At 71.6% G+C, this 112973-nt stretch carries 97 protein-coding genes (1 of these 97 running past the window's edge); 55 read left to right on the forward strand and 42 right to left on the reverse strand.

What is annotated here, in order from left to right; translation table 11 throughout:
* The first annotated feature begins 281 nt into the window (after nt 1-281).
* Together ACFFRH_RS19825 and ACFFRH_RS19830 are read left to right on the forward strand one after the other, a co-directional pair.
* Entirely contained in the window at nt 282-1523 is a 1242-nt protein-coding gene (locus ACFFRH_RS19825) for a type 2 periplasmic-binding domain-containing protein (protein ID WP_344748270.1), read from the forward strand.
* A 367-nt stretch (nt 1524-1890) separates the two neighbouring features.
* Nucleotides 1891-3117, forward strand: coding sequence for a saccharopine dehydrogenase family protein (locus tag ACFFRH_RS19830; protein WP_344748269.1), 1227 nt, complete (start codon nt 1891-1893; stop codon nt 3115-3117).
* A 34-nt stretch (nt 3118-3151) separates the two neighbouring features.
* Here ACFFRH_RS19830 and ACFFRH_RS19835 read toward each other — a convergent pair whose 3' ends face one another.
* From ACFFRH_RS19835 to gabT, 4 genes are all read right to left on the reverse strand, one after another.
* Entirely contained in the window at nt 3152-4405 is a 1254-nt protein-coding gene (locus ACFFRH_RS19835) for an RNA polymerase sigma factor (RefSeq protein WP_386158450.1), read from the reverse strand.
* Nucleotides 4402-4755 (reverse strand): YciI family protein, encoded by a 354-nt coding sequence (locus tag ACFFRH_RS19840; RefSeq protein ID WP_386158962.1) that lies wholly within the window; start codon nt 4753-4755, stop codon nt 4402-4404. The genes ACFFRH_RS19835 and ACFFRH_RS19840 overlap by 4 nt, the downstream gene beginning before the upstream one ends.
* Before the next feature lie 507 nt (nt 4756-5262).
* Nucleotides 5263-5505 (reverse strand): hypothetical protein, encoded by a 243-nt coding sequence (locus ACFFRH_RS19845; RefSeq protein ID WP_386158453.1) that lies wholly within the window; start codon nt 5503-5505, stop codon nt 5263-5265.
* A 245-nt stretch (nt 5506-5750) separates the two neighbouring features.
* Entirely contained in the window at nt 5751-7103 is a 1353-nt protein-coding gene (gene gabT, locus ACFFRH_RS19850; protein WP_386158456.1) for a 4-aminobutyrate--2-oxoglutarate transaminase, read from the reverse strand.
* Between the two features lie 98 nt (nt 7104-7201).
* Here gabT and ACFFRH_RS19855 point away from each other — a divergent pair, with 98 nt between their 5' ends.
* Entirely contained in the window at nt 7202-8662 is a 1461-nt protein-coding gene (locus tag ACFFRH_RS19855) for a PucR family transcriptional regulator (protein ID WP_386158459.1), read from the forward strand.
* Between the two features lie 299 nt (nt 8663-8961).
* Here ACFFRH_RS19855 and ACFFRH_RS19860 read toward each other — a convergent pair whose 3' ends face one another.
* Nucleotides 8962-9597: a TetR/AcrR family transcriptional regulator gene (locus tag ACFFRH_RS19860; RefSeq protein WP_344748266.1), complete on the reverse strand. Its 636-nt coding sequence runs from the start codon at nt 9595-9597 to the stop codon at nt 8962-8964.
* Nucleotides 9598-9809: 212 nt separating this feature from the next.
* On the opposite strand from ACFFRH_RS19860, the gene ACFFRH_RS19865 reads away from it, so the two are divergent.
* Nucleotides 9810-11237, forward strand: coding sequence for an aldehyde dehydrogenase family protein (locus ACFFRH_RS19865; protein WP_344748265.1), 1428 nt, complete (start codon nt 9810-9812; stop codon nt 11235-11237).
* A gap of 71 nt (nt 11238-11308) precedes the next feature.
* Here the strand turns inward: ACFFRH_RS19865 and ACFFRH_RS19870 are convergent, their stop codons facing one another.
* Complete coding sequence (locus ACFFRH_RS19870; RefSeq protein WP_344748264.1) at nt 11309-12367, reverse strand: trypsin-like serine peptidase; 1059 nt, start codon at nt 12365-12367, stop codon at nt 11309-11311.
* Between the two features lie 53 nt (nt 12368-12420).
* Nucleotides 12421-13560 carry a trypsin-like serine peptidase gene (locus ACFFRH_RS19875; RefSeq protein ID WP_344748263.1) on the reverse strand — a complete coding sequence of 380 codons (1140 nt, stop codon included), beginning with the start codon at nt 13558-13560 and terminating at the stop codon, nt 12421-12423.
* Between the two features lie 224 nt (nt 13561-13784).
* Between ACFFRH_RS19875 and dxr the strand changes: the two genes are divergently transcribed.
* The 4 genes from dxr to ACFFRH_RS19895 all read left to right on the forward strand — a co-directional run bounded on the left by dxr (nt 13785) and on the right by ACFFRH_RS19895 (nt 18996).
* Nucleotides 13785-14969, forward strand: coding sequence for a 1-deoxy-D-xylulose-5-phosphate reductoisomerase (dxr, locus tag ACFFRH_RS19880; protein WP_344748262.1), 1185 nt, complete (start codon nt 13785-13787; stop codon nt 14967-14969).
* Between the two features lie 35 nt (nt 14970-15004).
* The gene (gene ispG, locus ACFFRH_RS19885) at nt 15005-16174 is read left to right on the forward strand and encodes a flavodoxin-dependent (E)-4-hydroxy-3-methylbut-2-enyl-diphosphate synthase (RefSeq protein WP_386158464.1); all 1170 of its coding nucleotides are present in this window, start codon (nt 15005-15007) and stop codon (nt 16172-16174) included.
* Nucleotides 16175-16482: 308 nt separating this feature from the next.
* Nucleotides 16483-18093: an alpha/beta hydrolase gene (locus ACFFRH_RS19890; RefSeq protein WP_386158467.1), complete on the forward strand. Its 1611-nt coding sequence runs from the start codon at nt 16483-16485 to the stop codon at nt 18091-18093.
* Between the two features lie 60 nt (nt 18094-18153).
* Nucleotides 18154-18996 (forward strand): GNAT family N-acetyltransferase, encoded by an 843-nt coding sequence (locus ACFFRH_RS19895; RefSeq protein ID WP_386158470.1) that lies wholly within the window; start codon nt 18154-18156, stop codon nt 18994-18996.
* A 33-nt stretch (nt 18997-19029) separates the two neighbouring features.
* Here ACFFRH_RS19895 and ACFFRH_RS19900 read toward each other — a convergent pair whose 3' ends face one another.
* On the reverse strand, nt 19030-19407 hold the full coding sequence (locus tag ACFFRH_RS19900) for a DUF3037 domain-containing protein (RefSeq protein ID WP_386158473.1): 378 nt from the start codon (nt 19405-19407) through the stop codon (nt 19030-19032).
* Nucleotides 19404-20222 (reverse strand): HipA family kinase, encoded by an 819-nt coding sequence (locus ACFFRH_RS19905; protein WP_344748259.1) that lies wholly within the window; start codon nt 20220-20222, stop codon nt 19404-19406. Before ACFFRH_RS19905 ends, ACFFRH_RS19900 begins: the two co-directional genes overlap by 4 nt.
* Before the next feature lie 305 nt (nt 20223-20527).
* Here ACFFRH_RS19905 and ACFFRH_RS19910 point away from each other — a divergent pair, with 305 nt between their 5' ends.
* Complete coding sequence (locus ACFFRH_RS19910; protein ID WP_386158476.1) at nt 20528-22657, forward strand: protein kinase domain-containing protein; 2130 nt, start codon at nt 20528-20530, stop codon at nt 22655-22657.
* A gap of 152 nt (nt 22658-22809) precedes the next feature.
* On the opposite strand, the gene ACFFRH_RS19915 is transcribed toward ACFFRH_RS19910, so the two are convergent.
* Nucleotides 22810-23343 carry a TetR/AcrR family transcriptional regulator gene (locus ACFFRH_RS19915; RefSeq protein ID WP_344748257.1) on the reverse strand — a complete coding sequence of 178 codons (534 nt, stop codon included), beginning with the start codon at nt 23341-23343 and terminating at the stop codon, nt 22810-22812.
* Nucleotides 23344-23466: 123 nt separating this feature from the next.
* Between ACFFRH_RS19915 and ACFFRH_RS19920 the strand changes: the two genes are divergently transcribed.
* Together ACFFRH_RS19920 and ACFFRH_RS19925 are read left to right on the forward strand one after the other, a co-directional pair.
* Nucleotides 23467-25710, forward strand: a complete 2244-nt coding sequence (locus ACFFRH_RS19920) for an MMPL family transporter (protein ID WP_344748256.1) — start codon at nt 23467-23469, stop codon at nt 25708-25710.
* A gap of 220 nt (nt 25711-25930) precedes the next feature.
* Nucleotides 25931-27667 carry a trypsin-like peptidase domain-containing protein gene (locus ACFFRH_RS19925; protein ID WP_344748255.1) on the forward strand — a complete coding sequence of 579 codons (1737 nt, stop codon included), beginning with the start codon at nt 25931-25933 and terminating at the stop codon, nt 27665-27667.
* A gap of 90 nt (nt 27668-27757) precedes the next feature.
* Here ACFFRH_RS19925 and ACFFRH_RS19930 read toward each other — a convergent pair whose 3' ends face one another.
* Entirely contained in the window at nt 27758-29743 is a 1986-nt protein-coding gene (locus tag ACFFRH_RS19930) for a CHAP domain-containing protein (protein WP_386158481.1), read from the reverse strand.
* Nucleotides 29744-30273: 530 nt separating this feature from the next.
* Here ACFFRH_RS19930 and ACFFRH_RS19935 point away from each other — a divergent pair.
* A complete protein-coding gene (locus ACFFRH_RS19935; protein ID WP_344748252.1) occupies nt 30274-30483 on the forward strand; it encodes a DUF5999 family protein in 210 nt (69 codons plus the stop codon).
* 142 nt (nt 30484-30625) lie between these two features.
* Nucleotides 30626-31042 (forward strand): ATP-binding protein, encoded by a 417-nt coding sequence (locus tag ACFFRH_RS19940; RefSeq protein ID WP_344748251.1) that lies wholly within the window; start codon nt 30626-30628, stop codon nt 31040-31042.
* Nucleotides 31043-31495: 453 nt separating this feature from the next.
* Here the strand turns inward: ACFFRH_RS19940 and ACFFRH_RS19945 are convergent, their stop codons facing one another.
* The 3 genes from ACFFRH_RS19945 to ACFFRH_RS19955 form a co-directional block, all read right to left on the reverse strand.
* Nucleotides 31496-33880 (reverse strand): ATP-binding protein, encoded by a 2385-nt coding sequence (locus ACFFRH_RS19945; RefSeq protein WP_386158486.1) that lies wholly within the window; start codon nt 33878-33880, stop codon nt 31496-31498.
* Between the two features lie 335 nt (nt 33881-34215).
* A complete protein-coding gene (locus ACFFRH_RS19950; protein WP_386158489.1) occupies nt 34216-36444 on the reverse strand; it encodes a protein kinase domain-containing protein in 2229 nt (742 codons plus the stop codon).
* Nucleotides 36445-36616: 172 nt separating this feature from the next.
* Nucleotides 36617-37891, reverse strand: coding sequence for a serine hydrolase domain-containing protein (locus tag ACFFRH_RS19955; protein ID WP_386158492.1), 1275 nt, complete (start codon nt 37889-37891; stop codon nt 36617-36619).
* Between the two features lie 277 nt (nt 37892-38168).
* Here ACFFRH_RS19955 and ACFFRH_RS19960 point away from each other — a divergent pair, with 277 nt between their 5' ends.
* The 4 genes from ACFFRH_RS19960 to ACFFRH_RS19975 all read left to right on the forward strand — a co-directional run bounded on the left by ACFFRH_RS19960 (nt 38169) and on the right by ACFFRH_RS19975 (nt 42683).
* Nucleotides 38169-39401: an ROK family transcriptional regulator gene (locus tag ACFFRH_RS19960; protein ID WP_386158495.1), complete on the forward strand. Its 1233-nt coding sequence runs from the start codon at nt 38169-38171 to the stop codon at nt 39399-39401.
* A 209-nt stretch (nt 39402-39610) separates the two neighbouring features.
* Nucleotides 39611-41026: an aldehyde dehydrogenase family protein gene (locus ACFFRH_RS19965; protein WP_344748245.1), complete on the forward strand. Its 1416-nt coding sequence runs from the start codon at nt 39611-39613 to the stop codon at nt 41024-41026.
* Nucleotides 41023-41655, forward strand: a complete 633-nt coding sequence (locus ACFFRH_RS19970; protein WP_344748244.1) for a ThuA domain-containing protein — start codon at nt 41023-41025, stop codon at nt 41653-41655. The genes ACFFRH_RS19965 and ACFFRH_RS19970 overlap by 4 nt, the downstream gene beginning before the upstream one ends.
* Complete coding sequence (locus ACFFRH_RS19975) at nt 41652-42683, forward strand: hydroxyacid dehydrogenase (RefSeq protein ID WP_386158500.1); 1032 nt, start codon at nt 41652-41654, stop codon at nt 42681-42683. The genes ACFFRH_RS19970 and ACFFRH_RS19975 overlap by 4 nt, the downstream gene beginning before the upstream one ends.
* A 254-nt stretch (nt 42684-42937) precedes the next feature.
* Here ACFFRH_RS19975 and ACFFRH_RS19980 read toward each other — a convergent pair whose 3' ends face one another.
* A complete protein-coding gene (locus tag ACFFRH_RS19980; RefSeq protein WP_344748079.1) occupies nt 42938-44323 on the reverse strand; it encodes a GH1 family beta-glucosidase in 1386 nt (461 codons plus the stop codon).
* A gap of 709 nt (nt 44324-45032) precedes the next feature.
* On the opposite strand from ACFFRH_RS19980, the gene ACFFRH_RS19985 reads away from it, so the two are divergent.
* The 4 genes from ACFFRH_RS19985 (at nt 45033) to ACFFRH_RS20000 (ending at nt 49308) form a co-directional block, all read left to right on the forward strand.
* A complete protein-coding gene (locus ACFFRH_RS19985) occupies nt 45033-45689 on the forward strand; it encodes a hypothetical protein (protein WP_344748078.1) in 657 nt (218 codons plus the stop codon).
* 55 nt (nt 45690-45744) lie between these two features.
* Nucleotides 45745-47337, forward strand: coding sequence for an N-6 DNA methylase (locus ACFFRH_RS19990; RefSeq protein WP_344748077.1), 1593 nt, complete (start codon nt 45745-45747; stop codon nt 47335-47337).
* A complete protein-coding gene (locus tag ACFFRH_RS19995; protein ID WP_344748076.1) occupies nt 47331-47963 on the forward strand; it encodes a restriction endonuclease subunit S in 633 nt (210 codons plus the stop codon). The genes ACFFRH_RS19990 and ACFFRH_RS19995 overlap by 7 nt, the downstream gene beginning before the upstream one ends.
* 85 nt (nt 47964-48048) lie before the next feature.
* Nucleotides 48049-49308 (forward strand): alpha/beta fold hydrolase, encoded by a 1260-nt coding sequence (locus ACFFRH_RS20000; protein WP_344748075.1) that lies wholly within the window; start codon nt 48049-48051, stop codon nt 49306-49308.
* Between the two features lie 191 nt (nt 49309-49499).
* Here the strand turns inward: ACFFRH_RS20000 and ACFFRH_RS20005 are convergent, their stop codons facing one another.
* The 8 genes from ACFFRH_RS20005 to ACFFRH_RS20040 all read right to left on the reverse strand — a co-directional run bounded on the left by ACFFRH_RS20005 (nt 49500) and on the right by ACFFRH_RS20040 (nt 57961).
* Complete coding sequence (locus tag ACFFRH_RS20005; RefSeq protein ID WP_344748073.1) at nt 49500-50969, reverse strand: ATP-binding protein; 1470 nt, start codon at nt 50967-50969, stop codon at nt 49500-49502.
* Nucleotides 50966-52645, reverse strand: a complete 1680-nt coding sequence (locus tag ACFFRH_RS20010) for an NAD(P)/FAD-dependent oxidoreductase (protein ID WP_344748072.1) — start codon at nt 52643-52645, stop codon at nt 50966-50968. The genes ACFFRH_RS20005 and ACFFRH_RS20010 overlap by 4 nt, the downstream gene beginning before the upstream one ends.
* Before the next feature lie 85 nt (nt 52646-52730).
* Nucleotides 52731-53657 carry a TrmB family transcriptional regulator gene (locus ACFFRH_RS20015; protein WP_344748071.1) on the reverse strand — a complete coding sequence of 309 codons (927 nt, stop codon included), beginning with the start codon at nt 53655-53657 and terminating at the stop codon, nt 52731-52733.
* 332 nt (nt 53658-53989) lie between these two features.
* Nucleotides 53990-54580 carry a TetR/AcrR family transcriptional regulator gene (locus tag ACFFRH_RS20020; protein WP_344748070.1) on the reverse strand — a complete coding sequence of 197 codons (591 nt, stop codon included), beginning with the start codon at nt 54578-54580 and terminating at the stop codon, nt 53990-53992.
* A gap of 130 nt (nt 54581-54710) precedes the next feature.
* Nucleotides 54711-55724 (reverse strand): glutamine synthetase, encoded by a 1014-nt coding sequence (gene glnII / locus ACFFRH_RS20025; RefSeq protein ID WP_344748069.1) that lies wholly within the window; start codon nt 55722-55724, stop codon nt 54711-54713.
* A 257-nt stretch (nt 55725-55981) separates the two neighbouring features.
* The gene (locus ACFFRH_RS20030) at nt 55982-56617 is read right to left on the reverse strand and encodes a MerR family transcriptional regulator (RefSeq protein WP_386158510.1); all 636 of its coding nucleotides are present in this window, start codon (nt 56615-56617) and stop codon (nt 55982-55984) included.
* Between the two features lie 124 nt (nt 56618-56741).
* Complete coding sequence (locus tag ACFFRH_RS20035) at nt 56742-57335, reverse strand: HAD family hydrolase (protein WP_344748067.1); 594 nt, start codon at nt 57333-57335, stop codon at nt 56742-56744.
* 257 nt (nt 57336-57592) lie between these two features.
* Entirely contained in the window at nt 57593-57961 is a 369-nt protein-coding gene (locus ACFFRH_RS20040) for a hypothetical protein (RefSeq protein WP_344748066.1), read from the reverse strand.
* 205 nt (nt 57962-58166) lie between these two features.
* Between ACFFRH_RS20040 and ACFFRH_RS20045 the strand changes: the two genes are divergently transcribed.
* From ACFFRH_RS20045 to ngcE, 3 genes are all read left to right on the forward strand, one after another.
* Nucleotides 58167-59036 carry a MurR/RpiR family transcriptional regulator gene (locus ACFFRH_RS20045; RefSeq protein ID WP_386158515.1) on the forward strand — a complete coding sequence of 290 codons (870 nt, stop codon included), beginning with the start codon at nt 58167-58169 and terminating at the stop codon, nt 59034-59036.
* A 1-nt stretch (nt 59037) separates the two neighbouring features.
* The gene (locus ACFFRH_RS20050; RefSeq protein ID WP_344748064.1) at nt 59038-59796 is read left to right on the forward strand and encodes a sugar isomerase domain-containing protein; all 759 of its coding nucleotides are present in this window, start codon (nt 59038-59040) and stop codon (nt 59794-59796) included.
* 78 nt (nt 59797-59874) lie between these two features.
* Nucleotides 59875-61284 carry an N-acetylglucosamine/diacetylchitobiose ABC transporter substrate-binding protein gene (gene ngcE / locus ACFFRH_RS20055; protein WP_344748063.1) on the forward strand — a complete coding sequence of 470 codons (1410 nt, stop codon included), beginning with the start codon at nt 59875-59877 and terminating at the stop codon, nt 61282-61284.
* On the opposite strand, the gene ACFFRH_RS20060 is transcribed toward ngcE, so the two are convergent.
* Complete coding sequence (locus ACFFRH_RS20060; RefSeq protein WP_344748062.1) at nt 61274-61408, reverse strand: hypothetical protein; 135 nt, start codon at nt 61406-61408, stop codon at nt 61274-61276. The two genes, ngcE and ACFFRH_RS20060, sit on opposite strands and share 11 nt — an antisense overlap.
* Nucleotides 61409-61462: 54 nt before the next feature.
* On the opposite strand from ACFFRH_RS20060, the gene ACFFRH_RS20065 reads away from it, so the two are divergent.
* Both ACFFRH_RS20065 and ACFFRH_RS20070 read left to right on the forward strand, forming a co-directional pair.
* On the forward strand, nt 61463-62365 hold the full coding sequence (locus ACFFRH_RS20065) for a carbohydrate ABC transporter permease (RefSeq protein ID WP_344748061.1): 903 nt from the start codon (nt 61463-61465) through the stop codon (nt 62363-62365).
* On the forward strand, nt 62365-63276 hold the full coding sequence (locus ACFFRH_RS20070; RefSeq protein ID WP_344748060.1) for a carbohydrate ABC transporter permease: 912 nt from the start codon (nt 62365-62367) through the stop codon (nt 63274-63276). Before ACFFRH_RS20065 ends, ACFFRH_RS20070 begins: the two co-directional genes overlap by 1 nt.
* Before the next feature lie 29 nt (nt 63277-63305).
* On the opposite strand, the gene ACFFRH_RS20075 is transcribed toward ACFFRH_RS20070, so the two are convergent.
* Entirely contained in the window at nt 63306-63638 is a 333-nt protein-coding gene (locus tag ACFFRH_RS20075) for an ArsR/SmtB family transcription factor (protein ID WP_344748059.1), read from the reverse strand.
* A gap of 92 nt (nt 63639-63730) precedes the next feature.
* Here ACFFRH_RS20075 and ACFFRH_RS20080 point away from each other — a divergent pair, with 92 nt between their 5' ends.
* The 3 genes from ACFFRH_RS20080 (at nt 63731) to ACFFRH_RS20090 (ending at nt 66551) form a co-directional block, all read left to right on the forward strand.
* Nucleotides 63731-64729, forward strand: a complete 999-nt coding sequence (locus tag ACFFRH_RS20080) for a zinc-dependent alcohol dehydrogenase family protein (protein WP_344748058.1) — start codon at nt 63731-63733, stop codon at nt 64727-64729.
* Nucleotides 64730-65106: 377 nt separating this feature from the next.
* Nucleotides 65107-65991 (forward strand): chitosanase, encoded by an 885-nt coding sequence (locus ACFFRH_RS20085; protein WP_344748057.1) that lies wholly within the window; start codon nt 65107-65109, stop codon nt 65989-65991.
* Between the two features lie 215 nt (nt 65992-66206).
* A complete protein-coding gene (locus ACFFRH_RS20090; protein WP_344748056.1) occupies nt 66207-66551 on the forward strand; it encodes a hypothetical protein in 345 nt (114 codons plus the stop codon).
* 77 nt (nt 66552-66628) lie between these two features.
* On the opposite strand, the gene ACFFRH_RS20095 is transcribed toward ACFFRH_RS20090, so the two are convergent.
* Nucleotides 66629-67312, reverse strand: coding sequence for a DNA alkylation repair protein (locus tag ACFFRH_RS20095; protein ID WP_344748055.1), 684 nt, complete (start codon nt 67310-67312; stop codon nt 66629-66631).
* 82 nt (nt 67313-67394) lie between these two features.
* Nucleotides 67395-68084 (reverse strand): TetR/AcrR family transcriptional regulator, encoded by a 690-nt coding sequence (locus tag ACFFRH_RS20100; protein ID WP_344748054.1) that lies wholly within the window; start codon nt 68082-68084, stop codon nt 67395-67397.
* A 407-nt stretch (nt 68085-68491) separates the two neighbouring features.
* Between ACFFRH_RS20100 and ACFFRH_RS20105 the strand changes: the two genes are divergently transcribed.
* From ACFFRH_RS20105 to ACFFRH_RS20125, 5 genes are all read left to right on the forward strand, one after another.
* On the forward strand, nt 68492-70015 hold the full coding sequence (locus tag ACFFRH_RS20105; protein ID WP_344748053.1) for a glycoside hydrolase family 3 protein: 1524 nt from the start codon (nt 68492-68494) through the stop codon (nt 70013-70015).
* Nucleotides 70016-70189: 174 nt separating this feature from the next.
* Nucleotides 70190-70891, forward strand: coding sequence for a pentapeptide repeat-containing protein (locus ACFFRH_RS20110; RefSeq protein WP_344748052.1), 702 nt, complete (start codon nt 70190-70192; stop codon nt 70889-70891).
* A gap of 151 nt (nt 70892-71042) precedes the next feature.
* Entirely contained in the window at nt 71043-71984 is a 942-nt protein-coding gene (locus tag ACFFRH_RS20115) for an SDR family oxidoreductase (RefSeq protein ID WP_344748051.1), read from the forward strand.
* 172 nt (nt 71985-72156) lie between these two features.
* Nucleotides 72157-73176, forward strand: coding sequence for a nitronate monooxygenase (locus ACFFRH_RS20120; RefSeq protein ID WP_386158526.1), 1020 nt, complete (start codon nt 72157-72159; stop codon nt 73174-73176).
* Between the two features lie 169 nt (nt 73177-73345).
* Complete coding sequence (locus ACFFRH_RS20125) at nt 73346-74179, forward strand: ATP-grasp domain-containing protein (RefSeq protein ID WP_344748048.1); 834 nt, start codon at nt 73346-73348, stop codon at nt 74177-74179.
* 80 nt (nt 74180-74259) lie between these two features.
* Here the strand turns inward: ACFFRH_RS20125 and ACFFRH_RS20130 are convergent, their stop codons facing one another.
* Together ACFFRH_RS20130 and ACFFRH_RS20135 are read right to left on the reverse strand one after the other, a co-directional pair.
* On the reverse strand, nt 74260-76791 hold the full coding sequence (locus ACFFRH_RS20130; RefSeq protein ID WP_344748046.1) for a M14 family zinc carboxypeptidase: 2532 nt from the start codon (nt 76789-76791) through the stop codon (nt 74260-74262).
* Nucleotides 76792-77146: 355 nt separating this feature from the next.
* The gene (locus ACFFRH_RS20135; protein ID WP_344748045.1) at nt 77147-77908 is read right to left on the reverse strand and encodes an SDR family oxidoreductase; all 762 of its coding nucleotides are present in this window, start codon (nt 77906-77908) and stop codon (nt 77147-77149) included.
* Between the two features lie 240 nt (nt 77909-78148).
* Between ACFFRH_RS20135 and ACFFRH_RS20140 the strand changes: the two genes are divergently transcribed.
* The 5 genes from ACFFRH_RS20140 to ACFFRH_RS20160 all read left to right on the forward strand — a co-directional run bounded on the left by ACFFRH_RS20140 (nt 78149) and on the right by ACFFRH_RS20160 (nt 84102).
* Nucleotides 78149-79963, forward strand: a complete 1815-nt coding sequence (locus ACFFRH_RS20140; RefSeq protein ID WP_344748044.1) for an ABC transporter substrate-binding protein — start codon at nt 78149-78151, stop codon at nt 79961-79963.
* Between the two features lie 6 nt (nt 79964-79969).
* Complete coding sequence (locus ACFFRH_RS20145) at nt 79970-81049, forward strand: ABC transporter permease (protein ID WP_386158533.1); 1080 nt, start codon at nt 79970-79972, stop codon at nt 81047-81049.
* A complete protein-coding gene (locus ACFFRH_RS20150; protein WP_344748042.1) occupies nt 81046-81963 on the forward strand; it encodes an ABC transporter permease in 918 nt (305 codons plus the stop codon). The genes ACFFRH_RS20145 and ACFFRH_RS20150 overlap by 4 nt, the downstream gene beginning before the upstream one ends.
* A 139-nt stretch (nt 81964-82102) precedes the next feature.
* The gene (locus ACFFRH_RS20155; RefSeq protein ID WP_344748041.1) at nt 82103-83110 is read left to right on the forward strand and encodes an ABC transporter ATP-binding protein; all 1008 of its coding nucleotides are present in this window, start codon (nt 82103-82105) and stop codon (nt 83108-83110) included.
* Nucleotides 83107-84102, forward strand: coding sequence for an ABC transporter ATP-binding protein (locus ACFFRH_RS20160; protein WP_344748040.1), 996 nt, complete (start codon nt 83107-83109; stop codon nt 84100-84102). The genes ACFFRH_RS20155 and ACFFRH_RS20160 overlap by 4 nt, the downstream gene beginning before the upstream one ends.
* A 106-nt stretch (nt 84103-84208) precedes the next feature.
* On the opposite strand, the gene ACFFRH_RS20165 is transcribed toward ACFFRH_RS20160, so the two are convergent.
* A complete protein-coding gene (locus ACFFRH_RS20165) occupies nt 84209-85507 on the reverse strand; it encodes a DUF2252 domain-containing protein (protein ID WP_386158537.1) in 1299 nt (432 codons plus the stop codon).
* A gap of 378 nt (nt 85508-85885) precedes the next feature.
* Here ACFFRH_RS20165 and ACFFRH_RS20170 point away from each other — a divergent pair, with 378 nt between their 5' ends.
* A complete protein-coding gene (locus ACFFRH_RS20170) occupies nt 85886-86629 on the forward strand; it encodes an SDR family oxidoreductase (protein WP_386158539.1) in 744 nt (247 codons plus the stop codon).
* A gap of 272 nt (nt 86630-86901) precedes the next feature.
* Here ACFFRH_RS20170 and ACFFRH_RS20175 read toward each other — a convergent pair whose 3' ends face one another.
* Genes ACFFRH_RS20175 through ACFFRH_RS20185 form a run of 3 tightly spaced genes read right to left on the reverse strand, consistent with a single transcriptional unit; the run spans nt 86902 to nt 88720 of the window.
* A complete protein-coding gene (locus ACFFRH_RS20175; protein WP_386158542.1) occupies nt 86902-87939 on the reverse strand; it encodes a 1-aminocyclopropane-1-carboxylate deaminase in 1038 nt (345 codons plus the stop codon).
* Nucleotides 87940-87941: 2 nt separating this feature from the next.
* Nucleotides 87942-88067, reverse strand: a complete 126-nt coding sequence (locus ACFFRH_RS20180; RefSeq protein ID WP_386158545.1) for a hypothetical protein — start codon at nt 88065-88067, stop codon at nt 87942-87944.
* 2 nt (nt 88068-88069) lie between these two features.
* Entirely contained in the window at nt 88070-88720 is a 651-nt protein-coding gene (locus ACFFRH_RS20185) for a GntR family transcriptional regulator (RefSeq protein WP_386158549.1), read from the reverse strand.
* A 127-nt stretch (nt 88721-88847) separates the two neighbouring features.
* Between ACFFRH_RS20185 and ACFFRH_RS20190 the strand changes: the two genes are divergently transcribed.
* A complete protein-coding gene (locus tag ACFFRH_RS20190) occupies nt 88848-89591 on the forward strand; it encodes an alpha/beta hydrolase (RefSeq protein WP_386158552.1) in 744 nt (247 codons plus the stop codon).
* 101 nt (nt 89592-89692) lie between these two features.
* On the opposite strand, the gene ACFFRH_RS20195 is transcribed toward ACFFRH_RS20190, so the two are convergent.
* The 3 genes from ACFFRH_RS20195 to ACFFRH_RS20205 all read right to left on the reverse strand — a co-directional run bounded on the left by ACFFRH_RS20195 (nt 89693) and on the right by ACFFRH_RS20205 (nt 94813).
* Nucleotides 89693-90904, reverse strand: coding sequence for an FAD-dependent monooxygenase (locus ACFFRH_RS20195; RefSeq protein WP_386158554.1), 1212 nt, complete (start codon nt 90902-90904; stop codon nt 89693-89695).
* Nucleotides 90905-91121: 217 nt separating this feature from the next.
* The gene (locus ACFFRH_RS20200) at nt 91122-94352 is read right to left on the reverse strand and encodes an AfsR/SARP family transcriptional regulator (protein WP_386158557.1); all 3231 of its coding nucleotides are present in this window, start codon (nt 94350-94352) and stop codon (nt 91122-91124) included.
* Between the two features lie 233 nt (nt 94353-94585).
* Complete coding sequence (locus ACFFRH_RS20205) at nt 94586-94813, reverse strand: hypothetical protein (RefSeq protein WP_386158560.1); 228 nt, start codon at nt 94811-94813, stop codon at nt 94586-94588.
* A 262-nt stretch (nt 94814-95075) separates the two neighbouring features.
* On the opposite strand from ACFFRH_RS20205, the gene ACFFRH_RS20210 reads away from it, so the two are divergent.
* The 3 genes from ACFFRH_RS20210 (at nt 95076) to ACFFRH_RS20220 (ending at nt 97752) form a co-directional block, all read left to right on the forward strand.
* The gene (locus tag ACFFRH_RS20210; protein WP_386158563.1) at nt 95076-95822 is read left to right on the forward strand and encodes a GntR family transcriptional regulator; all 747 of its coding nucleotides are present in this window, start codon (nt 95076-95078) and stop codon (nt 95820-95822) included.
* A gap of 579 nt (nt 95823-96401) precedes the next feature.
* Nucleotides 96402-97034: a GNAT family N-acetyltransferase gene (locus ACFFRH_RS20215; RefSeq protein ID WP_386158565.1), complete on the forward strand. Its 633-nt coding sequence runs from the start codon at nt 96402-96404 to the stop codon at nt 97032-97034.
* A 43-nt stretch (nt 97035-97077) separates the two neighbouring features.
* A complete protein-coding gene (locus tag ACFFRH_RS20220; RefSeq protein ID WP_386158568.1) occupies nt 97078-97752 on the forward strand; it encodes a copper homeostasis protein CutC in 675 nt (224 codons plus the stop codon).
* 134 nt (nt 97753-97886) lie between these two features.
* On the opposite strand, the gene ACFFRH_RS20225 is transcribed toward ACFFRH_RS20220, so the two are convergent.
* Together ACFFRH_RS20225 and ACFFRH_RS20230 are read right to left on the reverse strand one after the other, a co-directional pair.
* Complete coding sequence (locus ACFFRH_RS20225) at nt 97887-99101, reverse strand: DUF6986 family protein (RefSeq protein WP_386158570.1); 1215 nt, start codon at nt 99099-99101, stop codon at nt 97887-97889.
* A gap of 167 nt (nt 99102-99268) precedes the next feature.
* On the reverse strand, nt 99269-100600 hold the full coding sequence (locus ACFFRH_RS20230) for an FAD-dependent oxidoreductase (RefSeq protein ID WP_386158573.1): 1332 nt from the start codon (nt 100598-100600) through the stop codon (nt 99269-99271).
* A gap of 132 nt (nt 100601-100732) precedes the next feature.
* Here ACFFRH_RS20230 and ACFFRH_RS20235 point away from each other — a divergent pair, with 132 nt between their 5' ends.
* From ACFFRH_RS20235 to ACFFRH_RS20250, 4 genes are all read left to right on the forward strand, one after another.
* Entirely contained in the window at nt 100733-101041 is a 309-nt protein-coding gene (locus ACFFRH_RS20235; protein ID WP_386158575.1) for a hypothetical protein, read from the forward strand.
* A gap of 274 nt (nt 101042-101315) precedes the next feature.
* Nucleotides 101316-101684, forward strand: a complete 369-nt coding sequence (locus tag ACFFRH_RS20240; RefSeq protein ID WP_386158578.1) for a hypothetical protein — start codon at nt 101316-101318, stop codon at nt 101682-101684.
* A gap of 408 nt (nt 101685-102092) precedes the next feature.
* A complete protein-coding gene (locus ACFFRH_RS20245; protein WP_386158581.1) occupies nt 102093-102659 on the forward strand; it encodes a hypothetical protein in 567 nt (188 codons plus the stop codon).
* A 109-nt stretch (nt 102660-102768) separates the two neighbouring features.
* Nucleotides 102769-104511 (forward strand): proline--tRNA ligase, encoded by a 1743-nt coding sequence (locus ACFFRH_RS20250; protein ID WP_386158584.1) that lies wholly within the window; start codon nt 102769-102771, stop codon nt 104509-104511.
* A gap of 151 nt (nt 104512-104662) precedes the next feature.
* Here ACFFRH_RS20250 and ACFFRH_RS20255 read toward each other — a convergent pair whose 3' ends face one another.
* The 4 genes from ACFFRH_RS20255 to ACFFRH_RS20270 all read right to left on the reverse strand — a co-directional run bounded on the left by ACFFRH_RS20255 (nt 104663) and on the right by ACFFRH_RS20270 (nt 106359).
* A complete protein-coding gene (locus ACFFRH_RS20255) occupies nt 104663-104875 on the reverse strand; it encodes a DUF4236 domain-containing protein (protein ID WP_386158587.1) in 213 nt (70 codons plus the stop codon).
* Nucleotides 104876-104958: 83 nt separating this feature from the next.
* Nucleotides 104959-105156: a DUF4236 domain-containing protein gene (locus ACFFRH_RS20260; RefSeq protein ID WP_386158590.1), complete on the reverse strand. Its 198-nt coding sequence runs from the start codon at nt 105154-105156 to the stop codon at nt 104959-104961.
* Nucleotides 105157-105346: 190 nt separating this feature from the next.
* On the reverse strand, nt 105347-105862 hold the full coding sequence (locus tag ACFFRH_RS20265) for a ferritin-like domain-containing protein (protein ID WP_386158593.1): 516 nt from the start codon (nt 105860-105862) through the stop codon (nt 105347-105349).
* A complete protein-coding gene (locus tag ACFFRH_RS20270) occupies nt 105859-106359 on the reverse strand; it encodes a hypothetical protein (protein WP_386158595.1) in 501 nt (166 codons plus the stop codon). Before ACFFRH_RS20270 ends, ACFFRH_RS20265 begins: the two co-directional genes overlap by 4 nt.
* 191 nt (nt 106360-106550) lie before the next feature.
* On the opposite strand from ACFFRH_RS20270, the gene rimP reads away from it, so the two are divergent.
* The 7 genes from rimP to ACFFRH_RS20305 form a co-directional block, all read left to right on the forward strand.
* On the forward strand, nt 106551-107051 hold the full coding sequence (gene rimP, locus ACFFRH_RS20275) for a ribosome maturation factor RimP (RefSeq protein WP_386158598.1): 501 nt from the start codon (nt 106551-106553) through the stop codon (nt 107049-107051).
* Nucleotides 107052-107063: 12 nt separating this feature from the next.
* The gene (gene nusA, locus ACFFRH_RS20280; protein ID WP_329091732.1) at nt 107064-108071 is read left to right on the forward strand and encodes a transcription termination factor NusA; all 1008 of its coding nucleotides are present in this window, start codon (nt 107064-107066) and stop codon (nt 108069-108071) included.
* Nucleotides 108055-108357 (forward strand): YlxR family protein, encoded by a 303-nt coding sequence (locus tag ACFFRH_RS20285; RefSeq protein WP_386158602.1) that lies wholly within the window; start codon nt 108055-108057, stop codon nt 108355-108357. The genes nusA and ACFFRH_RS20285 overlap by 17 nt, the downstream gene beginning before the upstream one ends.
* Nucleotides 108358-108500: 143 nt before the next feature.
* On the forward strand, nt 108501-111674 hold the full coding sequence (gene infB, locus ACFFRH_RS20290) for a translation initiation factor IF-2 (protein WP_386158605.1): 3174 nt from the start codon (nt 108501-108503) through the stop codon (nt 111672-111674).
* A 109-nt stretch (nt 111675-111783) separates the two neighbouring features.
* The gene (locus ACFFRH_RS20295; RefSeq protein WP_344745458.1) at nt 111784-112083 is read left to right on the forward strand and encodes a DUF503 domain-containing protein; all 300 of its coding nucleotides are present in this window, start codon (nt 111784-111786) and stop codon (nt 112081-112083) included.
* A gap of 64 nt (nt 112084-112147) precedes the next feature.
* Entirely contained in the window at nt 112148-112636 is a 489-nt protein-coding gene (gene rbfA, locus ACFFRH_RS20300; protein ID WP_344745459.1) for a 30S ribosome-binding factor RbfA, read from the forward strand.
* Nucleotides 112633-112973, forward strand: partial view of a DHH family phosphoesterase gene (locus ACFFRH_RS20305; RefSeq protein WP_386158609.1) — the beginning only. The gene runs 667 nt beyond the window's last position; 341 of the gene's 1008 nt are visible here — the first part of the coding sequence; it begins with the start codon at nt 112633-112635; its stop codon lies beyond the right edge, outside the window. Before rbfA ends, ACFFRH_RS20305 begins: the two co-directional genes overlap by 4 nt.

A 112973-nucleotide genomic window follows, 5' to 3' on the forward strand; every position in this document is an offset into this window, starting at 1 on the left:
AGGGCGTCCACTTCTACACCCGGGGCAAGGTCGTCACCTCCCGCTGGCTCGACCCCAGCCACGGCGGCGTCAACCTCGGCTTCCCCACCAACGGGTAACCTCCGGACCGCGAGCCCGCGCCCCTCCTGCCGGGGCGCGGGCCTCGCGTATTCTCCGGCCTCCTCCGGTGTCCGCGATTCCTCCGGTGCGACGTGCGGGGCGGTGCGTTCACCGGCCCCCGGGGCGGGCGATCGGCCGGTAGGCTCCCGGGCAGATCGGTGGCGACGTCGGGAGGAAACCTCGTGGGCCTCGTGGGCAGGGACAGGCTCCGCCGGGCGCGTCTCGGAGCGCTGCTGGGAGCGGGAGGGCTGGTGCTCGCCGCCTGCGCCCAGGCGGGAGCCGCGACCGCGGCCGGGCCGCTGCGCGGCCCCTCACCCTCCGCCACGCCCGTGACATCCACCTCCGGCCCCGGCGCGACCCCCGGCTCGACGGCGACACCCGCTCCGGCGCCGTCGGCGTCCATCGGCAAGGGCGAGGGCACGCTCCAGGTGCTGACCTTCCAGGGGTACGTCGAGTACGGCGGGACCAGCTCGCGGGCCAACTGGCTCGCGCCCTTCGAGCGGGAGACCGGCTGCGTCGTCAAGCTCGACCGGGTCCGTACGAGCGAGGAGATGGCCGCCAGGTTCGCCACGGGCGCCTACGACGCCGTCTCGCCCGCCCCGGACCTGGCCGGTCAGCTGGTCGCGCAGGGGAAGGTCGCGCCCCTGGACACGAGGCTGGTCGCGGGCTACAAGCACATCCCCAAGCGCCTGCGCGAGCTGCCCGGCCTGCGCGAGGACGGCAAGGTCTACGGGATCCCCTACCTGTGGGGGGTCAACCAGGTGGTCCACGAGGGGGACGGGCCCGGCGGGCCGGCGGCGCTCTACGGAGCGGCTCCGGCGGCGATCAGGAACAGCCCGCTGAGCATCGCCGACGCCGCGCTCGCCCTCGGCCGGACGCGCCCGGAGCTGAAGGCCGAGGATCCGTTCCAGCTCACCCCCGCCCAGCTCGACGCCGCCGTGAAGCTCCTCGCCGAGGGTGACGGCCCCGACCGGGTCTACTGGGACGGCTCCCTCGAACTGGTCAGGGCCCTGTCGGCGGGGCCGGTGCGGATCGCCCAGGCCCTCCCGTACCACCTGGACCTCTTCCGGCGCGCGGGCCGGCCGATGAAGGCGCAGGCGGGAGTGCCGGTGACCGGGTGGGTCGACTCGTGGATGCTCGCGGCGAGGCCCGCCAGCCCGAACTGCGCCTACCGGTGGCTGAACTGGGTGAGTTCGGCGTCGGCGCAGCGCCCCGCCGCGGCCTGGACCGGGCTCGCCCCGGCCAACCCGGAGGCGTGCGGCGGGCACGCGCGCCGGATGTGCGAGGTATACCGCGTGCGTGACAGCCGGTGGCTGCGCGACATCCGCTTCGCGGCCCGTCCGACGCGCGACTGCGGGGGGCGGGGCGGGGAGTGCACCGACTACACCGACTGGGCGGAGCGCTGGAAGCAACTCGTGAAGTGACCGGTTCCCCACCGGTTCCGGGCCTGACGGGTCGGGGCTCGACGGGTCCGGGCCTGACGGGTCGGGTTCCGGCGGATCGGGTCTTGACGGGGCCGGTTCCGACGGGTCCGGTTCGGGCCTGACTGGTTTCCCGCGGGGCCGCTCCCGACGGGTCAGGTCCTGGTGGGGCCGATCCCGATGGGCGGGTTCGCGCCCGGCGGGCCGCGGGCCCGTCGTCCTCCTCGCGTGCGCTCTTTCCTCGACATGCCCGTATATCCCGTGTTTGGCCGCGCTTTTCGTTGTCTTGATCGCTTTCGACGATGGATTCGGTGGGAAAATCATGGCCCGTCTATCGACTGGTCAACCAGTCAGTGGGTAGGCTACCGGCATGAGAATCCTTCTTGTTGGAGCGGGCGGCGTCGGATCCGCCGTCGTGCCGATCGCCGCACGCCGAGATTTCTTCGAACACATCGTGGTCGCCGACTCCCAACAGGACCGGGCCGCCGCCGTCGTGGCCAAGATCGCGGATTCGCGCTTCAGCGCCATCGGGCTGGACGCCTCCGACCGGGCCGCGGTCGAGGCCGCCCTCGCCGAGCACCGCTGCGACGTGCTCTTCAACGCGGTGGACCCCCGTTTCACCATGTCCCTGTTCGAGGCGGCGCTCAACGCCGGGGCCCGCTACCTCGACATGGCGATGTCGCTGTCGCGGCCCCACCCGCGCAGGCCGTACGAGCTGACCGGGGTGAAGCTCGGCGACGAGCAGTTCGCCCTCGGTGAGGCCTGGCGGGAGAAGGGCGGGCTCGCGCTGGTCGGCATGGGCGTGGAGCCGGGGCTGGCCGACGTGTTCGCGCGCTACGCCGCCGAGCACCTGTTCGAGACCATCGAGGAGATCGGCATCCGCGACGGCTCCAACCTGGTGGTCGACGGCTACGACTTCGCGCCGACGTTCTCCATCTGGACGACCATCGAGGAGTGTCTCAACCCGCCGGTGATCTGGGAGAACGGTGCCTGGCACACCACCGAGCCGTTCAGCGAGCCCGAGATGTTCGACTTCCCCGAGGGGATCGGGCCGGTGGAGTGCGTCAACGTCGAGCACGAGGAGGTGCTCCTCGTGCCCCGCTACATCGACGCCAAGCGGGTGACGTTCAAGTACGGCCTGGGCGAGGAGTTCATCGGGGTGCTGAAGACCCTGCACAAGCTCGGCCTGGACAACGCGGACAAGATCAAGGTGGGCGGCGTCGAGGCCTCGCCGCGCGACGTGGTCGCGGCCAGCCTCCCCGACCCGGCCACGCTCGGCGACCGGATGCGGGGCAAGACCTGCGCGGGGACCTGGGTGAAGGGCGTGGGCAAGGACGGCGCGCCGCGCGAGGTCTACCTCTACCACGTGGTCGACAACGAGTGGTCGATGCGGGAGTACGGCTGCCAGGCCGTGGTCTGGCAGACGGCCGTGCACCCGGTGGTCGCCCTGGAGCTACTGGCCACCGGCGCCTGGTCGGGCAGCGGGGTGCTCGGCCCCGAGGCGTTCGACGCGGTGCCCTTCCTGGAGTTGCTCAACGCCTACGGCTCGCCGTGGGGCATGCGCGACGAGACCACCAGGACGCTCTTGTCCGCCTGACGCCCGCTTCGTGTGCTTACTTGGTAAAGGCCGCCTACGGTGCCGAACGTGTGAGCCGGGCGGCCCTGCCCTCCAGATAGCGCTGCTCGGGAAGACTGGTGGTGCGGCGCGCGGCCTCCCGGTAGCCGGCGCGGGCGGCCTCGCGGTCACCGGCCGTCTCCAGCAGGTGCGCGCGCACCGCGTGCAGGCGGTGGTGCCCGGCCATCCGGTCGTCGGCCTCCAGGGTCTTGAGCAGGTCGAGCCCGGCCCCCGGCCCCTCCACCATCGCGAGCGCGACGGCGTGGTTGAGCGTGACCATCGGGTTGGGGGCGAGACGTTCGAGCAGCCGGTACAGCGCGAGGATCTGCGGCCAGTCCGTCTCCTCCGCGCGCGCCGCCTCGGCGTGCACCGCGGCGATCGCGGCCTGGAGCTGGTACGGGCCGAGCGGGGCCCGTACCAGCGCGCCGGTGACGAGCGCCACCCCCTCGGCGATCGACGTCCCGTTCCACAGGCTCCGGTCCTGCTCGGCGAGCGGGATGAGCGTGCCGCCGGGGCCGGTGCGCGCCGGCCGCCGGGCGTCGGTGAGCACCATGAGGGCGAGCAGCCCGGTCACCTCGCCGTCGTCGGGCAGCAGCCCGTGCACCGCGCGGGTGAGCCTGATCGCCTCGCCGGTCAGCTCGCGGCGCTGCAGGTCCGGGCCCGAGGTGGCCGTGTAGCCCTCGTTGAAGATCAGGTAGAGCACGTGCAGGACCACCCGCAGCCGCTCGGCCCGCTCGGGCTCGGGAGGCAGCGCGAAGGGGACGGCCGTGCTCCTGATCCGCTGCTTGGCCCGGCTGATGCGCTGGGCCATGGTCGCCTCGGGGACGAGGAAGGCGTGGGCGATCTGCGCGGTGGTCAGGCCGCCGACGGCCCGCAGGGTGAGCGCGATCTGCGAGGCGGGGGTGAGGGCGGGATGGCAGCACAGGAACAGCAGGGTGAGGGTGTCGTCCCGCGCGCCGGTGGGTTCGGCGTCGGCGGCGGGCGACAGGAACTCGTCGGCGGGCGCCCGCGCCGCGACCATGCTCTCCCTGCGGTTGCGCGCGTACTCGCTGCGCAGCTCGTCGGTGAGCCTGCGGGACGCGACCGTGATCAGCCAGCCTCGGGGATTGTCCGGCAGGCCCTGCTCGGGCCACTGCAGGGCGGCGGCCAGCAGCGCCTCCTGCACGGCGTCCTCGCACGCGTCGAAGTGCCCGTAGCGCCGGACGAGCACGCCGAGGACCTGCGGCGCGAGCTCGCGCAGCAGGTCCTCGGCCTTGGTGGGAGCGGTCACGCCTCGATGCCGGCCGAGTCCATGATCGGGCGTAGCTCCATCGCGCACAGCCGGGCGTCCGGCCAGCGCGCGGCGATCTCGATCGCCCGCTCGGGGGTCTCGCAGTCGATCACGCAGTATCCGGCCAGGTGCTCCTTCGCCTCCAGGAACGGCCCGTCCGTGGTCGCGGGGGCGCCGTCACGCACCTTCACGGTCTTGGTCTGCGAGGGATCGGCCAGCGCCTGCCCGCCGACCCACTCCCCGGAGTCGGCGAGCTCCTTCATGATGGCCCCGGCCTCGCCCATCAGACCTTCGATCTCCTCCTTGGAGAGGCTCTCCCAGATCGCGGGGTTGCTGTAGATCAGCAGCATGTACTTCACGGTCTCGCTCCTCGTGCTCACGGCGCCCGGCGCGGGCGCCTCTCACAGGCAGGTCGGAGCGGAGGGGCCGGTCTCGACATCCGTCCGCGCGGGAAAGGCGGTTCTCGCCTTCCAGGGGGCGCGGGTGCCGTTCCCGGCCGTACGGCGGTCCGATCCCGGGCGTGCTCCGGTGCTCCGATGTCTCGATGTCTCGCTGGGGAGAAACTACCGGAGTGGGCCGCTTCGGATGGAACGCCGGACGGGTCGCCCGTGGCGGGCCATCGGGTGAGCAGGTTCGGGCCGGCCGTCGGGCCGGTCGCCCGCGGCGGACCGCCGAGGGGACAGGTCTCGGCGGTCCGTCGGGTGGATCGTTTTCCGCAGGCCGCGACGTGGGACGGGACATGGGACGGGACGTGGACCGTGAGATGGGCCGGGTTCCGGTGGCCGGCGCGGGGCTCGTGGGCCCGCACCGGCGGCCCGGGGGGATCGGAACGCGGGGAGGTCCGAAACTCCGGGGGGTCAGAAGAAGGCCACGCGCTGGGGACGGGAGCGGGTGTCGTCCTGCTGCGGCAGCAGCGCGTCGGCACACTCCGGGCAGGCGAAGAGGGCTGTGCCGTCGGGAAGGCGGCCGATCCTGGTCCGCGGCCGGGGCCACTTCTTGTGGCAGGCCACGCAGGCGTCGCCCTCACGCTGGGTGCGGGTCAGCCCCTCGGGATCGAAGGTCATCGTGACGTGTGCCGTTCTGGGCGGCCCCCAGTTCATGCTAAATACCTCCAGCGTGGTGACCCCTTGTTTTCTCCCGTGGCTCGGCCGCGGGGAGGACGTCGACACGTTTCCTGTGTTGATCGCATACTTTCTTGTCGGAACCGTTATAACGCGGTCGCAGCCCGTGATCGCTGTGGCGGATGTCAAGCGGGGGTTAAATCACGGCCTACATGCGAGCCGCATAACGGCAAAAGGGACACTCGGCATCAAGCCGGGTGCCCCTTTTGGTGCGTTCTAAACGGTCAGACCTCGTTCACGGCCTTCTCCAGGATCGCGAGCCCCTCCTCCAGGAGGTGGTCGGGGATGACCAGCGGAGGCAGGAAGCGCAGCACGTTGCCGTACGTGCCGGCGGTCAGCACGACCAGGCCCTCGGCGTGGCACCTTCTGGCGATCTCGCCCGCCGCCGTGGGGTGCGGCTCCTTGGTGCCGGGGACGACCAGCTCGATGGCGATCATGGCGCCCCGGCCGCGCACGTCGCCGATCACCGGGTTCCGCTCGGCCAGGGCACGCAGCCGGGGGAGCATGATCTCGCCGACGCGGCGGGCCTTCCCGGTCAGGTCGTCGGCCTCGATGCTCTCCAGCACGCCCAGCGCCGCCTCGCAGGCGAGCGGGTTGCCGCCGTAGGTGCCGCCGAGGCCGCCCACGTGGACCTTGTCGAGGATCTCGGCGCGGCCGGTGACGGCGGCCAGCGGCAGGCCGCCCGCGATGCCCTTGGCGGTGACGATGATGTCGGGCACGATGCCCTCGTCCTCGCAGGCGAACAGGTGGCCGGTACGGGAGAAGCCGGTCTGGACCTCGTCGGCGACGAAGACGATGCCGTTGGCGCGGCAGAACTCCAGGATCCTCGGCATGAAGCCCTTGGCGGGCTCGATGAAGCCGCCCTCGCCCGCGATCGGCTCGATCACCACGGCGGCGACGTTCTCGGCGCCGATCTCCTTGGTGATCTGGTCGATCGCCTGGGCCGCGGCCTCCTCGGCGCAGTTCTCCGGGCCGGTGGGCCAGCGGAACGGGTAGGCCAGCGGCACCCGGTAGACCTCGGGGGCGAACGGGCCGAAGCGGTGCTTGTACGGCATGTTCTTGGCCGTCAGCGTCATCGTCAGCAGGGTCCGGCCGTGGTAGCCGTGCTCGAAGACGACGACCGCCTGGCGGCCGGTGGCGTGGCGGGCGACCTTGACCGCGTTCTCCACGGCCTCGGCGCCGCTGTTGAGCAGGAAGGTGCGCTTCTCGTGGTCGCCGGGGGTGATCTCGTTGAGCTTCTCGGCGACCCGCACGTACGACTCGTACGGCGTGACCATGAAGCAGGTGTGGGTGAAGTCCGCCACCTGCCTGCGCACCCGCTCGACGACGCGCGGGGCGGAGTTGCCGACGCCGGTCACCGCGATGCCGGATCCGAAGTCGATCAGCGAGTTGCCGTCGGCGTCGACCACGACACCGCCTCCGGCGTGCGTCACGAAGACGGGCAGCGTGGTGCCGATGCCCGGGGGTACGGCGGCCTGCTTGCGCGCGAGCAGCTCGCGGGACCTCGGGCCGGGGATCTCGGTGACGAGGCGGCGCTCCTGCGGAAGCGAGGGGCCGCCCTCGGTGACGGTGCTCATGATGTGAAGCTATGTCGCGAATGCCGGTGTGCCGATGATGCACTATGGCAAAATTGCCAGCAGCGGAATAGACATAACGTACAAAAAGGGGGGTGGCGGTGGCGCCGACGTTGAGTACCGTCGTGCGGCGGCTGCCGCTCGGGCTCGTCGTGCTCGCCGGTGAGGAGGCGCTCGACCGGCCGCTGCGCTGGGTGGCGGTGAGCGAGCTGGAGGACCCCACCCCGTTCCTCGAAGGCGGTGAGCTGGTCCTCACCACGGGCATGCGCCTGGACGCCCGCAACGCCGGCCCCTACGTCGAGCGCCTGGTCGCCAGGGGGGTCGCCGGGCTCGGGTTCGGCGTCGGGCTCGGACACGAGACGATCCCCGAGGCGCTGGTCGAGGCCGCCGCGCGGGCCGGGCTGCCGCTGGTCGAGGTGCCGCGCGACACCCCGTTCGTCGCCATCGGCAAGGCGGTCAGCGAGCTGATCGCCGCCGAACAGTACGACGAGCTCAGCAGGGCCTTCGCCGCCCAGGGCCGCCTCACCCGCGCCGCGCTGCGCCCGGAGGGCCCCCGCGCGGTGATCGACCGCCTGGCCCGCGAGCTGGGCGGCTGGGCGATCCTGCTCGACGAGGCGGGGGCCGTACGGCACCTGGCGGGCGGGGGCGCGGCGGCGGCCGCAGGGGACCTCGGCCCCGAGCTGGAGCGGCTGAGAAGGATCACGAGCCAGGGCGCTCCCGCGAGCGTGGCCCTCTCCTCGCCCGAGGAGCACGTCATCGTACGGCCGCTCGGGGCCCGCCGGATCAGGGGGTTCCTCGCCGTCGGCATCGGCCGGTCCTTCACCCCGGTCGCGCACACCGTGGTCAACGCGGCCGCGTCCCTGCTGACGCTCGCCGTCGAGCACGGCGGGGAGTACCTGGCCGCCGAGCGCCGGGTCCGCTCCGCGGTGCTGCGGCTGCTGCTGGCCGGGCAGGTCGACGCCGGGCGCGAGACGCTGGAACGGCTGGGAGAGCGGCTCGACGGCGGGCCGCTGGTGGTGGTCGTCTGCTCCGGAGAGCCGGAGGCGCTGCTGGAGGCCGCCGGGGGCGAGTTCGCGGCGGCCGACGGCGACAGGGTGGTTTTGCTGGTCCCGGCCCCGCGGGCCGGTGCCGTGGCCGCGAGGCTCGGCGGGCACGGCCTCGTCGGCGTCGGGGATCCGGTGGGTCTCGGCGACCTGCGCGCGGGACTCGACCAGGCCGACCGGGCGCTCGCCGCGGCCGGGCGCGGCACCGCGCGGGTGGTGCGCTTCGCCGACCTGGCGGGTCAGGGGCTGCTCTCCCTGCTCGACCCCGGCGTGGCGGAGGCGTTCTCCTCGGCACTGCTCGCCCCGCTCAGGCAGTACGGCTCGCGCGCTGACCTGCTGGGCTCGTTGCGCGCCTACCTGGACTGCAACGGCCACTGGGACGCGGCGGCGCAGCGGCTCGGGGTGCACCGCCACACCCTGCGCTACCGCATGCGCCGGGTCGCGGAACTGGTCGGCCGCGACCTTGAGGATCCCGCGGTCCGCGCCGAGCTCTGGGTCGCCCTGGCCGTCGCCAGGTGACCGGCGGCCGCGCGCCCGAGGACCTGGCGACGGCCGGGGCGGGGGAGGGTTCCGCGGGACCCGGGCGGTGATCGGCCGGGCGCGCGGGGATCGGGCGGGGAGCGGTCGGGCTCGTGGGACTCGGGCGGGGGCGGCCGGGCGCGCGGGGATCGGGCTTGGGCTCGGGCTGGTCGGGGCCGCGGGAGTCGGGCTGACCGGGTTCGCCGAAGGGCGCCGTCGGGATCGGTGGCGGTCAGCGGTCTTGTCCGGAGGGCGCGGCCGGGATCGGTGGCGGTCAGCGGTGCTGTCCGGGGGCGCCGTCAGGATCGGTGGCGGTCGACGACCAGGTAGCGGGAGATGACGGCGTACGTGACCGTGTCGTAGGTGTTGCTGTCGCGCAGGTGCCCGGCACGTTCCAGACTGATGGCTCCCTGGGCGGCGGCCCACACCGCGTCGGCGATCTTCCTGGGCTGGGTGGGGACGATGTATCCGGCCGAGATGCAGTCGGCGATCACCCGGTCGATGATGTTCAGCGCCGCGCGGGCGAGGGTCCTGGCCCGCTCACTGGGCACGAAGCCGGGGATCGCGCGCTCGAACATCAGGGCGTAGTAGCCCGGCTCGTCCAGCGCGGCCTCCCGGTAGACGGGACCCAGCGCGATGAGGTGCTCCAGCGCGTCCTTGCGCGAGGGCACGGCCTCCAGGCGGCGCCGGAAGCGCTCGAAGCCCTCCAGGTACAGCGCCTCGGCCAGGCCCTCCTTGCTGCCGAACATGGTGTAGATGACGGTCGTCGAGCATCCGGCCTCGGTGGCGATGCGGCGCATCGACAGGCTCTCCGGCCCGATGGTGACCAGCAACTGGCTGGCGACGTCGAGCAGCCTGGTGCGGAGCTGGTCCTGGGACGCCCGCTCACCGACCAGATAGGCACCCTGAAGGCCGCGCGGCGCCGAGGAGGTCATGCGCCCACGCCCTTCCGCTCTCATCGTCCATCCGGTGACTTAGCCACGCTCGGGATCATTCAAACCGGCGCCTTGTAAGGAATATCCCCGAATACCCCTGTTTCCGTTACAGGGGTTGGAGGGTGGATTTTATGCGGAACGGTGTGTCACTCCGGGGCTGTTGTGCGGAGTGGAGTAAGGCCGCCCCCATGCCGGTGACATAGCGTCGGGGTATGGACGTGCGCCCCTTCTGGCTCGCCGGACGCCCCGCCACGGGCGAGGCCGAGCTCACCGTGACCAACCCGCATGACGGCCGCGTCGTCGCCGTCTGCTCCGTGCCGACCGACGAGCAGGTCGAGGAGGCCGTCGCCGCCGCGGCGGCCGTGCGGAAACAGGCGGCCGCGCTCCCGATCCACGTGCGGGCCGAGGCCCTCGCGCACGTCTCACGCCGCCTGGCCGAGCGCGCCGACGAGATCGCCGCCCTGATCACCGCCGAGAACGGCAAGCCGATCTTCTGGGCCCGCGGCGAGGTCGGCCGCGCGGTCTCCACCTTCAGGTTCGCGGCCGAGGAGACCCGCCGTCTCGGCGGAGAGACCGTGCGCCTGGACACCGAGGCCGCTTCCGCGGGCCGTCTCGCCTACGTCTCACGTGTCCCGTACGGCCCGATCCTGGGCATCAGCCCGTTCAACTTCCCGCTCAACCTGGTGGCGCACAAGGTGGCCCCGGCCATCGCCGTCGGGGCTCCGATCGTCCTCAAGCCCGCCCCGGCGACGCCGGTCTCCTCACTGGTGCTGGGGGAGATCCTGGCCGAGACCGACCTGCCCGAGGGCATGTTCTCCGTGCTCCCGGTGTCCAACGACCGCGCCGGCGCGCTGGTCGAGGACCCGCGCCTGCCGGTCGTCTCCTTCACGGGCTCGGCACCCGTGGGGTACGCGATCATCGACCGGGTCCCGCGCAAGCACGTGACCCTGGAACTCGGCGGCAACGCCGCCGCGGTCGTGCTCGCCGACGCCGACCTCGACTGGGCCGCCTCGCGGATCGCGCTGTTCTCCAACTACCAGGCCGGTCAGAGCTGCATCGCCGTCCAGCGGGTGATCGTCGAGGCGTCGGTCCACGACGACTTCGTGGCCCGGCTCGTCCCGGCCGTCGAGGCACTGGTCACCGGCGACCCCGCCGACGAGAAGACGCAGGTCGGCCCGCTCGTGTCGGCCGAGGCCGCCGAGCGGGTGGAGCGGTGGGTCGGCGAGGCCGTCTCGGCCGGCGCCCGCCTGCTGACCGGCGGCACCCGCGAGGGCACCACCTTCGCGCCGACCGTGCTCGCCGACGCGCCGGCCGACGCCAAGGTCTCCCGCGAGGAGGTCTTCGGCCCGGTGATGGTGGTCCAGAAGGTGTCCGGGGTGGACGAGGCGTTCGCCGCGGTCAACGACTCCAGGTACGGGCTGCAGGCCGGGGTGTTCACCCGCAGCCTCGACAACGCCTTCCGGGCCAACCGGGAGCTGGAGGTCGGCGGTGTGATCATCGGTGACGTGCCGTCGTACCGGGCCGACCAGATGCCCTACGGAGGGGTGAAGGACTCGGGGGTCGGCCGCGAGGGCCTCCGCTCGGCCATCGCCGACTTCACCTACGAGAAGGTCATGGTCCTCACCGGCCTGACCCTCTGATCCACCTGCGGGAAGGTCACGGTCCTCACCGGACCTGACCTTCCAGGACCGGCCGCGCCTCCGCGCCGGGGTCATGACGTGGAGGCCGTGGTGTAGAGGGTCTTGGCGGAGGCGCCGAAGTAGGGGCCGTACATGGTGTGGCGGTCGTCGCTGTACTTGAAGCTGCTGACCGAGACGATCGTGCCCCGGCCGGTGGAGGGGTCGAAGCCGCTCAGCCACGGACCCCCGCTGGATCCGGCGGTCATGTCGCAGCGCATGCCCTGGTCGCCGGTCTGCCCGTTCGGGTCGTCGCGCAGCGGGCCCGCGCAGTAGACCAGGTGCTCGCCGTCGTAGGGCGAGTCGGCGGGGAAGCCGAAACCGCTGGCGAGGCGTCCCCGGGGGGCGTCGAAGGCGATGTCCTGGCCGCCGACGGCGTCGCCGAGGTGCCTGCCGCCGCTGGTGTCGACCGCCACCATGCCGATGTCGTGGCTGTCGTCGCCCTCGCGCGCCCAGGGGCCCGCGACGAACATGCGGCGCGCGGTGTACTGCCCGTACGGGCGGCGGCCCTGGGTGTATCCCGGGACGAAGGTCCAGTTGTCGGCCCAGGCGCCGGTGCCGTCCTTGACGCAGTGGCCCGCGGTCACCACCAGATCCTTGTTGGCGCTCCTGACCGAGCTGGCCGAGCACACGAAGTCGCTGCCCTTGATGGTGAGGAACACCCGCCCCGTGGTGCGCCCCACCGCCCCGCCGGAGGTCCAGCGGGCGCCCGCGGTGCGGGACGCGGCGCCGTGCGGGCTCCGGCGGGGGGCCACCCCCTGCCCGGCGGCCGAGAGCCGCCTGAGCATCCCGGTGACCTTGGCGAGCCGGTCGACGGGGAGCGCCGAGGCCATCCGGCGGGGGGTCCAGTAACCGAGCACGCGCTCCCGCTCCGACGCGGTGGGAGCGGTCGCGTGCTCGACGACGTCCGGCACGCCGGACGCCGAGCCTGCTCTCTGAACGGTTCTCTGAACGAAGGGTGTGACGAGGGTCTTCACGGCCCGTTGCCCGAACGCGGTGGCCGTCTGCCAGGTGGTCGTCGCGCCGGTCGTCGGGGCGCTCAGCAACCCGGCGACGAGCGGGGCGGCCGCAAGCAGGGGGAGGCTTGAGGTCATGAAACCCGAGTTTGCACTACGAGGGGTGTTCTTGTGATTACTTCTGGTGAATATCAGGGGGTGCCGGTGGTCTGGGCGGCCTCGTAGACGGCCTGCGCCTCGGTGCCGAAATAGGGGCCGAACATCCAGCCGGTGGCGAAGGAGTACTTGAAGCTGTTCACCGAGTTCAGGGTGCCCAGGCCGGTGTTCTCGTTGAAGTCGAGGAACCAGGGCCCGCCGCTCGACCCGCCGGTCATGTCGCAGTTCAGCCCGATGTCGCGGGACATCAGGAAGTCGTCGAACGCCCGCCCGGCGCAGTAGACCAGCTTGGAACCGTCGTACGGGGCCGCCGCCGGGTAGCCGAAGGAGTGCATCTGCCGGCGGCGCGCCTGGTTGAAGGAGACGCCTTGGCCGCCGACCACGTCGGTCAGCGACCTGCCGTTGAGCGGGGCCACCACGGCGGAGGCCACGTCGTAGTTGACGTCCTCGCTGTTGTTCCACTGCGGGGTGGTGTAGAGGGTGGTCGCCACCCAGGTGCCGTGCGGCCTTTCGCCGTTCCGGTACCCCGGCACGAACACCCAGTTGCCGTGGAAGGCGCCGCCCATCCGCACGCAGTGCCCCGCCGTGATCACGGTGCTCTTGTTCTCGCTGGTCACCGCGCTCGCCGAGCACGAGGCGTTGCGGCCCTGGTAGGTGAAGAACACGCGTCCCGCGGTCTTGACGATCGCCCCGCCCCGGGTCCACGCCGCGCCGGTGGAGGTGCGGGCGGCCGCCGAGCCCCTGGTGGCCGTGACGGTGTCGCCGTCGGGCTCGGTCGCCGGGACGGAGACGGGGTCGGCCGCGGCCTGGGCCGCGATCGCCCCCGCGGTGAGCCGGGCGCCGTCCTTCTCGGGGACGAGGGCGGCGAGCGGCTTGGCCGCCTCCATCTTCGCCTCGGTCCAGTAGCGCTGGACGGTCTGCTGCTCCTTCTTGGTGTCGGCCGCCTCCTTCTCGACCGGCTGGGGGACGGCCCGCGCCGAGGCGACGCCGCTTTCGTCCGCCGCCGTACCCCCGCCCGCTGTGACGCCCGCTGTGACGCCCGCCGTGACGCCCGTAGTGACGCCCGTAGTGACCGCCGTGGCCTCCGCCGTGGCGCCGTGCGCGATCGTCGTGGAGAGCAGGGTGCTTCCCGCGATGGCGGTGAGAACAGGGACGAGCCGTGCCTTGCGCCGCATATGTACCTCCCGAGGGCCTGTTGCTGTTTCGGGAAGCTAGTGCGCCGTACGTGCGCTTTTCTCAGGCTTTACAACTATTGATATGACGAAATTCGGACTTAAATACCGCCTTTTATCCCGTGTTCCACGCCTAACAGATTTTCGCCGTGATCCGGGCTGATCAAGAACGACGCGACCCGGTACGGCCGATTCGACAGCGCGGTCCGAGCCGGGAGAATGGGGCGGTGCAGCCAGACACCGTCCGTTCCGTCGTCCTGCTCGGCTCGACCGGGTCCATCGGGACCCAGTCCCTCGACGTCATCGCCCGCAACCCCGGCAGGTTCCGGGTGGCCGCGCTGGCCGCCTACGGCGGCCGGATCGACCTGCTGGCCAGGCAGGCGGCCGAGTTCCGGCCCGACGTGGTCGCCGTCGCCGACCCCGCCGCCGTGCCGGGGCTGCGCGAGGCCCTGACCTCGTACGGGGTGGACGCGCGGGTGCTGGCCGGGCCCGAGGGGGTGGCCGAGGCCGCCGCCTGGCCCGCCGACGTCGTCCTCAACGGCATCACCGGCGCGCTGGGGCTCACCTCCACGCTGGCCGCGCTGGAGGCCGGCCGGGTGCTCGCGCTCGCCAACAAGGAGTCGCTGATCGTCGGCGGGCCGCTGGTGAAGCGCCTGGCCAAGCCCGGCCAGCTGATCCCGGTCGACTCCGAGCACGCCGCGCTGGCCCAGTGCCTGTGGGCGGCCGGGCCCACCGGCCCCGACGCCTCCGCCGTGCGCCGCCTGGTCGTCACCGCGAGCGGCGGGCCCTTCCGCGGCAGATCGCGAGCGGACCTCGCGGACGTCACCCCCGAGCAGGCCCTCGCCCACCCCACCTGGTCGATGGGGCCGGTCATCACGGTGAATTCCGCCACACTCGTCAACAAGGGCCTTGAGGTCATCGAGGCCCATCTGCTCTTCGACATCGGCTTCGACCGCATCGAGGTCGTCGTCCACCCGCAGTCGGTCATCCACTCGATGGTCGAGTTCGTCGACGGCTCGACCATCGCCCAGGCCAGCCCGCCGGACATGCGCCTGCCCATCGCGCTCGCCCTCGGCTGGCCCGAGCGGGTCGCCGACGCCTCCCCGGCGGTCGACTGGACCACCGCCCACACCTGGACGTTCGAGCCGCTCGACGACGAGGCCTTCCCGGCCGTCGCGCTGGCCCGGCACGTCGGCGCGGCCGGCGGCACGGCCCCGGCCGTCTACAACGCCGCCAACGAGGTCTGCGTCGAGGCCTTCATGGCCGGGCGCCTGCCGTTCCCCGGCATCGTCGACACCGTGGCGGCGGTGGTCTCCGAGCACACCGTGACCGAGGCCGGATCGGTGGCCGAGGTGCTCGACGCCGACTCGTGGGCGCGGATACGGGCACGCGAGCTCACTGGGACTGCCTAGACTGATGAGTGTCGTCGACTCTTCAAGGGCTGAAAATGACTTCTGTTGCTCTCGGAATCCCGTCCGTAAGGACCAGGCCGATCGCCGAGCGACGCATATCCCGTCAGATCATGGTCGGTTCCGTCCCCGTGGGCGGGGACGCGCCGGTCTCCGTGCAGTCGATGACCACCACGGTCACCGCCGACGTCAACGCGACGCTCCAGCAGATCGCCGAGCTGACCGCCTCGGGCTGCCAGATCGTCCGGGTCGCCGTCCCCTCCCAGGACGACGCCGACGCGCTGCCGATCATCGCCAGGAAGTCGCAGATCCCGGTGATCGCCGACATCCACTTCCAGCCGAAGTACGTCTTCGCCGCGATCGAGGCGGGCTGCGCGGCGGTCCGGGTCAACCCCGGCAACATCAAGAAATTCGACGACAAGGTCGGTGAGATCGCGCGCGCGGCCGGCGAGCGCGGCGTGCCGATCCGGATCGGCGTCAACGCCGGCTCGCTCGACCCCCGCCTGCTCCAGAAGTACGGCAAGGCCACTCCCGAGGCGCTGGTGGAGTCGGCGCTCTGGGAGTGCTCGCTCTTCGAGGAGCACGGCTTCCGCGACATCAAGATCTCCGTCAAGCACAACGACCCGGTCGTGATGGTCCAGGCCTACCGCCTGCTCGCCGCCCGGTGCGACTACCCGCTGCACCTCGGCGTCACCGAGGCGGGCCCGGCCTTCCAGGGCACGATCAAGTCCGCGGTCGCGTTCGGGGCCCTGCTCGCCGAGGGCATCGGCGACACCATCCGGGTGTCGCTGTCCGCCCCTCCGGTCGAGGAGGTCAAGGTCGGCAACCAGATCCTGGAGTCGCTCAACCTGCGCGAGCGCGGCCTGGAGATCGTCTCCTGCCCCTCCTGCGGGCGCGCCCAGGTCGACGTCTACACCCTGGCCGAGCAGGTCCAGGCCGGGCTCGAAGGGCTGAAGGTCCCGCTGCGCGTCGCGGTGATGGGGTGTGTCGTCAACGGTCCCGGCGAGGCCCGCGAGGCCGACCTCGGCGTCGCGAGCGGCAACGGCAAGGGCCAGATCTTCGTCAAGGGCGAGGTCATCAAGACCGTCCCCGAGTCGCAGATCGTGGAGACCCTGATCGAGGAGGCCCTGCGTCTCGCCGAGGAGATGGGCGTGGAGGTCGATCTCGACGACGACGCCCCTGGCCCCCAGGTCGTCGTCGGCGCCTGACCCGCCGCTCGCCTCCTCGGCCGCCCGGCCACCGGGAGCCCGCCCGCTCGACCACACCGAACCGCCCGCCCCCGGCATCTCGCCGGGGTGCGGGCGGTTCCGCGTGACGGGTCCCCCTTCGCCGGGCCCGGACCGCCGGCGGAGGCGGGCCGGGTGCCGCCTCCCTGCGGCGGATCTTCGTCCGACCTCGCGTCATTACACTTAGCAATCATCTGACTACACTTTGCCAGGCATCCGGCTGTGTTCCGGATGATCGCGCCGCCCCCGGGAGACCATCGCCTCTGCCGTACGAGTAGGGGGACCACACAGTGAACAAGAGGGTCGTCGGGATCGCCGCGAGCATCGCGATGCTGGCCGTGGCGGTGGGGGTGCCGCAGGGGGCGGTGGCCCAGGAGAGACAGGAGCTGGTCTGGGGGCCCTGCGAGGGGGCGCCCCCGGCGGCCGGGGCGGTGTCCGCTCCCGCCGGACGGGTGGACAACCCGATGGAGTGCGCCACCCTGCGGGTGCCGCTCGACTACGCCAACCCGCAGCAGACCATCGGCATCGCCCTGAACCGGATCAGGGGGAAGGCCACCAACGACCGTCTCGGCGCGCTGCTGGTCAACCCGGGTGGCCCCGGGGCGTCGGGCCGCGACCTGGTCAAGGGCGTCGTGGCGGGGCTTCCCGAGGGCCTGGCCGACCGGTTCGACGTGATCGGCTTCGACCCGCGCGGGGTGGGGGCGAGCGAGCCCGCGCTGAGGTGCGTCGACCCCAAGGAGTACTACGAGGCGCCCCGCCCCGACCAGGTGCCGGTCACCAGGCGCGACGAGAGCGTGCTGATCGCGCGGGCCCGCAGGTACGCCCAGGCGTGCGGCGAGCGGTGGGGCTGGATGCTGCCGCACATGACCACCGAGAACTCCGCCAGGGACATGGACATGATCAGGGAGGCGCTCGGCGAGTCGAAGATCAGCTTCCTGGGTTACTCGTACGGGACCTACCTCGGCGCGGTCTACGCGACGCTCTTCCCCGACCGGCTCAAGCGTCTCGTCCTGGACAGCGTGGTCGATCCGCGCGGCATCTGGTACCGCTCGAACCTCGACCAGAGCATCGCCTTCCAGGACAGGCACAGGGACTTCCTGAAGTGGATCGCCCGCCACAACCCGGTCTACCGGCTCGGGGCCACCGAGAGGGCGGTCTCCTTCGCCTGGGACGCCATGCGGGACCGGCTGGGCGACCGTCCCGCCGGAGGGGTGGTCGGCCCGAGCGAGCTCGACGACGTCTACACCCTGGGCGGTTACTCCGACGTCATCTGGCCGCAACTGGCCAAGGCCTTCTCCGCCTACGTCAAGAAGGGGGAGACGGCCCCCCTGGTCAACACCTACCGCAAGCACGCGGTGAACGACGCCAAGGACGAGAACAGCTACGCGGTCTACCTCGCGGTGCAGTGCCGCGACGCCGCCTGGCCGCGCGATTGGTCCCGCTGGCGGACCGACATGACCAAGGCGAACGTCAAGGCGCCCTTCCTCACCTGGCCCAACGCCTGGTACAACGCGCCGTGCGCGTTCTGGCCCCAGCAGGCGGGTAGTCCCGTGCAGATCCGTGACAGCGCCGAGCTGCCGCCGATCCTGCTGATCCAGGGTGAGCGCGACGCCGCCACCCCGTACGTCGGCGCGGTGCGGATGCGCGCCCTGTTCCACCGCTCCCGGCTGCTCGCCGTGCCGGGCGGCAACCACGGGGTCGCGCTCAACGGGAACGCCTGCGTCGACCGGCGCCTGGCCGCCTACCTCAGGGAGGGCACCCTTCCCGGCGCTCGCCAGGCACCCTCCGGCGCCCCGGACGCCCGATGCCCGGGAATCCCCGCACCCGTACCGGTGGTCGCCCCCGTGACCGTCCGCGTGCCCGCCGGGCACACGGCGGGACGAGGTGACCGAAGCAGGTAGATGAGAGGCTCTGTGTTGGTTCCTGCCAAATTCGAGGGGGTCGCGTAGGCTGAGCACGTGATGCTGCGCACAACGGCGTCGCGCGTGCTCGACGACAACGATCGAGACGAGGTCCTGGCGCTCCTCGACACCGACCCCGTCGGCAATGTCTTCGTCGCCTCCAGGGTCCGTTCGGTCGGGCTCAATCCGGCCAGGCTCGGTGGCCAGATGTGGGGGTTCGGGCCGCGCGGTGGCCTGACCTCCGTCTGTTACGCCGGGGCGAACCTGGTTCCGGTCAACGCCGGTACGGACGCCGTCTACGCCTTCGCCGATCGCGCGCGCAAGCAGGGCCGCCGCTGCTCCTCGATCGTCGGCCCGGCGGACGCGGTGGAGGTGCTCTGGGAGAGGCTGGAGCCGCACTGGGGGGCCGCCCGCGCGATCCGCTGGGCGCAGCCGGTCATGGTGATCGCCGAGCCGTCGCCCGTCCCCCCCGACCCGCTGGTGCGGCGCGTCCGGCCCGACGAGTTCGACATCCTGCTCCCGGCCTGCGTGGCGATGTTCACCGAGGAGGTGGGCGTCTCCCCGGAGGCCGGGGACGGCGGAGCCCTCTACCGGTCCAGGGTCGCCGAGCTGATCAGGATCGGCAGGTCGTACGCCCGCATCGAGGGCGGCAAGGTCGTCTTCAAGGCGGAGATCGGCGCGGTGACGCCGCACGCCTGCCAGATCCAGGGGGTCTGGGTCCACCCCGACCTGCGCGGCCGTGGCCACGCGGTGGCCGGGATGGCCGCGGTCATCAAGCACGCGCTCGACTACTTCGCGCCGGTGGTGTCGCTGTACGTCAACGACTACAACGCCCCCGCCAGGGCCGCCTACCGCAGGGCCGGTTTCGTCGAGGTCGGCACGTTCATGTCCGTGCTCTTCTGAGGCGCCCGGTCAGGGTTCTTCCGAGGCGCCCGGTCAGGGGCTGCGGACCAGCCGGGTCACGAGGTGCTCCAGCTCCGCCTCCGGGTCCGCGGTGAGGCCGGCGTGGACCGGGCCGGTCTGCACGATCGTGCTGCGCGGGGCGGTCAGCCAGCGGAAGCGGCTGCCCAGCGACTCCCCGGTCAGGGGTCCGGAGTCACTGTCGCAGGAGCGCTGGTAGGCGCCGAGCGCGTGTCGTACCCCGTCGAGGTCCACGCCGGCGTCGAGGGCGCGCAGGCGCGCCTCGTCCAGCTCCACCCGGGCGCACAGGTAGTCGCGGGGCTGGCAGTACAGCAGCACGCCGGCGTTGATCAGCTCGCCGCGCTCCACGCGGGGGATGACCCGGATGACCGCGTACTCGTAGACGTCCTTCACCGGTTGTCCTTCCAGAACGCGCCCACCGAGCCGGTCTTCCTCTCCTGGTCCTGACGGGGCTCCTGGCCCGACGGCCGCGGCAGCCAGGTGCGCGGCCCCTGAGCGCGGGCCAGCAGGTGCTCGACGTACGCCTGCCGCACGGCCTGCGCCCCGTCGAACCCCGGCTCGTCCTCCAGCCACTCGTCGGGGACCTCGTCCACCACCCCGTCGAGCAGGTCTCTGGTGATCAGCTCGCTGAGCTCGGCGTCGGCCTCGGGCATCCGGGTGGCGAAGGGCGCCATGACGTGGTCGCCCGCGTCGAAGTCGCGCAACGGGTTGGCCGAGGGCCAGTTGTGGTGGAACCAGAGCGCCGCGCCGTGGTCGATCAGCCAGGTGTCGCCGTGCCACAGGAGCAGGTTCGGGTTGCGCCAGCTCCGGTCGACGTTGTGGATCAGCGCGTCGAACCACAGCAGGCGGGAGGCGAACTCCGGCTCGGGGGGCCAGGCCAGCGGCTCGAAGCCCAGCGCGCCCGGCAGGAAGTCGACCGCCAGGTTGTTGCCCTCGCTGGCCTTGAGCAGGTCCTGGATCTCCTCGTCGGGCTCGCGGGCGCCGAGCTGCGGATCGACGTCGATCACCTTCAGCTCGGGCGTGCGGAATCCCAGGCGCCGGGCCAGCCCGGCGGACACGATCTCCGCGACCAGGACCCGGCGACCCTGCCCGGCGCCGCGGAACTTCACGACGTGGGTGCCGAGGTCGTCCGCCTCCATCACCCCGGGCAGCGAGCCGCCCTCGCGCAGCGGTGTCACGTAACGGGTGGCTTTGATCGCTTCAAGCACCTCGCCAGGCTACCGGGTCGGTTCGCGGGTCCTGTCCGTCCCCTTTCTCCCGTACGGCTGCTCTCGCGTGGCTTTCTCCCGCACGGCGGACCTTCCGCCCTTCCGCGCGAGAGAAAGGAGACGGAGAGAAAAGGGTGCGGTGGTCCGGAAGAAAAGGGGGCTGCGTATTCGGGGGATGTGTTGTGTCTTGCCCTGACCTGAGCATCACATGAGTGTCACGGTGAGGAAGACAAGACCTTCATCCCCGTTGACTGTCGGCGATGCTTCTTCTTGAGTGAGAAGGGTGGCGGCGAGGGGAGGCTCGCGTGCCGTATGCGCAGCCGCTCAAAACGGGGGATCCGGCGGCGCTCGGTGAGTACGAGATCATCGGGCGTCTCGGAGAGGGTGGGCAGGGGGTGGTCTACGTCGGGGTGCGCCCCGACACCGGCTCCGAGCCCTACGCGGTCAAGCTTCTGCACGGTTCGGTGGGGGAGGACCCCGAGGTCTTCCTCCGCGAGGTCGAGCTGGCGAAGCAGGTGGCCCGGTTCTGCACGGCCCAGGTGATCGACGCCGGGCTGGACGGCGATCGGCCCTACATCGTCAGCGAGTACGTCGACGGCCCGTCGCTGCACCGCGAGGTCGCGGTCAGCGGGCCCCGCGAGGGAGGCAGGCTGGAGCGCCTGGCCATCGGCACGGCCACCGCGCTTGCGGCCATCCACCGGGCCGGGATCGTGCACCGCGACTTCAAGCCGCAGAACGTGCTGCTCGGCCCCGACGGGCCGAGGGTCATCGACTTCGGGCTGGCCAGGGCGCTGGACGCCGCGGCCACCCAGAGCGGGCGCGGCGCGGGCACCCCCGCCTACATGGCGCCCGAGCAGGTGGAGGGCGCCGAGATCAACCCGGCGGCCGACGTCTTCGCCTGGGGTGCCACGATGTGCTTCGCCGCGAACGCCCAGGCGCCCTTCGGGCAGGACTCGATCGCGGCCGTCCTGAACCGGATCCTCACCGCGGCCCCGCAGCTGGGCCGTCTCGACGGGCTGCTCGGCGCGCTGGTGGTCGACTGCCTGGACAAGAACCCCCGTAACCGCCCCACCAGCAGGGAGCTGCTGCTCGCGCTGCTCGGCGACGACGGGGGCCGGTCGGTGACCGAGTCCCGGTCCTCGGTGGTGCCGGGGTTCCCGCCCGCGCCCGGCGGGCTCGACGCCTCCGGTCCTTCGGTCTCCTCCGGCTTCTCCGTCTCGTCCGGCCAGTTCGGACATTTCGGCCAACCCGGTCAGTCCGGCCAGTCCGGGCAGTCCGGCCGGTTCAGTGCCGCGGGTCTTTCCGGACGGCGGGGCGCGTCGGGGGCCGGTCGGCGGGCCGGGCCCGGCGGGGCCGGTGGATCGGGCGGCGCGTCCTCGGTGGGCGCGGGGTCCGGCGGGCGCGCGTTCCACACCGGGGGCGAGGACTTCGACGAGCCCCGGACCCACCCCGGGCAGGCGGCCACCAGGGCCTCCGTCGCGGTCTCCGGCGCGCTGCTCATCAGCGCCGCCGTGCTGGTGGGGGTCCTGGTCCCGGCGCTGAGCGGCGTCGCGCCCGGAGGCGCGCCCGTTCCGCCGGTCGTCCCCGCGGTGGAGTCCACCTCCCAGGACGACACCGTGCCGCACGCGGGCAGGGCGAGCGCTCCGATCAGACCGCTCCCGACCCTCCCGACGGTCCCGGTCAGGCCCCCGCGCGCGGAGGGCGTCAGGTCCTCCCCGCTGCCGCCCCCGGCCGCCACGGTGGTCGTGCCCGCGCTCGTCGGGCTGGATCGTTCCGAGGCCGCGCGCCTGATCAAACAGGCCGGGCTGGTCGCCGGGGCCGTCAAGGCGGTCACCTCCGACCGGCCGCTCGGCGAGGTGCTCGCGAGCAGCCCGGCGCCGGGGACCGCGCTGCCGAAGAAGGGCAGGGTCGACCTGCAGGTCTCCGGCGGCACCCAGGTGCCCACGCTGGTCGGTCTCGCCAGGAGAGCCGCCCAGGCGGCTCTGGCCCAGGCCGGGCTGGTCGCCGGTGGGGTCAGCACGCGCTGCTCGGAGCAGCCGGGCGGGCGGGTGCTCGCCAGCACCCCCGGCGCGGGCAGGCGCGTCTCCCCGGGGAGCGCGGTGGAACTCGTCGTCTCCAGGAACGGCGTCCCGGTGCCGCCGGTCACCGGCCAGAGCGCGACCGACGCCTCCAACACCCTCGGCGGGGCGGGGTTCGCCGTACGGACGCGGGCGCGGCTGGTCACCGTCGAGAGCCAGGACGGGGTGGTGCTGGCGCAGAGCCTGGCGCCCGGCACCTGCGCCAGGCCCGGCGTGACGATCGTGATCACGGTCGGTGTCGGGGGCCAGAGCGGTCCCGGTCCCGGACCCGGGCCGGGTCCTGGGGAGAGCACCGAGCCTCCCGATCCCACGGTCCCGCCGGCGCCCGTTCCCGGGGAGGCCGCCCCTTCCGGGTGAGGGGGCGTCCGGGGTGACGGCTCGGGGGAGGCTCGGGACATCCAGGGGATCTCAGGAGGTTCCGGGGAGGATGCCTCAGCCCGGGGATCTCAAGCGGTCCGGGGAAGGGCGCCTCAGCCCCGGGGGCCTCGGGAGGTCCGGGGGAGGACGTCTCAGAGGGAGGCGAGGGCGGTGGCCAGGAGGGTCCGCCTGACGTCCTCCTCCGGGAGGTCGATCGTCTTGACCACCGCGTACTGGAGAGAGCCCAGCATGGCCCAGGCCCAGACCCGGTGGGCGGGATCGGGGTCGGGGCCGGCCAGGCGGAGATAGATCTCGTCGCGGAAGACGCGGATGGCCTCGCCGGGGGAGCCGGGGGGCGCGTCGTCGGCGCAGCTGATGTCCTCCATGATCAGCCGGATGACCGCGCGGTGCCTGACCGCGAAGGTCACCAGGGCCTCGACGAAGGCGCGGTCGTCGTCGAAGTCGCTCTGGAGCAGGGCCACGATGTCCTCGACGGCGGGTGCGGCCAGCTCCGTGGCGAGGCGGTCCTTGGGGTGGAAGTGGTAGGCGACGGCCGTCTTCGTCAGGCCGACGGCGGAGGCGATGTCGGCCAGCGAGGTCGCCGCGTAGCCGCGCTCGGCGAACAGCAGGCGGGCGGCGTCGAGGATCCGTTCGCGTGTGTCATGCCCGTGCTCGAGTGTGGTCATCGTCTCACTCCCGCGCTGTCTAGAGCATTTCCTGATTTGTCCCCCTACTCTCTACCGTAGGTTCTGTACGAGCGTACAGTACGCCTTTTCAGGACGTTTGATACTAAAACGGGGCGGTCACCGATGTCTGGTTTGCTGGGGCGGCTGGGAAGCTGGTGTGCGCGGCACGGCAAGATCGTGCTGGCCCTGTGGGTGGTCGCGGCGGCGCTGCTGACGGCGGGATCGGTGTTCTTCCCCGGCCCGGTCAGCAACGACGTCAGCATTCCCGGCACCGACGCCCAGCGGGCCGTCGACCTGATGAAGGACGGTTTCGGCCCCGGGTACGGGGCGGGAAGCTCCGCCCAGATCGTCCTCTACTCGCCCGACGGCCCCCTCATCACCGACGCCAGGAAGCGCGCCGTGGAGCGCGCCGTGGACCGGATCCGCGACGTGCCGCACGTGAAGGAGGTGAAGTCCCCCTACCAGGTCGGCGGTCTCGCGCCCAGCCTGGAGATCGGCATCATCTCGGTCAAGCTGGAGGGGAACGACACCGCCAAGCTGGCCGAGACCACCAAGCTCCTCTCCGAGGCGGCCGAACCCGCGCGGGCGGCGGGCATCGAGGCGGTCCCCGCGGCCTCGGGCAGCCCGGCGGACAAGGAGATCAAGACCGGGACCAGCGAGATCATCGGTGTGGCCTGCGCGCTGCTGGTGCTGCTGCTCGCGTTCGGCACCCTGGTCGCCGCGATGATCCCGATCTTCACCGCGTTGATCAGCATCGCGACCGGGCTCGGCGTGGTGAGCCTGCTCGGGCACATCGTGGACGTGCCCAAGCAGGCGTCGATCATGGCGACGATGATCGGTCTCGGTGTCGGCATCGACTACGCCCTCTTCCTGCTCAGCAGGCACCGCAAGCTGCTGGCCGACGGCCTGCCGGTCCACGAGGCGGTCCGCCGGATGGCCGCCAGCTCCGGCGGCGCGGTGGTGTTCGCCGGGGGCACCGTGATCATCGCGCTCAGCGCGCTCATGCTCGCGGGCTTCCCCCTGCTGCAGACGCTCGGCTGGATCACCGGCATCTCGGTCGTCTGCGCGGTGGTCACCTCGGTCACGCTGGTCCCCGCGCTGCTCGGCCTGCTCGGTCACCGGGTCAACGCGCTGCGCCTGCCGTTCACCGGACGAAAGGGCAGTCACGGCTCCTCGGGCTGGGCCTCGCTGGGCAACTGGGTGGCCCGGCGGCCGTGGAGCGTGCTCGCGCTCAGCGTCGCCATCCTGGCCGCGCTGGCCGCCCCCGCGCTCGCCCTCAAGCTGGGCACGCTCGACAACGGCTACGCCGACCGCGGCACCGACACGCGGCGCTCCTACGAGCTCCTGCAGGCCGGGTTCGGGCCCGGCATGAACGGCCCGCTCGTCGTGGTGGCGGACCTGGACACCAGGGTCGTCGACCGGGAGCCGGCCCCGGCGGTACTGAACGCCCTGAAGGACCGCGTCGCGGACGTCGAGGGAGTGGTCCACGTCGGCGCCCCGGTCCTCAACAGGGGTGGCACGGCGGCGCTGGTGCAGGCGATCCCCGCGTACGCCCCCGGCGACCCCCGGGCGCTCGACGTGGTCAGGGCGGTGCGCGCGCTCGACATCGAGGGAGCCCAGGTGCACGTGGGCGGGCAGGTCGCCGGCATGGCCGACGCCGGTGACAGGATCGCCGGACGCACGCCCCTGGTCGTCGGCGTCGTGGTGCTGCTGAGCGCGCTGCTGCTGCTCCTGGCGTTCCGCTCGCCGGTCGTCGCGATCAAGGCCGCGCTGATGAACCTGGTCTCCCTGGGGGCCGCGTTCGGCGCGCTCTCGCTGGTCTTCTCCCTGGGACTGGGCAGCCGCCTGGTCGGCATGGACACGCCGGTCAGCGCGGACGGCTCCTACCTGAGCACGGTGTTCTTCACGGTGCCGATCGACAGTTACATCCCGCTGATGCTGTTCGCGATCCTGTTCGGCCTGTCGATGGACTACGAGGTCTTCCTGCTCACCGCCGTGCGGCAGGCGTACCTGAGGCACGGCGACAACCGCAGGGCGGTGGCCGAGGGCCTGGGGTCGACCGGCAGGGTCATCACCTCCGCCGCCCTGATCATGGTCGCGGTCTTCGTCGCGTTCGTCGCCTATCCCGATCCCATGGTCAAGATCTTCGGTGTCGGCCTGGCGGTGGCCATCGCGGTGGACGCCACGATCATCCGGGGTCTGCTGGTCCCGGCGACCATGGCCCTGCTCGGCAGGGCCAACTGGTGGTGCCCCGCCTGGCTGGACCGCATCCTGCCCGACCTCTCCGTCGAGGGCCACGAGGAGGACGAGGTGGTGGAGGGACCGGAACGGCCGCGCAGGGAACTCGTCGGCGCGGGCCGCGGCTGAGGAGAGCGGACGCCGGCCCCGGTCCCGTCCGGGTCGCGCCGGCCGCGACCTTCCCGGTGACCGGGCCGTCCGGTGCCCGGCCACCGGGAAAGCCGTAGGGAAGGCCGGCCCGCGAAAGCCGTTCCGTGTCCCGGCCCGGTGTCCCAGTCGCTTCCAAGTCCTCCCCAAGTAGGCTCCGCCATGCTCTCGCCCGGGAAGCGAGTTTGGGGAGAGTACGAAGATGTGGGGAAGAATCGGCGCCGTCGCCGGCCTGGTGCTGGCGAGCACGCTGGCCCTGCCGGGCACCGCGGTCGCGAAGCCGAAGGAGGTCGACGTCCCCGTCGGGACGTGGCTGGCGGCCAGGACGCATCCGGCGGTCCAGCTGACCTCGGTGTCCTACACGGCCGACGTGGCCGTGCCGACGCCCGAGGCGAACCTGGAGGCGATCAGGACCCTGACCCAGCAGGGGGTGAACGCCGTGCAGAGCGGCAAGATCTCCTCCGACGAGAACAGCATCTACCGCTGGGTCGTGCAGCAGATGGCCAAGGACCCGGGCCGTTACTTCTCGCCCGGCGGGCAGGAGCGGGTCGTCGAGGCGACGGCGGGCGGGCTGTGCACCGGCTGGTGGGTCACCCCGGACGGCTACATGGTCACCGCCGCGCACTGCGTCGGCCAGGAGGAGACCGAGCTCGCGCAGACCTTCGCGACCCAGGCCCTCACGAAGATCAACGAGAAGGACGCCGCCGACCTGGTCGCCGACCTCGGTGACATCGCCTCCGACGAGGAGATCCTCAGGACCGCGACGAAGATCTTCCAGGTCTGGAACGCGGACAACATCAAGATCCGCAACGTCAAGAGCTCGCTCTCGCTGCTGCAGAGCCTGCCGGGCGGCGGTGTGGACAAGACCACCAAGACGGTGCCGATCGAGCTGGTCGCCAAGGGCACCGTCTACCCGGGCAAGGACGTCGCGATCCTCAAGGCCAACGGGCAGAGCAACCTGCCGACCGTGCCGCTGGGCGAGGACTCCGACGTGCGCGTCGGGGACACCCTCTACATCAGCGGGTTCCCCGGTACGGTGACGCAGACCTCGATCTTCAACCTGGAGTCCAAGCTCGACCCGGCGTTCACCGAGGGCCCCTACAACGCCGCCCGCCAGACGCCCGAGGGGGTGCCCTACATCCAGACCCAGGCGCCCTCCTACCCGGGCAACTCGGGCGGGCCGGTGTTCAGCAAGGACGGCAGGGTCATCGGCATCCTCGTCGGCGGCCTGATCCAGCAGGACGGCGGCTCCACCGAGGGTGAGAGCTTCGTGCTGCCGGTCAGCATCGTCAAGGAGAAGCTGAACGAGAAGAACATCAAGCCTGCCGAGTCGTCGACGACGAAGGCCTACAACGAGGCGCTCGACCTGTTCTTCCAGAACAGGTACTCCGACGCGCTGCCCAGGTTCCGCGAGACGCAGGCGTTGCAGCCGAACCACCCGTACGTCGCCAAGTACATCAGCGACTCCCAGCAGGCCATCACCGCGGGCAAGGACGAGAGCGGCACGCCGATCCTGCCGTGGCTGCTGTGGGGCGGCGGCGGCCTGGTCGCCCTGTTCGTGATCGGCACGATCGTCTCGGTGGTCAGGGGCAGGCGCCGTTCCGGGGGGCCGGCCTCGTTCCCGCCCGTTCCGTACGGCGCGCAGCCCGGCTACCCGGTTCAGGCGCACGGCGGCGTCCAGTACGGGCAACCGCAGTACGGACAGCAGGGACAGCCGTACGGCGCGCCGCAGCAGTACCAGCAGCGGGCGCCCTACCCGCTCCCGGCCGCGCCCGAGGACACCCGGGTGGTCCGCCCGCACTCGCCCTACGGCCCGCCGCAGTCCCAGCCGGGCCCGGGCGGTCACGGAGGCCCCGGCGCCAACACCCGGATCGCCGGGCTGGAGGCGGAGCTGGAGCAGCTGCGCCGGACCATGGGGCGCCCGCCCGAGCAGCGCTGAGCGCGCTCTCCCCGGCGGGGCCGGTCCGGCCCGCTCCCCGGCCCGCTCCCCGGCCCGCTCTTCGGCTCGCTCTCCGGGCGGGGGATGCGGTCAGACCAGCGCCTCGGCCCGGCGACGACCCCGGTAGCCGCTGTGGACCAGGATGTCGCCCGGCTCGGCAGGGGACACGGCGGGGGACACGGCAGGGCCGGCCGGGACGGCGGGATCGCCCCGGCCGGTCCGGGGCGCCGGGACCGGGACGGCCGTTCCCGGCCCGGCGGCCGGGCGGGCGGACGTGGCGGGACGAGCCGGCCCGGTGAGCCGGGCGGGACGGGTGGGGCGGGTGGGACGCGCCGGGACGGCGGTGGTGATCACCGGGTCGGCCTGGCGGTGGCGGCGGCCGCGTAGCGGGGCGTTCCGCACCCAGGTCGACGACTCCGCCACGGCCTGCTCGTGCAGGCGACGCCTGCCCTGGTAGGGCGCGCGGGGACGGTCGTCGCGACGGTCCGGCACGTGGGGCTCCTCGACGTGGGCGACGGAGGTCGTGACCGAGGGGAACCCGATGCCCGCGGGAACGAGTCCCTGGGGAGTCGTGGACCGCCTGGCAGGGACGGGAGCGTCCCCGAGGTCGGGGAAGCCGGACCGGGGGGTGGCGGCGAACATGTTCGTGACGTCGGGGGAGACGGGCGCGTCTCCGAGGCCGTGGGAGACGGACGCGTTTCCAGGGACGACGGCCGGGGCGGGCGCGTAGGAGCGGTCGTGGGCGGGGATGTTCCCGAGGCCGTGGGTCAGGGTGGTGGTCTCCGCGAGGTCGTGGGAGGCGGACGCGTTCCCGAGGCCGTGGGTCAGGGTGGTGGTCTCCGCGAGGTCGTGGGAGACGGATGCGTTCTGGAGGCCGTTGGTCAAGGTGGTGGCCTCTACGAGGTCGTGGGCGGCGGAGGCGTTCCCGAGGGCACGGGCCGGGGCCGGTGCGTACGAGAGGCCGCGGGCGGGGGCGTTCCTGGGCATGCGGCGGCGGCCGGGGGCGCGGCGGCGGCCCGGGGCCCTGCGGGACGAGGGGGCGAGGGAGGGGGCCGGGGCGGTGCGCCCCGAGGCGGCCGCGAGGAGCCGTACCCTCGACTGCCTGGCCTTGCCGTGCGCGAGGATCGCGACCGCGGCGAGCAGCACCGGCGCGAGGACGGCCGGGGTGTCGAGGCCCGGGACGGGCGTGGCGAGGTCGCGGACGGTGGCGGTGGGCGTGACGGCGAGCGCGCTGGTGTCGGCGGTGGAAGCCTTGGCGTGCTTGCCCGGCTTATCCGTTTTACCGGGCTTGCCAGGGTTACCGGGCGATGTGCGGCCGGTGGGGGCCGGCGTCTGGGCCCCGGCGGGCGTGCTCGCGGCGGGGTTCTGCCCGGACGCGGTCCTGCCGTCGTTCCCCGGAACGGTCTTGCCGTTTTTTCCGGCTTCGCCGGTGCTCGTCGTCCCGGCGGCGTGCCTGGGAGCGGGCTTGGCCTTGCCGGGACCCGTGGACGTCCGGGTCTCCCGCGCGGGTACGGGGGCGGGGAGCATGGCGAGCAGGTCGGGTCCGGGGCCGATCACCACCGCGTTGTCCCCGGCCGTGGCGGGCGTGACGATCGTCTGCTTCTGGGTGGCCTCCCGGTCCAGCCGGGCCTTGATCTTCTCCGGATAGCCGTAGCCGACGACCTTGCCGGTGTCGCGCTCCTTGCGCTTGGCGACCCCGCCGTCGATGTTGCCCTCGATCGTGTGGATCCTGCCCCCCTCGACCCGGGTGACGATCCCGACGTGGTCGATGTGGTCGATCCTGTTCGAGCCGCTCCAGTCGAAGAAGACGATGGCCCCCGGCTTGGGGACGGTGCCCCAGGCGTCCTGCTGCCGGAACCACTGGGCGTGGTGGACGGTGTAGGCGAACTGGCCGACCCACTCCTGGTAGCCGAGCTTCTCCGCCGCCCACGACAGGTACATGTCGCACCAGGGGGCGGCGGTGTAGTCGGCGTCGAACTCGACGTTCTTGCCGTACCAGTCACCGAACTTGGTGTAGCCGCCACTCTTCTCGGAGTATCCGAGCTGGCTCTCCAGCAGCTCGATGAACTTGTGCATCTCAGGTGTCATTGAGGGTTTCCGAGGACCCCCGGCGGCCGTGCGGGCATGGTCGCTCCGCCTCGCGACCTGGCCACCGGGAGACGGGGTTGAGCGACGGCGCGTTCACGCGAGCCCGCCGGGGATGTGGAGGGACGCGTGTGGCGGCACCATTGGCCAGTTGTCTTCCGTGACGAGGGAGGTTACCCGGCCCCAAGGATAGGTCACAACATGCTAAAGGGCGCGTCAAGTCGCTCAGCGTCGCATTCGCGGACAAAAGCCTAGGTCAGTGGGTTCCCGGACGATCTTCGATCGTAAAACGCCCGGGAAAAGGATCTACCGAATCGCCGCGACCGGAGCCGGGACCGCCGTACCCACACCGGTTCGATCTTGTCGATCGTTCTTTGGGTCCGCGCCTGGGTTCTTTACCTTTTGGCGAAATAGGTAGACATATGGGTATTTATCCCGCTATGCACGTATGGCGGCTGAGAGATGCTGGTCACACAAGGAAAGGCTCAACAGCAACCAGCGAAGGTTAAAAGGTACGAGCCATGTGTCAACACCAGCCGCGCTGCCCACTCGCCAGCGCACCCGATCACGAAGCCGCGTCCCTCGTGGCCTTCCACCCCGAGCAGGGGTGGGGCCTGCTCTGCAACGGCGTGGTGGTCTTCGACGACACCGGAGCGCTCATGCCCGACGGTCGCAGCACTCCCGTCCACGGTATGCCTCTGCACCGAGTCTCCTTGGGGCAGGCGGCATGATCCCGGCGCGTGTGCCCGCCGGACCGGGACCGAACACGCCACGCGGGCGGACGGCTCCGCGGTGGACGTCGGCCTCCGGTGGCGGACGCGCGTGCCAACCACGCTTGATCGAGGCAACCGCCGACCACGTAGGTGAACGCTCATGAACTCTCTTCTCGGAGCGCCGTACGGCCAGGAGACGTCGTGCTCCTTCGCACCCGAATCGGCATCCGTGCCCCAGGCACGCCACCTGACCCGCGCCTGCCTGGCGGACTGGGGACTGCACGAGCACAGTACGGTCGCCGAGCTGCTCGTCAGCGAGCTGGTCACCAACGCGCTGCGCCACTCGCGAGGAACGATCGGATTCGCCCTCTCCTTCCAGGACGGCCTGCTGCGCTGCGAGGTCGAGGACGCGGACCCGGACACCTCCCTGCCCCGCGCGTGCCGGGCACGCGACGACGAGGAGCGGGGACGAGGGCTGCACCTGCTCGAACTCCTGTCCTGCTGCTGGGGCAGCGCCCGTACGACCGACGGCAAGGCCGTCTGGTTCGAGCTCACCGCGAACGCCGCCGGGACCTGACCGCGAGGTCGATCGACGCGCCGCCTCCGCGACGGCCGGCCACCGGGCCGGCCCGCCCGCCGAGAACCGACCGCGCGAGATCGACCGCACGCGCCGCCCGGACGGCCGCCCCGGGAAGACGTCCGGGAAACCGCCTCCGAGCCCGGAGGTGAAAGCCCGGCCGCGCCGCCCGCTCGGGCGCCTGCCACGGCACAACCGCCCGGTCCGGGTCCCGGTCGCGGGCCGAGGGACCACCGCCTCGGGCCCCGCCGCCAGGTTCCTTCGGGGCCGGGCACACAGACCATCTCCGAAGGCCGGAGCCGAGTCCCCCGACCCGGTTCCAGCCGGACGCCGGAGCCGACGAGATCATCGCACCCGTCGGCTCCGGCGTCCTCTCCTGTGCGTCCTCTTCCGCGCGTCGTCTCCGTTGTATCCGTCTATATCCGTCTGTATCCGTCGTCTCCGCCCCGCCCGTCATGCGTCGGGCGTACGGTCCCCGTCCGCGTTCCGGATGCGCTCGCCGGTCCAGACGGCGATCTGGGCCCGCGAGTGGAAGCCGAGCTTGGTCATGATGTGCTCGACGTGACCTTCCGCGGTGCGCTGGGCGATCGTCAGCGAGGCCGCGATCTCCTTGTTGCTCAGCCCCTGGGCGATGAGCTTGGCGATCTCCGTCTCCCTGCGGGTGAGCGGCGACGGCTTCTCGGCCTCGCCGGAGCGGCCGCGGGAGGGCGCCTCCTCCCCGAGGGCGAAGGCGAAGGCCTCGTCGCACCGCATCTTCGCGCCCTGCCTGACCACGGTGTCGAAGGACTGCTTTCCGAGAGCCTCGCGTGTGCGCTCCTCGCACTCCTCGTGGTAGCGCGTCAGGTGCCCGAAACCGGACAGCGGCGCCCCGATCGTCTGCCAGACCGTCTCCAGCACCCCCAGCAACCTGGCCGCCCGCTGGTGGTCGCCCTCCGCGGCGGCGATCCAGGCCAGCACCTCCAGGTTGACGCCGAGACCCAGAAGATCGTCGAGTGAGCGGTTGAACCTCAGGCTCTCCTTCTCCAGCTCCTCGGCGCGCGGGGCGTCACCCTGGCTCCAGACCCCGATGCCGAGCGCCATCATCGCGTACGCCCGGTGCCAGCCCTCCTCGTGGGCGTCGCACAGCGCGATGCACTCCTCCCCGGCGGAGACGGCGCTCGCCCAGTCGCCCCGGAAGGAGTGGGCGAGGCAGAGCCGGACGAGCGCCAGCGCCTGGCCCGTCGGGTCGTCGTTGGCGCGGTGGCGCGTCGCCGCCTCCTCGTACAGGCTGATCGCGAGATCGACGTCGCCCCGGAACATGGCGATCATCCCCGAGTAGAGCGCGACGTAGGCGAGGACCGGTTCGTGCCCGGGACGCTCGCCGAGTTTCCTGGCCTCCTCCAGCATCGTCGTGGCGGAGACGACGTCCGCCTGGATGATGGCGAGCCAGCTGTTGGACCACAGCGCGCGGCCCCGGATCTCGTCGGGGCCGCCGGCGCAGCGGAGGCTCAGGTCCAGCCAGCGGCGCCCCTCCCTGAGGTAGTGGCTCGTGGTCCAGTGGTAGAGCAGGTCGGTGGCCATGCCCAGGGCGACGGAGGTCTCCCCGGACTCGCCGAAGCAGTACTCCAGCGCGGTGCGCAGGTTGGCGTGGTCGAGCTTCAGCCTGCCCAGCCAGGACACCTGGCGCGGGCCGAACCGCTCCGCGTACGCCTCCGCCGCCAGCCGCCGGTAGTGGTCGCGGTGCAGCCGCTGCAGGGCGCGCTCCTGCCCCGAGGCCACGAGCCTCTCCCTGCCGTACTGCCTGATCGTCTCCAGCAGCCGGTAGCGGGTCGTGGTGGACGCCGAGGGGGGATCCTCCCGGAGCAGGATCGACTTGCCCACCAGCCCGATCACCAGATCGACGACCTCCTCGCGGTCGATGCCGTCCCCCGAGCAGACCGCCTCGGCCGCGTCGAGGTCCAGGCCGTCGGCGAACACCGAGACGCGCGCCCACAGCAACTGCTCCTTCTCGGTGCACAGGGCGTGGCTCCAGTCGATCAGCGCGCGCAGTGTCTGCTGGCGGGGCAGTGTCGCGGGTGAACCGCCGGTGAGCAGCCGGAACCGGTTGTCCAGCCGGGCCAGCAGCTCCTCGGGGGAGAGGGCGCGCAGCCGCACGACGGCCAGCTCGATCGCGAGCGGGATGCCGTCCAGCCGCCGGCAGATCTGCTCCACCGCTGATCGGTTGGCCTCGGTGAGCGTGAAATCCGGCAGTACGGCGGTGGCCCGTTCGACGAACAGGCGTACCGACTCCGACTGGGCCGACGGCTCCGCGGACGGCCTGGGGTCGCCGGGGCCCGGCGGCAGCGGCAGGGGGGGTACGACCAGTGTCTGCTCGCCCGAGATGCCCAGCGCCTGCCGGCTGGTGGCGAGGATCCGCAGGTAGGGGGCCGAGCGGACGAGGGCCCCCGCCAGTACGGCGCAGGCCCGCAGGAGATGCTCGCAGTTGTCGAGGATCAGCAGTGCCCGCTTCTCCCGCAGGTGGTCGATGAGCACCTCCACGGCGGGACGGTGGGAGACGTCCCTGATCTCCAGGGCCTCGTTCACCAATCCGGCGAGCAGCTCCGGGGTCTCCAGCCCGGCGAGCTCGACGAACCACACCCCGTCGGGAAAGGCCCGCTGGACGTCGGCGGCGACATGCAGGGCCAGCCGGGTCTTGCCGACCCCGCCGGGGCCGGTGAGGGTCACCACACGCGCTCCGGACAGCAGGCGCTTGACCTCGGCCATCTCGTGCCGACGCCCCACGAAACTGGTCACCTCGGGAGGCAGGTCCGTCGCCTGCCACCGCCTAGAGGTGACCAACGCCACCTCATCCATCAGCATTCACCAGCATTCACCAGCATCCGTCAGCCCTCACGCCGGTTTCGGGAGTGGATCGCTGTATGTCCGTATTCAACCGGCACAACCCACACTATGTGCCGGTCGTTTTCCCGCGCGTATCCGTGGCCCGGGGCCGGTGACCTGGGCGCACGTCGGCGGAGGGGGCGGGCCGGCGGCCCCCCCCCTGGCCGGGGGGCGGGTGTGCCGCCGGTCGGCGGGTCCGCCGATCCGGCCCGGCCCGGTCCAGTCCAGCCGGGGTCGGCTCGGCCCGGCTGGGGTCGGCCAGGTCGGGTCCGGTGGTGGCCGCCGGTCACCGAGCCGGTGCGGGCTCGATCACCTCACAGGAGGCCGTCCAGGAGGCCGCCGAGGTCGATGTCCAGGTCGAGGTCCACCAGGGCCGGGCCGTTCCCGGGGGGACTCTCCGAATCCCCGGGGTCCCGGCGGCCCGGGTCCGTGCTCGTGTCCGGGGCCGGTCCTGTGTCCGGGCCCGTCTCCGGGGTCGTTTCCGGGTCCGAGTCGGGGTTCGTGCCCGGGTCGGGGGTGCAGGCGGGCAGGTCGATCCGGGCGGTCCGGGAGGGCATGTCGCCCTCGGGCACGGTGGTGATCGTCACCAGCCGGGTGACGTACCCCCCGCATCGGGGCGGATCGGCGAACTCTCCGACCACCTCCCGCTCGTACTCGGTGTCGCCGGACAGCTCCAGCTCCCGCGTGCTCCCGGTCGGCGCCTCGCGCGTGCCCCCGAGCCGCTGCGCGAACCCGAGCCGCACGGTCACCGCCGAGGTGCTTGAGGTCCTCACCCGGAAGCCGACCGTGGTGCCGTCGAAGGAGGTGATCGAGACCTCGGGCGGCGCGCACACCTCGCCGCGCACTTTCTCCGTACGGCTGACCGTCCCGCCCGAGGAGCGGGGCGAGGTGGAGACCGTGACCCGGCGGTAGAGGGTCTGCCCGCAGGACGGGACGGTGAAGGTGTGCGGGACGGTGTGGGAGTAGGTCCTCAGCCCGCCGATCACGGAGGTGCGCGGGGCCGCCCGGACGAGCCGGTCGCGGTCGGGTCCCTCGGCGAAGGTGACGGTCACCGCGACGGTGCCCGTGGTGGAGGCGCGGAAGCCGACCGTGGTCCCGTGCGCGTCGATTCCCACGACCTTCAGGCCGCTGACCACGTGCACGGGCCCCGGCGCGCCCGTCCCGGTGGGTTCCGGTACCGGCGACCGGGTGGACGTGCGGGTGGGCGACGGGGGCGGCGGCTGCGAGCCGGTCGGCAGCGGAGGCGGGGGGGACGAGGAAGGCGAGGGGGGCGAGGGAGATGAGGTGGGCACGGGCGGCAGGGTGACCACCGTCCGCGTGGGGGCCGGGGAGGGAGGCGAGGTGACCTGGCCGGGGTTCGCGCCGTTCGAGGAGGACCCGGGCTTCCTGGCGGTGGCGCTCCCCGAGGGGCGGCCCGGCCCGGCGGAGGGCTCGGGAGGCGCGGACACCCGGCTCCGCCGCTGCCCGGGGGTTTCCTCGATCATCACGGAGCTGGGCGGCGGGGTGAAGATCGTGTCGGCGGAGAGCCGGTCCTGCGGCCGGTTGGCCGCGATCACCCCGGCGGTCATCGCGACGGTGATCACCCCCAGCCCGGCCAGGGTCCTGGGGCCCAGCCGGGGGCGGCGTACCCGTCCCACCCGGCCGAGCACCGTCTGGGCGACCGAGGAGGCGGCCTTCGGCGCGGGCTTGGCCAGCGGGAACGCCAGCGCCAGCAGTGTGGCGAGCTCGGCCAGGTGCCGCCGGCCGCGCTGCTCCCACTCAGGCCCGTACGCCGCCAGTGCCGCCGCCTCCAGCTCCTCCAGGAACGCCCGCGCGCTCCGCGGCCGGTCCGCCGGGTTCTTGGCCATGCCCCGCATGACGAGCCCGCGTACCGAGCTGGGCACCTCCTCCACCGGGATCGCCTCGTGCCGGTGGCGGTGCATCAGCACGAGGCGGTGGTCGGCCAGGTAGGGCCTGCGCCCGGTGAGGCACTCGAAGAACACGCACGTGGCCGCGTAGACGTCGGTCGCCGCGCTCGCCGGGCCCCCCTCCCACTGCTCGGGGGCCATGTAGGCAGGGGTGCCGGCGGTCATCCCGGCCTCCCCGACGTGGGCGGCGATGCCGAAGTCGGCGAGCTTGCTGCCGCCGTCGGCCTGGATCAGCACGTTCTCGGGCTTGTAGTCGCGGTGCACGACACCGGCGGCGTGCGCGAAGGCGAGGCCGAGCAGCGAGCCCTTGAGCACGGTCAGCGCCGCCTCCGGGCTCGTGCTGCCGTGCTCGGACAGGATCCGCCTGAGCGCGACCCCGTCGACCAGCTCCATCACGATCGCGGCTTCGAGCACGTCCTCGTAGTACTCGTAGAGCTGGACCACGTTCGGGTCCTGCAGCTCCACCATGACGCGCGCCTCCGCGCGGAAGCGCGCCAGGAAGCGGTGATCGTCCCTGAGGGTCGCGTTGAGGTACTTGATGGCCACGTAGGCGCCGGTGGGGGCGTACGTGGCCAGCACCACACGCCCGCCTCCGCCGACGCCGAGTTCCCGAACCTCACGGTATCCCGGAACCATCCCGTCCCCTTCCGCGTGCCCTCGACTTGTTCGACGGTCTCACCCATGCGGTTGGTTGTCACGGTTGGTCAACTTTTGCGAAGGGTGACGTTGGAGTCGTGCTCGGTAGCCGACCGTGCCGGGAGACCGGGAGACCGGGAGACCGGGAGACCGGGAGACCGGGAGACCGGGGTCAGCGGGCCTGGCCGGTCCGGGGGAGCGACTCGTAGACGGCCTCGGCCAGGCGGTAGGCGCGGAGGTTCCCCGAGACGGCGCCCGCCATCCTGTTCATCGTGTACGCCAGGCCCAGGCCGTGCTCGACGTCGCCGAGGCCCAGCGATCCGCCCATGCCGGTGTGGCCGAACGCGGTCTCCGCGCCCCGCGCGGGGGTGAGGAAGGACAGCGCCGGCCGCATGTAGCCCAGGCCGAAGGAGCTGTCGAGGAACAGCACCCTGTCGGGGCCGTGCACCCTCCTGAGCGTCGCGTCGCGCAGGGTCTCCGGGCGCAGGATCCGCCCGGCCACCAGGTCACGGTAGAAGCCCGCCAGGCCCCGCGCGGTGGTGACGGCGCCCATCGCGGGCCAGCCCGCGCGCAGGACGACCGGGTGGTTGGCTCCGCCACGCAACCTGTGGATCGGAGGGTTGCCCAGTGCCCGGTTCAACAGGCTGTCCTTGTCGAGAGAGGCCCTGGCCATCTCGTAGACAGGGTCGCCCGGCCCCTGTCCCGGCAGCTCGGCCGCCGTGGGGGCACTGGGTGCCGTGGATGCCGTGGATGCCGTGGGTTCCGCGGGTTCCGCGGGGCGGTCCCCGGCGGACAGCCGGGCCGCCCGCGCCGCCACGTCGTCCGGGGCGCCGACCCAGAGCTCCAGGCCGAGGGGGCCGGAGATCTCGGTGGCCACGATCTCGCCCACGGACTTGCCCGACACCCTGCGGACCACCTCGCCGACCAGGAATCCGTACGTCAGCGCGTGGTAGCCGTGCGCGGTGCCCGGCTCCCAGATCGGCTCCTGCCCGGCCAGCCGGTCGGCGATGGCGGCCTGGTCCTCGAACTCCTCGACCGGGACCGGCTCCTCGAGCGCGGGCAGCCCCGCCTGGTGGGTGAGGAGATGCTCGACGGTGACGCGCTCCTTGCCGCGCCGCGCGAACTCCGGCCAGACGTCCGCGACCGGGGCGGTGACGTCGAGCAGGCCGCGTTCGGCCAGCAGCTGCGCGGCCGTCGCGGTCACCGCCTTGGTGCACGAGTACGCCAGCACGGGGGTGTCGCGCTCCCACGCCCGCCCGCTGCGGCGGTTGGCGACCCCGCCCCACAGCTCCACGACCGGCTCGCCGTCCAGGAAGACCGCGAACGACGCGCCCAGCTCCTCGCCGTCGGCGAAGTGCGCGTCGAACACCTCCCGTACCCGGGAGAACCGCGGATCGCAGTGCCCGTACGTGTCCGCCCGGCCCTCGGTCCCGCCGTCTGCCGCCATGGTCCGTCCTCGTGTCATAAAGTGAGCACTTGCTTGGTGGCCGAGCCTAACAACCGGAGCCGTCCGAGCCCAGGAGAGTGGGGGTCCTCTCCTCGGCGGCCTCGCGGTGCCGTGGTGGCGCGGGGGCGTGGCGACGCGCGGCACGACCTGGGAAACTCTCCTCACGCCCGACACCGGCGAACCGTTCCCCGTATGGGGGAGCGCGGCAGAAAAGCCAGGTCCGGCAGTGACTAGAGTAGTTGTACTAACACCTGAAATTACTTCCCCGGGGAGAAGCATGAGCCGTCCACAGCGGGGGACCCTTCGCGACGTGCGCAAGGGCAACCGGTCCGTGGTCCTGTGGACGCTGTATTTCGCCGGCGAGCTGAGCAGGCACGATCTGGCCCAGCTGACCGGGCTCAGCGCCGCCACGGTCAGCAACGTGATCGGCGACCTCATCACGGACGGCATCGTGGTGGAGACCGGCTCCGTCGACTCCGACGGCGGGCGTCCGCGGATCATGCTCAGGGTCGATCCCTCGTACGGATACGTGGTCGGGGTGGGCGTCGGGGAGACGCGCGTCCGTGTGGAGCTGTACGACCTGGCGATGGAGGAGCGGGCGAGGAAGGAGTTCGCCCTCGACCCCAGCCATCACGAGCCCGCCGTGGTGGCCCGGCACATCCTCGACGGCCTTGAGGCGGTCCTGTCCGACGCGGGGGCCACGGAGTCCGAGGTGCTCGGCATGGGCCTCGGCGTCCCCGGCGTCGCCGAGCAGGGCTCCGACCTGCTCATCCACGCCCGCGCGTTCGGCTGGGACGGCGTGCCCCTGGGCGCGCTCATCCGCGAGGGCACCTCGCTCCCGGTCTTCGCCGACAACGGCGTCAAGACGACGGGCCAGGCCGAGCTCTGGTTCGGCGCGGGCAAGGGCGCCCAGCACCTGGTCATGACCTTCATCGGTACGGGGGCCGGGGCGAGCATCATCAACAGCGGCGTCACCTACCGGGGAACGGCGAGCGGCGCGGGCGAGTGGGGCCACACGAAGATCGTCCTCGACGGGCGCCCCTGCCGCTGTGGCGGGCAGGGCTGCCTGGAGGCCTACATCGGCGCCGAGGCGATCCTGGCCGGCGCGGGAAGGGACCTGGGAGGTGACGACGAGGAGAGCGTCTTCGCCGAACTCCTCACCGACCCGCTGGCGCGGCCCGCGCTCGACGAGGCCGTCCGCTGCCTGGGGGCCGGGCTGGCCAACCTGATCAACCTCTTCAACCCCGAGCGCGTCATCCTCGGCGGCTGGGCCGGGTCCCTCCTCGGGCGCAGGTTCCTTCCCGAGATCCGCGCCGCCGCCGCCCGGTACGCCCTGCCGCTGCCCTTCTCGCAGGCTTCGATCGAGCTGGGCAGGCTCGGCGCCGAGGCGGTCGCGCTGGGCGCGGCCACCCTGGTCGTCGAGGACTTCCTGCTGCGCAGCCACGCGGTGCGCCCGGCGGGCCGCGTCGCGCCCCCGGCCCCGGCGCCGCCTGACCTCGCGCCCGCCTGATCCCGCGCCCGCCTGATCCCGCGCCCGCCTGATCCCGCGCCCGCCCGTGCCCGTCCGCCCGACGGCCGCCTGGCCTCGCGCCCGCTTGACCTCGGAGACGAGGGGCCGCGACCGCCTTCACGGCGTCTCCCAGGACTGTTGACGCCGCCTCCGCTCAGCACTTATTTTGCATTCTGTACTAAGAGTAATAATAGATGTAGGGGATGGCTGTGGGCAGGTTGTACATCGACGGGACATTCCAGGACGCCGCCTCGGGCGGCACCGCCCCCGTGCACGAGAAGGCGACCGGCGCGCGGATCGGCACGTACGCGCTGGGAGGCCCCGCCGACGTCGATCGGGCCGTCGCCGCGGCCCGTGCCGCGCAGCCCGCCTGGGCCGCCCTCTCGGCACCCGAGCGGGCCGGATACCTGCGGGGCCTCGCCGAGCATCTCCAGGGCCGCTACGAAGAGCTGGTCGAGCTGAGCGTCCGTGAGACGGGCGGGGTACGGGCCAAGGCCGAGGACGAGGTGAGCACGAGCATCCGCCAGCTCCTCATCTCCTCCGTCCAGGCGACCGAGAACGCCGGGGACATCCTGCCGCCGTACAAGGCGGGCAAGCTCTCGCTGTCGCGCGCGGTGCCGCTGGGCGTGATCGGCGTCATCACGCCGTGGAACTACCCGATGAACCTCGCCATGCGGATGGTCGCGCCCGGCCTGGCGTTCGGCAACACCATCGTGCTCAAGCCCGCCGAGCTGACCCCGCTGGTCGGCGGCCACGTGCTGGCCGAGGCCGCCGAGGCCGTCGGGCTGCCCGCCGGGGTCTTCAACGTGGTCACCGGGGACGGTCCCGAGGCCGGCTGGGCACTGGCCGACCACCGGGGGCTGGACCTGCTGGACTTCACCGGCTCCCGCGAGGTCGGCCTGGCCATCGCGGCCTCCGCCGCCACCGACCTGCGCTCGATCCGCCTGGAGCTGGGCGGCGACAACGCCTTCATCGTCCTGGAGGACGCCGACGTCGAGCTGGCCGCCTCCCACGCCATGATCGCCTCACTGGAGTTCCAGGGGCAGACGTGCATCAGCTCCAGCCGGCACATCGTCGTCCGCGAGGTCGCCGACCGCTACCTGGAGGCCGTGACCAGGCGGGTCGAGGCGCTGCGCCTGGGCGACCCGATGTCGCCGGACACCGACCTGGGTCCGCTGATCAGCGAGGGCCAGCGGGACCGGCTGCACGAGCGGATCGTCGCGCCCTCGATCGCGAAGGGCGCCCGGCTGGTCACCGGCGGCACCTACGACGGGCTGTTCTACCGCCCCACCGTGCTGGCCGAGGTGACCCCGGACATGCCCGCGTTCACCGAGGAGATCTTCGGGCCGGTCATCCCGGTGACGGTGGTCGACTCCGAGGACGAGGCCGTCGAGCTGGCCAACCGGCACCCGATGATGATGGACTCGGTGTTCACCGCCGACCTGATGCGCGGCATGGACGTGGCCGAGCGGCTGCGGGCGGGCGAGGTCCACGTCAACGACGCGCACGCCCGTCACGGGGCGGAGAACCAGATGCCGGGCTTCACCAGGCGCCAGTGGATCGGGGTCCAGCGCACCCCGCTCACCCTGCCCGACTGGGCGAGCGACCCGGCCGGCCGCCGATGAGGAGGGCGCTGGTCGTCCGCGGCGGCTGGGAGGGGCACGTCCCCGTCGAGGCGACCGAGCTGTTCGTCCCCGAGCTGGCCGCCGCGGGCTTCGAGGTGACCGTCGCCGACGACCTGGAGGTCTACGCCGACGGGCCGCTGCTGGCCGGGACCGACCTGATCGTGCAGTGCTGGACGGGCGGCGTCCTGACAGCGGAGCAGGAGTCGGGGCTGGTGTCCGCGGTCCGCGCGGGCACCGGCTTCGCCGGCTGGCACGGCGGCCTGGTGGCGACCTTCGACGGCAGCCACGACTACCTGCGGATGGTCGGCGGGCTCTTCCTGCACCACCCCGAGGACTTCCTCACCTACGACGTCGTCATCGACCCCGCGCACGCCGGCCATCCGATCGTCGCCGGGCTGGACGACTTCACCGTCGAGACCGAGCAGTACTGGATGCTCACCGACGCCCACAACGAGGTCCTCGCCACCACCCGGTTCGTCTCCCCGGAGACCCCGATGCCCGTCGTCTGGACCCGCCGGTGGGGGAGGGGGAAGGTCTTCTTCTCCGCCGTCGGTCACCGGATGGAGGACCTGCGGCACCCCACCGTGTACGAGCTCACCCGGCGGGGCCTGATCTGGGCCGGCCGGTGACCGCCGGTCCGCCGTCGGTGGTACTGGCGATGTACCCGGGGCTGCCCGCCCGCCTGTTCCCCCCGGCCGTCGCCGACCGCCTCCGCGCGGCCGCCGAGGCCGACCTGGCGGCGCCGCTCACCGACTTCGGGACCGACGAGGCGCGGGCGCGCCTGGAGCGGGCGGAGGTCCTGGTCACCGGCTGGGGCTGCCCGCCCATCGACGAGCCCGTGCTGCGCCGCGCGCCGCGCCTGCGGGCCGTCGTGCACGCGGCGGGGAGCGTCAAGGGACACGTCGGCCAGGCCGTGTTCGCCCGGGGAATCGCGGTGAGCTCGGCCGCCTCGGCGAACGCCCTGCCGGTCGCCGAGTACACCGTGGCGATGATCCTGCTCACCGGCAAGTCCGTCCTCGCGCTCGCCCGCGAGTACCGGACCAGGAGGGTGGACCTGCGCCTGTACCAGGGGCGCGACGGCCACCGCGACTACGGCGACTACGGCAACTACGGCAGGACCGTCGGCCTGGTCGGGGCCTCCAGGATCGGCAGGAGGGTCGCGGAGCTGCTCGCCCCCTTCGACCTGGACGTGCTGATCGCCGATCCGTACCTGGACGCCAGGGGCGCGCGGGTGCTCGGTGCCCGGCTGGTCGGGCTCGACGACCTGTTCGCCGCCGCCGACATCGTCTCCCTGCACGCCCCGGCCACCGACGACACGGCCGGGATGGTCGGCGCGGCCCGCCTGGCCGCGATGCGCGACGGCGCGACGCTCATCAACACCGCCAGGGGCTCGCTGGTGGACCAGGGGGCGCTCGTCGCCGAACTGGCCACCGGCAGGCTGTCGGCGGTGCTCGACGTGACCGAGCCCGAGGTCGTCCCCGCCGACTCGGTGCTGTGGGACCTGCCCAACGTCATCCTCACCCCGCACGTCGCCGGGGCGCTGGGCAACGAGCTGGCCAGGCTGGGGGCGTGCGCGGTGGACGAGGTGCTCCTGGCACTGGCGGGCCGGCCGCTGCGCCACCCCGTGGACCCGGAACTGCTGGCGATCACCGCGTGACGTGCGGAGAGGCGGCCCCCCCGGGGCCGCCCCCCGGGGACGGCCGTCGTGGCCGGTCCTACGACGTGACGGAGACGGGCCGGTCTTGGGACGTGAAGTCGTACGACGTGCCGGAGACGGGCCGGCCACGAGAGGCGAGGCCGTATGACGTGACAGGCACCGGCCGGTGGCACGACGTCGCGGACGCGGATGCTCCCCGTCCCCTTCCCGGGGCGGGGAGCATCCGCGTCAGGTGACGTCCGGGGATTCCCGGGTCAGAGCCCGTTCCTGCCGATGACCCCGCTGTACCACAGGGCGCTGTCCTTGGGGATGCGCGTCTGGGTGTCGTAGTCGACGTGGACCAGCCCGAACCGCTTGTCGTAGCCGTACGCCCACTCGAAGTTGTCCATCAGCGACCAGGCCAGGTAGCCGCGCAGGTCGACCCCCTCCTGGATCGCCTGGTGGGCGGCGAGCAGGTGGGTGCGCAGGTAGTCGACGCGCTCGGCGTCGGCCACCCTGCCGTCCTCGGCGGAGTCGGGGTAGGCGGCGCCGTTCTCGGTGATCATCAGCGGGGTGGACGGGTAGTCCCGCGCCAGCCGTACGAGGAGCCTGCGCAGGCCGTCCGCCTCGACGGGCCAGCCCATGCCGGTCACCGGCAGGTCGGGGTCGGGGTGCTCGACGCCCTCGGTGCCGGGGAAGCGGTCGGAGGAGGGGGTGCCGACCTTCGCCGCGACGTGGGTCGGCGCGTAGTAGTTGACCCCCAGGAAGTCGATCGGGGCGCCGATGAGCTCCTCGTCGCCGTCGAGGATGTGGTCCAGGCCGGTGAAGCGGGCCGTGTGCTCCAGCATGTCGGCCGGGTAGCGCCCGTACACGATCGGGTCGAGGAAGATCCGGTTGTGCAGGCCGTCGACGAGCCTGGCCGCCGCGACGTCGTGCCGGTCCTGCGGGTCGCGGGGGGACACCGGGGTGAGGTTGACCGTGACCGAGACCTCCCTGGCGCCCGCCGCGCGCAGGGCGCGGGCCGCCAGGCCGTGGCCGAGCAGCAGGTGGTGCGCGGCGAGGAAGGCCGAGGCCGGTTCGGCGCGGCCGGGGGCCTGGTCGCGGGTACCGTACCCGAGGAAGGCCGAGCACCACGGCTCGTTGAGGGTGGTCCAGGTCCTGATCCGGTCCCCGAGCCGGTCGTACACCGCCTCCGCGTACGCGGCGAAGTGGTGGGCGGTGTCCCGCACGGTCCACCCGCCCCCGTCCTCCAGGGTCTGCGGCAGGTCCCAGTGGTACAGCGTGGCCATGGGGTCGATCCCGGCGGCCAGCAGGGTGTCCACCAGCCGGTCGTAGAAGTCGAGGCCGCGGGGGTTCACCGGTCCGGTGCCGTCGGGCTTGATCCGGGGCCAGGAGATGGAGAAGCGGTAGGTGTCGACGCCGAGGTCCCTCATGAGGGCCACGTCCTCGGCGTAGCGGTGGTAGTGGTCACAGGCGACGTCGCCGGTCTGCCCGAGGTGCACCCGGCCCGGCGTCCTGGAGAAGGTGTCCCAGATGGAGGGGGTGCGGCCGTCCTCCGCGGTGGCGCCCTCGATCTGGTAGGCGGCGGTGGCGACCCCCCAGCGGAAAGCGGGCGGGAACAGGGCCAGGCCGGTGCCGGTCCGGTCGTCGGTCTGGGTCATCCCTTGATCGCTCCTTGCGTGGTTACGCGGATGTGTCGCCTGACGAGCAGCGCCGGGACGACGGTCGGTGGCGGGGCGCCGGGCAGCGCTCGGCGGGTGCCCAGCAGGTGCCCGGCCGGTGTTCTCTGCGCTTCGAGTCACCCTCCCGCGCTTTGTGAGCGCTCACGGGGAGTGGCGGCTGCTCAACTTCGAGGCTTAATTCATATTGAAATTTAAGAGGCAAAGCTCCGTCTGCGTCAAGGTGGTGTTATCGAGTCGTTTCACAGGTTACGGACAGTGTCGATCCATATCGGAGGGGCTCCGGAACGCCTGCGGGGCCGACTCCCGGAGGCCGCTCTCGTCGCGATCCATGAAAGACCGGCGACCACGACCGTGCGACACGCCTGGGTCAGGGTGTTGTCGGGCGCGGGGCTGGCCGCCTCCGTCGCAGGCGATCTGGAACAACCTCCTTCGCCGGAAGTCCACAGCGATGGGTTAACAGTTTTTGTATGGCATTACGCTTGCACGTCGACAGGCGCAGGGATATCGTCGTTCGCGACGAGGAGATCATCGGGACGCGAAGCCCGCCCAGGGGATGCGGTGACCCGAGTCGGCGTAGGAAAAGCCGTGCCCCGGGCGGCATGCGAAGCAGAGGCGGACCCGGGGCTTACACGTCCACCCTACCCGGCGCCGCCGGTCCCCAACAGTCGATCCCCCAGAGAGAGCGGTCGTGACCTCCGAACTGCCTGAATGGTTCCAGCGGGTGTTCTCCATGCCGCGTTTCACGCCCTACCTCGACGTCTCCGGACGGAATGTCACGCGGGCCTGGCAGCTGTACCGCTGGAACGTCGAGGTGTCGGAGGCCTTCTACGGCCCTCTGCACTGCCTGGAGATAGGGCTGCGGAACGCGGAGCACGACCAGCTCCACTCTCGTTACGGCCGGGCCGACTGGTGGGAGGTGGCGCCGCTGCGGAAGCATGACGCCTGCAAGATCGCCAAAGCCCAGGACGATCTGCGTCGTAGAAGTGGCGGTTCTTGCACGGCCGATGACGTGCTCACCGAGCTGTCGTTCGGCTTCTGGGTGTCGCTCCTGAGCCAGGCCTATGACCGGCACTTCTGGGTGCCGGCGTTGCACAGGGCCTTCCCGCACTATTCGGGTCGTCGCGGCGAGCTGCGCGACAACCTCCAGGCGATGGTGCTGCTCCGCAACAGGATCATGCACCACGAGCCCATCCACCATCGGCACCTGGCGGCCGACCATGCCAAGATCTATCGTCTTCTTGGTTACCTGGAGCCCGAAGTGGCACCGTGGTTGCGACGGTTCGACCGGGTGCCTGAGATCCTCGCCCGGAGGCCGAAGGGAGATCATGGTGACGGGCAGGCCTGACGGCTACGTGTCCCGATCGGACATCGCACGCCTGGCAGAGGTGCGACGTCCGGCTGTGACCAACTGGGAACGCCGCCACCGCGACTTCCCGTCGCCCGTGTCGATCGGGGGCGAAGAATTTTTCGAGGTGTTGGCTGTCGGTGCCTGGCTCGATCGTCGCATGATCGCGAGCAACGCGCTCATGGCGGGAGAACCTGTCGGTTCCACGTATGGCGCTCGTTTTCGCCGGAACCTGGCTGGGCGTCTCGACGATGAGAGGCCCGTATCAGTTCCTGTTCCCTCCTGTACGACCCCCGATCCCTCCGACGACGAAAACGTCCTGTGGGAGGAACTCATGAGGCTGCGTGGCCCCGCGGACGTGGCCTGGTACCGGGATCTCGTGCTCAGCCTGGTTTACCTGCGTGCGCATGAGGGCGACGGCTGGGCTGCCGTGACACGCGATTTCCGGACAGGCGAAGGAGCGCGTGCCCTGCGGCGCCTGGCTTTGGAAACCCAGGCGATCCTGCCGGATCCCGGGACGCCGGACCGGTATGCCACTCACACGCTCAACCGGTCTGGTCACGAACTCGCAGACATCGCCGATGCCGTCGAACGGGCGATCGACAACCGAGGGGGCGTGAAGATCTTTCGTGAGCTGCTGGGACGGTTCACGGCGCTGGAAGGTCAGAGGGGTAAGGTGGGTGATTTCTACACACCGGAATCCGTGGCGCACGCGCTGGTCGGAGCCCTGTCGCCGGACCTGCCGGAAGCGATCTACGATCCGGCCTGCGGGACAGGCGGACTGCTCGCCGCCACGGCGACTCATATCCAGCAGGTGAGCGGTCAAGCGCCTTTCCCGGTACGCGGTGACACGTTCGACGCACGATCGTTCGCGCTGGCCAGGATGAACCTCATGCTCCACGGGGTGGACGCCGAGCTTGCCACCCGCCCCGTTCACGAGCTGTGCGAGATGCCTCGTTCCCGGTCGCGATTCGGGTACGTCATCACCAATCCGCCCTTCAACATGAGTGACTGGTGCCCCGGCAACCCTGACCACGGACCGTGGCCCTATGGAGCACCGCCTGCCCACAACGCGAACTTCGCCTGGTTGCAGCATGCGGTCGGCCTGCTCGCGCGGGGAGGGCGCGCGGCCGTCATCATGGCACCCAACGCCGCCTTCTCCCAGAACGAGCGAGAACGGGTGATCCGCGCAGGCATGGTGAAGGACGGCTGCGTCGAAGGGGTGATCGCGTTACCGCCCCAGCTCTTCCTCTCGACGGCCGTCCCCGTCACCATCTGGCTTCTGACGCCTCCGAACCCGTCGCGCGAGGAGATCCTTTTCGTCGACGCCTCGGCCACGGGACGGATGGTCACCCGTACCCGCCGGGAACTCGGTGCCGACGACATCCGGGAGATGGGTGACATCGTTGCTCGTTGGCGGCGCGGTGAGGAACCGGACTCCGCGCTGGCCACGTCAGTGCCGCTCAGAGACATTCGTGATCAGGACTACAACCTGAATCCCCGGAAATACGTCGTGCCGTCTCCGGTTGCCGCGTCCGGCGACGGTCAGACGGTCGAAGTGTTGCGGCGGAAGCTCGACTGTCTGCACGTACGGGCGGCGGAGGCCGACGCGAGAGCCGAACACGAGCTGAGGAGGCTCGGATGGTGAGTTCACTCATCGGGGAACTGCCTGACGGCTGGACCGAGGTCAGGCTTGAGGAGATCTGCGAGCTGAAGGCGGGAGTCTCCACACCGGCCGACTCCGGCGGCCCCGTCGCCGTCATGAAGCCGAGGAACATCGCCGACGACAGGTTCACCGGAATCCCCGACGGAATCGGTGAGGAGGCCGCCGCGAAACTGCCTTCCTACCGGCTTATGGCCGGAGACGTCGTGTGCGTACGAACTGGAGGCATCGGCAAGCACGCCCTGGTAACCGCAGAGCAGGAAGGGTGGGTGATCGGTACGGGAATCATCAGGCTTCGCCCCGGCCCATGGGTCGATCCGCCTTACCTCAGTCACTATCTGAGCCATCCATCGGTACAGAACTGGTTCGCCCGCAACGGCTCGGGGACAGCCGTACCCAACATCAGCACCAGAGTGCTGGGTGCGCTTCCCGTCGTGCTCGCCCCGTTGCCGGTGCAGCACTCGATAGGCAAAACGCTCGGCGCGCTGAACGAGAAGATCGCGACTCACGAACGAATCTGCAGGACCACCGCTCAACTCCGAGATACCCTCTTGCCCCTGCTGATGTCCGGAACATCGGCAGCACAGGGGCCGGGCAGATCTGGCGGATAGCCACAGCGGTGGGCGGGCGATGCCCGCGGTCGCCGGCCTCCACCTGGCGCGGAAGCCGTCGCGCGGGTCCGATAGCTTTCCGTGGGTGACTGTCCTTCTGCCCGGTGTGGCGCTCACCGACCACGTGTTCACCGTCCCCCTCGACCACGCCGACCCCGGTGGCGAGACGATCGAGGTCTTCGCCCGTGAGGCGGTGGACCCGGCGCGGCAGGGGGAGGACCTGCCGTGGCTGCTCTTCCTGCAGGGCGGCCCCGGGGGCAAGTCACCGCGCCCGGCCGCCGCCGACGGGTGGCTGGGGCACGCGCTGAAGACCCACCGGGTCCTCCTGCTCGACCAGCGGGGGACCGGCCGCAGCACCCCCATCACCGCGAAGACCGCGCGCGGCACGGACGCCGAGCTCGCCGCCCGCCTCGTGCGCTTCCGGGCCGACTCGATCGTGGCCGACGCCGAACTGATCCGGCGCGAGCTCTGCGGCGACCGGCCCTGGGAGACCCTCGGCCAGAGCTACGGCGGCTTCATCACGCTGACCTACCTCTCCCTGGCTCCCGAGGGCCTGGCGACCTGCTACGTGACCGGCGGCCTGTCCGGGCTCGACGCCACCGCCGACGACGTCTACTCCCGCACCTACCCGCGCGTCCGCGACAAGGTGAACCGCTACTTCGCCCGCTACCCGCACGACTCGGGCCGCCTGGACGCGATCGCCGCCCACCTGCGCCTCCACGAGGTCCTCCTCCCCGACGGCGACGTGCTGACCGTACGCCGCCTGCAGACCCTCGGCATGTGCCTGGGCATGAGCGACGGCGCCGAGTACCTGCACTGGGTGCTGGAGGAGGCCTGGACCGGCGACAGGCTCTCCGACCTGTTCCTGTACGAGGTCATGATGGCCACCGGCTTCGTCGGCAACCCGCTCTACGCGGTCCTGCACGAGTCGATCTACGCCCAGGGCGCCGCCACCGGCTGGGCCGCGCACCGGCTGCTGCCCGAGGACTTCCGCGAGGACGCGGCGACGACGCTGCCCACCGGGGAGATGATCTACCCGTGGATGTTCGACGAGATCGCCGCGCTCCGTCCCTTCAAGGGCGCCGCCGAGATCCTCGCCGAGACCGACGGCTGGCCCGCCCTCTACGATCCCGCCCGGCTGGCCGCCAACCGGGTCCCGGTGGTCGCCGCCGTCTACTACGACGACATGTACGTCGACGAGGGCCTGTCCATGGGCACCGCGCGGGCGGTGGGCAACGTGCGGACCTGGGTGACCAACGAGTGGCAGCACGACGGTGTCCGCGTCTCCGGGGGCGGCGTCCTCGCCCGCCTGATGGACATCTCCAAGGGCGCCCACGGCTCCTGAGCGTCCGTGACCTCCGGAGGCCATGGCCTCCGCGCAGTCCGTCCACGGCACCCGGACGCCCTGGGCGCCGTGGACGGACTGGACGTCGTGTATGCCCTGGACGGCGCGGAACCTCCCGCCATCGGGCGGGAGGTTCCGGTCGCGCGTCTCGGCTCAGGTGAGGGCGGGCATCTCGGCTCGCGGGTCTCGGCTCAGGTGGAGGCGGCCGTCTCGGTGAGGGGGAGGCGCACCTCGAAGCGGGTGTTGCCGGGCTCCGACTCCACGCGCAGGTCGCCCCCGTGGCGGCCGGCGACGATGCGGAAGGAGATGTCCAGGCCGAGCCCGGTGCCCTCGCCGACCGCCTTCGTGGTGAAGAACGGCTCGAAGATCCGCTCGCGCAGGGCCTCGGGGACACCGGGGCCGGTGTCGCAGATCTCGATCAGCGCGATCGTGTCGTGTTCGAGCCGGGTGCGGACGGTCAGGATGCCGGTGCCGGCCATCGCGTCCAGCGCGTTGTGGATCAGGTTGGTCCACACCTGGTTGAGCTCCCCGGCGTAGGCGGGGATGGGCGGCAGCTCGGGGTCGTAGTCGGTGGCGATGGTGATCCCCGGCGGGACCTTGCCGCGGAACATGGTGAGGGTGCTGTCCAGCAGCTCCCGCACGTCCACCGTCTGGTACGGCGCCCGGTCCATCTGGGAGTACTGCTTGGCGGAGGCGATCAGCGAGGAGATCCGCTCGGTCGCGTCGGTCACCTCGTTCAGCATCTGGGTGATCTCGATGGCCTCCGACAGCCAGTGCATCGCCCCGTCCAGGTAGCGCTCGCCCAGCGCCTCGCGGACCTTGTCCATCTTGGCGACCTTGAACCCGGCGGCCACCAGCGGCGGGGCGATCTCCCAGGCGTCCTCCACCCCCGCCTCCTCCAGGGCGTCGGCCAGCTCGTCCTCGGCGTCGGAGATCTGCAGCGGGGAGCGGGACGGCGCCTCGGTGATGCTGGCGGCGCACGCCTCCTGCAGGTCGATCAGGGCGCGCAGCCGCTCGGGCTCGATGCCGTCCTCGGCCAGCGCGGCGAGCCGCCTGCGCGAGGTCTTCGTCTTCTCCCGCAGTTCGTCCACGGCCCGTACGGCCGCCGCGGCCGGGTTGTTGAGCTCGTGGGTGAGCCCGGCGGTGATCGTGCCGAGCGCGGTGAGCCGCTGCCGCCGGTCGACGAGCTCCCGCTGGGCCATCCCGCCGATCCGGGCCCCGTCGAGCAGGTGCACCGCCATCGGGAACCACTCGGCCATGATCATGCCGTACTTCCTGGCCGGGAGCATGAACATGCGCGTCGGCTTGGTGGCGCGCAGCGAGTGGTTGTAGGTGGCCGGGGCGCGGTCGCCCAGGTAGGCCAGGACCGCGCCGCCGTAGGCGCCGGGCTGCGAGGTCGGGGTCATCGTGACCGGCCCGGCGGTGGTCTCGGTGACCATCACCACCTCGCCGTCGACGAGCACGGCGAAGCAGTCGGCCGGATCACCCTGCTTGATGATCGCCTCGCCCGCGTCGTACTCCTCCTCGTCCCCGTACTTCGCGAGCCACCGGAGCTTGTCGTCGTCGAGCTTCTCGAAGAGGAACAGCCCGCGGAGCACCTCTATGTCGATCATGTGGCCTTCCTCGCGAGCGGCGGGAGGGACCTCGTCCTTGGTGGTCATGTCTTCTCCAGGTAGCGGTGGACGAGGGCCACGGCCATCGCGCCCTCACCGACCGCCGAGGCGACCCGCTTGATCGAGTCGGCCCGGACGTCGCCCGCGGCGAACACCCCCGGCACGTTCGTCTCCAGGTGGTACGGCTCCCGCCGGAGCGGCCAGTTGCGCGGCCTGTTCTCGTCGGCGGTCAGGTCGGGACCGGTGAGGACGAAGCCTCTCTCGTCGCGCTCGATGGTCTCGCCGAGCCAGTCGGTGATCGGCTGGGCGCCGATGAAGACGAACAGCCACTCGGCCTCGACGGTGCGCTCGCCCTCGGGGCCCTTCAGCGTGATCCGCTCCATGTGGCCCTCGCCCTCGGCGCCGACCACCTCGGTCTCGGTGTGCACCTCGATGTTCGGGATCCGCGAGATCTGCTCGATCAGGTAGTGCGACATGGTCCGCTCCAGCCCGTCACTCCTGACGATCAGGTGGACCTTGCTGGCGTACCCCGACAGGTAGACCGCGCTCTGGCCGGCCGAGTTGGCGGCGCCGACGATGTAGACGTCGCGGTTCGCGCACTCGGGCGCCTCGGTGAGGGCCGCGCCGTAGTAGCAGCCGGAGCCGATGAAGTCGTCGAGGCCGGGGGCGTTCAGCCGCCGGTAGGAGACGCCGGTGGCCAGGATGACGGTGTGCGCGGCGATCGTGCCGCCGTCGGCGAAGCCGACCACCCGGGCCCGGCCCTTGACCTCCAGGCTGGTGACCGTGCGGGCGGTGAGCAGCTCGGCGCCGAACTTCGTGGCCTGGCGCCGCGCCCGGTCGGCGAGCTGGGCGCCGGAGACGCCGTCGGGGAAGCCCAGGTAGTTCTCGATCCTGGAGCTCTGGCCCGCCTGCCCGCCCGAGGCGTGCTGCTCGACCATCACGGTGCGCAGTCCCTCGGAGGCGCCGTAGACCGCCGCGCCCAGCCCGCCGGGGCCGCCCCCGATCACGATCAGGTCGTAGAAGTCGGTGGCCGGGGCGGTGGACAGCCCCACGGCCTGGGCCAGCTCCGAGGGGCTCGGCGCGATGAGCTTCGTGCCGTCGCCGGTGATGACCAGCGGCAGCTTGGCGGGACTGATGGCCCCCGTGTCCCCCGCGGCCTTCTCCCCGGCCGCCGCGAGCAGCTCGACGCCCTCGGGGGAGTCGGCCAGCATCCAGCGGTAGGGCACCTGGTTGCGCGACAGGAAGTCCCTGACCTCGTACGACGGGGCCGACCAGCGCGCGCCCACCACCCGCAGCTCGGCGGACTCGCGCCGGTCCGTCCGCTGCCAGGCGTCGAGCTGGGCGTCCAGCACCGGGTAGAACTTCTCCTCCGGCGGGTCCCACGGCTTGAGCAGGTAGTGGTCGAGGTCGACCACGTTGATCGCCTGGATCGCGGCCTCGGTGTCGGCGTAGGCGGTCAGCAGCACGCGGCGCGCGTACGGATACAGGTCCATGGCCTGCTCCAGGAACTCCACGCCGTTCATCTGGGGCATCCGGTAGTCGGCGAGGATCGCCGCCACGTCGTCGCCCCGCAGCCGCAGCTCGCGGACGCTGGCCATGCCGTCGGCCGCTGTGTCGGCCCGGACGACGCGGTAGGAGTGGCCGTAGCGCCGCCGCAGGTCGCGGGCGACGGAACGGGACACGCCTGGATCGTCGTCGACCGTCATGATGACCGGTTTTTCCATGTCCTGCCTTCCCCCGAGATGGAGACATCCGATATGGAGACAATCTCTACGAAGGATGTCACACCAGTGTTAAACCAAGCATCTGTCAGGTGTGGTCATGGGGCGCGGGGGCCCCATGGGGCGGGGGAGAACCATAGGGGCGATGGCCGGGCGCCCCGGCCGCGCGCAGCAGGGCGGCCGGGCGGTCGCGTTCCGACAGGAAGCGCCTGAGGTCGGGGTCGGTGGCCCAGATCTCGCGCATGGCCTCGTGCCCGACCCGGCCGGCGACGATCTGCAGGGCGATGTCCTGCCTGACGTACTCGACCGCCATCGCGACGACGGCCGGGTCCTCGGTGTAGACGCCCCACGCGGTGCCACCGGCGAAGCCGCCGACCAGGGCCTCCCGCCGGTCGCCCACGACGACCAGCAGCCGGTGGTCCGGGTCCTCCTTCGCGGCCCCCTCGCCCTCGGGAACGCCGCCGGGGGCGGGGAAGCGGTGCTCGTACAGGTTGCCGACCGGCTCCCGCGCCGTCCCGAAGTGCATCACCGAGGTCTCGACCCCGCGCTCGACCGCCCGTCTGATCAGCGGGGAGAGCAGCCCCATCTCCTGGGGCCAGATCGACACGAACAGGTCGCCCCGCGCCCCGGCCACCACGTCCTCGGCCCGGTCCAGCAGCGCCCCGGCGTCCTTGAGGTTGTGGATCAGGTACGCCTTGGGCGGCGCCACGATCGCGGGCAGCGCGACCTCCAGCGACTCGATCGAGTCGGTGAACTCCCTGCGCATCCGCTCCAGCAGGGATCGCGGCGGCAGCGGCAGGTAGTCGGTGGCGTCGTCGGAGCCACGTAGCTCGTAGGCCGCCCCTTTGGTCACCAGCTTGCCGAGCGTCTCGTAGACCGTGCTGCGCGGCACGCCTGAACGCTTGGCGACCTCGTAGCCGTTGAGGGGCTGTCCGGCACCGACCAGGGTGACGTAAGCCTTGGCCTCGTAGCCCGACATGCCCAAGCGCTGTAATTGCTCCACTACGTCCCGCATCGCAGTTATGGTACGGCGCGAGGTACCCGTTTAGCGCTGTCCTAAAGCACCTGTTTTGTAGGATTTTCGTGACGTGAACTCGTTCGGGCCCGTGGACTGGGGTAACGGAACGAGGGAGCGCTCCCTAGGGGAACATTTTACTTTTGTTCTGGTCCGACGGATTCATCGTGCGTGCTCAGACGCCCGGTGACGGGCTCGCGCCGGAACCGGTCGGGTCCGGACCCCGCCCGGACCGGCGAGGGTTCCCGGCCGGGACGCGCCAGGGGGCCGGAGCCCGTCCCGCGCCGAGGGCGTGCCCGGTAATTTCGGTCGGCCCGCGCTCCCGGTCGCCGCTACGCCGCCCTCAGGGCCCTGAGGGCGAACTCCGCGACCGTGTCGGCGTACTCGTGGGTGAGAGGGGCGGTGCGGAGCATCCAGCGGTGGTAGATCGGCCCGTACAGCAGCTCGACGGCCACGTCCAGGTCCGCGTCCTCGGCCACCTGGCCCGCCCGCTGGGCGCTGCGCAGCCGCTCCCTGGTCGCCTCCAGGTGCGGCCCCATGATCCGCTCGACGATCTCGGTGTTGATCCCGGGGTCGTTCAGCGCCTCGATGGTCATCGCCCGGCTCATCGTGTCGAGCCTGGGGTCGTTGTACTCGTCGACGATGGCCCGCAGCACGGCGCGCAGGTCGGCCCCGAGGTCGCCGGTGTCGGGCAGCGCGAGGTGCCCCTTCTCGTCCCCGGTCACGGCGAGGACGGCGTCGACGAACACGGCGCCCTTGGACGGCCACCAGCGGTAGATCGTCTGCTTGCCCACCCCGGCGCGGGCGGCGATCGCCTCCACCGTCAGCTTGGCGTACCCGGACTCGGCGACCAGGTCGAAGGCGGCGCTCAGGATGGCCCGGCGCGACTGCTCGTTGCGACGGGCCGGGTTCGGTGTTTTCACGTGCCCGAATGTACCATTTTGCGAGCCGAAACGTCTCGTCTTGTGTCGCCCGGCGTGCCTGGGGCGGAACGCCGAAGGCCGCGGACGCCCCCGGCAGGGCGTTCGCGGCCTTCGAGTCTGTCGGTCGGGATCAGACCTGGTCGGCCTTCTCCAGAGCGGAGCAGCAGGTGTCCACGATGAGGCGGGTGACCAGGTAGGGGTCGACGTTGGCGTTCGGACGCCGGTCCTCGATGTATCCCTTCTTCTCCACCTCGACCTGCCACGGGATGCGGACCGAGGCGCCGCGGTCGGAGACGCCGTAGCTGAACTCGTTCCAGGGGGCGGTCTCGTGGAGGCCGGTGAGGCGCTCCTCGATGCCGGAGCCGTAGTGCTTGACGTGCTCCAGGGCGTTCGCGGCGAGGGCCTCGCAGGCGGTGATGATCGGGTCGTACTTCTCGCGCATCGCCTTGGTGGAGAAGTTGGTGTGCGCGCCCGCGCCGTTCCAGTCGCCCTTCACCGGCTTGGCGTCCAGGGTGGCGCCGACGTTGAAGGCCTCCGCGGTGCGGTAGAGCAGCCAGCGGGCGATCCACATGTGGTCGGAGACCTCGACGGGACCGGCCGGGCCGATCTGGAACTCCCACTGGCCGGGCATGACCTCGGCGTTGATGCCGGAGATGGCCAGGCCCGCCTCGATGCAGTAGTCGAGGTGCTTCTCGACGATCTCGCGGCCGAAGACCTCGTCGGCGCCGACGCCGCAGTAGTAGCCACCCTGCGGGGCCGGGAAGCCGCCGATCGGGAAGCCGAGCGGGCGGCCCTCCTTGAAGAAGGTGTACTCCTGCTCGATGCCGAACCAGGACTCCTGGGCGGCGTACTTCTCGGCGACCTCGACGAGGGCGGCGCGGGTGTTGCTGGAGTGCGGGGTCATGTCGATGTTGAGCACCTCGCACAGCACCAGCACGCTGTCGCCGCCGCGGATCGGGTCCGGGCAGGTGAACACCGGCTTGAGCACCCGGTCCGAGGAGGAGCCGTCGGCCTGGTTCGTGCTGGACCCGTCGAAGCCCCAGATCGGGAGCTCCGCACCGTCCGCCATCACCTTGGTCTTGGAACGAAGCTTGGCGGTCGGCTCGGTGCCGTCGATCCAGATGTATTCAGCCTTGAAGGTCATCGGCGGAGTCCTTGGGGATGGAGGGATCTGCTGCCCTCAAAGATTCGCAAGGCGCGATTTCGCAACTGTTGCCCGTGTGTGAACAGGGTGTTACCCAGCCCTATATGGGCAGGCGGCGGCCGTATTGAAATCCGCACACCCCTGTTTCGGGGCTGTGAGCTGCCATTTCACGGGACGATTGGAACGATTGAGACATCCGTCACAGCGGATACCGATTATTGCTCTAGGGAGCTTTAATCCCTTTTGTCCAATGTGGGCTAGGAAGTGGTGAAGACATGGGCCGAGACCGACTCGTGGGCGAGTCTCCGCATGACGTCGAGCACCCTGCCGTGCACGACGGTGCCGAGGACCATGGCCTCGACCGCGGCCTCGCGGGAGCCGTCGAGCGGGATGGTGCCGATCTCGTGTTCGGTCACGAGCCGCAGGGCGGCGTCGGCGTAGGGCCGCAGGGCCTCCTTGTCGGCGGGCATGCCGAGCCGTCCGAGGGTGAGGACGGCCTGGGCCAGCTCGTCGCGGGCCGGGGCGCCGGGGTCCACCTGCCAGCCGAGATCGGCGATCATGTCGTCGGCCTCCGCGCGGGCGCGCGCCCACTCCTCGCCGGACGCGTGCGGCTCGACCGCCGGGGCGATGGCGTACTGCGCGGTGCCGAGCACGTGGTGCAGGTTCAGGTTCTCGTCGTCGATGGCGGACATCACCTTGCCGATGGAGGCGATGGACAGCCGCCCGACCTCCAGCAGCGCCCGGATCAGCCGCAGCCTGCGCAGGTGGTCCTCGCCGTACCGCGCCCTGGTGGCCGAGATCTGCTCCCCCGCGGGAAGCATGCCCTCGCGCAGGTAGTACTTGATCGTCGGAATGGGTACGCCCGATGCGGCGCTGAGCTCGGATATCCGCATCATTGGATAGTACAGGTAGCCAATGCGGAAGTCGTCCTCTGCCGCGCCGCGAGCCGCCGCCGTCCCTGCCGAGAGCGTTGCCGAGAGCGTTGTCGAGAGCGTTCCAACGGGGCGGGAGGGCGTTCTAGCGGAGCGAGGGCCGGACGTCGATGACGGTCATCCCGGCGGCGAGGGCCGAGGCCACTCCCTCGTCGGTGTCCTCGTAGGCGACGCACGCGTGCGGGGCGACGCCGAGGCGGCGTGCCGCGAGGAGGTAGACGTCGGGGGCCGGCTTGCCGTAGCGGACGTCGTCCCTGGTGACCACGGTGTCGAAGAGGGGGAGCAGGCCGGTGACGCGCAGGGTCTCCTCCACGGCCTGGCGGGCGCCTCCCGAGGCCACGGCCATCGGCACCCGTCCCCGGTGCGCCTCGGCGACCGCGCTCACCGTCTCGTGCGGGGTGACGGTGTGGATCAGCCACTGGTAGGCGTCCAGTGCCGCGGCGCGCACCGCCTGGTAGTCGAGCTCGGCCCCGGTCTCGATCTCCAGCTCGGCCAGCAGGCGGTCGGCGGACAGGCCGGTGCGGGAGCGGTACCAGGCGGGGTCGAGGTCCACCTGCCATCCGGCCAGCGCGGTCCGCCAGGCGCTCTCGTTGGCGGCGGCGGTGTCGACGAGGGTCCCGTCGCAGTCGAAGACCAGGGCGGCGTACGGCGTGGAGGGCTGGAGTCGCTGATGAAGCATGGTGGCCTAACGCGTGAAAGTGGATCTCCCTCCACTTTACCGCGCACGAAGGCGATCGATCGCTCGCCTGGGGGATGGCCGCGTCACCGTGGTCGGTGCGAGCGCGACGGCGTGCGCGCGGGCACGAGGGCCTGCCGGGGTGGAGAGCTCACAGGGGCCTGCCGGAAGGGGAAACCCGCGGGGGCCCGCGAGGGACCTGTCAGAACCCGCGAGGGACCTGCCGGAAGGGGGCCGGAAGGGGGCCGAAGGGGGAAGGTCTAGCTGATCTCGCCCCAGCCGTCGTGGCGGGCCCTGGCCAGCTCGGCCTCCATCTCCTCCAGCTCCTGCATGAACCCCTGGAACCCCCTCGGGCCCAGGCGGCGCCAGACGAGCAGCTGAAGGGAGCGGGTCTCCTCGTCGAGGGGCGGCTCCTGGCGGAGCGGCGCCAGCAGCTCCTGGGCCTGCCGGTCCGCGGCCTGGAGCTCCTCGACGGTGAAGCGGACGCCGTGCTCGCGCTCCAGCAGCCGGATGTGGGGGTCGTTGCGCAGTCTCTGGTCCCTGGCGCGCCGGGCGCGCCTGGCGGCCAGCTCGTCGTGGACGTGCGCGCCGGAAATCTGGTGCGGCGTGTCGGCCGGACGTGGAGTCATCGTGGGGTTCGCCTCCGTCGGGCGGCTCCTTTTCTGGAACCTCTGTTAGGAACGACGCTCGAACGGCGCCGAAGGTTGTCGGAATTTTTTCCGCAAGCCCCGGCGCCGTGGGCGTTGTGCCCCCAACTGTGCCCTGGACGGCCTTGACGCGAGCTTGACTTGAGAATAATTTTCACCCAGACGACTTCCGATGAAAGGAATACTTGTGGCCGCAGGCGCGCTCGGACGCATACAGACCGAGACGCCCGCGCTGCCCGAGGCCCTGCGCCGGGTGGGGGAGGCGATCCTCGCCGACCCCGCCGAGGCGGCGCGCTCCACGATCATCACGCTGGCCGAGCGGAGCGGCAGCTCGCCCGCCACGGTGACCCGCTTCTGCCGGGTGTTCGGCTTCGCCGGGTACGCCGGGCTGCGGGTCGCGCTGGCCACCGAGAACGGGCGGGCCGCGCAGGCCAACTGGGACGCGGGGGTGGGCCACGAGATCGGCCCCACCGATCCGCTCGACGCGGCGATCGGCGTGATGGCCGCCGCCGACTCCCGGCTCATCCAGGAGACGGCGGCCCAGCTGGACGCGGGCACCGTCGCCACGGTCGCCGAGGCCATCGTCGCGGCCCGTCGCGTCCTCATCTTCGGGGTCTCCACCAGCGGGGCGGTGGCCGTGATGATGGGCGGGAGGCTGCGCCGGATCCGGGTCCCCTGCTGGAGCCACGCCGACGCGCACGAGGCGCTCGCCGACGCCGCGCTGCTCGGCGAGGGCGACGTCGCGATCGGCATCTCCCACCAGGGGCGCACCCGCGAGGTGCTGGAGTCCCTCGGCGAGGCCGGGGACCGGGGCGCGCTCACCGTCGCGGTCACCTCCTTCGCCCGCTCCCCGCTGGCCGAGCTGTCCGACCTGGTGCTGACCACCGCGAGCCGCGAGACCACCTTCAGGCTGGGCGGCCTGGCCGCCGTCCACTCCCAGCTCTTCGTCCTCGACACCGTCTACGTCGCGGTCGCGCAGCGCACCTACGAGCAGACCAACGAGGCCTTCGAGTTGACGATCCGGGCTCTGGAGAGCCACCGCGTGGAGAGGAGCTGACGTGAAGATCGGGGCTTCCGAGTACGTTCACGAGGTCAAGGCCCTGGTGGACGAGGTGTCCAGGACCCAGACGGCCGCGGTGGGGGAGGCGGCGGCGCTGATCGTCGAGTCCCTGAGCGGCGGCGGCGTGATCCAGGCGTTCGGCTCCGGCCACTCCGAGGCGATCGCGATGGAGATCGCCGGGCGCGCGGGCGGCCTGGTGCCCAGCAACCGCCTCGCCCTGCGCGACGTCGTGCTGTACGGGGACGCCCCGGTCGGCACCCTTCTGGGAGCCCCCGGCGAGCTGGAACGCGACCCCTCGATCGCCCGGCGGATCTACGACCTGGCTCCCGTCCGGCCGGAGGACGTGTTCGTGCTGATCTCCAGTTCCGGGGTGAACGGGTCGGTGGTCGAGCTGGCCTCGATCGTCAAGGAGCACGGGCACGACCTGATCGCCCTGACGTCGGTGCAGCACAGCACCGCGATGACCTCCCGCCACCCCTCGGGCCGCAAGCTGCTCGACCTCGCCGACGTGGTGCTCGACAACCGCGCCCCGTACGGTGACGCGGTCCTCCCGCTCCAGGGCGGCGGCACGTTCGGGGCGGTGTCCACGATCACCTCGGCGCTGCTGGCCCAGATGGTCGTGGCCGAGGTGGTGCGCGGCCTGACCGAGGCGGGCCTCACCCCGCCGATCTACCGCTCCGCCAACGTGACCGGCGGCGACGAGCACAACCGCGCCCTTGAGAACCGCTACGCCGGAAGGATCCGGCGAGGTGCCTGACCACAGCCTTCCGTTCTTCGGCCACAGCCTTCCGCTCCCAGGCCACCTCTCACTCCCAGGCCACTTCCAGGAGGAAGCATGACCCAGCTATCCAGGCGCGAGCTCCTGCGCAGCGCGGCCCTGGCCGGTCTCACCCTGCCGGTCCTGTCCGCGTGCGCCACCCCGGCGGGCAACGGCGGCGCCGCCTCCTCGGCGCCCGTCGTCGGGGCCACCAGCGCGGCCAACCCGCTCGGCTTCGCCGAGGACCGGCCCCTGGAGGTGTGGATCTTCGACGGCGGTTTCGGCGACGCGTACGCCACGGACGTCCACGAGCCGCTGCTCAAGGCCAGGCACCCCAAGCTGGAGATCAAGCACAACGCCACCAAGGAGGTCGCCAAGACCCTCCAGCCGCGCTTCGCCGGTGGCGACCCGCCGGAGTTCGTCAACAACTCCGGTGCCAACGCGATGGACTTCGGCGCCCTGGTCCAGGACGGCCAGCTCGCCGACCTCACGCCGCTGTACGACGCGCCGAGCTGGGACGACCCCGCCGTCAAGGTGCGCGACACGATCGACCCGAACGCGATCGAGCTGGGCAGCTACGACGGCAAGCCGTACGTCCTCAACTACGCCAACACCGTCTGGGGCATCTGGTACTCGCAGAAGCTCTTCGAGGCCGAGGGATGGCAGGTCCCCAAGACCTGGGCCGACTTCCTGGCGCTGTGCGAGACCATCAAGAAGTCGGGCAAGATGGCGCCCTTCACCTACGCGGGCAAGCACCCGTTCTACATCTACGAGGCCATCCTCACGCTCGCCGCGAAGATCGGCGGCAAGGACGTGCTGAAGAACATCGACAACCTCCAGGACGGCGCGTGGAAGGCCGAGCCGGTGCGGCAGGCCGCGGAGGCCTTCGTCGAGATCGGGTCCAAGTACCTGCTGCAGGGCACCGCCGGGCTCGACCACGTGCAGACCCAGACGGCGCACAACAAGGGCCAGGTCGCGATGCTGCCCTGCGGCTCCTGGCTGGAGAACGAGCAGAAGGACTCCACCCCGGCCGACTTCGGCTACGCGATGTTCGCGCTCCCCGACTTCGGCTCCTCCGACGCCCTGCCGTACGGCACCCTGCACGCCCAGCCGGGGGAGGAGTACGTCGTCCCGGCGAAGTCGGCCAACCCCCGCGCGGGCCTGGAGTACATGCGCGCCATGCTCTCCAAGGAGGGGGCGGGCAAGTTCATGGAGCTGGTCTCCACGCTCACGGTCGTCAAGGGCGCCGACGAGGGCCGCACGCTCAAGCCCGGCCTGAAGAGCGCCTCCACCGCGCTGGCGGCGGCGGGCGACAACGCCGTCTGGTTCCTGTTCCGCAAGTGGTACGTCGAGCTGCACGACGAGGTGGCCGCCGCGACCGGGCAGCTCATGGCGGGCAAGCTGACCGTCGACCAGTGGGCGGAGCGCGCGCAGGGCAAGGCCGACGCCATCAAGAAGGACTCCTCGGTGAAGAAGTTCAGCCGGTGACGACGGCACGCGGCGGGACGCCGTGCATGTCGTGCATGTCGTGCATGTCGTGCACGTCGTGCACGGGGCGCGGCGGGACGGGACGGCGAGCCGTCCGGGGAAGGACGACCAGGTCATGAAGCACGGCGGGACGGCACCGGCGGACGGCGGCGCGCCACCGAGGGAACGGTAGGCGGCGATGGACCACGGCAGGACACGGTTCGTCACGGGATTCCTCGCGATCCCGGTGGCGCTCTACCTGATCTATGTGATCGCGCCCTACGCGCAGGCCTTCTACATCGCGTTCACCGACTGGCGCGGGGTGAACGCGAGCCCGCGCCTCGTGGGCCTGGAGAACTTCCAGCGGCTGCTGGCCGACAACGTGTTCTGGCAGGCGGTCAGGCACAACCTCGTCCTGCTGGTCCTGATGCCGGTCCTCACGCTGGGCATCGCCCTCTTCTTCGCCTTCCTGCTCAACGCCGGCGGGCGGGGCGGCACCGGGGGCATCTGGGGGTCGAAGTTCTACCGCGTGGTGTTCTTCTTCCCCCAGGTGCTCGCCGTCGCCGTGGTCGCCGTCCTGTTCCAGCAGGTCTTCAGGCCCGACCGCAGCGGCATGCTCAACGCGCCGCTCATCGCCCTGGGGTTCGAGCCGGTCGGCTTCCTGTCCAGCACCGATGTCGCGTTCTGGTCGATCCTCGCCGTATTGGTGTGGCAGGCGGTCGGCTTCTACGTCGTGCTCTTCTCCGCGGGCATCGCCTCCATCCCGCGCGACCTGTTCGAGGCGGCGGCGATCGACGGCGCCGGAGGGCCGCAGCTGTTCCTGCGGGTCACGCTGCCACTGCTGTGGGACACCATCCAGGTCGGCTGGGTCTATCTCGGCATCGCGGCGCTGGACGTCTTCGCCATCGTGTGGGTGATGACGGCCGAGCACGGCGGCCCCGACCACTCCACGACCGTGATGGCGGCGGAGATCTACCGCACCGCCTTCCAGTACTTCAAGTTCGGCTACGCCTCCGCGATGGGCGTGGTGCTGTTCTTCTTCACCATCGGGTTCGCGGCGCTGGCCCTGCGCCTGTCGCGGCGTGAGCGGATCGAGTTCTAGTGGCGGACGTCGTGATTCCCCGGAGCAGGGCCCTCGCCCGCGAGGAGCGCAGGAGGCGCCTGGGCCCCCTGTCGGCCCTGACGCACGTCGCGCTGCTGGTCTGGACGGTCCTGGTTGTCGTGCCGATCGTCTGGACGTTCCTCGCGTCCGTGAAGAGCGAGGACGAGATCTTCGGCGACGCCTGGTCGCTGCCCGCCTCCCTGCGCCTCGACAACTGGGCCCGCGCCTGGGAGCAGGCGCACATCGGCCAGTACATGATCAACAGCATCGTCGTGGTGGCCTTCGGCACCTTCGGCACGATGCTGTTCGGCTCGATGGCCGCGTACGTGCTGGCCCGCTATCGCTTCCGGGGCAACCGGTCGATCTACCTGCTGTTCGTCTCGGGCCTCGCCTTCCCGGTCTACCTGGCGCTGACCCCGCTGTTCTTCGTCGTGCAGAACATGGGGGCGGTCCCGGTGATCGGCCCGTACATCGGGCTGAACACGCACGGCGGGCTGGTGCTGGTCTACATCGCCTACTCGCTGCCCTTCACCGTCTTCTTCCTCGCGGCCTTCTTCAGGACGCTGCCGGGGGCGGTGGCCGAGGCGGCCTTCGTGGACGGGGCCTCGCACGCCAGGGTGTTCTTCCAGATCATGCTCCCGATGGCGAAGCCGGGCATCGTCAGCGTGACCATCTTCAACGTGCTCGGCCAGTGGAACCAGTACCAGCTGCCCCTGGTGCTGCTCAACTCCGACCGGGACAAGTGGGTGCTCACCCAGGGCATCGCCGACATCTCCACGGCCGCGGGCTACGACGCCGACTGGTCGGCCCTGTTCGCCGCGCTGAGCATGGCCATCCTGCCGATGCTGATCGTCTACACGCTCTTCCAGAGCCAGATCCAGAAGGGCCTCACCGCGGGCGCGCTCAAGTAGCTCGGGCCGATTGGCTCGGGCCGAGTGGCTCAGGCGGGGGGAGCGCCGGTGGGGCGCCCGGCGCGTGGTGTGAGGGCGTCGAGCAGGCCGGGGAACGCCTCGTCCATCTCGGCGCGGCGGAGGGCGTTCATCCGCGAGGTCCCGACGTAGTACTGCCGGATCAGGCCCGCCTCGCGCAGCACCCTGAAGTGGTGGGTGGCGGTGGACTTGCTGACGGGCATGTCGAAGTCGCCGCACCTGATGTCCTCGCCCACGGCGACGAGCTGCGCGACGACGCTGCGGCGCACCGGATCGACGAGGGCCTCCAGCACCTGCTGGAGGTCGAACTGCGACACCTGTGGATGTGGCGGCGTACGTCCCATGGGTCCAATAGTACGACCGCCATCAAAGTTTGACAGCGATCGTACTTTGGGGCGACAGTGGAGCTCGTTCACGGCGAGCGAAGGACGGTGGCATGGCGAGAACCGTGCGGTTCCACGAGATCGGCGGGCCCGAGGTGATGCGGCTGGAGGACCTGGAGACGGGCGAGCCGGGACCGGGCGAGGTGCGCATCCGGGTCGAGGCGATCGGGGTGAACAGGGCGGAGGCGCTGTTCCGGAGCGGCGAGTACATCGAGCCGGTGAAGCGGCTCCCCGCCAGGCTCGGCGCCGAGGCGGCCGGGGTGGTCGAGGCGGTCGGGCCGGGGGTGAGCGGGTTCGCGAAGGGGCAGCCGGTCAGCAGCGTGCCGGCGTTCTCGCAGAACGACTACGGCGTCTACGCCGAGCGGGCGATCGTGCCCGCCGCCGCGCTCCTGCGCCGGCCCGACGGGGTGGACGCGGTGTCCGGTGCCGCCGTGTGGATGCCCTACCTCACCGCGTACGGCGCGCTGGTGGAGGTGGGCGGAATGCGGGCGGGCGACGTGGTGGCGCTGAACGCCGCCTCCAGCGGCGTCGGCCTGGCCGCGATCCACACGGCGAACCGGGTGGGGGCGACGCCGATCGCCGTCACCCGCACCCGCGCCAAGAGGGAACGGCTGCTCGAGGAGGGCGCGGCCGAGGTGATCGTCTCCGACGAGGAGGACGTGCCGGTCAGGTTGCTGGCCCTGACCGGTGGCCGGGGGGCCGAGTACGCCTTCGACGCCGTCGCCGGGCCGGGCGTGACCGACCTGGCGCGGGCGGTGGCCCCGGGCGGCACGCTCCTCCTGTACGGGGCGCTGAGCGGGCGGCCGACGCCGTATCCGGGATTCGACCTGGGCATGCCCGCCCTCAACGTGCGCACCTACACGGTGCTGGAGACCACGCGAGACCCCGGGAGGCTCCGCCGGGCCGAGGCGTTCGTGGTCTCGGGCCTGCGGGCCGGAGTCTTCCGCGCGGTGGTGGATCGCCTGTTCCCGCTGGAGGACGTCGTGGGGGCGCACCGGCACATGGAGTCCGGCGCCCGGTTCGGCAAGATCGTGGTCACCGTGACCGGCTGACACCGGCGCGGAACACCGATCACCCTCGTGGCGTGTGGAGCCCTCGGCGCCTGGTGATCGCCTGCTCGCGCGCCGGCCCATGGCCGCGGGGCGTCACGCGTGGTCGCCGGCCGTCTCCGATCGGGATCGCTTGAGCCTTTCCTAAGGCCGCCTTCAGGTTCGATCGGCGTGAAGGGGTTGACGGGCGGGGAGTGGTGAGGGGTAGGTTCGTTAGGAAAGTTTCCTAACGAGAGGGGAAGGTTCCCCGTAGCCGGGATCACTCCTCACTCCGTCCCCGGTTGTCTGGTTTATTGCTATTTGTCGCCCGAAGGGCTCGCACGGAACCCCCTCCGGAAAGCCTCCGGGCATTCCCCCGTCCCCTTCCCCTGGAGAGACACGTGTCCTTCTCGCCGAACCCCCGCTCCGGCCGCCGTACCCCGCGACTCCTGCTGGCCTCGGCCGCGGTCGCCGTCCCGGTCCTGATCGCCCCCGCCGGTGCCGGGCACGCCGCCACGCTCTCTCCCGCCCCGGGGTCCGCGGTGGCGCCGGCCGGGCTGTACCAGTCCTCCGCGGCGGTCGACCTCACCGACCCGCGCAAGAAGGACATCGCCATGCAGCTGGTGTCCAGCGCGGAGAACTCCTCGCTGAACTGGAAGGCGCAGTACAAGTACATCGAGGACATCGACGACGGCCGCGGCTACACCGCCGGGATCATCGGCTTCTGCTCCGGCACCGGGGACATGCTCGACCTCGTCGAGCGCTACACCCAGCTCAAGCCGGGGAACGTGCTCGCCAAGTATCTTCCCGCCCTGCGCAAGGTCGACGGCACCGACTCCCACAAGGGCCTCGATCCGAACTACACCAAGGACTGGGCCACCGCGGCCAAGGACACGGTCTTCCAGCAGGCCCAGAACGAGGAGCGCGACCGGGTCTACTTCAACCCCGCGGTCAGCCAGGCCAAGAAGGACGGCCTGCGCGCCCTCGGGCAGTTCGCCTACTACGACGCCATCGTCATGCACGGCGGGGGCACCGACCCCCAGAGCTTCGGCGCGATCCGCAAGAACGCCCTGAAGAAGGCGAAGCCCCCGGCGCAGGGCGGCGACGAGACGAAGTACCTGCACGCCTTCCTCGACGCCCGCAAGGTCGCGATGAAGGCCGAGGAGGCCCACGAGGACACCAGCCGCGTCGACACCGCCCAGCGGGTCTTCCTCAACAACGGCAACCTCGACCTCGACACCCCGCTGTCCTGGAAGGTCTACGGGGACCCCTTCAAGATCAGCTGATTCCCCCGGCCCCGGCGGGGGCCCACCCCGCCGGGGCCCTCTCCGGGACACCCCCGATCGGCGTCGTTGACGTTCTCGAATAACGAGAGTTGTCGTCAGCCATATGAGAGCTTCGGCTCCCGAGCTCATGCCCATCTTCCGGTCACGACTTCAGGTGCGACTTCTGGCCCGCCTGTTCCTGGCCGCCGACATCGGCGCGAAGCCACCTCGAATCGGTGGAGCTGATCCGCGACACCGATCCCGACGGCGCCTGCACCCTCCGCTACGACGCCGCGAGGAAGGCTTCCGCCGCCCTCTTGCAGGCCCAAGGACCGCGTGCCACGTCAGCCGGTGGCCACATCGCCCTCAGGGAGGCCGTCGCCGCTCAGTTCGGGCAGACCAGGGAGGGCGCGTCTTTTCGCCGGCTGGACTACATGCGGCGCAGAGGGAACGTCCTCGAATACTCCGGCCGGCCCAGCGAGGCGGTCACCGGTGACGAGCTCGACGAGGCGACCACGTGGACCGCCGACATCATCGACTTCTGCGAGCGTCTCGTGTCGAGCCTCGACCTCTTCCCGTAGAAGCCGCTCCGCGAACAGTGGTCACCGGAATCGTCGTTCGCCGCAGGATGTGAGCGGATGAGGCGCGGGTCTCCGGGTTATCGGGCCGGGAGGTTCTTCAGGGCCTCGCGGCGGCTCAGGCCGCTGATGCGGGTGTGGTCGACGTAGCGGACGACCTCGCCGGGGTTCGTCTTGGCGTACTCGCGCAGGGCCCAGCCGATCGCCTTGCGGGCGAAGAAGTCGTTGTCGGACAGGCTCGGCTCGATGCAGGCGTACAGCAGGCCGGTGTCGGTGGCGGACTTGAAGCGGTTCTGGCTGAGGATGGCCGTGCGGCGCTTCCACAGGTCGGTGCCGCGGGCCCAGCGGAGCATGAGGGGGCGCATGGTGTCGGGGAAGGCCGCGAGCAGGCCGCCGACGCGGTGGACGGCGAGCTCGTCGACGTAGTCCCACCAGGCTCCGGTGACGATCATCTCCTCGTACGCCGGCAGCGCGTCGAGCGTCTGGAAGGCGCGATAGAGGCGGAAGCCGGTCAGCTCGATCGCCGCGTAGCGCTCCTCGCGGTATTCGGCCCCGCGCCACAGGGTCAGCGTCGCCTCCCGCCACGCGGACGCCGTGTCGACGGGATAGTCGGCGAAGACCCGCTTCAGCGCGGCGCGGCGGGGCGCGGCCTGCACGCCGAGGAACGGCATCGACGACTTCATGTAGGCCTGCATGACCGGGGCCTTGGCGGGGTCGGCCACGTCGGTGAGCGCCGTTCGCACGGCCTTCTGCAGTATCTCCATGCTCGCCCACCACTTCCCGTTCGCTTCGCGGACGCTTGATTCTCACAGGCCGAGCCGCTCGCCGCGCCGGGTTCCGCGGGCGTCATGCTTTCTGGCTACTCCGCTCACCGGTCGCCAGGCCGTCGAACAGGACGGTGATGTAGTGCTCGGCGAGGCCGGTGGTGTCGAGACGGCCCCCGGGGCGGAACCAGCGCACCGCCACCCAGATGGTGTCGCGGATCATGCGGTAGGTGAGCTTGGGGTCGACGTCGGCGCGGAACAGGCCGTCGGCCTGGCCGAGCTTGATCTGCTCGACCCACATGCGCTCGACCTCGTCCTCGGCCTTGACCAGGTAGTCGAAGCGGTCGCCGGGCAGTGACCTCAGGTAGTTCCAGTCGTTCTGCATGACGGTGATCGCCGCGCGGTGCGGCTCCAGCGTGCTGAACCCGATGCGCACCATCTCTGAGAGGATCGTGCGGGGGTCGCCGTTCTGGTCGAGGGCGGTGCGGTAGCGGCCGACGAGGTCGTCGAGGAAGGTGGTGAGCACCTCGTCGACGATCGTCTCCTTGGAGTCGAAGTGGTGGTAGAGGCTTCCCGAGAGGATGCCCGCCTCCTCCGCGATCTCCCGGACGGTGGTCGCCTGGAAGCCCTTGCGGGCGAAGAGCTCGGCGGCGAGTTTGACGAGATGGTCGCGGCGCTCCGAGGCGGGGCCGGATGTGGCCGCGCGCCTCGTCCCGCCCTGGCGCCTGACCGGGGTCGTGGTCGTGCCGCCGGAGTTCTTTCGCGTGTTCACGCCCCCATTATGAGCCCTTGCGCAATCGCTTGTTCACCGGAACGCGCCAGCTCATTCCCGCTCCCGGCTCTGACCAAACGCTTGCTTTATGCACCACGGGGCGGACGGCGGAGGGGACGGTCGCGTCGTCGGCGGATCCGTCTTTCCGTGCGGGTGGCGGCGAGTTCCGCCGTACGCGGACGACTCTCGTTCTCGGCCCCTATCAGCCGACCTCGGACTCGTCCATCGTCTCGATCCGCAAAATCCTGCGTCGAAGGCCTATGGTCAGCCCACTAGCAATTAGGAAACTTTCCTATTAGATTTGCGCAAAGCCGCTGTGGGAGCGCTTTCCCCAGGGGTCCGGTACAACGTGGTGTCTGCGCGTCTTCGGCAGGAACGCCGACCGGCCGTCAGGCGAGGAGGGGTGAATGAAGCGCGGCCCAGAGCTGCTCCGCCTGGCGGAGACGGTGGTCTTTCCCGGCTTCGAGGGCAAGTCCCCGCCCGACTGGCTCCGACGCCGGCTCGGCGACGGGCTGGCCGGGGTGGTGCTCTTCTCCAGGAACATCGCCACCCCCTCCCAGGTGGCCGATCTCACGGCCGCGCTCCGGGAGGAGAACCCCCAGGTCCTGGTCGGCATCGACGAGGAGTCGGGCGAGGTCACCCGTCTGGAGGCCGCGGGCGGGAGCACCCGGCCGGGCAACTTCGCCCTCGGCGTGGCCGACGACACCGGCCTCACCGAGGAACTCGCCGCCGACCTCGGCCGCGACCTGGCCAGGGCGGGCGTCAACCTCAACTTCGCCCCCTCGGCCGACGTGAACTCCAACCCCGACAACCCGGTCATCGGCCTGCGCTCCTTCGGCGCCGACCCCGATCTCGTCGCCCGGCACACCGCCGCCTGGATCCGGGGGATGCAGTCGGCGGGGGTGGCCGCCTGCGCCAAGCACTTCCCCGGCCACGGCGACACCTCGGTCGACTCCCACCACGGCGTGCCGCTCGTCGCCGCCCCCGCCGACACGCTGCGCGACGTGGCGCTGCGGCCCTTTCGCGCGGCCGTCGAGCAGGGGGTGCGCACGGTCATGACCGGTCACCTGCTCGTCTCCGCCCTGGACCCCGCGATGCCCGCCACCCTCAGCCGCCCGGTCCTGCACGACCTGCTCAGGGTCGAGCTGGGCTTCGAGGGCGTCATCGTCACCGACGGCATCGAGATGGCCGCCGTCTCCGGCCCGTACGGCATCGGCGGGGCCTCTGTCCTCGCCGTCGCCGCGGGGGCCGACGCGATCTGCGTGGGCGGTGAGCACGCGGGGGAGGAGACCGCGATCGGGATCCGCGACGCGATCGTGGACGCCGTGATCGAGGGCAGGCTCTCCGAGGAACGGCTCGCCGACGCCTCCCGTCGCGTCTGCGAGCTCGCCCTCTGGACCACGACCGCCCGCCGGGGCGCGCTCTCGGGCTCCGGCGCCTCCGGCAGTCCCGGTACCCCGTCTATCGGCCTGGCCGCCGCCCGGCGGGCGTTGCGGGTCACCCGCCGCTCCGCGGCCGCGGTGTTCCCGCTGCCCGCCCCGCCGCACGTCGTCGAGCTCGCGCCCGAGATGAACCTCGCCATCGAGAAGGACACCCCGTGGGGCGTCGGCGAGCCGCTCGGCAAGCTCCTCCCCGGCACCACGGTCACCCGGCTGGCCGCCTCCACGGCCACCGGGGGCGCCATCGAGGCCGTGCTCGCCGCGGCGGCCGAGCGTCCCCTGGTCGTCGTCGTCCGCGACGCGCACCGCCACCCCTGGCAGGCCGACGCGCTCCGGCACCTGCTGGCCGCCCGCGCGGACGCCGTCGTGGTCGAGATGGGACTGCCCGGCCGCTCCGACCTCGGCGCGGTCCACATCGCCACCCACGGGGCCGCCCGCGTCTGCGGCCAGGCCGCCGCCGAGCTCCTCGCCGGGGACACGGGCACCGCCTGACCGGGAGCGCCCCGCCCGGAGTACGGCGGTCTCCCGGAGTACGGCGGTCTTCCGGAGTACGGCGGTCTCCCGGCGTGCGTCGAGTTCCGGGAGGACAGCGGTCTTCCGAAGCGCGGCGGTTCTCCGGAGTACGGCGGCCCGGATTCTGTCGGGGCGAGCTGCTTGAATCGCGGGATGGATGCGGCACAGTTGCTGGCGGACCAGCGCGAGATCCACGGGGTCGATCTGGCGGGGCTCTCGCTCGGTGATCATTTGACCGATGACGGCCCCTACGTGTTCAGGGAGTGCGATCTCACCGGCGCGGACCTCGCCGGGGCGTCGCTGGTGGAGGCCTCGTTCGAGAAGTGCGTGCTGGAGAGGGCCGACTTCCGTCGTGCGGACCTCGACGGGGCGCGTTTCTCCGGTGGCGGGGGAGCGGGGCTCCGGTTCGCGAACGCCGAGCTCGTCGACGCGACCTTCACCGACGTCGACCTGTCGGGTGCCCGCTTCGAGCTGGCCCTGCTCACCGACGTCACCTTCACCGGCTGCCGCATGATCGGCGCGGTGCTCTCCGCCTGCCGGGGCACCGGCTACCGGTTCGACGGCTCCAACCTGGCGCTGGCCGACCTCACCGGCTGCTCGCTCCGGGGTCTCCACCTGCGGGGCGTCCGCTTCGACGACGCCAACCTGTCGGGCTGCGACTTCACCAAGACCGTTTTCGAAGACTGCCGCATGATCGGCACCCGGATCGTCGAGACGGTCTTCACCAAGGCGGACCTGCGCGGTGCCGACCTCGGCGAGGTCGACGACACCCGGCTCCGGTCGCTGCGCGGAGCGGTCATCAGTCCCACCCAGGCCGCCCTGATCCTCGCCGGCCGCGGCCTCACCGTGAACTGACGCCTCGACGTCCGGTACGCCTTCGACGGCCCGGCTTCGTGGAGCCGGGCTTTGTGGGGCCGACTTCGTGAGGGTGGCGAAGGATCGCATCTAGACATGAAAGGTGAACAACCGGGAAACTCTGCCTGATCGCGACGAAAGGGGCCCTGGCATGGGCGGGATCTGTGACGGGCGGGTGGCGATCGTGACCGGCGCCGGGCGCGGCATCGGCAGGGAGCACGCCCTGGAGTTCGCCAGACAGGGAGCGAGGGTCGTGGTCAACGACCTCGGCACCGGCCGCGAGGGCGAAGGGCGCTCCGCGGGCCCCGCCCTGGAGGTGGTCGAGGAGATCCGCGACCTGGGCGGCCGGGCCGTGGCCAACAGCGACGACGTCACCGAGTGGGGTGGCGCGGCCCGCCTGGTCAAGACGGCGCTGAGCGCCTTCGGGCGGCTGGACATCCTCGTCAACAACGCCGGGTTCGTCCGCGACAGGATGCTGGTCTCGATGACCGAGCAGGAGTGGGACGACGTGATCAGAGTTCACCTCAAGGGCCACTTCCTGCCGCTGCGGCACGCGGCCGCCCACTGGCGGGAGCGGTCGGAGGCGGGCGACTCCGTGGACGCCCGGGTGATCAACACCTCCTCCGGGGCGGGGCTGTTCGGCGGCGTCGGCCAGGGCAACCACTCCGCGGCCACGGCGGGCGTCGTGGCACTCGGCCAGGTCGCCGCGGCGGAGCTCGGCCACTACGGCGTCACGGTGAACACGATCGTCCCGGCCGCCCGCACCCGGATGACCGGTGAGGCGCTCACCGCGACGACCGGACCGGCGGACGGCTTCGACGCCGAGGCCGGGCCCGAGGGGGGTTTCGACGTCGCGCACCCGGCCAACATCGCGCCGCTGGTGGCCTGGCTCGGCTCGGCCGGGTCCCGGCACGTCACCGGCCGGGTCTTCGAGGTCGAAGGCGGCTCCATCTCCCTCGCCGACGGCTGGCGGCACGGTCCCCGCGCCGACCGGGGCGCCCGCTGGGACCCCGCCGACATCGGCGACGCCGTCGCCAAGCTCCTCGTCGACACCCCCGATCCCGAACCGGTCCGCGGGGCTCCGAGCTCCTGACAGGGCATCACCGAACGCCTGACCTGGAGCGAGGTGACGCCGGGCGGAGGCATAGGCTTCCAGAGGTTGAGGGAGATCTGAGGAGATATCGCCCGTGGTGTGGCCGTCCGGTCCCGTTCGTCGTCGCGGCGCCGATGATCAGGCCGCGAGGGCGCTGGGGGAGGAGAAGCCGATGTCCGATCCGGTGTCGTGGTCGTGGCCGTTCAGGCTGCCGGTCGTGCAGGCTCCCATGGCCGGCGGGGCGTCCACGCCCCAGCTGGCCGCGGCCGTGTCCGAAGCCGGTGGTCTGGGCTTTCTCGCGGCCGGTTACAAGACGGCCGAGCAGATGCGCCAGGAGATCGAGCGGACGCGCGAGCTCACGTCCCGCCCGTTCGGGGTGAACGTGTTCATGCCCACGGCCGACGACGTCGACCAGGCCGAGATCGACGCCTACGCGAAGGTCATCGAGGGGGAGGCGCGGCGGCTGAGCGTCACGCTGGGAGTCCCGCGCGGGGGCGACGACGATTTCCCGGCCAAGGTCGCGGACCTGCTGGCGGATCCGCCCTCGGTGGTGAGTTTCACGTTCGGCTGTCCGGAGGACGAGCTGATCCGGGCGTTCCGCGACCGGGGGACCACCGTGATGGTCACGGTGACCTCGGAGACCGAGGCGCGGCTGGCCTCGGCGGCCGACGTGCTGTGCGTCCAGGGGGAGGAGGCCGGGGGCCACCGCGGGTCCTTCACCAACGCGGACGCCGAGGCGATGAGCCTGGAGCGCCTGCTGTCCCGGGTGCGGGAGGCGTCACGGCTTCCCCTGATCGCGGCCGGTGGTGTCGCCTCGGCCGCCGACGTCTCCCGGGTCCTGTCCGCGGGAGCGGTCGCGGCCGCCGCGGGCACCGCCTTCCTGCTCTGCCCCGAGAGCGGCACCAGTGAGGTCCACCGTGCGGCGCTGACCGATCCCCGCTTCACCCGTACCGCCGTCACCAGGGCCTTCACCGGGCGTCCGGCGCGCGGCCTGGTCAACCGATTCATGACGGAGTACTCCGGCCGGGCCCCCGCGGCCTACCCGCAGCTCCACCACCTGACCGCGCCACTACGACGCGCCGCCGCGGCGGGCGGGGACGCCGAGACACTGCACCTGTGGGCCGGGACCTCCTGGAACCGGGCACGGAACACACCGGCGGCGAGTGTCATCGCGGACCTGTCCGCGATCTGACAACGGTCTCCGAAGTCTCCGGTTCACCCGTTGGACGCTTGGCCGGCCCCTGGAGCGCGCGGTCCGCACCTGTACAGCATGGAGATATGCGATATCCCATTCATAACCCGGCATACGCCTCTCGGTAAGGTGCCTTCTATTGATTTGGTGCTGACGCAGGAGGTTTTCCGTGGGTGTTTCCGTGGCGTACGTGACCTTTGCCGACCCCGAGGGGGGCGACGACGAGAAGGAGGTCGTCGTCGCGGCGTGGGCCGAGGAGGGGATCGCCGGGCGGATCGTGCGGTGGGACGACCCCGAGGTCGACTGGGCCGCGTTCGACGCCGTCGTGGTCCGTACGCCCTGGGACTACGTGGAGCGGCGGGCGGAGTTCCTCGCGTGGGCCCACCGGACGGAGTCGGTCACGCGGGTGCTCAATCCGGCGGCCGTGCTGGAGCGCAACACCGACAAGACCTACCTGCGGGAGCTGGACGTGCCGTCCATCCCGACCTACTGGGTCGGGCCGGGGGAGGCAGTGGACTTTCCCGTCCTGGACGAGTACGTGGTCAAGCCCTCGATCTCGGCGGGGGCCCGCGACACGATCAGGACCGGGGATCGCGAGGAGGCCGAGGCCCACGCGGCCCGGCTGGCCGCCGGAGGGCGGACCGCGATGATCCAGCCGTACCTGGACATGGTCGAGACCGAGGGGGAGACCTCGCTGCTGTACTTCGGCGGCCGGTTCAGTCACGCCGTCCGGCGCAACGCGATGCTGGTGGAGAGCGCCACCAGGCCGGGACAGGGGAACGACCACGGGGAGGTCCGCGTCCCCGAGCCCGACCAGTTCGCCCTGGCCGAGCGGGTGCTCGGTGAGTTCCCCGAGGTGCTCTACGCCCGGGTGGACCTGGTCCGCCTCGCCGACGGAAGCCCGGCTCTCATCGAGATCGAGCTCACCGAGCCGTACCTGTTCCTGCGGTACGCGCCCGGGGCCGCCGCCAACCTGGCCCGTGCCCTGGCCGAGGCGCTCTGAGCCGTCTCCTGCGAAGCCCTGTGAAACGCGACGGCGCGCGTCCCGGGGAAGGAGACGCGCGCCGTTGCTGAAAAAGGGTGTTACTGCGGCATCACCACCGCGAGCGGGGAGACCCCGGCGGTGCGCAGGGCACCGGGGAGCTTCCGGGCCCAGGGGTGTTCGTGCAGGTCGAGCTCCTCGGGGTTGGCGACCGTGAACCGGACGGCTCCGCCGGTGGCGGGCTGCTCGGTCCAGGTGGCGCCGAAGCCCTTCAGCGCCGCGACGACCTTGTCGCGGTCGGACGCGGGCACCGTGACGCGGATCGGCGACCCGCGGTCCGGGATGGCCGCGGCGGTCCGCGAGGCCTCGGGAGCGGAGGGGAGCGCCCGCGCGTTCGCGGAGGCGGACGGCAGGTCGGCGGTGATCGCGTTGGACACGATCTTCGCCGTGCCGTCGGTGAAGGCGCGGAAGTTCGGCTCGGCGGCGAACAGCACCGCGTGACCCTTGCCCACCGGCTCGTCGACCACGGCCGCCGTACCGCCGAGTTCCTCGGCGCCCAGCGCGAAACCGGACTGGTACCAGTCGGGCGAGTTCGCGGCCGGGTAGGAGGACACCACGTGCGCGGGGTTGGCGGCGCGCATGACCAGGTCGTACGCGTAGAACTGCATGACGCTCGACCCGACGTTCCCGCTCAGCGGGCCGGGGGCCACGGTGGTCCTGAAGAGCGTGCCGGGGACGTCCGAGGTCGGCTCGGTCAGCGTCACGCCGGAGAGACCGGCCAGGACGGCGAGCCGGGTGCCGCCCGCCCAGCCGACGTAGCGCCCGCCGCCGCCGACCCAGTCGCGCAGCGCCGCGCGCCCGGCGTCGCCGAGGGCGGTGTTCGCCGCGTTGGCCGAGCCGTCGGGTACGAGCACCACGTCCAGCCCGGTCAGCCTGCCCGCCGCCACGTCGGCCGGGGTGAGCACCGTGTAGGGCAGCTTCCAGTCGCGGTCGAGGCGGTGCCGGAGCCAGCCGGAGGACTCGGCGGCGTTCTGCGCCGTGCCGCCGGACAGCTGCAGGACCCCGATCTTGCGGGAGGTGGTCACCTTGGTGGACGGGGCGCCCACCGGCTGGACCGGCGTCGCGAGGGGCAGCAGCACCTGGCCGGAGGACCCGCCGGAGACGTTGCCGAGCAGCGGCAGACTCCACGCGGTCACGTCGTAGAAGTAGGGGAACGGCGTGTAGGTGTCCTCGTTCAGCATGCCCTGGATCCAGTGCTTCTGGCCCTGGGCCATCGGGATCCAGTAGGTGCCCTTGGGCAGGGTGGTCCTCGCCTCGGGCTTGCCGTACGCCTTGAAGTCCTTGACCGTGAGCGGCAGGGCCAGCTTGAACACCTGGACGTCCATGCGCTGGAGGCGCCGTACGATCAGCTCGGTCTCGGCCTTCTTGGCCGGGTCGTCGGCGCGCAGGAAGTAGTGGCGCACCTTGCGGTCGGGGACCTGGGTGATGACCTCGTTGCCCGGGTTGTAGACCTGGTTCGGCTCCAGCTTGCCGTCGAGGCCCTGCTTGAGCGCTTCGGCGTACATGCGGTGCCAGGTGGTGAGGATCTCGGTCTTCTTGGCCGCGGCGGCCGACAGCGAGACCCACTGGGTGAGCCACTGCTCGAAGGCCCGGGTGGCGATCGGGGAGGCGTTCCCCTTCTCGTACGTCATGCCCGCCGCGTTGAACCCGACCGTCGGGACCGTGTCGCCGTAGCCCATGTAGAACATGTCGTAGACGTCGCGGTTGAAGAACGGGATCCCGCGCCCGGTGAACTCGTCGATCATCGCGGCGCCGTAGGTGTTGTTGATCCAGTCGATCGTCGGCTCGGCGATGTCGTGGTAGAACGGGTCGGCGTTCGGCGGGAAGAAGAACTCGGTGCCGCCCATCTCGTGGGCGTCGATGAAGAGCTGCGGCGGATACTTGCGCATCAGCTCGATCTTGCCGTCGGTCTCCGGCTGGGTCCGCGCGAACCAGTCGCGGTTCATGTCGAACGAGTAGGCGTTGCGCCGGGTGTCGGCCTCACGTCCGTCGGGGTTCTGCGTCGGCAGGATCACCACGACGGCGTTGTCGAGAATGCGCTTGGCCGCGCAGTCGTCCCGTCCGGCCAGGTCGTGCAGGGTCCTCAGCGCCGCGTCGGTGCCGCTCTCCTCGCCGCCGTGCACGTTTCCGGCGATCCACAGGATCGCGGGCGTGTTCCTGGCGAGGACCTTCGCCGCGGAGGCGGGGGTGAGGGGGTTGCGCAGCAGCTTGATCGAGGCCTCGATCGCGCGCAGGTTCCTGATGTTGTGCGAGGTGCCGACGATCGCGTACTTCAGCGGGCGTCCCTCGGCGGTCGTGGCCAGGGTGCCGGAGACGACCCGGTCGCTGGCCTTGTCGATCGCGGTGAGCAGGGTGTCCGACTCGGCCGAGGTGACCTCTCGCTCACCGAGCTCGAAGCCGAGGACGCTCTTCGGTGTCGGCACCTTGCCGTTGTACGCGGGAGGAGTCCGGGTGGCGTCACAGGTGGTCACGGGGGGTGCGGCCGGGGTGGGATCCGCCTGGGCGGCTCCGGCGGGGAGGGCGATGGCGACGGCCAGTACGGCCGGCGCCATCACCTTGAAACGCTTCAGCATGAAGCAAAGCTGTCATCTGAAAGAAATGACGGCAAGGGGTAAAATTTTACGCTTGTGTTACGGATAGTGCTTTTGGGGTTTTTGGGGTTAAAGGTGCTGGTAGTCGGCTCTTGAGGGAAGAGTCCGCTTTTGGCGGCGAGTCTTCAGGGGCGTCGGCGGGCCTCCGCCTCCGGGGTTGCGGGGGCGTCCTCTTGTTGTCGTGGGAGGTGAAGGCCGACGCGAGGCTTGTGTTGCGGGATACGGGACTGCGGGCCGGCGCGGGCTTGCGGGCCTGTGCGGTCTGCGGTGGATTCGTGTGGCGTGCGCAGGGCCTGGGCGGGGCCTGCGCGGGGCCTGCGCGGGGCTTGCGCGGGGCTTACGCGTGGCCGGAGATGCCGCCGTCGACCGGGATCACGGCTCCGGTGAGATAGGCGCCGGCGCGTGAGGACAGGTAGATCGCGGCGCCCGCCATGTCCTCGGGGCTGCCGATCCTGCCCATCGGGACGTGGGAGGCGACCGCCGCGCGCATCTCCGGGTCGTCGAGCGCGAAGGCCATCATCTTCGACTCGAACGGCCCCGGGGCGATCGCGTTGACCGTGATCGACTCCCTGGCGAGCCGCTGGGACAGGTGCCGGGTGAGCATGTGCACGGCCGCCTTCGCCGCCGAGTAGGCGTAGTTCTCCATCGTCGGCACCCGGAGGCCGTCCACCGAGCCGATGTTGATCACTCTGGCCGGGTCCTCGGGGCTCGCGGCGGCGCGCAGCAACGGCAGGAACCGCTGGGTCAGGTAGAACACGCCCTTGACGTTGATGCCCCAGAGCTTGTCGAAGGCCTGCTCGGGGTACTCCTCCAGTGGCGCGCCCCAGGTCGCCCCGGCGTTGTTCACCAGCACGTCGAGCCGTGACTCGCGCTCCGCGACGGCCTCGAACAGCGCGGACACCCCGTCCTCCGTGGACAGGTCGGCGGGGATCGCGGTGCACCCCAGCTCGGCGGCCGTCTTGCCAACCTCGGCCGCCTTCCGCGAGGAGATGTAAACCGTGGCTCCCGCGTCGACGAACCCGGCCGCGATCATCCGGCCGATTCCCCGGGAACCGCCCGTGACGACGACGGTCTTACCTTCCACCGAGAACAGAGTCATGTTCTGTAGCATGCCGCACCCCCGGCGACCTCGTCCATACCAACCGGTCGGTTCTGCGTGTCAGGCATCCCATTTACGGCTTTAAATCCCTTTCGTGTCGTTTCGTGTCGGAGGATCTGAAAAATAATGTCGCTAAATAAAACGAGAGTGAAACAATTTTCCAGCGCTCGTTGACACGCGCCGTTTATATGGTGTGCCTTCGTTGTCAGGGAGTCACCGATCCGAAGGTGGGGTTACGGCATGCTCAGAATGGGTGCGCGCCTGGCGGTGCTGGGCCTGGGACTGTCGATGGCACTGTCGGTGACGGCGCTCCCCATGGCACACGCGTCACCTCCACAGAAGAAGATCGTCCGGCTCGGCGCGACGCAGAGCATGGACTCGATGAACCCGTTCCTGGCGGTCCGGCTGATCTCGACGTCGATCCACCGCTGGATGTACGGCTACCTCACGGTGCCCGACCCGAAGACCCTGAAGCCGAGCCCCGACCTCGCCGAATCGTGGAAGACGGCGCCGGACAAGCTGACCTGGACCTTCACGATCCGGTCCGGCGCCACCTGGTCGGACGGCAGGCCGGTCACCGCGGGGGACGCCGCGTGGACCTTCAACAAGATCATGACGGACGACGCGGCCAAGACGGCGAACGGCCCCGCCGTCGAGAACTTCGACACCGTGACGGCGCCCGACGACCGGACCCTCGTCATCAAGACGAAGAAGCCGCAGGCCTCGATGCTGGAGCTGCCGGTCCCGATCGTGCCCAAGCACGTGTGGGAGCGCGTCCCCGACATCGGCACCTTCGAGAACGAGACCTACCCCGCCGTCGGCAGCGGGCCCTACATCGCCGTCGAGCACAGCAAGAACAACTACGTGAAGCTGCGGGCCAACCCGTCGTACTGGCGCGGCGCTCCCGGCATCGACGAGCTGCACGTCATCTTCTACGAGAACCCCGAGGCGGCCAACGCCGGGCTGAAGAAGGGCGACATCGACTGGATCGGGCGGCTGGCACCCCCGCAGTTCGAGGCACTCGCGGGTGACCCGAACCTCGTGCGGTGGAACACCCAGGGCCGTCGCGCCGGCTACCTGCAGCTCAACCCGGGCGCCGCGACGGCGAGCGGCGAGCCGATCGGCGACGGGCACCCCGCGCTGAAGGACGTCAGGGTGCGCAGGGCGATCCACCACGCGATCGACAAGAAGACCCTCGTCGCGCAGGTGCAGAACGGGCTCGCCGTCCCGGCCGACGGCTCGATCATCCCGCCGATGTACCGGGAGTTCTTCTGGAGGGCCGAGGGCGACAAGGCCGTCGCCTTCGATCCGGCCGAGGCCAACCGCATCCTCGACGAGGCCGGATACGCCAAGGGCTCCGACGGGATCAGGACCATGCCCGGCGGGGGCCGCAAGCTGGAGATGCGCTTCAGCATCCACACCGAGGACCCCGTCGAGGACAAGCTCGCCCAGTTCCTCACCGGCTGGCTCAGGGACATCGGCATCCAGATCACCACCCGCAGGCTCGACTCCAACAAGTTCACCGAGGAGACGGGCGGCACCGCGCTCTACGACATCGCGATCAGCGGCTGGTCGGTCAACCCGGACCCGGAGGAGATCCTCGCCACCCACCTGTGCAGCCGCAGGCCCACCGCGAGCGGCGAGGGCGGCGGCACCGAGTCGTTCTTCTGCGACGACGAGTTCGAGAGGCTCTACCAGGAGCAGCTGGCCGAACTCGACAGGCCCGCGCGCGTCGAACTGATCAAGCGGATGCAGGAGCGGCTCTACACCGAGGCCCCCGTCATCGCGCTCTACTACCCCAACAACCTGGAGAGCTACCGCAAGGACCGGATCGCCTCCATCACCCCGATCCCGGAGGACAAGGGCATCCTGTACGGCGGGAGCGGCTACTGGCCGGTCTACTCCCTGCGGGCGGTGGAGCGCGAGGCCCCGGCCGAGGACGACTCCACGGGTGTCGTCTGGGCCGTGGTGGCGGTGGCCGCCGTCGTGCTCGCCGGAGCCGGGGTCCTCCTCCTCACCAGGCGGCGCCGCGCCACCGCCGACGACCGCGAGTAGCGGCCGATGAGCACACCGCCGGGCGAGCTGACAAAGGCCACACTGGAGGACGGATACGGGGAGGGCGGGCGCGAGAGGGACGGGCGCGGGGAGGGCGGTGCCTGGCGGAGCGTGGCGCGCTACGCGCTGGTCAAGCTCGGCGGGGCGCTGCTCGGCATCGGGCTGGTGATCGTCGCGACGTTCTTCCTGTTCCGCCTGATCCCCGGTGACCCCACCATCGCCTACACCCGCGACGTGCCGGTCACCCCGGAGCAGCTCGCCCTGCTCAGGCGGCAGATGGGCCTGGACAGGCCGCTGGGCGAACAGTTCCTGGACTTCGTCCTGCGAACCCTGCGGCTGGACCTCGGCACCTCGTACGAGTACCGCAGGCCGGTCGCCGAGCTCATCGGCGACCGGGTGGGCCCCACGCTGCTGCTGGTGGGCACCGGGCTCGCCGTCGCGGTCGGCCTGGGCATGTGGCAGGGCACCAGGGCCGCCTGGCGGCACGGCGGCCGGTTCGACCGCTTCTCCACGGGGACCGCGCTGACCCTGTGGTCGGTGCCGACCTTCTGGCTGGGACTGCTGCTGCTCATGGTCCTCGCCGCGGGGATGGGGCCGATACCCGGCCTGTTCCCCACCCGGGGCATGGAGGACGTCGACGCTCCCGACGGGCCGCTCTACCTCCTGCACGTCGCCCACCACCTGGTGCTGCCGTGCCTCACCCTGGTCGCCGTCGTCTACGCGCAGTACCTGCTGGTCATGCGCTCCTCGCTGCTCGACGAGATCGGCCAGGACTACGTGACCACCGCCCGCGCCAAGGGCCTGCGCGACGACGACGTCCGGCGCCGCCACGCGGTGCCGAACGCGCTGCTGCCGACGGTGACCCTGGTCTTCATGCAGATCGGCTTCGTGGTCGGCGGCGCCGTCTCGGTGGAGTTCGTCTACTCCTGGCCCGGCCTCGGCCTGCTGTTCGTCGAGGCGATCAGGGGACCCGACTACGCGGTCATGCAGGGGACCTTCATGCTCGTCTGCGTCGCGGTGATCGTCATGAACACGCTGGCCGACGTGGTCTACCACGTCCTGGATCCGAGGGTGAGGTCGGCGTGAGCCCGAACGCGGAAGGCGGTGGCGCCGGGACGTCGCGCGCGATCGCCAGGACGCGCCGCCGGGCCGCGCTCGCGCGGTTCCTGCGCGCGTACGGCGGGAACAGGGCCGGGCTGTGCGGCGCGGCGATCCTGCTGGTCGCCGTCCTGGCGGCCCTCGTCACGCCGCTGGTCACCGACCCCTCCGGGATGGACGTGACCCGGGCGACGGGAGCCAGGATGGCCCCGCCGAGCGCGGACTTCCCGCTCGGCACCGACGAGTCCGGCCGCTCGGTCCTGCTCATGCTCCTGTGGGGCGCTCGGGTCTCGCTGCTCATCGGGTTCATGTCGGCGCTGCTCAGCATGATGATCGGCACGGGCGTCGGCATCGCGGCCGGGCACTTCCGCGGCTGGGCCTCGGCCGTGCTGATGCGCGTCACCGACTGGTTCCTGGTGCTGCCCGCCCTGGTCCTGGCCCTGGTCCTCGCGGCGGTCCTCGGCGGCGGCGCCTCCACGATCATCCTGGCGATCGGGGTGACCTCCTGGGCCTCCACGGCGAGGCTGATCCGGGCCCAGACGCTGGCGGTCGAGGCCAGGCCCTACATCGAGAGGTCCAGGGCGCTGGGCGCGGGGCACTGGCACGTCATGACCCGGCACGTGCTGCCGAACGTCGCCCCGCTGGTCCTGGCCAACACCACCCTCACGGTGGCCGGCGCCATCGTCACCGAGTCCACCCTCGCCTTCCTGGGCGCCGGCTCCGGCCAGGTGTCGTGGGGCGGCATGCTGCGCGGCTCCTACGACTGGGGCGCGGCCACCTCGGGCGCCTGGTGGTACGTGCTGCCGCCCGGCCTGTGCATCATCCTGGTCGTCCTGGCGTTCACCCTCTGCGGACGCGCCCTGGAGACCGTACTCAACCCACGCCTTCGGGGGGCCTCGTGACCGTACTCGATCCACGTCCGCCGGTCGTACGCGGACCGCGCCTTCAGGGGCCCGTGACCGATCCACGTCCGCCGGTCGTACGCGGCTCGCGTCTTCGGGGGCCCGTGACCGTGGCCGGTCCACGTCCGGGAGGGGGCTCGTGACCCTGCTCGAACTGCGCGACGTGGCGGTGACCTACCGGAGCGCGGCCGGGGACGTCCCCGCCGTGCGGGGCGTCTCGCTCGCCCTGGCGGAGGGCGAGGCGCTCGGCGTGGCGGGGGAGTCGGGGTCGGGCAAGTCGACGCTGGCCATGTCGCTGCTGCGGCTGCTACCCAGGGACACGCTGGTGTCCGGGGAGATCCTGCTGGACGGTGAGGACGTTCTCACGATGAGCTGGGGACGGCTGCGCGCGGTCCGGTGGGCGTCGGCCTCCCTGGTCTTCCAGGGCGCCCAGCACGCCCTGAACCCGGTGCGCAGGATCGGCGACCAGATCGCCGAGCCGTTGCGGGTGCACGGCATGGCGACCGGCGCGGCGGCGCGGCGCAGGACGGCGGAGCTGCTCGAACAGGTCGGCCTGCCCGCCTGGCGGGCGCGCGGCTACCCGCACGAGCTGTCCGGCGGGCAGCGCCAGCGCGTGATGATCGCCATGGCGCTCGCCTGCTCCCCGCGCCTGATCGTCGCCGACGAGCCGACCACCGCGCTGGACGTGATGATCCAGGCCCAGGTGCTCTCGCTGATCCGCTCGCTCATCGCCGAGCACGGGATCGGCCTCATCATGATCTCTCACGACCTGTCGGTCCTGGCCGCGACGTGCGACCGGCTCGCGGTCATGTACGCGGGCCGCGTGGTCGAGTCCGGTCCCTCACGCGAGGTCTTCCGGGACGCCAGGCACCCCTACGGCAGGGCGCTGGCCGGGGCCTTTCCCGCCGTCGGCGACCCCGCCTCCAGGATGGCGCCCAAGGGGCTGGGCGGCGACCCGCCCGACCCGGCCCACCTGCCCACGGGGTGCTCCTTCCACCCCCGCTGCCCGGTGTCGCTCGTCTCGTGCGCGTCGGAGCCGGTCGAGCTCTGGCCGGTGGACCGTACCGAGGCCCCTACCGAGGCGGGGCGTGCCGAGGGGCACACCGCCGCGTGTGTCCACGTCCGCGTCGACCGGGAGGCCCGATGACCCTGCTCGAAGCGCGGGACCTGCGGGTGGAGTTCGTCTCGCGCGGGCGCCGCGCCCGCGCGGTGGACGGGGTGAACCTCGTCGTGGGCGAGGGGGAGATCGTCGCGCTGGTCGGCGAGTCCGGCTGCGGCAAGACGACGCTGGCCCGCACCCTGCTCGGCCTGGAGCGGCCCGCCTCGGGGTCGGTCCTGTACGGCGGGGTCCCGCTCGCCTACTCCTCACGCGCGCTGCGGGCCCACCGGCGCGAGGTGCAGCTCGTCCTCCAGGACCCCACGGGGTCGCTCAACCCCCGGCACACCGTCTACGAGGCGGTGGCCGAGGGGCCGCGCATCCACCGCCTGCCCGCCGAGGGGGACCGGGTCGCGTCGGCGCTGTCGCGCGCCGGGCTGCGCCCCCCCGAGCGGTTCCTCAACCGCTACCCGCACGAGCTGTCCGGCGGCCAGCGCCAGCGCGTCGTCATCGCCGGGGCCCTCGCGCTCGACCCCAGGGTGCTGGTCGCCGACGAGCCGGTGGCCTCGCTGGACGCGTCGGTGCGCGGCGAGATCCTCGCGCTGCTGCTCCGCCTCCGCGACGAGCTGGGCCTGTCGGCGCTGGTCGTCACCCACGACCTCGGGCTGGCCTGGAACATCGCCGACCGCGTCGCGGTGATGTACCTCGGCAGGATCGTCGAGTCGGGCCCCGTGGAGCGGATCCTCACCGAGCCGTCGCACCCGTACACCCAGGCGCTGCTGTCGGTCCTGCCGGAGTCGCCGTCGCCCGTGGTGCTGGGCGGCGAGCCACCGGACCCGACCCGGATCCCGCGGGGCTGCCGCTTCCACCCGCGCTGCCAGGTCCTGGCCTCGGGCGCGGCGGCCGAGACGGGGGTCGACGGGCTGTGCGCGTCACAGACGCTGCCCGTCCTGCCGTCCTCGGCCGCCGCCCAGGTCGCCTGCCACCACGCCGAGGCCCGCGAGGGCAGGGCCAGGAGCGAGACCGAGGCGGAGCGGCGTTGAGGCGTGCCCGGCACCGGGAAGGCGTCTCACGGAGACCGGGAGCCCACCGGGAGCCGGGCGGTCAGGGACCGGGCAGCCAAGGACGGTCCAGCCAAGGGCCGGGCGGTCAGAGGCCGGGGAGGCGGCCGTTCCTGAACAGGTCGACGAAGAGCCCGTGGTCGGCCCTGGCCCGCGCCCCGTAGGAGTGGGCGAAGTCGACGAGGTTACGGGTGAAGCCGTCGGTGTCACCGCCGATCACGGCCACGATCGCGTCCTCGGTGGAGAAGTCGACCAGGTCGTGGCTGGACTCGTCGTCGGCCACCGAGTGCATCCTGGCCACGGCCCGGCCCAGGTCGCGGATGACCGAGGACAGCTCGTCCGGCTCGTTGACGTCGCCCCAGTCAAGGTCGGCGGAGTAGGGGGAGACCTCGGCGACCAGCTGGCCGACGCCGTTCAGCGTGGTGTAGCCGAGCCACGGGTCGGCGTACGCCTGCAGGGCCCGCTGCGACTCGGCGGTGCGGTGACCCTGGTGCTTGAAGTAGCCGTGCACCTTCTCGTCGGTGATGTGCCGCGCCACGGCCGGAACCTGGGCCTGCTTCATGTAGAGGATGACGTCGTTCTCCAGGGCCTGGGTGTGACCCTCGAGGAGCATGTTGTACGAGGGCAGCCCGGCCGAGCCGATCCCGATGCCGGTGCGCAGCGCGAAGTCCTTGATCTTGTGCTCGACCTCGGAGACCGTGGGAAGGGTCGTCAGATAGTCGCGGAAGGCCACCTCCACCGCCTCGCGGGTCTCCTGGTCCACCGGATAGCGGCCGTCCATGACGGCGAACCTGCGGTCGAAGTTCTCGACGGTGGTCTCCAGGTCCAAAAGCGCCACCCGGGTGTTCAGCCGGGCGAGCTGCAGCACCCGGTGGAGCACGCCGCTCGTGGTCTCGAGGGTGAGCGAGCCGATCGCGTCGTCCCCGCCGTCGGAGATGCCGTGCAGCTCGGAGAGGTACGAGTGGGCGAACTCGGTCACCAGATCGGTGATGACGTCGTCCGACAGCGCCTTGGCGTACCCGATGAGCGCGACGCTGGCCGCGAACCGCCGCAGGTCCCAGATGTACGGGCCGACGTAGGCCTCGTCGAAGTCGTTGACGTTGAACACCAGGACGCCGGAGGCGTTCATGTAGGTGCCGAAGTTCTCGGCGTGCAGGTCACCGTGGATCCAGACGCGGCGCGTCTGCTCGTCCAGGAAGGCGTCGTCGGCGAACGCGCCGGTCATGTCCGCGTAGAACAGGCAGGCGCTGCCCCGGTAGAAGGCGAAGGGCGAGGCGGCCATCTTCCGGAACTTGCGCCGGAAGGCGGCGGGGTCGCGCTTCATGGAATCACCGAACTCGGTGATCAGGACGTCGAGAATGTGCGCCGAGCGCCCATCGGTGGTCATGGTGGGCAGATTAGGTCGTGGGACCGAAACTCCGCCACATCCGGAGCATCACGGATCTGGAACGCGCCAATTCCCGGTCCCCGTTCCCGCCGGGATCGTGGGGGCGAGCAGGGCCTGCGGAGAGGGCGGGGAAAGGCGTCGACAACCGCACCCGCCGATCATAGGTTCGACGGTGCGGCCCGAAGCCGCGGGGGACCCAGGGCCTCGAAGGGGCGTTTCATACAGGGCGTCGCAAAAGGGGAGACCTCCCAAAAGGGGGCGCCTCGAAGGGGGTTTTCAAAAGGGGGTCAATGGGCTTGGAAGAGGAGCGCGGGCGTGGGGGGCTCGCGACGGCCCGAAGGACGGTCGAGGACTCACGGGAGAGGCGCGGAGGTCGGCATGGCGGCGCTGGAGGGCAGGACGGCGGTGGTCACCGGGGGGTCGCGGGGCATCGGCCGGGCGATCGTGGAGCGTCTCGCCCGTGACGGTGCGCACGTCGTCTTCAGCTACGCGAAGGCCGCCACGTCCGCGGGCGAGGTGGAGCGGACGGTCAAGGAGGCGGGCGGGAGCGCCCGCGCCGTCCAGGTCAACCTCGGGAAGCGGGGTGCCGCGCAGTGGCTGATGGAGACCGCCGAGGAGCTTCTCGGCGGTCTCGACATCCTGGTCAACAACGCCGCGCTGAGTTTCACCCCGGTCCCCATCGCGGAGACCACCGAGGAACTGTACGACCGCGCCATGGCGGTCAACGCCAAGGCCGCCTTCCTGACCATCCGCTACGCCGCCAGGCACATGCGCGACGGCGGCCGGATCGTCAACATCTCCACTCTCAACACCGTCCGTCCCGCGGCCGGCAACGCCCCCTACGCGGCGAGCAAGGGTGCCCTCGAACAGCTGACGGCCGTCGCCGCCCGCGAGCTCGGCGAGCGGGGCATCACCGTCAACACGGTCTCCCCGGGCGCCACGGACACCGACCTGCTGCGCGGCACCAACCCGGAGGAGCTCCTGGCCCAGATCGCGGCCCTCACCCCGCTCTCCCGCCTCGGCGAGCCCTCGGACATCGCGGACGTCGTGGCCTTCCTGGTGGGCCCCGACGGCCGGTGGCTCACCGGCCAGAACCTCCAGGCCAACGGGGGCCTCAGCTGAGTCGCTCTCCCCGCGATCGGCGGTCTTCCTCCCCGTGACCGGCTCCTCGGCAGGGCGGTCTTCAGCGGGACGGTCTTCGGCAGGGCGGTCTTCAGTGGGACGGTCTTCGGCGGCCACGGCGCGCGGGCGGCCCCGGAGACGTCCGGCCGTGAGCCGTGACCGGCGTCAGGCCGGCCGTCGCGCGTGGATGAACGCGCAAGGGCAGGCCGGCCGCCGCGTGTGGATGAACCCGCAGGGGCAGGCCGGCCGGCGCCTGTGGGTGACACCGAGCGTCAGGTCAGCCGCCGCGTGTGCGTGAACACGCCGCTGTAGGCGTTCAGCGCCGGCTGGCCGCCCAGGTGCGCGTACAGGACGGTGGCGTCGCGGGGGATCTCCCCGCCGGTGACGAGGTCGATCAGACCGGCCATCGACTTGCCCTCGTAGACCGGGTCGATGATCACGCCTTCGAGCTCGCCGGTGAGCCGGATCGCGTCCAGGGTCGACCGCACCGGGATCCCGTACAGGTCGCCGGCCCATCCGGCCAGGACCGTGATCTCGTCGTCCCGCAGGGGACGGCCGACGCCGATGAGCTCGGCCGTCGCCCTCGCTATCCGGGCGACCTGGTCGTGGGTCTCGTCGAGCTTCGCGCTCGCGTCGATCCCGATCACCCGGCGCGGCCGGCCGCCGGCCTCCTCCAGGGCGGCGAATCCGGCGATCATGCCGGCCTGGGTCGAGCCGGTGACCGCGCAGACCACGACGGTGTCGAAGAAGACGCCCAGCTCGCGTTCCTGCTCCGCCACCTCGTAGGCCCAGTTCGCGAACCCGAGCCCGCCGAGCCGGTGGTCGGAGGCGCCCGCCGGGATCGGGTACGGCGTGCCGCCGCGCGCCTTCACGTCCTCGATCGCCCGGTTCCACGAGTCCTTGAAGCCGATGCCGAAGCCGGCCGGGTCGAGCCGGACCTCGGCGCCCATGATCCGGCTCAGCATGATGTTGCCGACCCGGTCGTTGACGGGGTCGGGCCAGTCGACCCAGCTCTCCTGCACCAGCACCGCCTTCAACCCCAGCGACGCGGCGACGGCGGCGACCTGGCGGGTGTGGTTGGACTGGTGCCCGCCGATCGACACCAGCGTGTCCGCGCCCTGTGCGAGCGCGTCCGGGACGATGTACTCGAGCTTGCGGGTCTTGTTGCCGCCGTACGCGAGCCCGGAGTTGCAGTCCTCGCGCTTCGCCCAGATCGACGCCCCGCCGAGGTGCCGGGTGAGCCGCGGCAGCGGGTGGACGGGACTCGGCCCGAAGGTCAGCCGGTGGCGGGGGAAGTCGGACAGGGCCATGCTCACTCCTTGGTGGCGGGGAAGCCGGACATCGGGCAGGGCCACGTTCGCCCCTTGGTGGCGGGGAAGCCGGACATCGGGCAGGGCCACGCTCGCTCCTCGGTGGCGGGGAAGCCGGACGGGGGCACGCTCACTCCTCGGCGGCGGGCAGCGTGCGCCAGGTGTCGAAGGCGACCGCCGCCGCCTGGTCCGCGTCTCCGGCGGCACACAGCCGGATCAGGTTGTCGTGCCGGGCGAGGGACGCGCGTCCGCCCAGCGACGAGAAGCGCAGCCGCTCGGCGCGGCGCAGCACCGGTGTGAACTGGTCGAGGACCGAGGCCAGGGCCCGGTTCGAGGCCACCCGCACGGGGATGCCGTGCAGCTCGTCGTCGGCGCGCAGGGCCGCCTCGACGTCGCCCGCCTCGATCGCCGCGCGGAACCGGTCGTTGGCCTCGCGCATCGCGTCGAGGTCGGTCTCGGTGAGACCGCCCACCGCCTCACGGACGGCGAGCTCGTGCATCGCCGCCACCACGTCGCGGGCCTCACGGATGTCGCGCAGGTTCAGCGAGCTCACCATGGTGGAGCGTCCCGGCTGGGCGACGACCAGCCCGGCCTCCGCGAGCCGCAGCAGCGCCTCGCGGATCGGGGTGCGGCTCACCCCGAGCCAGGTCGCCAGCTCGACGTCGCGTAACTGCTCGCCGGGCGCGAGGCTGCCGTCGACGATGGCGTCGCGCAGGCGCTGGTAGACGTTGTCACGCAGGAGATGCCGGTCGATGGCGGGCGTGTCTCGCGGGATGGGCATGCAATATATTGCACACACCAGGCGGGAAACTTCAACCTGGCCGTGGCGTTGACAGTGTGTGCAATATATTGCATATTTCATTTCGAGAGCGGCAGCCGCCACTCTCCCTACCGAGAGGAAGCCCCTGATGAGCACCACATCCCACGAGCCCGTGGCGGCAGGCACTCCCACCGTCGTCCTGGTCCACGGCGCCTTCGCCGAGTCCGCGAGCTGGAACGGCGTGGTGGCCGACCTCAGGCGCCGTGGCTACCCGGTCGTCGCCGTCGCCAACCCGCTGCGCGGGCTGCGGGAGGACGCCGAATACCTGCGCAGCGTGCTCGACAGCCTGACCGGCCCGGTCGTGATCGCCGGTCACTCGTACGGCGGATCGGTGATGAGCGAGGCCGCCGACGGGGCCGAAGGCGTCGTCGCGCTCGTCTACGTCGCCAGCTTCAACCTGGAGGTCGGCGAGAGCACCGGCGAGCTGGCGGCCAGGTTCCCCGGCGGCGAGCTCGGCTCCGCCCTCTACCCGGTGCCGTACCCGCTGGCAGGCGGGGGGACGGGGACCGACCTGTACATCCGGCAGGACGAGTTCCGTGCGGTGTTCGCCGCCGACGTCGCCCCGGAGACGGCCGAGCTGATGGCGGCCACCCAGCGGCCCATCGAAGCGACCGCGCTGGCGGACAAGGCGACCAGGGCGGCCTGGAAGACCATCCCGTCCTGGACCATGGTCACCACCCAGGACCTGGCCATCCCCGCCGAATCCATGCGCTTCATGGCCAAGAGGGCGGGGTCGACGACCGTCGAGATCGACGCCTCCCACGCCGTCACCGTCTCCCAGCCGGCCGCCGTCGCCGACCTCGTCGACGCCGCCGCCCGCGCCACCACCTGACGCGGCCACCCGGCCGCCGCACGGCTCCTCGCGGGGCGGTTCGCCCGTTCGAGGTTCGCCGTGAAGGAGGGCGTTCGCCGGTGGTGCGAGGTCCGGCGGGGTCAGCGCTCGTACTCCTTCAGGGTGATGGCGTTCGCCGTCCGCCGGATGCCCTTGGCGATCAGGCCCTTCCAGGGCACGTAGGGCAGGAGCTTGTAGTTCTGGTTGACGAACCAGGCCATGAACCGGCTCTCGGGAACCATCCACCTGCCCACCCCGTCGCCCGCCTTCTGGCACCCCGCCGCGTACTCGCGCATGGCCTCCTCGTAGGAGGCGAAGCCCGCGCGGTGGTCGCCGCCCGCGGCGGCCAGCTCCCCGGCGAGGACATAGGCACCGATCATGGCCAGGCCGGTGCCCATGCCCGACAGCGGCGAGGCGCAGTAGGCGGCGTCCCCGAGCAGCGTGACCCGGCCGGCCGACCAGCTGTCCATGTGGACCTGGCTGATCGAGTCGAAGTAGAAGTCCTGGGCCTCCCACATCGCGTCCAGCAACCGGGGGGCCTCCCAGCCGACACCGGCGAACGCCTCGGCGAGGATCTTCTTCTGCCGCTCGGTGTCGCGGCGGTCGTAGCTCAGCGCGGGGGAGCCGAAGTAGAACGTCGCCTTCGCCTCGGTGTTCCCCCGGGCGCTGTACATGCCGACGAGCTTGCCGGGGGTGTTGTAGATCTGCCCGGTGTGGTCGAGCCCGAGGTGGTTGGCGGTGGTGAAGATCGCGCAGTACAGGCCCATCTCCTTCACGAACCGCGACTCCGGGCCGAACGCGAGCGCCCGGACGTTGGAGTGCAGCCCGTCGGCCCCCACGACCAGGTCGAACCGGCGCGGCTCACCGCGCTCGAAGGTGACCTGAACGCCACCGCCGCCCTTCGCGTCCTCGGTGAGGGAGGTGATGGAGTCGTCGAAGACGTACTCGACGTGGTCCCGGGTGTGCTCGTACAGGATGCGCGCCAGGTCGCCGCGCAGGATCTCCAGGTCGCCGCTGAAGACGTCGGCGGGCATGCTGGAGACCTTCTTGCCGGCGGCGTTGACGTACGCCATCGCGCCCATGTTCGTCCGCTCGCGCCGGATGTCGTCCAGGATTCCCATCCGGTCGAGCATGGTGAGGTGGGCCTCGCCGCGGAAGTCGACCGCGTAGCCGCCGTCGCGGACGCCGGGCGCCCGTTCCACGATCGTGGGGGTGAAACCGTGGCGGTGCAGCCAGTAGGCCAGCGCCGGACCGGCGACGCCGGCCCCCGAGATCAGGATGTTCTTGTTCTTGAGCCGCGGTGTGGTGTTCATGGGACTGAGCCTGTCCGAGGGCGCTCACCGCCCGCTCACCGCGAGCTCACCGCTCTCACCGGACGCTCACCGCGAGCCGTAGACCCGCACACCCGCACACCCCACGCTCGCACGCCCGCGATCCCGTGGCCGCGGGCCACGAGCCCGCACACCTGCATGCCCGCACGCTCGCACGTACGCCATCCCGTGGGCGGCGGGCCACGAGCCCGCGCGCCGGTCAGCCGGGTGGGACCGGCTTGTGGTCGGCGAGGTGGCCGATCGGTGAGGTCCGGATGAAGGTCTCGGAGACACCGGCCAGGCGCAGCGCGTCCGTCCCGGACAGCCGCGCGCCCTCGCGGTGGGCGGCCTCGTACGGCGCCTCGCCCAGCGCGGCCCGTGCGGCGGCGGCCGTACGGGAGACGTCGGGGTCGTCCTCGCCGGCGACTCCCCGCAGGGCGACGGCCGCGCCGAGCAGCAGGGCGGCGCCGGGGGCGTCCCCGTCGAGCAGCGCGATTCCGGCGAGGGCCTCGATCGGGCGGGCGCCCTCGGTGATCGCCCCTGTTTCCACCGCCACCTCTGCGGCGCGCCGGTGCAGGGCGCGGGCCTCGGTGAGGTCGCCGGAGAGCTCGGCGATCCTGCCGAGCCCGAGGAGCGCGCTCGTCCGGTTTCCCGCGCTCCGCACCCAGTGCGTCTCGAACCGGTCGAGCGCCTGCTCGTACAGCACGCGCGCCCCGGCCAGGTCTCCCTCCAGTCGCGCGATGTCGCCGAGGCCGCGCAGCGCCGCGGCCAGGTAGGTGGGGCTGCCCGAGTGGCGGGCGATCTCGGCGGCCCGCTCGTAGTCGGCGCGCGCCCGCCGGAGGCCGGTGCCCGCGGGGTCCTTTCCGGTCCGGGCGGCCTGGACGCGGTAGTCGCCCCGGTTGCACAGCAGGTCGGGGATGTCCTCAAGGGCGCCGAGCCGCTCGGTGAGGGCTAGGGCCTCGTCGGTCAGGGTGATCGCTTTTTCGGGGTCGCCGCGCAGGGCCGCCAGACCGGCCAGCGCGTCCAGGGCGAGCGACGTCCCCCACCGGTCGCCCAGCGAGCGGAACGCGTCGGCGGCCGAGGTGAACTCGTACTCGGCCTGCGTCAGGTCCCCGGCCGCGAGCTGCGGATATCCCCACAGCAGGTGGACGACGGCCCTCTCCCAGGGATCGTCTCCCGCCCGCCCGCGTTCGATCACCGCGAGGGCGACGCTCGAATCCTCCGCCCCGGAGTCGACCATCGGCCAGAGGAAGGTGATGATCGGGTGGCGGTGCGGACGGCCGGGGTCGACGACGGTCGCCTCGGCCGTCGCCCGGTGGCGTTCCCACGCCTCCCGGCCACTGCCACCGGCCGCCGCCACCAGGGCGCAGAGCACGTATCCGTCCCCGAGCCCCGGGGGTGGGCTGTCACCGATCACGTCCAGGAGCGCGACCGCCGGGGCCGTCGCCAGGGTCCGCATACCGCGCATCCAGAAATACGGTGACAAGCAGGCGAACAGTCCGAGGGCGAGCTCGACCTCCCTCGCCTCGACGGCCCAGCGCAGGGCGGCCTGGAGGTTCGCGTGCTCCGCGCCGAGGATCTCCAGCCACCGGAGCTGCTCGGCACGCCGCAGGTGGGGGTCCGCCTCCCGCGCCAGCTCCAGGAAGTGGTCCGCGTGCGCGCGCCGCAGGGCCTCGGACTCCCCGGCCACCTCCAGCTGCTCGGCGCAGTAGGCGTGGATCGTGTCGAGCATCCGGTAGCGCCCGCCGCCCACCTCCACCAAGGACTTGTCGGCGAGGGAGTCCAGCACGTCCTCGGCGTCGGGCACCCCGCAGACCAGCGCCGCGGCCTCGGCGGTCGCGCCGCCGGAGAAGACCGTCAGGCGCCTGGCCATCACCTGCTCGGCCCCGGACAGCAAGTCCCAGCTCCACGCCACGACCGCGCGCAGCGTCCGGTGCCTGGCGTCGGCCGTGCGGCTGCCCCGCGACAGCAGGCGGAAGCGGTCGTCCAGGCGGGCGGCGAGCTCGGGGAGCTCGTACGTGCGGGCCCTGGCCGCCGCGAGCTCGATGGCGAGCGGCAGGCCGTCGAGCTCGTCGCAGATCCGCCGTACGATCTCCGCCCCGGCCTCGTCCAGCGCGAAACCGGGGCGCACGGCCGAGGCCCGGTCGGCGAAGAGGCGCGCGGCGGGGGACGGGCCGAGCGGCCGGACCGGCCACAGGTTCTCGCCGGTGATGCCGAGCGGCTCCCGGCTCGTCGCCAGGACGCGCAGCTCAGGACATCCGGCGAGCAGCCGCGCGGTCAGGTCCGAGGCCGCCTCGACGACGTGTTCGCAGTTGTCGAGCACGAGCAGCAGCGGCCGGTCGGCCAGCGCCGCGAGCAGCCGGGAGACGGGCTCGGTCTCCTCGGGCGCGATGAGCAGCCCGCTCTCGCGGAGACCGAGCGCGCCGAGCAGGGTCTGGGGCAGCTGCCGCCCGTCGCGCAGCGCCGCGAGTTCGACGAAGCAGACGTCCGGCAGGCCGCTCGCGACCTCGATCGAGAGCCTGGTCTTGCCCGCCCCGCCGGGACCGAGCAGGGTGACCAGGCGCGCCGTTCCGAGCAGCCGGGTGACCTCGGCCAGGTCCTCGGCGCGACCCACGAAGCTGGTCAGCTGCGCCGGTGGCGCGGGCGGCTCGTACGGTCGCTCGCCCCTGAGCAGCTCCTGGTGGACGGCCGCGAGCTCGGCCGAGGGGTCCGCGCCGAGTTCGTCGGCGAGCAGCCGCCGCGTCTCCTCGAACACGAGCAGGGCCTCCGCCTGCCTGCCGCCCGCCCGCAGGGCGCGCATGAGAAGGCTCCTGAGCCTTTCCCGCAGCGGGTGCCTCGCGGTCAGCTCCTGCAGCTCGGGCACCGCGGCCCGGTGCTCGCCCCGCCGGAGGTCGGCCTCGATCCGGTCCTCCAGCGCGCCGAGCCTGCGCTCCTCCAGCCGCAGCACCAGGGCCTGTACGGAGGCGGCGTCCGCGGCGTCGGCGAGCGCGGGCCCCCGCCACAGGTCCAGGGCCTGCCGCAGCAGTACGGCCGCCCGCGCCGGGTCGCCGCCGAGCAGGGCCCGGCGTCCCTCGTCGGACAGCCGCTCGAAGCGGTGGACGTCGAGGTCGGCGGGGTCGATCGCGAGCCGGTAGCCCGAGGGGACGGCCTCGATCTCGGCCTCGCGTCCCAGGACCTGGCGGAGCCGGGACACCTGCGACTGCAGGGCGTGCGCCGCCCCTCCCGGTGGCCGCGAGCCGTAGAGGTCGTCGATCAGCAGGTCGGCCGTCACCACCTCACCGGCGCGGGCGAGCAGCAGGCCCAGCAGCGCCCGCCGGGCCGGGCCGCCGATGCGGACCTCGGCCCCGATGTCCCCGATGTCGGCGACGGCGGCGGCGTCGGTGCCGCCCCCGGAGGAGGTCTCGGCGCCGTCGTGCCATACCCGTGTGGTGCCCAGGATCCCGAACCGCATGAGGGCAATTGTCTTCCCTCGCGCGGTCTCACGTCTTCCGTCCCGGCGGGCCGCTCGCCGCCGGAGGCGGGGGGTGGGGGAGGCGAGCGGTCACGCCTTGGCGGGTCCCGTCCCGTGGACGGCGTTCCCGCGGTGGGAAACGCGCCCTGGCGGGCGTGGGGGACCCGCCAGGACGCGTTCCGCCCCGAGCGCGGCGACGGAGGACCCCGGCGAGGGATGGGGTCCTCGGCCTGCTAGTCGCGCTCGGAGTCTGTGGTGGCGAGGGCGCGGACCGGGTGGTCCGCGCCCTCCTCCGAGAGGTCGTCGTCGGGTGCGGGCCGCCGGTAGTGCTGTGAGATGAGGCGGGCCGCTCCCACCGGGTCGTCGGCCGGGTGGGACGACTCAACGCCGTCCTCGTTCCAGACGAACAGCCCGTTCTTGCACCAAACAGTTAGATCGGTCAGCACGGAGAGCACGGACATGCCGGTTCCGTTGCTCTGGTAGGTGTGCGTGAATCCCTGGCGGTGCAACGCGTAACGCAGTAAACGTGTTGCCTCGCGGGGATCGCGCCATGGCAAGTGCGGCGTATCCGTGCGGACCGACAGCACCGGCCTCCACCCCCTCGCTGACCTTTCGATGGATTTGTACCAACGATTGGATGATGCGGGTCTTGGGAGGTTGGGTCAAGGGGCTGTTCCCCGCTAGAACCAGATCGTCTAGTTTTGTTGGCACAAAGGGGACTTAATGGCACGGTCAACGCTGTATCAACAGGTGGCCTCCGATCTACGGAGGACCATCTACTCCGGTGTGCTCGGCCCGGGGGATCAGCTACCGACCGAGGCGGAACTCATGCTCGCGCACCAGGTCAGCCGCAACACCGTACGGCTGGCTCTCGGCGAGCTCGTGAACGAGGGCCTGGTCACCCGCACCCCCCGCAGGGGCACCGTCGTCAGGGAACGCCGCCCGCTGCTCATGCACCCCCAGCGCGAACTCCAGCCACGGCGCGAGGAGACCCTGGAGGCGTTCGCCTGGGCCGTCTCCCAGGAGGGGCGCGCGCCGAGCCAGGAGATCGAGGTCTCGATCGTGCAACCGGCCGAGGAGATCGCCAGCAGGCTGGAGCTCTCCGACGAGGAGCTCGCCGTGGTCCGCCGGCGGCTGCGCTTCGTGGACGGCCAGCCGTACAACACCAACGACTCCTACTTCCCCCTGGCCCTGGTCGCCGACTCCGAGATCACCCGTCCCGGCGACATCGTGCGCGGGGCCAACAAGGTCCTGGAGGAACTCGGCCACCGGCAGGTGCGGGTGGTCGACGACATCTGGGCGCGGATGCCCAACAGCGCCGAGACAGAGCGGCTCCAGCTCCAGCTCGGCACGCCGGTCGTCGTCTACATCCGGGTCGGCTACGACGAGGACGACACTCCCGTGCGCGTGGCGGTGTCGGTCCTGCCCGCCGACAAGCACCTGATCCGGTACGAGCTGGAAAGCCGTTGACGTCTCCGTGACCGCCCTGACGGGCCGGCCCCCGTTCCGCCCGCGCCGCGGGCGAGCACCGGGCCGCGCCCGCCGGGTGGCTAGACGCCGCTTCCCCCGCTTCCCCGACTCTTCCCGCTTCTCCGCGTCTCCCCGCTCTCCCGCGTCTCCCCGCTCTCCCGCGTCTTCCTGCTTTCCCGCGTCGCCCGCCCCGACGGGCCTCTCCCCGCCGTCTCAGGCGTTCCCGGCGGCACCTTTCGCTTCGTCGAGTCTTCTTCCGCCGTTCCCGGCGGAGCCTTTCACCCCGGCGAGTCTTCTCCCGTCGTCCTCGGAGGCGTCTTCCGCGTCGGTGGCGCCTTTCGTCCCGGCGGGTCTCCTCCCACCGCCTTCGAGGGCTCCTTCCGCGTCGGCGGGTCCCTTCCCGCTGTCCCCGGCCGCGTCTTTCGCTCCGGCGGGCCTCCTCCCGCCCCCTCCGATCGCGGTCTCCCCGCTCGCCTCAGGCCCCTAGGCGGTCCGCCTAGCCCGGCATGGATGCCGTGCGCCATCACATGGACACGCTCCGTGTCATCTCATGCACCGAACGCAACGAAGGGATGAACCATGCACTCGAACACCGCCAGTCCCACCACCACGCGCCCGTTCACGCTGCGCAGGGCCACGGACGGTGACCTCGACGGGGTGCTCGCGCTCCTCGCCGAGACCGCCGGGTGGCTGAACCGCCGCGGCGTGCGGCAGTGGCCCGCCGACGGTTTCCCCGCCGGGCGCATCACCCCGCTGATCGGCGAGGGCGTCCTTTACCTGCTGGACAGGGGGGAGGAGCCGGGCGGCCGGAACGGGGAGGGAGGGCCCGTCGCCACCCTCGCCCTGGACGGCCACGCCGACCCCGAGTTCTGGACCCGGGGGGACGACCCCGGTTCGGCGCTCTACGTCCACAAGCTGGCCGTGGCGCGCGACCACGCGGGCACGGGACTGGGGGAGGCGCTCCTCGACTGGGCGGGCCTGCGGGTCCTGGCCTTGGGGAAAAGGTGGCTCCGGCTTGACTGCTCCAAGGACAACCCGGGGTTGCAGGGCTACTATCGGGGACAGCGTTTCACGCATCTCCGCACGGTCGACCTGCCGCATCGTGCCTCCGGCGCCCTGTTCCAGCGGCCGGGGGGCCTGCGCGCTCGCGCGTCCGGCCTCGCGCTGCCCTTCTCGGACCGGCGTGGGGCGTCCGTCCCCGAGCATGTCTGAACCACGGCGATCCCAGGACAAAGCCATCCGATAGCCTCCATTCATGACCGGATCCTTGCTTGAGGTGATCACGCTCAACGTGCGCGACGCCGTCGCCGCGGAAGCGGGCGGCGCCGATCGCCTGGAGGTCGTCGCCGACATGGCCTCCGACGGGCTCACCCCGGCGGCGGAGACGGTCGCGGCGATCTCCAAGGAATGCGCGCTGCCGCAGATGGTGATGTTGCGCGGCGAGGCCTCGTTCCTGGCCACGCCCGAGTCGCTGAAGGCCCTGAGCCGCGACGCCAGGGCCCTCGCCGACGCGGGCGCGGCCGGGTTCGTGTTCGGTTTCCTCGACGAGGCGGGGGCGGTCGACCTGGCCGCCACCGAGGCGCTCATCCACGCGGTCGCGCCGCTGCCCTGGACCTTCCACCGGGCGGTGGACCACGCGGCCGACACCCAGGCGAGCTGGCGCGCCGTCCGGCTCCTGCCCAACCTCGCCACCGTGCTCACCTCGGGTGCGCCCGGTGGCGTGGCGGACGGGCTGCCGCTGCTCAAGACCCGGTGCGAGGCGGGCGACGGCCCGCTGATCATGGCCGGCGGCGGGCTGCGGCCCGGCCACGTCAGGGTGCTGATGGAGTACGGCGTGCGGGCCTTCCACGTCGGCAGCGCCGTGCGGGCGTCCTGGTCGGACCCGGTCGACGCCCGCCGGGTCCGCGAGTGGCGTGCCCTGATCGACTGAAGCCCGCCGGGATCCCCGGGCGACCGGGCTTACCCCCGGGCGGACCGGGCGTCTCCCCGGCGGACCGGTCCTTCCCCGGTGCACCGGTCCTTCCCCGGCGGACCGGGCCTTCCCGGCGAGACGGGTGACCGGAGTCAGGCCGTCGGCTCTTCGGGGCCGGTGCCCAGCGCCAGGTCGGCGCGGCGGAGGGCGGCGGCCATGGTCTTGATCGTGGCGGGCTCGTCCATCACGCCCTCACCGGCGTCGCGCCGCTCCTCCCAGGCGCGCACCCGACGGGCGTACTCCCCGTACCGGGACAGGTGGAAGGCGTAGACCGCCGCGTACCGGCTGACCAGGTGGGAGGGGTGCATGTCCCAGCCCTGGTAGAAGCCGTGGGTCAGGGAGTGCCCGACCAGCCTCGCGTGGCGCCGCCACAGGTCCCGCACGTCACGCCCGCCGTCCGAGGCGGGGGAGGCGGCCAGCGAGCCGTCCGACAGCTCCACCCCGGTCCCGGCGAATACGGTCTGCATGACGTGCCTGGCGTGGTCGCAGGCGGGATGGTCCAGCCGCTGCTCGTGCGGAGGGAGGGCGCAGCTCGCCGTGTAGTCGAAGACGCCGAAGTGCGCCGCAGCCAGCCTGCCCCGCAGGGAGGTCACCAGGCCCGCGTCGAGGAACAGCACCGTTTGCGGCGCCTCCACCTGGATCTCGAACCTCAGCGTGCCCCGGCCGAGCCCCAGCCCGTCCTCCAGCGCGTCGAGGCAGTCGGCGAACTGGTGCAGGTAGTCCCTCATCAGCACCTTGGGAAAGGTGATCACGAATCCCTCGGGCAGCCGCCCGGCTCGTTCGGTCACGCCGGTGAGGAAACCGTCCAGGGTCCTGACGGCGCGGACCGGGTCGCCGTCGGCGAACGACTTCACCCGCAGCCCCCAGCGCCGGGGGAGCGTCCCGGCCGCGTGCATGGCCGCGACCGCCTTGGCGGCGGCGGAGGCGTGGCCGTCCTCCTCCCCGGGACGTGTCCCGTAGCCGTCCTCGAAGTCGATCCGGAGGTCTTCGACGGGCTCCCGGGCGAGCTTGGCGGCCACCCTCCCGTGCACGGCCCCGGCGAGGTCCTCGCCCGCGCCGGGAGGCACGCCGGGAGTCGCGCCGAGGACCGTGGCCAGGTCGGCCTCCGTCAGGTGCCGCCGGAACAGCTCCAGCGCGGCGTCACCCCACTCCCGCGTCGTCACGTCGTCGAACCGGTCGGCCGGGACGTAGACCGTGTGCACGGGCTGCCACTCGACCGGCCGGTACGGGTACAGCGCGGACTGCTCGCGATGGGTCTGCGCGAAACCCGGGATCAGGGCGGACGGGTCGGCGAGCGTGACGCGCATGCTGGTGTTCCTCCTGGACGTGCGGGATGTGCTGGACGTGCCGGTCCGGGTGAGGGCCGGTTCGGGCTGAGGGCCGTGGTCCCCGTTCGGCCCGTTCGGCCCGTTCGGCCCGTTGAACCCGTTGAGCCCGTTGGGCCGGTTCGGCTCGTTCGGTCGGTCCGGCCGGTTCAGCCGGTCTCCAGGTCGTTTCCCGAGCGTGGTTCCCGATCGCAGGCGGTGAGCATCGCGGCGAGGCCGAGGAGCTTCACCCGATCGCCCCGGTCGAGGGATCTGGCCAGGGCCGCCTCGGCCGCCTCGATGGCGAGCCAGTGCTCGTAGGTGATCGGCGACACCCCCCGGGCCGCGAGAAGGTCGTCCAGGTCAGCGCGGCGTACCGGATCGCGTCCGGCCAGGTCGGCGAGGAGGGTGCGGACCGTCTCGGCGGCGTCGGACTTGTTGGTGCCGATCACACCTGTGGGGCCCCGCTTGAGCCAGCCCGCGACGTACTCGCGGTCGCGGACCCGGCCGGCCTCGTTCGGCACGGTCATGGTGGTCTCCGAGAAGGGGACGCCGGGCAGCGGCACGCTCTGGTAGCCGACCGAGCGCAACACCATGCCGGCCGGGATGGTCTCGAACTCGCCGGTGCCGACGACCCGGCCGTCGACCAGCCGGGTGCGCTCCAGCTTGAGCGCCTCCACCCGCTCCTCACCGATGATCTCCACCGGGCGCATCCAGAACCGCACGTCCAGCCGCCGGGGGCGGCCCATGAAGGGGCGGGTGGTCCAGCTCCGCAGGACCTCGACGTTCCCCCGGACCTGCCGGGACGCCGTCGTGACGTCCGCCACGCACTCCTCCGGCCGCACGCGCACGTCCGCGTTGGCCAGCTCGCCCAGCTCCCTGAGCTCCTTCAGGGTGAACTTGGCGTGCTCGGGCCCCCGGCGTCCGATCATGTGGATGGTCTTCACCTCGCTGGCGGCCAGCCGGGCCAGCACCTCCTCGGGCACGTCCGTGGCACGCAGTTCCTCGGCCGTCTTGGCCAGGACGCGCACCACGTCGACCGCCACGTTGCCCACGCCGATCACCGCGACCTCGGGGTTGTCGAGGACGAAGCGGTCGGCGGGCATGTCGGGGTGGCCGCAGTACCAGTTGACGAAGTCGGTGGCGGCCACGCTGCCCGGCAGGTCCTCGCCGGGAATGCCCATCCGCCGGTCGACCATCGCGCCGGTGCAGTAGACGACGGCGTCGTAGCAGCCGAGCAGGTCGGCGACGTCGACGTCCTTGCCCAGCTCGACACCACCGAGGAACCGCACCTCGGGAAGCTCCAGCACGCCGCGCAGGTAGCCCGCTATCGACTTGATCGAGGTGTGGTCGGGAGCCACCCCGTACCGCACCAGCCCGTACGGCGTCGGCAGGCGCTCCAGGACGTCCACCCTGAGAGGCACGGTGGCCTGCTTCGTCAGGGCCTCGGCGGTGTAGATCCCGGCGGGTCCTGACCCCACGATCGCGACTCGTAGTGACATGTCGCCTCCCCGGCGTTGGATGTCATGAACGCGATGCCTGCTCGATTCTGTATCACCCGGGGGCAACCTGCCAGACTCACGCGCCGACATGATCGATTCGTTCGCCGGGGACCGCGGGCGCGTGATCTGAATATGTCGTTCGGCGTCGGCTGGATCAGCACTCTCGAGGCGCCCGCGGGCCTGGACGCCTCGAGAGTGCTGAGTCGCACCGGCCTGGCCTACCGGGCCGGTGGGCCGCCCGCCGGCTTCTTCCGCGCCGTGCTCGCCGAGGCGCGCCGCAACGCGGCCCTGACGGTCGAGGCACGTCGCGCCATCGCCGTGCCGGCCGAGGCGCGGGGCGCCACTGCCGTGCCGGTCGAGGTGCGGGGTGATTCCCAGGTCCCGGCCGAGGCCCGGAGCGACTCCGGGGTTCCGGCCGGTTCGGCCCGCCCCGTGGCGTGAGGTCGGGTACCGGATCAGCACTTGCGGGGACAAGCCCGGCGGATCACAGTTGGTTCTCGTGAGTTCAGGAGCGGAGAAGCGCCGCAAAGCGAGTGCCCGGCGTCCGAAGGACGGTCCGCTTCAGGACATGAGGGGACCACACCGGACAGGACGCGCTCCCGGCTCCTCAGGCTCTCCCGACTCTCCCGATATTTCTGACATCTCCGGTATACCTGATGCCTCCGATGGGGACCGGCCTTCGTGCGGGCTCCGGTACGAGGCGTTCGGCCGGGTGATGGCCGCGCTCGCGGGGGAGTCGGAGCTCATGGAGTCCTGCCGTGACCTGACCTGGTGGCGCGGGGCCGACCACGGCTGGTACATCGAGTGGCGCGACGGCCCCGGCGCGGCCGACATCGCCGCCGTCCTGGCCAGGCACGTCCGCGATCCGGGCCGCCCGGGCGCCCTGGTCACCCGCTCCGGTCCCGCCACGGCGGGTGGCGCCACCCTGGACGTCATGGGCGTCCCGTTCGTCCTGCGCGCCGTCGACCCCGTGCACCGCGAGCGGTTCCGCGGCAGGGCCGGTCTGCGCCGCCTCGGGGAGGCGCTCGACACCACCCGCAGGACCGCCTCCCGTCACCCCTGGGAGATCCTTCTCGGCGGCTGACGCCCAGGGGCGGCCGAGCCGGTGGCGTCGTATCGCGGCACCGCGGGCCGTCCCGGCGGCGGACGGGACGGCGAACCGGTCGCGGCCACCCGGACACCCGGGATACCCGGGACACCCGATGAGAAAGGCGGGAAAGGGGCGGACGGCGTCGCGGACGCCCGGCCGCTCCCCGGGGAAGGCGATGGAAAGGCTCACGGCGACAGGCCGGGCCGAACGCCCGTCCACTTTACTGTCATCAAGCGCTCGCTTGCTTTGCAAACTTGACGTATTAGGGATGTTTCCCCAGGTCAGATACACTGCCGATAGCCACTAGCAAATGTGATCGGGGGATCAGTGGCTTTGGGAGAACGTAACTACACGCTTGACTTCGTCGCCGGAGACCGCCGGGATCGCGCCATTCTCCGGCACATGATCCTCTCTCTTTTCGTGGGGATGCTCCTCGGCGGAGTCGGAGCGCTGCTGGCCTACGGTCCCGAGTTGCTGTACGCGCTCTACAACCCGTACGCCTACCTCCTCTTCGTCGTCGTCATGGGACGGACGGCGGCGGGTATCGGCTGGGCCGTCCTCTCCAGCGTGCTGGCCGCGTTCGGCCCGATCCTCTCGCTGCTGGTCGCCACCATCTTCGAGAAGAACGCCTGGCTCCTGGGCCTCGGCGGCGACGGCGCCTCGATGAACCTCCTGATCGCCAACCTCGTCGCCGTCGGCGTCCTCTCCTACCTCGCCAAGCGCTACGACCGCTGGGGGGACCTCGCGGCCGGCGGTGCGGCCGGGCTGGCCCTGCTCGACGGGATCGACAAGGTGATGCCCGGCGGGCCCGAGCACGTCTCCGGTTTCTGGCCGTGGGGCGTCGCGGTGGTGATCGCGATCGTGCTGGGGATGCTGCTCTCGCTGGGACGCGGCTGCGACCGGGTCTGCTCCGCGCTGATCGCGTTCGTCCTCGGGGCCTCGTACTTCGTTTTCCTCACCGGCCTCTGAGTCCTCACCGCGTCCTCACCGCCGGGCGCGGAAGCGGTCGACCGCAGACAATCGGCTTGCGAGACTCGATAGCCTGTAGAACACCGAACCTCGCTAGCTAGGAGTAGCCGTGCTGCTGCGCATGTCGTCGCTGTTTCTTCGAACGCTGAGGGACGACCCGGCAGATGCGGAAGTCCCGAGCCACAAGCTGCTCGTCCGCGCCGGTTACGTCCGCCGTGTCGCCCCCGGCGTCTACTCCTGGCTGCCGCTCGGCAAGACGGTCCTGGAGAACGTCACGCGCGTCGTGCGCGAGGAGATGAACCGCATGGGCGGCCAGGAGGTGCTCTTCCCCGCCCTGCTGCCCCGCGAATACTACGAGGCGACCGGCCGCTGGACCGAGTACGGGGACACGCTCTTCCGCCTCAAGGACCGCAAGGGGGCCGACTATCTCCTCGGCCCCACCCACGAGGAGATGTTCACCGACATGGTCAAGGGGGAGTACGCCTCCTACAAGGACTATCCGGTGACCCTCTACCAGATCCAGACCAAGTATCGCGACGAGGCCCGCCCCCGGGCCGGCATCCTGCGCGGGCGCGAGTTCATCATGAAGGACTCCTACTCCTTCGACCTCGACGACGACGGCCTCAAGCGCTCCTACGAGCGCCACCGCGAGACCTACATCAAGACCTTCGACCGGCTCGGCATCACGTACAAGATCTGCTTCGCCACGTCGGGAGCGATGGGCGGCTCCGCCTCCGAGGAGTTCCTCGCCCCCGCGGAGACCGGCGAGGACACCTTCGTGGCCTGCCACAACTGCGGCTACGCGGCCAACGCGGAGGCCGTCGTCACCACCGCGCCGCCCGCGATCACCGACGAGCGGCCCGCCGCGCGGGTGCTCGACACCCCCGACACCCCGACCATCGAGTCGCTGGTCAACCACGTCAACGAGCACCACGGCCTCGGCATCACCGCCGCCCAGACGCTCAAGAACATCGTGATCAAGGTGACCGTCCCCGGATCGGGCAAGACCGAGACCCTGATCGTCGGCGTCCCCGGAGACCGCGAGGTCGACTTCAAGCGGCTGGAGGCCTCCCTCGCCCCCGGCGAGCCCGCCATCTTCGAGGCCGAGGACTTCGCCAGACACCCCGGCCTGGTCCGCGGCTACATCGGTCCCCAGGTCCTCAAGGACCTCGGCATCCGCTACCTCGTCGACCCCCGCGTGGTCGACGGCAGCGCCTGGGTGACCGGCGCCAACGAGCCCGGCAAGCACGCCGCGGACGTCGTCGCCGGCCGTGACTTCGTCGCCGACGGCACCATCGAGGCCGCCGAGGTCCGCGCGGGCGACGCCTGCCCGGTCTGCGGCTCCGGCCTGTCCATCGACCGCGGCATCGAGATCGGCCACATCTTCCAGCTCGGCCGCAAGTACGCCGACGCCGCCAAGCTCGACGCCCTCGGCCCCGACGGCAAGCCGGTCCGCGTCACCATGGGCTCGTACGGCATCGGTGTCTCCCGGGCGGTGGCGGTGCTGGCCGAGCAGAGGCACGACGAGCTCGGGCTGGTCTGGCCCCGCGAGATCGCCCCCGCCGACGTCCACATCGTGGGCACCGGCAAGGACGGCCAGGTCGAGGCCGCCACCCGGATCGCCGAGGAGCTGGAGGGCCGCGGGCTGCGCGTCCTGGTCGACGACCGGCCCGGCGTCTCGCCGGGGGTGAAGTTCAAGGACGCGGAGCTGCTCGGCATGCCGACGATCCTGATCGTCGGCCGGGGGCTCACCCAGGGCGTCGCGGAGCTGCGCGACCGCGCCACCGGTGTCAAGGAGGAGATCCCGCTCGCCGAGGCCGTGGAGCGCGTCGTGGCGGCCTGTCGGGGGTGATCCCTGGCGGGTCCCGCCGGAGGTGATCCCGGGCACCGGAGAGCGGTCCACCCCTGGGATCCGCCCCCGGAAGGCGCGTCAGCCGGAACGCACGAGAGCGGCCCACCCCTTTCCAAGGGGTGGGCCGCTCTTTTACGTGTATGGCCCCGCGTCAGTAGTGGTAGTGGTGGTGACGCCGGGAACTCCGGCCGATCGCCTTGCCCACGTGGAACCCGCCCGGCAGGTTGACGGTCACGTATTTGCGGCCGTCGGGGGTCCTGCTGACGTGGAATCGGCGATTGCCGAAGCTGTGGCCCACCCCTCGCGGGGAAAGGTCGATCCTGAAGGGACCGACTTTGATCGACTTTCTGTATCCCCAGCCCATTGCCTTCTCCCCGGACTCCCCGAAACCTCGCGTCGTGTCATGAGAACGAGCGGCGTCCGAGAACGGTTCCCGGGTAATGCCCATCAGCGACGGCCGCTGTTGCTGCTGAGCGTCTTGCGCCAGTGGAAGCCGCCGGGAAGGTTGACGCTCAGGGTGCGGCGCCCGTCGGCCGTCTTGGTGACCCTGAAGGCGCGGTTTCCCCAGCTGTGCCCCACTCCACCCCGCGAAAGGTTAAGACGGAACGGACCGAACTTCATGGATTTCCGGTATCCCCAGCCCATTGCTTCCTCCTTAGGCGTATTTCGCGAAGATGCAGCTACCCGGCAGACGTGGTGCAAACATGTTTGAAAGCGGGTTCGAATCACGATTCGCGAATCCAGGAGCCTCGGGAAAGATCGTTTTCCGCATTGACCAGCCCGGTTCCCACCCTTCTCCCCGAAGGCGGTCACCCGGGAAAATCGGTGGGAAACGTCACTGAGACGGGGTGACCGCGGGGGTGGCCGCAGGGGTGACGGCGGGAGTGGCGGTGGGTCCGGGCGCCGTCCGGGGCGGCATGCCGGGGAAGGCCTCGATCTCGGGGCGCAGGCTGTAGGAGCGGACGACGCACTCCTGCATGACCAGGGCGGCCATCTTGCGCAGGGCCGGGTCCGCGGACGCCGCCAGCTCCAGATAGGCGCCGGTCACCCCCCGCTCGACCAGCACGGCCAGCTCCACCGCCTGCGCCGCGCTCGACGGCGTGATCGGGAGCTCGTAGACCGCCTTCGGCTCGGCGGGCGCCCCGCCCGCCGCGATGATCATCGTGCGGAGCTGGTCGCGGCGGGCGCGGTGGGCGTTGTAGGCGGTCGTCATCGCCGAGCGCGGCCTGCCCGTGGTCCTGGCCGCGAGGACCCCGTACGCGTACACGGCGGCGTGCTCGGCCGCCAGCGCCGCGTCGAGCCCCCGGTCGGCCCCGCCCCCGCTGCCCCCGGCCCTCGAAGCGCCTCTCACAGCGGCCTCGCCAGGGCCACGGCGTGCGCGGCCTCGCAGGCGCCGATGGAGGCGAGCAGCTGGGCCAGCGGGGGTGAGACCCCCTCGATCTGGCGGGTGCGCAGCGCCGCGGCCCTGCGTTCCAGGTTCCGCAGGGTCCGTACCGACGCGCCGCCCTGGGCCGCGTCCCCGGAGGGCGACGGGACGGGCGACGAGGTGGGCGACGGCGCGGGGGTCGCGGCCGTGGAAGCCGGAGCGGGCGGGAGGCGGCGGCGGAGCTCGGCCAGGTGGGCCTCGTGCCGCTGCCTGAAGGGTTCGAGGCCGGCCGAGGCCGCCGAGGCGTACAGGGCGACGGTGCGCTCCTTGCCCGCGATCAGCTCACGCAGGAGCAGGGTCTCGGGGTCGGGTGGCGCGGCCGCGGGAGGCACCCGCTCCTCGGCGGCGCATCCCGTGACCGTCACGGCCGCGACCCCGAGAGCGCCGCCCCTCAGCAGGGCGCGCCGGGAGACGGAACGCACGACGACCTCCGGTTCTGTGTCGGCAGCTGACGCACTTAGCATCGTACGGGCTTGGAATAATGGCACTCACCTCGCTTCTCGGGCGGCTCCGCCACACCGAGTGGCGCTGTTTCCACGCCCTGGTGTGGATAGGCTGGTTAATCGCATGGGCGAGGTCCGCCCGGCTGAGATCGTGACAATGGGAGGTCGGCATGGGCAGCGCCACATCCCGCGACCGCCTGATAGAGCTTCTGGAACCTGTCGTCGGAGCCGAAGGGCTCGACTTGGAGGACGTCACGGTCACCCCCGCGGGCAAGCGGCGGCTGCTGCGTGTCGTGGTCGACCGTGACGGGGGCGTGAGCCTCGACGACGTCGCCGAGGTCAGCCACGCCGTCTCCGCGACACTGGACGCCGACGAGGCGATGGGGGCCACCCCGTACGTGCTGGAGGTCTCCTCCCCGGGGGTCGACCGCCCCCTCACCGAGCCACGCCACTGGCGCCGCGCGGTGAAGAGGCTGGTCAAGGCCGACCTGAAGGACGGCAGCGCCGTGGAGGGCCGGATCGTCGCCACCGACGAGACCGGCGTGGAGCTGGACGTCGACGGCGCGCCGCGCCGCATCGACTATGAGGACCTGACCCGAGGACGGGTGCAGGTGGAATTCCGCCGGCTCGACGACGCCGAAGACGACGGCGAAGACGGCGACGAGGGCTAAGGGGGAAGCCTCGTGGACATCGACATGAGCGTCCTGCGCAGCCTGGAGCGGGAGAAGGACATCTCCTTCGACCTGGTCGTCAAGGCGATCGAGGACGCGCTGCTGATCGCATATTTCCGGAGCGAGGGCGCGGCGGCCAAGGCGCGCGCCGAGCTCGACCGCAAGTCCGGGCACGTGACCATCTTCGCCGCCGAGCTCGACGACGAGAGCGGGGAGGTGCTCAGGGAGTTCGACGACACCCCGGGCAACTTCAGCCGCATCGCCGCGACCACCGCCAAGCAGGTCATCCTGCAGCAGCTGCGCGACGCCGAGGACGAGATCAACTTCGGCGAGTTCGCCAGCCGCGAGGGTGAGCTGGTGGCGGGAGTCATCCAGCAGGGCAAGGACCCGCGCGTGGTCCTGGTCGACCTGGGCAAGATCGAGGCGGTGCTGCCGCACAGCGAGCAGGTCCCGGGCGAGGAGTACGTCCACGGCGACCGCATCCGCTGCTACGTCGTGCAGGTCAAGAAGGGCCACAAGGGCCCCTCGGTGACCCTGTCGCGCACCCACCCCGGCCTGGTGAAGAAGCTCTTCGCGCTGGAGGTGCCCGAGATCGCCGACGGCACGGTCGAGATCGCCGCCGTCGCCCGCGAGGCCGGTCACCGCACCAAGCTCGCGGTCAGGTCGCGGCGCCCGGGAGTGAACGCCAAGGGCGCCTGCATCGGCCCGATGGGCTCGCGGGTGCGCAACGTGATGACGGAGCTGCACGGCGAGAAGATCGACATCATCGACTGGTCGGAGGATCCCGCGGACTTCGTGGGGAATGCGCTGTCTCCGGCCCGCGTTTCCCACGTAGAGGTGATCGACTTCGACGGCCGCGCCGCGCGCGTGACCGTGCCGGACTACCAGCTCTCCCTCGCCATCGGCAAGGAGGGGCAGAACGCCCGGCTGGCCGCCCGCCTCACCGGCTGGCGGATCGACATCCGTCCCGACACCCAGCCGGGGGACGCGGCCGGTTCCGCAGATGCGCCCACACGGTAAGCTGGAATATGGTGGCCAGGCTGCCCCACTGAGAACATGTGTGGGGTGCCGGGTTCGCACGGTTTCCTCCGAGCTGCTCCGCCTGGTGGTGGTCGAGGGCGTTATCGTCCCTGACCTGCGAAGACGGCTCCAAGGTCGTGGTGCTTCACTGCATCCCACCTTGAGCTGTCTCGAACTCGCAGAGCGTCGCCGAGCGTTTCCGCGTGCTTTTCGCGTCGCGGAATCACTCGACCTGTCGCGGCTGCGTGGCCACCTGGAAGAGCGACACGCTGAAAGGATCGGGTGAAATGGTTACCGACTGTCATGTAGGACGCCGATTTGATGGGCTGGTCAGATAGCTATGAGCGCCTGATGAGCATGCGGCGATGAGTACGTCAACGTAACGACGGTCCGGCGGCACCGCCTCCCGGGCCGAGACAAGGGAGTGCAGTGGCGAAGGTCCGGGTATACGAGCTCGCCAAGGAGTTCGGTGTGGAGAGCAAGGTCGTCATGGCCAAGCTCCAGGAGATGGGCGAGTTCGTGCGTTCGGCGTCCTCGACTATCGAAGCACCGGTAGTCCGCAGGCTCACGGAAGCTTTGGGCGGCCCCAGTAAGGGCTCGTCCGACAGGGGCAGAGGCCCCAGGCCGCCTCAGGCGGCCCCTCGGCCGGGAGACGGCCAGCCAAACGGCGCCCCAGCGGCGTCGACATCCATCCCCAAGCCGGGACCGGCCCCCAGGCCGGGTCCTCGTCCGGGGCCCGCACCGGCTCGTCCCGCGGCTCCCGCGCCGCAGGCCGCCCCGCCGGTCGTCCCCCCGGCTCCGCCGGTCCAGCCCCCGCAGCCGCCGCGTCAGCAGCCGCCGCAGGTGCAGGCCCCGCGGTTCGAGGCACCCCGCACCGACAGCGGCCGCCCGGCGGCCTCCGGCCCCGGCCCCAAGCCGGGTCCCAGGCCCGCCCCGCGTCCGGGTCCCGCCCAGCGCCCCGAGGCGCGTCCCGAGGGCGGTCGTCCCGCGGGCGGTCCGGGCGGAGCGCCTTCGGGCCCCAGGCCCGGTGCCGGTGCCCCCGGCGCCGGTGCGCCCAAGCCCGGTCCGCGTCCGGGTCCTCGTGGCCCGCGCCCCGGCAACAACCCGTTCTCGTCGAACGCCAGCGGCATGGGCCAGGCCCGTCCGCCGCGTCCCGGCGGCCCCGGTGGTCCCGGTGGCCCCGGCCGTGACGGCGGTCCCGGCGACAGGGGGCCGCGTCCCGGTCCCCGCGAGGACCGCGGTCCTCGTCAGGACCGCGACAACGCCGGTCCCCGTCCGCCCGGCGCCCGTTCCGGCCCGCCCGGATCGGGTGGCCCGCGTCCGGGTCCCGGCGCCGGTGGCCCGCGTCCCGGTGGCGGTGCGGGTGGCCCCGGCGGCCCGCGTCCCGGTGGTCCGCGTCCCAGCCCGATGATGATGCCCCAGGGCCGGCCCGCCGGTCCCGGCGGCGGTGGCACCGCGGGCCGTCCCGGCGGCGGTGCGGGTGCCGGTGGCAACGGTGGGGGCGCGGGCCGTCCCGGCGGTGGCGGCGGTCGTCCCGGTGGCGGCGGCGGTTTCGCCGGTCGCCCGGGTGGCGGCGGTGGCGCCGGTCGTCCCGGCACCGGAACCGGTGGTCCCGGTGGCGGTGGCGGCGGTTTCGCCGGTCGTCCCGGTGGCGGTGGCCGTGGTCGCGGTGGAGGCACCGCGGGCGCGTTCGGCCGTCCCGGAGGACGCCCGACCCGCGGTCGCAAGTCCAAGCGCCAGCGGCGTCAAGAGTTCGACAACATGCAGGCCCCGGCGATCGGCGGCGTGCAGGCCCCCCGCGGCAACGGGCAGACGATCCGCCTGTCGCGCGGCGCCTCCCTGTCGGACTTCGCCGACAAGATCGGCGCGATCCCGGCGTCCCTGGTGCAGATCATGCTGCACCTGGGCGAGATGGTGACCGCCACGCAGTCGGTCAACGAGGAGACGCTCCAGCTTCTGGCCGCCGAGCTCGACTACAACCTGCTTGTGGTCAGCCCGGAGGAGGAGGACCGCGAGCTCCTGGAGACCTTCGACATCGAGTTCGGCGAGGACGAGGGCGACGAGTCCGACCTGGTCGCGCGCCCGCCGGTGGTGACCGTCATGGGTCACGTCGACCACGGTAAGACCAAGCTGCTCGACGCCATCCGCAACACCAACGAGGTGGCGCGGGAGGCCGGTGGCATCACCCAGCACATCGGTGCCTACCAGATCGCCACCGTGCACGAGGGCGAAGACCGGAAGATCACCTTCATCGACACCCCGGGTCACGAGGCGTTCACCGCCATGCGTGCCCGTGGTGCCAAGGTGACCGACATCGCCGTCCTGGTCGTCGCGGCCGACGACGGTGTGAAGCCGCAGACTGTCGAGGCGCTCAACCACGCCCAGGCGGCCGACGTGCCGATCGTCGTCGCGGTCAACAAGGTCGACAAGGAGGGCGCCGACCCGGGCAAGGTCCGGGCCCAGCTCACCGAGTACGGCCTGGTCGCCGAGGAGTACGGCGGCACCACGATGTTCGTCGACATCTCCGCCAAGAACGGGATCGGCATCGAGCAGCTGCTCGAGGCCATCCTGCTCACCGCGGACGCCGAGCTCGACCTGCGGGCGAACGCCACGATGGACGCCCAGGGCGTCGCCATCGAGGCGCACCTCGACAAGGGCCGCGGCCCGGTCGCGACCGTGCTGGTCCAGCGAGGCACGCTCCGCGTCGGCGACTCGATCGTCTGTGGCGAGGCCTTCGGCCGCGTCCGGGCGATGCTCGACGACAAGGGCGAGGCGATCCCGGAGGCCGACCCGTCCCGTCCGGTGCAGGTCCTGGGCCTGACCGCGACGCCGGGGGCCGGTGACAACTTCATCGTCGTCACCGACGACCGGATGGCGCGCCAGATCGCCCAGCAGCGCGCCGCGCGCAAGCGCATCGCGGACATGGCCAAGTCCGGCCGCCGCCGCACCCTCGAAGAGCTCTTCAGCGAGATGGAGAAGGGCCAGGTCGACGAGCTCAAGCTCATCATCAAGGGTGACGTCTCCGGTTCCGTCGAGGCCCTGGAGGACGCGCTGCTCAAGATCGACGTCGGCGACGAGGTGCGCCTGCGGGTGCTCCACCGCGCCGTCGGTGCGATCACCGAGTACGACGTCAACCTGGCGGTCGCCGACGACAACGCCGTCATCATCGGCTTCAACGTGCGTCCCGAGGTCAGGGCGCGCGATCTGGCCGAGCGCGAGGGCGTCGACATCCGCTACTACTCGGTCATCTACCAGGCGATCGAGGAGATCGAGGCGGCCCTCAAGGGCATGCTCAAGCCGGAGTTCGAAGAGGTCCAGATGGGCACCGCCGAAGTCCGCGAGGTCTTCAAGGTGCCGAAGATCGGCAACATCGCCGGTGCCCTGGTCCGCTCGGGCACGATCGTCCGAAACAGCAAGGCCCGGATCATCCGCGGCGGGGTCGTCATCTCCGACAACCTCACCGTCTCCTCGCTGCGCCGTTTCAAGGACGACGCGACCGAGGTCCGCGAAGGGTTCGAGTGCGGTATCGGTGTCGGCTACAGCGACATCAAGATCGATGACGTCATCGAGACCTTCGAGATGCGGGAGAAGCCGCGAGCCTGATGCCTCGACAGGCGAAGGAACCGTTCCGCCGGCCGTGCCCCTCGGGGCGCGGCCGGTGGGCGGGGCCCGCGCCCCGTGGCACGGTGACGACCGTGGCGAGTGACCCACTATGTATGTAGGTGCCCTGACACTGGACATCCTGCTCGGCGACGTCCACTCGCTGAAGCAGAAGCGCTCGGTGGTGCGTCCCATCGTCGCCGAGGTGCAGCGACGGTTCCCGGGTGTGGCCGTCGCGGAGACCGGCCACCTCGATCTGCACCGCCGTACCGAGATCGGGATCGCGGTCGTCTCCTCCACCGCCGCCAACTGCGGGGCGATGCTGGACGACTGCGAGCGACTGATCGCCTTCCACCCGGAGATCGAGCTGCTGTCCGCCAGGCACCGGCTCTACAACGAGGACGAGGACTAGATACGGAGACGGCCGGTCGCGGACCCCTACCGCCACCGGCCTTCCCCGTGAGAAGGGGGGAGCTATGGACGCCGCACGCGCACGCAAGATCGCCGATCGGATCCAGCAGATCGTGGCGGAGATGCTGGAGCGCCGGATCAAGGACCCCAGGCTGGGGTTCGTGACCGTGACGGACACGCGCATCACCAACGACCTGGGCGAGGCCACGGTGTTCTACACCGTTTTCGGCTCCGAGGCCGAGCGGGCCGACTCCGCCGTGGCCCTGGAGAGCGCCAAGGGGCTCATCCGCTCGGAGGTGGGCCGCCAGACGGGCCTGCGCCACACGCCGACGCTGACGTTCACCCACGACCCGCTCCCCGACACCGCCCGCCACCTGGAGGACCTGCTCGCCGAGGCGAAGGCCAGGGACGTGGAGATCGCCAAGCGGGCAGAGGGGGCCTCGCACGCCGGGGACGCCGACCCCTACCGCAAGCCCGAGGACCGGGAAGACGGCGACGACTCCGGGGACGAGGAAGACGAATCCTCGGAACGCGCGGGACACTCCGCGACGTGACGCCCGACCTGCGTGACGACGGCTCGGCGGGCCCGGTGTCCGGTCAAGACTGGGCCCGGGCCGTCGAGCTCATCTCCGCCGCGGACGAGATCGCGCTGGCCTGCCACGTCTCGCCCGACGGCGACGCGCTCGGCTCCATGCTGGGCGTCGGGATCGCGCTGCGCGCGGCGGGCAAGCGGGTCACCGCCTCCTTCGGCGACCGGCGCTTCACGGTGCCCAGGCTGCTGCGCTTCCTGCCGGGGCAGGAGCTGCTCGCCGATCCCGCGCACTACCCGGCCGCTCCCGAGGTGATGGTCACCTTCGACGTTCCCACCGTCGGGCGTCTCGGCGTGCTGAC

The organism is Streptosporangium vulgare (assembly GCF_042428775.1).
Classification (GTDB): Bacteria; Actinomycetota; Actinomycetes; order Streptosporangiales; family Streptosporangiaceae; genus Streptosporangium; species Streptosporangium vulgare.

What these genes read in the sequence shown, in the direction of transcription:
- ACFFRH_RS19830 (WP_344748269.1), top strand. Translation starts at nt 1,891, where the DNA reads ATGAGAATCCTTCTTGTTGGAGCGGGCGGCGTCGGATCCGCCGTCGTG.
- ACFFRH_RS19840 (WP_386158962.1), bottom strand. Translation starts at nt 4,755, where the DNA reads ATGCTGCTGATCTACAGCAACCCCGCGATCTGGGAGAGCCTCTCCAAG.
- ACFFRH_RS19845 (WP_386158453.1), bottom strand. Translation starts at nt 5,505, where the DNA reads ATGAACTGGGGGCCGCCCAGAACGGCACACGTCACGATGACCTTCGAT.
- gabT (WP_386158456.1), bottom strand. Translation starts at nt 7,103, where the DNA reads ATGAGCACCGTCACCGAGGGCGGCCCCTCGCTTCCGCAGGAGCGCCGC.
- ACFFRH_RS19860 (WP_344748266.1), bottom strand. Translation starts at nt 9,597, where the DNA reads ATGACCTCCTCGGCGCCGCGCGGCCTTCAGGGTGCCTATCTGGTCGGT.
- ACFFRH_RS19865 (WP_344748265.1), top strand. Translation starts at nt 9,810, where the DNA reads ATGGACGTGCGCCCCTTCTGGCTCGCCGGACGCCCCGCCACGGGCGAG.
- ACFFRH_RS19870 (WP_344748264.1), bottom strand. Translation starts at nt 12,367, where the DNA reads ATGACCTCAAGCCTCCCCCTGCTTGCGGCCGCCCCGCTCGTCGCCGGG.
- ACFFRH_RS19875 (WP_344748263.1), bottom strand. Translation starts at nt 13,560, where the DNA reads ATGCGGCGCAAGGCACGGCTCGTCCCTGTTCTCACCGCCATCGCGGGA.
- ispG (WP_386158464.1), top strand. Translation starts at nt 15,005, where the DNA reads ATGACTTCTGTTGCTCTCGGAATCCCGTCCGTAAGGACCAGGCCGATC.
- ACFFRH_RS19895 (WP_386158470.1), top strand. Translation starts at nt 18,154, where the DNA reads ATGCTGCGCACAACGGCGTCGCGCGTGCTCGACGACAACGATCGAGAC.
- ACFFRH_RS19915 (WP_344748257.1), bottom strand. Translation starts at nt 23,343, where the DNA reads ATGACCACACTCGAGCACGGGCATGACACACGCGAACGGATCCTCGAC.
- ACFFRH_RS19920 (WP_344748256.1), top strand. Translation starts at nt 23,467, where the DNA reads ATGTCTGGTTTGCTGGGGCGGCTGGGAAGCTGGTGTGCGCGGCACGGC.
- ACFFRH_RS19925 (WP_344748255.1), top strand. Translation starts at nt 25,931, where the DNA reads ATGTGGGGAAGAATCGGCGCCGTCGCCGGCCTGGTGCTGGCGAGCACG.
- ACFFRH_RS19930 (WP_386158481.1), bottom strand. Translation starts at nt 29,743, where the DNA reads ATGCACAAGTTCATCGAGCTGCTGGAGAGCCAGCTCGGATACTCCGAG.
- ACFFRH_RS19935 (WP_344748252.1), top strand. Translation starts at nt 30,274, where the DNA reads ATGTGTCAACACCAGCCGCGCTGCCCACTCGCCAGCGCACCCGATCAC.
- ACFFRH_RS19940 (WP_344748251.1), top strand. Translation starts at nt 30,626, where the DNA reads ATGAACTCTCTTCTCGGAGCGCCGTACGGCCAGGAGACGTCGTGCTCC.
- ACFFRH_RS19945 (WP_386158486.1), bottom strand. Translation starts at nt 33,880, where the DNA reads ATGCTGATGGATGAGGTGGCGTTGGTCACCTCTAGGCGGTGGCAGGCG.
- ACFFRH_RS19950 (WP_386158489.1), bottom strand. Translation starts at nt 36,444, where the DNA reads ATGGTTCCGGGATACCGTGAGGTTCGGGAACTCGGCGTCGGCGGAGGC.
- ACFFRH_RS19955 (WP_386158492.1), bottom strand. Translation starts at nt 37,891, where the DNA reads ATGGCGGCAGACGGCGGGACCGAGGGCCGGGCGGACACGTACGGGCAC.
- ACFFRH_RS19960 (WP_386158495.1), top strand. Translation starts at nt 38,169, where the DNA reads ATGAGCCGTCCACAGCGGGGGACCCTTCGCGACGTGCGCAAGGGCAAC.
- ACFFRH_RS19970 (WP_344748244.1), top strand. Translation starts at nt 41,023, where the DNA reads ATGAGGAGGGCGCTGGTCGTCCGCGGCGGCTGGGAGGGGCACGTCCCC.
- ACFFRH_RS19980 (WP_344748079.1), bottom strand. Translation starts at nt 44,323, where the DNA reads ATGACCCAGACCGACGACCGGACCGGCACCGGCCTGGCCCTGTTCCCG.
- ACFFRH_RS19995 (WP_344748076.1), top strand. Translation starts at nt 47,331, where the DNA reads ATGGTGAGTTCACTCATCGGGGAACTGCCTGACGGCTGGACCGAGGTC.
- ACFFRH_RS20005 (WP_344748073.1), bottom strand. Translation starts at nt 50,969, where the DNA reads ATGACCACCAAGGACGAGGTCCCTCCCGCCGCTCGCGAGGAAGGCCAC.
- ACFFRH_RS20010 (WP_344748072.1), bottom strand. Translation starts at nt 52,645, where the DNA reads ATGGAAAAACCGGTCATCATGACGGTCGACGACGATCCAGGCGTGTCC.
- ACFFRH_RS20015 (WP_344748071.1), bottom strand. Translation starts at nt 53,657, where the DNA reads ATGCGGGACGTAGTGGAGCAATTACAGCGCTTGGGCATGTCGGGCTAC.
- glnII (WP_344748069.1), bottom strand. Translation starts at nt 55,724, where the DNA reads ATGACCTTCAAGGCTGAATACATCTGGATCGACGGCACCGAGCCGACC.
- ACFFRH_RS20030 (WP_386158510.1), bottom strand. Translation starts at nt 56,617, where the DNA reads ATGCGGATATCCGAGCTCAGCGCCGCATCGGGCGTACCCATTCCGACG.
- ACFFRH_RS20035 (WP_344748067.1), bottom strand. Translation starts at nt 57,335, where the DNA reads ATGCTTCATCAGCGACTCCAGCCCTCCACGCCGTACGCCGCCCTGGTC.
- ACFFRH_RS20040 (WP_344748066.1), bottom strand. Translation starts at nt 57,961, where the DNA reads ATGACTCCACGTCCGGCCGACACGCCGCACCAGATTTCCGGCGCGCAC.
- ngcE (WP_344748063.1), top strand. Translation starts at nt 59,875, where the DNA reads ATGACCCAGCTATCCAGGCGCGAGCTCCTGCGCAGCGCGGCCCTGGCC.
- ACFFRH_RS20065 (WP_344748061.1), top strand. Translation starts at nt 61,463, where the DNA reads ATGGACCACGGCAGGACACGGTTCGTCACGGGATTCCTCGCGATCCCG.
- ACFFRH_RS20075 (WP_344748059.1), bottom strand. Translation starts at nt 63,638, where the DNA reads ATGGGACGTACGCCGCCACATCCACAGGTGTCGCAGTTCGACCTCCAG.
- ACFFRH_RS20080 (WP_344748058.1), top strand. Translation starts at nt 63,731, where the DNA reads ATGGCGAGAACCGTGCGGTTCCACGAGATCGGCGGGCCCGAGGTGATG.
- ACFFRH_RS20095 (WP_344748055.1), bottom strand. Translation starts at nt 67,312, where the DNA reads ATGGAGATACTGCAGAAGGCCGTGCGAACGGCGCTCACCGACGTGGCC.
- ACFFRH_RS20105 (WP_344748053.1), top strand. Translation starts at nt 68,492, where the DNA reads ATGAAGCGCGGCCCAGAGCTGCTCCGCCTGGCGGAGACGGTGGTCTTT.
- ACFFRH_RS20110 (WP_344748052.1), top strand. Translation starts at nt 70,190, where the DNA reads ATGGATGCGGCACAGTTGCTGGCGGACCAGCGCGAGATCCACGGGGTC.
- ACFFRH_RS20115 (WP_344748051.1), top strand. Translation starts at nt 71,043, where the DNA reads ATGGGCGGGATCTGTGACGGGCGGGTGGCGATCGTGACCGGCGCCGGG.
- ACFFRH_RS20120 (WP_386158526.1), top strand. Translation starts at nt 72,157, where the DNA reads ATGTCCGATCCGGTGTCGTGGTCGTGGCCGTTCAGGCTGCCGGTCGTG.
- ACFFRH_RS20130 (WP_344748046.1), bottom strand. Translation starts at nt 76,791, where the DNA reads ATGCTGAAGCGTTTCAAGGTGATGGCGCCGGCCGTACTGGCCGTCGCC.
- ACFFRH_RS20135 (WP_344748045.1), bottom strand. Translation starts at nt 77,908, where the DNA reads ATGACTCTGTTCTCGGTGGAAGGTAAGACCGTCGTCGTCACGGGCGGT.
- ACFFRH_RS20140 (WP_344748044.1), top strand. Translation starts at nt 78,149, where the DNA reads ATGCTCAGAATGGGTGCGCGCCTGGCGGTGCTGGGCCTGGGACTGTCG.
- ACFFRH_RS20145 (WP_386158533.1), top strand. Translation starts at nt 79,970, where the DNA reads ATGAGCACACCGCCGGGCGAGCTGACAAAGGCCACACTGGAGGACGGA.
- ACFFRH_RS20160 (WP_344748040.1), top strand. Translation starts at nt 83,107, where the DNA reads ATGACCCTGCTCGAAGCGCGGGACCTGCGGGTGGAGTTCGTCTCGCGC.
- ACFFRH_RS20165 (WP_386158537.1), bottom strand. Translation starts at nt 85,507, where the DNA reads ATGACCACCGATGGGCGCTCGGCGCACATTCTCGACGTCCTGATCACC.
- ACFFRH_RS20170 (WP_386158539.1), top strand. Translation starts at nt 85,886, where the DNA reads ATGGCGGCGCTGGAGGGCAGGACGGCGGTGGTCACCGGGGGGTCGCGG.
- ACFFRH_RS20175 (WP_386158542.1), bottom strand. Translation starts at nt 87,939, where the DNA reads ATGGCCCTGTCCGACTTCCCCCGCCACCGGCTGACCTTCGGGCCGAGT.
- ACFFRH_RS20185 (WP_386158549.1), bottom strand. Translation starts at nt 88,720, where the DNA reads ATGCCCATCCCGCGAGACACGCCCGCCATCGACCGGCATCTCCTGCGT.
- ACFFRH_RS20190 (WP_386158552.1), top strand. Translation starts at nt 88,848, where the DNA reads ATGAGCACCACATCCCACGAGCCCGTGGCGGCAGGCACTCCCACCGTC.
- ACFFRH_RS20195 (WP_386158554.1), bottom strand. Translation starts at nt 90,904, where the DNA reads ATGAACACCACACCGCGGCTCAAGAACAAGAACATCCTGATCTCGGGG.
- ACFFRH_RS20200 (WP_386158557.1), bottom strand. Translation starts at nt 94,352, where the DNA reads ATGCGGTTCGGGATCCTGGGCACCACACGGGTATGGCACGACGGCGCC.
- ACFFRH_RS20205 (WP_386158560.1), bottom strand. Translation starts at nt 94,813, where the DNA reads ATGTCCGTGCTCTCCGTGCTGACCGATCTAACTGTTTGGTGCAAGAAC.
- ACFFRH_RS20210 (WP_386158563.1), top strand. Translation starts at nt 95,076, where the DNA reads ATGGCACGGTCAACGCTGTATCAACAGGTGGCCTCCGATCTACGGAGG.
- ACFFRH_RS20215 (WP_386158565.1), top strand. Translation starts at nt 96,402, where the DNA reads ATGCACTCGAACACCGCCAGTCCCACCACCACGCGCCCGTTCACGCTG.
- ACFFRH_RS20220 (WP_386158568.1), top strand. Translation starts at nt 97,078, where the DNA reads ATGACCGGATCCTTGCTTGAGGTGATCACGCTCAACGTGCGCGACGCC.
- ACFFRH_RS20225 (WP_386158570.1), bottom strand. Translation starts at nt 99,101, where the DNA reads ATGCGCGTCACGCTCGCCGACCCGTCCGCCCTGATCCCGGGTTTCGCG.
- ACFFRH_RS20230 (WP_386158573.1), bottom strand. Translation starts at nt 100,600, where the DNA reads ATGTCACTACGAGTCGCGATCGTGGGGTCAGGACCCGCCGGGATCTAC.
- ACFFRH_RS20235 (WP_386158575.1), top strand. Translation starts at nt 100,733, where the DNA reads ATGTCGTTCGGCGTCGGCTGGATCAGCACTCTCGAGGCGCCCGCGGGC.
- ACFFRH_RS20240 (WP_386158578.1), top strand. Translation starts at nt 101,316, where the DNA reads ATGGCCGCGCTCGCGGGGGAGTCGGAGCTCATGGAGTCCTGCCGTGAC.
- ACFFRH_RS20245 (WP_386158581.1), top strand. Translation starts at nt 102,093, where the DNA reads ATGATCCTCTCTCTTTTCGTGGGGATGCTCCTCGGCGGAGTCGGAGCG.
- ACFFRH_RS20255 (WP_386158587.1), bottom strand. Translation starts at nt 104,875, where the DNA reads ATGGGCTGGGGATACAGAAAGTCGATCAAAGTCGGTCCCTTCAGGATC.
- ACFFRH_RS20260 (WP_386158590.1), bottom strand. Translation starts at nt 105,156, where the DNA reads ATGGGCTGGGGATACCGGAAATCCATGAAGTTCGGTCCGTTCCGTCTT.
- rimP (WP_386158598.1), top strand. Translation starts at nt 106,551, where the DNA reads ATGGGCAGCGCCACATCCCGCGACCGCCTGATAGAGCTTCTGGAACCT.
- ACFFRH_RS20285 (WP_386158602.1), top strand. Translation starts at nt 108,055, where the DNA reads ATGCGCCCACACGGTAAGCTGGAATATGGTGGCCAGGCTGCCCCACTG.
- ACFFRH_RS20295 (WP_344745458.1), top strand. Translation starts at nt 111,784, where the DNA reads ATGTATGTAGGTGCCCTGACACTGGACATCCTGCTCGGCGACGTCCAC.
- rbfA (WP_344745459.1), top strand. Translation starts at nt 112,148, where the DNA reads ATGGACGCCGCACGCGCACGCAAGATCGCCGATCGGATCCAGCAGATC.